Origin of the sequence: Erythrobacter litoralis, from assembly GCF_001719165.1 — a bacterium.
GTDB classification, from domain to species: domain Bacteria; phylum Pseudomonadota; class Alphaproteobacteria; order Sphingomonadales; family Sphingomonadaceae; genus Erythrobacter; species Erythrobacter litoralis.
In genome coordinates this window covers 3,001,347-3,113,656 of record NZ_CP017057.1, presented here as the reverse complement: position 1 = coordinate 3,113,656, position 112,310 = coordinate 3,001,347, and the positions used below count along the sequence as shown (strand labels likewise).

The window sequence follows — 112,310 nt, the reverse complement described above, 5'->3', positions numbered from 1 at the left end:
GGCCATGGCCGATGCCGCCGGGCTGCGGCTCGGCGGCGACCTTGCCGAACGGATCGCGGGCGCTTCCGGGCTCGACCTGCGGCTAGCCCGGTCAGAGGTCGACAAGCTCGCGCTTTATGTCGGCGCCGACCCGCAGGCGCCGCGGCCCGCGACGGCGGAGGATCTCGACGCGATCGGCGCTGCGACGGAAGAGGACGGGTTCCAGCCGGTCGTCAACGCAGTGCTCGGTGGGGAAGTCGGGCTGCTTCCGGGCGAACTCAGGCGGATGCGCGAACACGGGCTCAACCCGGTCGGGCTGCTGCTCGCGCTCGAACGGCGTGCGGCCTTGCTGGCACGGATCATGGCGCAGGTCGGCCCGCGCGGATCGTTCGGCAATCTCGACAAGGGGGCAAGGGCAAGGCTCGGCATCTTCTGGAAGGAGGAGAAGGAGGTCGCCCACCAATATGCCCGCTGGAGCCTGCCCGAACGGCCCGGATCGAACGCCCGCCGGCTCGACCGTCTGGTGCCCCGGCTGGTCGCGCTGCACCGCGCCCTGCTCTCCAACAGCCAGGCGGCCGAATTGCTGCTGGCGCAGGACCTCGCGCAGATCGCCCGCTTTGCCGCGAGGCGATAGCGAAACAGGGCGACACGCTCTTCGCACCTGCAAAAACACCCTGCTTATGCTTACTAAACCGATAAGTGATTCTACGTAGTCGGGGGTCGCACTATGCGGGGGTGCGATAGCGCGTGAACGAACTCACCACCGATCTGGCGCGAGCGAGCGAACCCGATGACGTGGATCGCAAGGCCCTGCCGTCGCTCGAGCGGCGGCGGCTGCGGGCCTATATCGTCCTGCTGCTGCTCGACGGGCTGCTGATCCAGATGGGCTTTTCGTTCGGCGGGCTGATCTCGGGCGCGGGTTGATGGGACCCTCGCACCATGCTCGCCACGCAGACGCTGGTACCGCTCTATTTCACCATCGCACTCTACAACCGCACCTATGGCATGCGCGCCCTGACGGACTGGGGCTTTGCCGTACGCAAGACGCTGACCGCGTTCGACCTGTCGGCGGCGCCGCTCAATTTTGTCGCCTTCTACACCAAGTCCAATGCCCAGTTCAGCCGCAGTTCAGTGACGTTTGGCCTCGCGCTGACCGCCCTACTGCTGGTTGTCCTGAGGCGGCTAGTCCCGCTTGCGATCGAGCGGTTCTGGCAGGGCTGCGTGCGCATTGAACTGATTATCGAGTACGGCGGGCTGAGCTTCGCGCTGGCCGGGGTGACGGCGGTTTCGGCCGATAAATACGATCTCGATCCGTCGAGCCACTATCCACTATCCCTACATGCGCGACCGGCTGGGCCGTGCTGCTCAAGTCGGCGGGCGTCTATGGCGAGATCGTGAGCGAGCCGGCCCACCGGCTCGGCGCGGTGGGGGTGCATCGCTACGAGGACCAGGACCGCCCCACCCTGGTCGTCTCGCACGGGCCGCTGAGCCTGCGCTCGCGCGTTCTCAAGCGGGCGTCCGACATCGCCGTCGCGGCGGGCGCGCTGATCGCGCTGTTGCCGCTTTTCCTGGTGATCGGCGTCCTGATAAAGTTCGAGGATCGCGGCCCCGTCTTCTTCGTCCAGCGCCGGATGGGGCGCGGCAACCAGTTCTTCGAGATGTACAGATTCCGCTAGATGCGGGCGGAGGGGCTCAATACCAACGGCGACCGTTCGACCGCGCGCGACGATGACCGCATCACCCGGATCGGCGCTTTCATCCGGCGCACCTCGATCAACGAACTGCCGCAGCTCATCAACGTGCTGAAAGGCGAGGTGTCGGTCGTCGGCGCGCGCCCGAACGCGCTGGGAAGCAGGGCGAACAACAAGCTGTTCTGGGACATCGACGCTAATTACTGGCAGCGTCATTGCCTCAAGCCCGGCCTCACCGGACTTGCGCAGGTGCGCGACTATCGCGGGGCGACCGAGGAGGAGAAGGACCTCACGAATCGGTTGCAGGCCGATCTCGAATGCATTTCCGGCTGGTCGCTGATGCGCGACATGGAGATCCTGCTGAAGACGGTCCTGGTTCTGCGCCACGCGAATGCGTATTGAGCGCGCCGATCGAGGCCGCCTTTGCGGACCGACTTGCGCGGGGGCCCTCGCGATCGCGCGTTCAGTCCTCTCGCGGGACCTGGAAGCTTCCCGTCACGCGCCCGCCGGGGGGGGCGCTCGCCCCGCTTCCTGAGGCACGCCCGTCGACGCTCGACAGCCCGCTTTCGAGGTCGATCACCAGCCGCCCGCCGTTCAATGTGTCGGTCCCGCGCTTGAGGCGCACATCGCCCGCCATGGTTATGATCCGGCGGTTGAAATCGTAGATCGCGCTCGATCCGCTGGCGCGTTCGTTGCCGCGGGTGACGACGACGCCGCCAGTCGCGGTGATGCGGTCGATCCTGAGGTCGCCGCTGTCATCATAGCTGACGATAGTGCGCGCCGCCGTGAGCGTGAGGTCGGCCTGGTCGATCACCACCCCGCCCGACAGCACGACCCGGTTGGCGCGGTCCTGCAGTTCGATCCGGTCGGCGGCGTAGTTCACCGGCGCGCGCGAATTGTGGCTCGCGATCGACTGCGCATGGGAGGCGATGCCCCCCGTCAGCGCCAGAGTGCCGAGAAAGCCCGCCGCACCCCAGGCGATGGCGGTGCGGGCGAACGGGCGGGAAACGTGATCGGGCGAAAGGGTCATTGCGGCATCCTCAGCTTGCCGGGAATCATGGTGAGCCGCGCATTGCCTTCGAGCGTCAGCGTGCGCGCGGCGATGTCGGCGCGGATCGTATCCGCCGAAAAGGTGCCCGCCGGGACCGCGCCCTCGACCCCCTCGTCGCCGGTCATTAGGCGCTGCCTGAGATCGACCGAGACCCCGCGTGCGGTCATCGAATAGCCGTCCGCCGCCGTCAGCCGGACGGGGCCCAGAACATCGACCACTTCGGCGTCGATATCGTAGACGCCGCCCTGTGCGGCGAGCCGGGCGGGGCCTTCGGGCAGCAGGATCTGCGCGACGAGATCCTCCATCCGCACCAGCCCCTCCGCGCTCGATCGCTGCACCGCCTCGCCCGCCATCAGCGAGAACGGCCGCCCGCGATCGTCGCGCCCGCGATACATCGCGTTGTCGACGCTCAGCCGCTCGTCGATCATCGCCACCTTGTTGCGGTCGAGCAGAAAGCTCACCTCGCCGCGCGGGGACAGGGGCGTTATCACCATCAGACCGGCGACGATCCCGACGCCAACCGGCAGAGCGCGCGCGAGAAAGCCGACCAGCCGATCGTGCGATCCGCCGGGCGCGGCGAAATGCTGCCGCTTCGATCGCAGCGCCTTCGCCTCGTCGGTCTCGATGCGTTTGCGCGTCGCGATGGGCTCGCTCACCATGGCATCACCGGGGCATCAGCTGTGGCTGAAGATGTCGTGCTCGGCCCATCCGGCGATGTCGAGCAGGGCGCGGGTGGGGAGGAAGTCGAAACAGGCCTGCGCGATCTCCATGCGCCCCTCGCGCTCCAGCCGCTTCGTCAGTTCGTCCTGCAGCCGGTGGAGGAAACGCACGTCCGAGGCGGCGTAGTCGCGCTGCGCCTCGCTCAGTTCGGGCCCGCCCCAGTCGGAACTCTGCTGCTGCTTGGAAATGCTTTCGCCAAGCAGTTCGTCAGTCAGGTTCTTGAGCCCGTGGCGGTCGGTATAGGTGCGCGTGAGCTTGCTCGCGATCTTGGTGCAGAACACGGGCGCGGCCATCACGCCGAGATAGTAATGCAGCGCGGCAAGGTCGAAACGGGCGTAATGGTAGAGCTTGAGCCGAGCGGGGTCGGCCAGCACCGATTTGAGATTGGGCGCGGCGTAATCGCTGCCCGGAGCGAACCGGACGAGATGTTCATCGCTCGACCCGTCGGAAATCTGAACGAGGCACAGCCGGTCGCGGTGGGTGACAAGGCCCATCGTCTCGGTATCGACGGCGAGCGCGCCGGTCCCGGCGAGCACGCCGGGGGGCAGGTCTTCTTCGTGGAAATGCACTGTCATGGGCAATCGCCCTACGCCGATTGGGGATAGAGGGGAAGGGCCGAGTGGCGCGGCGTGGCGGGGACGGCGTAGACTGAGAGCCATGTCCGACCATGCCTCCGATCCCGTCCCCGAAAGCTGGCGCGCGGCACTCGATCCGGTTCTCGGCACGCCCGAGGCGCGGCGGCTCGGCGGGTGGCTTAGGGGAGAGGAGGCAGCGGGCAAGCAGGTCTATCCCCCGCGGGGGAGCCGGCTCGCCGCGCTCGCCATGACCCCGCTCGACAAGGTGCGCGTCGTGATCCTCGGACAGGATCCCTATCACGGGCCCGGGCAGGCGCATGGCCTTGCCTTTTCGGTGCGCCACGGCGTCCGACCGCCGCCCTCGCTGGTCAACATCTTCAAGGAGCTGGAAAGCGATCTCGGCCTTGCGCGACCGCAGACGGGCGACCTGTCGAAATGGGCCGAACAGGGCGTGCTGCTGCTCAACAACACGCTGACGGTCGAGGCGGGGCAGGCGGGCAGCCATGCCGGGCGCGGCTGGGACGCGATCACCGATGCCTGCGTCGCCGCGGTGGCGGCAAACGGGCAGCCCACCGTCTTCATCCTGTGGGGCAGCCATGCGAAGAAAAAGGCGGGGCGCGTGCCGGGGCTGGGCAGGGGGGCGCACCATCTTGTCCTCACCTCGCCCCATCCCAGCCCGCTTTCGGCCTATGCGGGTTTCTTCGGCTCGCGCCCGTTCAGCCAGGCGAACGAATTTCTCGAGGCGAACGGGCGGGGCGCGATCGACTGGTCGCTGTGACGCGGCTTGCGTCGCGGGGGCTGCTGTAGGACAGTCGCGCCCATGACAGAGGACGAAGCGAGACAGAGGCTCGAGCGCCGAGCATCCGAGCTCGACGAGGAGGACCGCGCCGGGGCCGAGGGACGCGCTCCCGTTACGCTCCAGCAGGACAGCGTCGGGCGCCTGTCGCGGATGGACGCGATGCAGCAGCAGGCCATGGCGCAGGCGCAGGAACGCCGGCGCGAAGGCGAACGGCGGCGGGTCGCGGCGGCGCTCGCGCGGCTGGACGAGGGCGAATGGGGCTGGTGCGCCACCTGCGGCGAGGAAATCGCGGAAAAGCGGCTTGACCACGATCCGAGCGCGGCGACCTGTGTCAGCTGCGCTGCCGGCGGCGGATAGGGGGAATGACATGACCGATACAGTGCTGCTCGATGTTGCAGGCGGCATCGCCTCCGTGACGCTCAATCGCCCGGAGGCAATGAACGCATTGAACCGCGCGCTCAGACGGCGGCTCTACGAAGTGATGGTCGAGGTGGACGCGCGCGAGGACGTGCGCGCCGTGATCCTTACCGGTGCGGGCGAGCGGGCTTTCACCGCCGGGCTCGACCTCAAGGAACTGGGCAGCGATCAAGGGGCGCTGGGCAGCGCCAACGCGACCGACCCCGCCGACAACCCGGTGCGCGCGATCGAGGTCTGCGCAAAGCCCGTTATCGGGGCGGTGAACGGCGTCGCGATCACCGGCGGGTTCGAGGTCGCGCTGGCCTGCGACGTGCTGATCGCGAGCAGCACGGCCCGCTTCGCCGACACACATGCGCGCGTGGGCATCGTGCCGGGCTGGGGCCTGTCGCAGAAGCTGCCGCGCATGATCGGCATCAGCCGGGCCAAGGAACTCGCCTTCACCGGCAATTTCCTCGACGCCGCGACGGCGCAGGACTGGGGCCTCGTCAATCACGTGACCACGCCCGCGGATCTCCTGCCGTTCGCGCGTCGGCTAGCGGCGGACATGGCGCAGATCGACCCCGCCTTCCTCGCCGGGTACAAGCGCCTGATCGACGATGGCTATGCCGCCAGTTTTTCGGAGGGCATGGCGATTGAGGCCGAACGCTCGAGCGCGGCGAACAGCGCTGTCTCTCCGGCAGATGTGGAGGCCCGCCGCGCCGCCGTGCAGGAACGCGGACGCGGGCAGGGTTAGGTCGGCTTTCGCGGATCGGAACGCGGCGCGGCCAAGGCCGCAAGCGAACAGTCTGCTCTCAGGCGCGCCCTTCGCCGTCAGCGCGGCAGTTCAGAGGCCCCCATCAGCGCCTCGTCCACCGCGCGGGCCGCCTGGCGGCCTTCGCGGATCGCCCACACGACGAGGCTCTGCCCGCGCCGCATGTCGCCGCAGGCCCACACGCCCGGAACGTTGGTGGCGTAATTGTCGGTGTCGGCCTTGACGTTGCCGCGATCGGTCAGTTCGACCGCCGCCTGTTCGAGCAGGCCCGCCTTCTTCGGACCGGTGAAGCCCATGGCGAGCAGGATGAGATCGGCGGGTATCGTGAATTCGCTGCCGACGATCTCGCGCATTTCGCCGTTCACCCATTCGACCCGCGCGCATTCGAGGCCGGTGACCTTTTCGCCATCGCCGACGACGCGCTTGGTCAGCACCGCCCAGTCGCGATTGGCGCCTTCTTCGTGGCTCGAGGAGGTGCGCAGCTTGAGCGGCCAGTCGGGCCAGGTCAGCGCCTTGTCTTCCCTTTCCGGAGGCTTGGGCATGATTTCGAGCTGGGTGACGCTTTTCGCGCCCTGCCGGTTGGACGTGCCGACGCAGTCTGATCCGGTGTCGCCGCCGCCGATCACGACCACGTCCTTGCCTGTGGCGAGGAGCGAGCCGCGCGGGGCCGCGCGGACTTCGTCATCGCCCGCGACGCGCTTGTTCTGCTGGGTCAGGAATTCCATCGCGAGGCGCACGCCCGGCATTTCCGCGCCCGGAATGGCGAGAGCGCGTGCATCCTCGGCTCCACCGGCAAGCACGATCGCGTCGAAATTCTCATCCAGCGTCTTGAAAGAGATGTCGACGCCGACTTCCTTGTTGGTGCGGAAGGTGACCCCTTCGGCCTCCATCTGCACGCAGCGGCGGTTGATGAGGTGCTTTTCCATCTTGAAGTCGGGAATGCCGTAGCGAAGCAGCCCGCCGACGCGGTCCGACTTCTCGAACACGGTGACCGAGTGCCCGGCACGCGCGAGCTGCTGTGCGGCGGCGAGGCCTGCCGGGCCCGAACCGATGACGGCGACCGACTTGCCGGTCTTGCGCTGGGGAAGCTGGGGCGTGATCCAGCCTTCCTGCCACCCGCGATCGACGATGGCGCATTCGATCGACTTGATGGTGACCGGCTGGTCGACGATGTTGAGCGTGCAGCTCGCCTCGCAAGGCGCCGGGCAGATGCGGCCGGTGAATTCGGGGAAATTGTTGGTGGAATGCAGCAGGTCGAGCGCATTCCTCCAGTCGTTCTCGTAGACAAGATGGTTCCAGTCCGGGATCAGATTGTTCACCGGACAGCCATTGTGACAATACGGAATCCCGCAATCCATGCAGCGCGAGGCCTGCCTGGCCAGGGTCGCATCGTCCGGCGGGACGACGAATTCGCGGTAATTCTTCAGCCGCTCGGAGGGATCGAGATAGTCGCGTTCGCGCCGATCCAGTTCGAGAAACCCGGTTTCCTTGCCCATTTGCGTATCCCTTGAGCCTTATTCCGCCGCGACGCTTTCCGCTTCGAGCCGCTCTGCCTCGAGCGCTTCGAGCGCGCGCTTGTAATCGCGCGGCATGACCTTGACGAAATTCGAAAGCGCCTTGTCCCAATCGGCCAGCATTTCGCCCGCGACCGCGCTGCCGGTGTGGAGCTGGTGCCGTTCGACGAGGATGCGCAGCCTTTCGGCATCGTGGCGCAGCATGTCGCCCATGCCGAAATCGTGGACCGAACGCGCGCGCTGCGACGGCCGCCCCAGCCCTTCCTCGCGGTCGGGTTCGGTGCTTACCGGTGCGAGGTCCACCTGCGCGTGGTTGACGAGCTTCGAGAACGTGCCTTCGGGGTCGTAGACATAGGCTAGCCCGCCGCTCATCCCGGCGGCGAAATTGCGCCCGGTCTGGCCGAGTACGACGACGACGCCCCCGGTCATGTATTCGCAGGCATGGTCGCCCGTGCCTTCGACCACCGCGATCGCGCCCGAATTCCTGACGGCGAAGCGTTCGCCCGCGACGCCGCCGAAATAGGCCTCGCCCGCGATCGCGCCGTAAAGGACGGTGTTGCCAACGATGATGTTGGAAGAGGCGATGCGCGGAACGCCCTCTGGCTGGCGCACGACGATGCGGCCGCCCGACAGGCCCTTGCCGACATAATCGTTCGCATCGCCCACCAGATCGAGCGTAACGCCATGCGCGAGCCATGCGCCGAAGCTCTGGCCTGCGACCCCGGTAAGGTGGATGCGCACCGTGTCGGGCGGCAGGCCTTCATGGCCGCGCGCGCGCGCGATTTCGCCCGAGAGCATCGTGCCGACCGTGCGGTTGACGTTGCGGACGTCGTGGCGAAGTTCGACCGGGGTGCCGTTCGCGATCGCTTCGCGGCACTCCTCGATCAGGACATTGTCCATCGCGGCATCGAGCCCGTGATCCTGCACGTCGGTGTTGCGCAGGCTCGCATTGTCGGCGAGCGGGACGCGGTGGAGGATGCGGGTAAGATCGATCCCGCGCGCCTTCCAGTGGCGGTCCATCCGCGTGAAATCGAGCCGGTCGACCCGGCCGACCATCTCGTCGACCGTGCGGAAGCCCATTTCGGCCATGATCTGGCGGAGCTCCTCGGCGACGTAGAACATGTAGTTCACGACGTGTTCGGGCTGGCCCATGAAGCGCGCGCGCAGCACCGGGTCCTGCGTGGCGACGCCGACCGGGCAGGTGTTGAGATGGCATTTGCGCATCATGATGCAGCCCGCCGCGATCAGCGGGGCGGTGGCAAAGCCGAATTCGTCCGCGCCCAATAGCGCACCGATAGCGACGTCGCGCCCCGTGCGAAGCCCACCATCGACCTGCACCGCGATGCGGCTGCGCAGATCGTTGAGGAGCAGCGTCTGCTGCGTTTCGGCAAGGCCGATTTCCCACGGGCTCCCGGCATGGGTGAGCGATGTGAGCGGCGACGCGCCCGTCCCGCCGTCATAGCCGGAAATCGTCACATGGTCCGCGCGCGCCTTGGATACGCCGGCAGCGACCGTGCCGACGCCGACTTCGGAGACGAGCTTCACCGAAATCCGCGCCTCGGGGTTCACGTTCTTGAGATCGTGGATCAGCTGGGCGAGATCCTCGATCGAATAGATGTCGTGATGCGGCGGCGGGGAGATGAGGCCGACGCCCGGGGTCGAATAGCGCACCGCGCCGATCCGCTTGTCGACCTTGTGGCCGGGCAGCTGGCCGCCTTCGCCGGGCTTTGCGCCCTGGGCCATCTTGATCTGGATGTCGTCCGAATTGACGAGATATTCGGTCGTCACGCCGAAGCGGCCCGATGCGACCTGCTTGATCCGGCTGCGCATCGAATCGCCCGATTCCATGGGCTTGAAGCGAAACGGCTCCTCGCCGCCCTCGCCCGTGTTCGAGCGTCCGCCGATGCGGTTCATCGCGATGGCGAGGGTCGAATGCGCTTCGTGGCTGATCGAGCCGAAGCTCATCGCGCCCGTAGAGAAACGCTTCACGATTTCGGAGGCCGGTTCTACCTCTTCTAGGGGCAGCGGTTCGTCTGCCTTGCGGAATTCAAGGAGGCCGCGGATCGTCAGCAGGCGTTCGGACTGCTCGTTGATCGAGGCCGCGAATTCCTCGTAATCCTTGGGCTTGTTCCCGCGCACCGCGTGCTGCAGCTTGGCGATGTTTTCCGGCGTCCAGGCGTGCTGTTCGCCGCGCAGGCGGAACTGGTAGATGCCGCCGACATCCAGCATCGACTTGTACAGCGGGTTGTCGCCGTATGCCTGGGCGTGGCGGCGCAGCGCCTCCTCGGCGACCTCGGCAAGGCCGATGCCTTCGATCATGCTGGCGGTGCCGGTGAAATATTTATCGACGAATTCGCTGCTCAGCCCGACCGCGTCGAAGATCTGCGCGCCGCAATAGGACTGGTAGGTCGAAATCCCCATCTTGGACATGACCTTGCGGATGCCCTTGCCGACGCCCTTGATGTAATTGCGCTGGACCTCCTCGGAGGACAGGTCGGGATGCTTTCTCGCGCGCAGGTCCTCGAGCGTTTCGAACGCGACGTAAGGGTTGATCGCCTCGGCGCCATAGCCTGCAAGGACGCAGAAATGGTGCACTTCGCGCGCCTCGCCGGTCTCGACGACGAGGCCGGTCTGCATGCGCAGGCCCTGCCGCACGAGATGGTGGTGCACCGCCGCGGTGGCGAGCAGGGCGGGCATCGGCACGCGATCTTTGTCCTGCGTGCGGTCCGACAGGATCAGGATGTTGTGGTCCTGCAGAACCGCCTCGGTCGCGGCCCAGCACATTTCCTTGAGCGCCATCTCGAGGCCCTCGGCCCCGGTTTCGGCGTCCCATGTGATGTCGATCGTCGCGCAGCGGAACGCGCCGTCGAGCGCTTCCTCGACCGATCGGATCTTGGCCAGATCCTCGTTCCTGAGGATCGGCTGGTCGACTTCGAGCCGCTTGTGCGTGCCCGCATCGTGGCCGAGCAGGTTGGGCCGGGGTCCGATCATCGAGGTCAGGCTCATCACCAGTTCCTCGCGGATCGGGTCGATCGGCGGGTTGGTGACCTGCGCGAAGTTCTGCTTGAAATAATCGTAGAGCAGGCGCGACCGGTCCGACAGCACGGCGAGCGGGGTGTCGGTCCCCATCGAGCCCACGGGATCGTCGCCCTTCACGCCCATCGGTTCGAGGAAGCGCGCAAGGTCCTCCTGCGTGTAACCGAAGGCCTGCTGGCGTTCGAGCAGGCTGGTCGGCCCTTCCGGCACGGCGGCAAGGTCGGGCTCGATATGGTCGATGTCCTCGAGCTTGAACTGCGCCTGTTCGAGCCATTTCGCGAACGGTTCGGCGCGGGCGAGATCCGCTTTCAGTTCCTCGTCCTCGATGATGCGGCCTTCCTCGAGGTCGATCAGCAGCATCTTGCCCGGCTGGAGCCGCCATTTGCGCACGATCTCCTCCTCGGCGAACGGCAGCACGCCGCTTTCCGAAGCGAGGCAGACGAGGTCGTCCTTCGTCACGCAATAGCGCGCGGGGCGCAGGCCGTTGCGGTCCAGAGTCGCGCCGATCTGGCGCCCGTCGGTGAAGCACACCGCGGCCGGGCCGTCCCACGGCTCCATCAGCGCGGCGTGATATTCGTAGAAGGCCCGGCGGTCGGGGTCCATCAGGTCATTGCCCGCCCACGCCTCGGGAATGAGCATCATCATCGCGTGCGGCAGCGAATATCCGCCCGCCAGCAGCAGTTCCAATGCGTTGTCGAGGCAGGCCGTGTCCGATTGCCCGTGCGGGATGATCGGCCACATCTTGTCGAGATCGGGGCCGAGCAGCTCGCTTTCCATCGTGCGGCGGCGCGCGTTCATCCAGTTCACGTTGCCGCGCACCGTGTTGATCTCGCCGTTATGCGCCATGAAGCGATAGGGGTGGGCGAGCCGCCACGACGGGAAGGTGTTGGTCGAGAAACGCTGGTGGACGAGGCCCAGCGCGCTGACGCAATCGGGATCGCGCAGATCGTCGTAAAAACTACCCACCTGGGTCGCCAGCAGCAGGCCCTTGTAGACGATCGTGCGGCTCGAAAAGCTCGGCAGGTAGGTTTCGGTGAGGCCCGGCAGGTCCTTCTTTACTTCGAGCTGGGCGAGCGGGTTCTGGACCTGCTTGCGGATGACGATCAGCTTGCGTTCGAACGCGTCCTGGTCGGCGCAGCTTTCGCCGCGCGCGATCACGGCCTGGCGGATCACCGGCATCGATTCGATCACCGCATCGCCCAGCCCGTCCAATGTGACGGGCACGTCGCGCCAGCCGATGAAGCGCTGGCCTTCCTTCTCGGTGAAGGTCTCGAAACTCTTGGACACGAAATCGCGCGCCGCATCGTCCTGCGGCATGAAACACATGGCGACCGCGTAATCGCCCGGTTGCGGCAGGTCGTGGCCATGCTCGTCCGCCCAGCGCCGGAAGAGCGGGTCGGGAATCTGGATCAGCAGGCCCGCCCCGTCCCCCAGCAGCGGGTCCGCCCCCACCGCGCCGCGATGGTCGAGCTTCTCCAGTATCTCGAGCGCCTGCTGGATGATGGCATGGCTTTTCGCGCCCTTGATATGGGCGACCATGCCGACACCGCAGGCGTCATGTTCGTTTCGCGGGTCGTAAAGACCCTGGGAAGCTGGATATCCCATGGCTCAGGTCCACTCTGTCAGATGCCGGCTCGCGGGCCCTTTTCCGGTTCGGTCGGGGCCGGCCGCGAGGGGGTTCGCCGGCAGGTGTTTCGGCATGGGGCAAGCGACATCGCCCGCCCCACGCAGGTCACCAATCTAATGGCGATGCAAAAGCGATTTTGCAACCGCGAAAGACGAAGGAATATTTCGCCTGTCCGCGTGGCGACGATAGGTTCGTTGCTCGCGAGGGGTCTAAAGCGCCGCGTGTTGCGCGCGATGCGTCGTTTCAGGCAGCGCCGCGCATGTCATGCAACCGTGTCAGCGCGGCGGCGAGCTCCCGCGTTGCCGGGTCGCCGGACGCTTCGCCCTCTTCCCCCGCGTTGTCGCCCCCGGCGAGCACGCCCAGCACCCTGATCGCCTCGGCCAGCGCCGCATCGCGAGCCGCGTTCCTGCGCGGGTCGTTGCCGGACGCCGCATCGCCGCTGCCGCGGGCCTGTTCGGCGGCTTCGCGTTCATGGAGCGCGGCGGCGAGCCGTTCGACCATCTGGACGAGGCTCAGATCCTTCGCGGGGGTGGCGCGCAGATGCTCGATCGCGGCCGACCCAAACCGGGGACGTTCCTGCGGCTTTTCAGGGGCCGGCTCCGCATCGTCCTGCGCCTCGCCGGAAAAAATGCTTTCGGGCAGGGGTCCTTCGACCCACACGGCATTACGCCCGGAAAGCTGCGCGAAGCGCGCAAGGTCGAGTTCGGGCACCGTTTCCGGCGCTTGGGTTTCGGCGTTCGTCTCGGCGTCGGCGGGGGTTTCGACCTCGGCCTCGGCCGGTTCGGCGGCGGGGGCAGCGTCTTCGGCGTCATCCTCCTGCGCAGCGTGATCCTCGGCGGGAGCGCGGGCCGCCTGCGCCTCGCCGCGCACCCGGGCGAGGCGGCGCCGCATTGCGGCGGCGGCGTGCTCCTCGGCGCTCGGTCCCTCAGGGGCGGCGGCATCCTGCGCCTCCCCGTCCTGCGGCACTTCGCCCTCGGCGACATTTCGCCCGAGCCAGTCCGCCACCTTCATGCCGAGCGGCATTTTTTCAAGCGGCGCATCGAGGCTTTCGCTGCCCAATTCCTCGGCCGGCCGGATCGGCCGCGGGCGCGTCGCCGGGAAGAACGCAGAATCCGCCGCGGCACGGCGGACCCTGAGCGAGGCCGCGCGCGCAATGCCGAAGGCGAACACGCCCCCGGCAAGCGCCGCGAGCGCGGCGATGAGATAATGAGCGGCTCCGCCAAGTGCGGCGAGGCCGGCAAGCAGGGCAAAGCGCGCGGTCGCGGTAGCGGGCAGGACAAGCACCGCGAGGCCGAACAGCGCCGCGCCCCAAGTCCCGAGCAGCGGGGCGAAGGCACGATGCGCGGCGAGTGCGGCGGTGCGGCCGCGCCGACGCCTTCGGGAAACCTCGCGCGGGGCGATGTCCTCGCCGCCGCTATCGGGCTCGCCCGCCTCGTCGATCGTGTTCGCCGTGATCCGCTCGAGTTTCATTGCCGCAGCTTCCCCGCGAATGGCCCGTGCCGGGGCTGCCCGGTCAGGCCTCGAGCCCCGCGCCGGGGCCATGTTCCGTCCGCGCGCCCGTCACGCGGCCCGTCGGGCCTAGCAGGCGATGGTAAACGGCAAGATAACGCTGCGCATTCGCCTGCCAGTCGTGGCGCGCGCGGACATGCGCCTCGGCGCGCGCGCGAATCGCGTCCCAGTCCTCGCGGCGCGAAAGCAGCTCGCCGAGCGCGTCGGCGCAGGCGGCCGGATCGTCGGGCGCGAACAGCGTGCCGGTCGATCCGTCGGTCATGAGTTCGCGGTGTCCGCCGACATCGGATGCGGCGACGAGACGCCGCTGGGCCATCGCCTCGAGCGGTTTGAGCGGCGTGACGAGATCGGTCAGGCGCTGCCTCTTGCGCGGATAGGCGAGCACGTCGATCAGCGAATAATAGCGCTCGACCTCGCCATGCGGGACGCGCCCGGTGAAGATCACCGATTGCGGTTCGGGCAGGCGCGCGGCGGCGGCGCGCCATTCCCCGTCCATCTCGCCCCCGCCGACCAGCAACAGGCGCGCGCCGGGATGGCTTTCGCGCAGGCGCGGCATGGCGGCGATGAGGTCGTCCACCCCCTCATAGGCATAGAAGCTGCCGATATAGCCGATCACCGGGGCCTCGCGGTCGATCCCGAGTTCGGCGGCGAGTGCGTCGTCCCGCGCGACCGGTTCTCTGAACAGCGACAGGTCCACCCCGTTCGGCATCACCCCGATTCGCCCCGGCGCGATGCCGCGCGCGATCATGTCGGAGCGCAGTCCATCGCAGATCGTGAAAAGCGCATCGGCGCGTTTCGCCACCTCGGTCTCGAGCGCGCGGGTCGCGCGGTATTTCGCGGAAGCTTCGCGTCCGGTCCGGTTGCCGACCGCCGCATCCTCCCAGAAGGCGCGGATTTCGTAGACCACCGGCAGGCCCAGGGCGCGCCCCGCCATCAGCGCCGCCGCCCCGCTCAGGGCGGGCGAATGGGCGTGGAGGATGTCGGGCCGCCATTCGGTCGCAAGCCGCCTGATCGCGCCGGCGAGCGCGCGGATCTTGGCGAATTCGGTAATGAGCGGCGGGCCGGACGGTGCGCCCGGCGTGCGGTAGAACGTGAGGCCGTCCGCGACCTGCGGGCTTTCGATACCCCCGTTGCTGCCCGGTTCGATATTGTGGCGCTGCCCGGTGATGCCGCGCACGTCCAGCCCGAGCGCGCCCTGCGCCTTTAGGATCGCGCGCGTGCGAAAGGTGTAGCCGCTGTGCAGCGGCAGCGAATGGTCGAGGACGTGGAGCACGCGGATCATCGCCTTTCCCTACCGCGGGCGTGCTTAACGGCGCGTCAACCGGGAGCCGGTATCGAGGCCATGCGCGCGGAGGCCCGATGTCTCCTCGCCGCATCCGGATGCGACGACCATGATCGACCAGATTGCCCTTGCTCTCGGCCACGGCCTGCTCGCCGTCGCGCTGCTGCGCCTTGCGCTGAGAGGCGATGTCGACACCGATCCGCTGGTCGAGGAGCTGAAGGACGAGGGCGCGGCGAAGCGCCGGGCGCACAGTTCCGCCGGGCGCAAGGCAGCGCGCAGGACGGCGGATGCAGGGCCCGGGCCCGATCTTTGATGCTCGACCTCGTCTTCCTCGCCTTCATCGCCTACGTGCTGGTGCTCGGGATCAAGCGGCCTTTTGTATGGGTGCTGCTCTACGTCTATATCGACATCCTCGCCCCGCAGCGGATCGGCTATTCGCTGATCACCTCGCTGCCCGTCTCGCTGATCGCCTTTGCCGCGGCCTTCGGCGGCTGGCTGGTGCTCGACCGCAAGGAAGGCGCTCGCTTCACCGCGCGGCAAGCGCTGCTTGTCATGCTGCTAGGATATTGCTGGTGGACCACCGGCAACGCCGATTTCCCCGAGCCCGCCGCTACCAAGTGGGACTGGGTGTGGAAGGCGCTGCTGTTCGCGATCTTCCTGCCCTTCACACTAACGACCCGGGCGCGGATCGAGGGGCTGGCGCTGACGCTGGTCCTGTCGGTCGCGACGATCGTGATCGGGACGGGGATGAAGACCGTGCTGGGCGGAGGGGGCTACGAGAACCTCAATTTCTTCGTCAACGACAACAGCGGGATCTACGAAAGTTCGACGCTGGCCACGGTCGCGATCGCGCTCACCCCGCTGATCTGGTGGTTCACCCGGTTCGGCACGGTGTTCCGCCCGCACTGGATGGTCACGACATTTGCGGTGCTGCTGATCTTCGCCTGCCTGATGGTGCCGATCGGGACCGAGGCGCGCACCGGGCTCGTCTGCATCGCGGTGCTGGGCGTGCTGCTGCTGCGCTATGTGAAGCGGCGGGTGCTCTATGTCGTGGGCGCGGGGCTTGCCGGGCTGATGGCGCTGCCGTTCCTGCCGCAGAGCTACTACGAACGCATGGCGACGATCACCGCGCCGTCGGGCGATGAAAGCGCCTCGACCCGTCTGGCGGTGTGGGAATGGACCATCGACTATGCGAAGGAAAACCCTTTCGGCGGCGGCTTCGATGCCTATCGCGGCAATTCCTTCACCTATGTCATGCCGGTGCGCGAGGAGAGCGGGAACACCGCCACTTTGCGCTACAAGAAGGTGACGGACGAGGGCCGCGCCTATCACTCCGCGATCTTCGAACTTCTGGGCGAACAGGGCTGGCCGGGGCTCGCGATCTGGTTCGCGCTGCAGGGGCTGGGTGTCTGGCAGATGGAACGCATCCACCGCCGCTGGAAAGGCGAGGGGCACGAACCACCGGATGAAAGAGAGGCGTGGATCGCGCCGATGGCGGTCGCGCTGCAACTGGCGAGCCTCGTCTATTTCGTCGGCGCGCTGTTCCAGGGGATCGGATACCAGCCGGTCATGCTGATGATCATCGGCCTCCAGATCGGCCTTGCGACCTATTGCAGGAGGCTCGATTCGGCGCGTTCGGGGCTCGAACGCAGCGCCAGGGCCGGGGCGAGCCGTGCACGGCGCAAGGCGGCCCCCGGCGGAGCCGTAGCGGCAGGCTGATCCCTCCCTCCCGGCGATTGCAACACGCGGCCTCATGCGCCATGAAGCGCCCCGAATTGCAACCCGGACGAGGAGAGCCCCATGAACCCCGCAGAACTGGCCGCGAAGGCCGGCGAGAATATCGGCACCAGCGAATGGGTCGAGATGACTCAGGAAAAGGTCAACATGTTCGCGGATGCGACCGGCGACCACCAGTTCATCCACATCGACGAGGAAAAGGCCAAGATGACGCCGTTCGGCGGCACGATCGTGCACGGCTTCATGACCTTGTCGATGATCCCCTATCTCGGCGCGAACAGCGACATGCCCAAGATCGACAACGTCAAGATGGGCGTCAATTACGGCGGCAACAAAACCCGATTCATCGCCCCGGTCCGCGTCGGCAAGCGCATTCGCGGCCATTGGAAGCTGCTCGAGATGATCGAAAAGCGCCCGGGCCAGTGGCAGCAGACCGCCGAGATCACGATCGAGATCGAAGGCGAGGACAAGCCTGCCCTGATCTGCGAATGGATCACGCAGTATTTCGTCTGAACCAACCCGCGCCCATCGCGGCGCGAGCCTGTGAATGACCGCGCCCCCGCCCCCGTGCGGGGGCGTACCCACCCAATGCAAGGATACCCCCACCCATGACCCGTGACGCCGTCATCGTCTCCACCGCCCGCACCCCCATCGGCCGCGCCTACAAGGGCGGCTTCAACGCCACGCCCGGAGCGACGCTGGGCGCCTATTCGTTCAAGCCCGCGGTCGAGCGCGCCGGGATCGATCCGGCCGAGATCGACGACGTGGTGTGGGGCTGCGTCCTCACGCAGGGCACCCAGTCGGGCAATATCGGCCGCCAGGTCGCGCTGCGTGGCGGCGCCCCGGTGACGGTCGCGGCCCAGACGATCGACCGCCAGTGTTCCTCGGGCCTGATGGCGATCGCCACGGCGGCCAAGCAGATCACGGTCGACAACATGGATGTCGTCGTCGGCGGCGGTCAGGATTCGATCTCGATGGTCCAGACCCCCGAAATGCGCGTCGCGCCCGATCCCTCGCTGATCGCGATGCACAAGGACATCTACATGCCGATGCTCGGCACGGCGGAAACCGTCGCCGCGCGCTACAACATCAGCCGCGATGCACAGGACGAATACGCGCTGCAATCGCAGATGCGCACCGCCGCCGCGCAGGAAGCGGGCCGGTTCGACGACGAGATCGTGCCGGTGACGGCCACGATGATGGTCAAGGACAAGGAAACCGGCGAGGTCAGCCAGCAGGAAGTCACCATCACCAAGGACGAGGGCAACCGTCCCTCGACCACTTTGGAGGGCCTCCAGTCGCTGAACCCCGTGATGGGCCCGGACAAGTTCATCACCGCGGGCAACGCCTCGCAGCTTTCGGACGGTTCCTCGGCCGCCGTGCTGATGGAAGCCAAGCTCGCCGAGAAGAAGGGCCTCGAACCGCTCGGCCGCTATGTCGGCATGGCGGTGGCCGGCACCGAGCCCGATGAAATGGGCATCGGCCCGGTCTTCGCGATCCCCAAGCTGCTCAAGGCGACGGGTCTCAAGATGGACGATATCGGCCTGTGGGAGCTGAACGAGGCCTTCGCGGTGCAGGTGCTCTACTGCCGCGACAAGCTCGGCATCGACAACGACATCCTCAACGTAAATGGCGGTTCGATCTCGATCGGCCATCCCTACGGCATGACCGGCGCGCGCTGCACGGGCCACGCGCTGATCGAGGGTAAGCGCCGCGGTGCCAAGTATGTCGTCGTCACCATGTGCGTTGGCGGCGGCATGGGCGCGGCCGGCCTGTTCGAGGTCTTCTGAGGCGATGACTGGCGAGGCCGGGACCGGTGAAGGCGGGGCGAGCGGGTCGCTGCCCGTTTCGCTCTTGGCCTCCCACTGGTTCTGGCTGTTCGCGCTGGTCGGCGTTTCGAGCCTCTTCGATTACTGGGATCACGTGAGCCGCGAAGGATCCCCCTTCGCCGCCGCGCCGCTTGCATGGCTCGGCTTCACGCTGGCGAGCACGGTGACGCTGTGCGCGCTCGCGTGGGGGCTGGCATGGGTGCTGGGCAAGCTGCCGATCCCGCAGCTCGCCGCCGATACGGCGGGCGTCGCGCTCGCCATTGCGGCGCACCTGATGCTGACGGGACCGCTGTGGGCGCGGACGCTGTGGGTAGAGGGCGTGATCTTCGACGCGCCCGGCCTCCCGGTCCTCGCGGGCACGCTGACCTATCTCTTCTACCGCGGGCTGTTCCTGTTCGCCCGCCAGCTCTTCCGCCCCCCGCCGAGCCGCGCCTAGGCGCGCTTGCCGATCGCGCGCATTTGTCGCAAGTTCGCCCCGAACAGGGGGAATTATGGACAGACGCGAATTTCTGGCGAGCGCTGCGGCCACTTCGCTGGCCACGGGGACGGGCCTTGCGGGTACGGGCGCTGCCGCTTCCGGGGGCGAAAGTGCGGCGGGCTTCACCTTCCCGCCCGAATGGCACGCTCACGAAGCGGTCTGGATCGGCTGGACCAAGGGCCTTTTCGACGAGCCCGACCACGTGCGCCTGCGGCTCGACATGCTCGCCGCGCTCACGCCTCATGTCCCGGTCACGATCAATATCGAGGACGAGGCGAGCGCCGGGCAAATCCGCGCACTGATGGCGGAAAGGAAGATCCTGCCCGACAGGATCGACTTCCACATCCAGGACACGGTCGATCTATGGGTCAGGGACACCGGGCCGCTTTTCGTCTCGAACGGCCAGCGGCTGCAGATCGCGGGTTTCACATGGGGCAATTACGGCTTTCCCTGGCCGTGGAGCAGCTCGGGCCAGCTCGCGCGGGGCAAGGCGCCGCGCCAGATCGCGGAAAGGCGCGGCTATCGCCTCGTTCCTTCCGACGTGATCGCGGAGGGCGGCGGGATCGACGTCAATTCGCGCAGCCTCGTCGCCTATCGCGACGCCACGCTGCACCGCAATCCCGGCAAGCCGCTCGAAGAGATCGAGCGCGAAATGATGCGGCTCTATGGCAAGGACCAGGTTATCTGGCTCGACCGCGCGCCGATCACCGACCGCGTCTTTGCCGGGCCCAAGGTCGGCAATTTCTTCGGCTGGGGCGCGAACGGCCATGTCGATGAATATGTCCGCTTCGTGAGCGAGGACACGATCCTCGTCGCCGAAGTGAGCGAGCGCGAGCGGGACCGCGATGCTTTGATGCGGCTCGATCACGAAATCCTCGCCGAAAACCGCCGCCAGCTCGAACAGGCGCGCGATCCCGACGGCAGGCCGTTCAACGTCGTCACCATGCCGGTCCCCGATGTCGAGCCGTTCCTGCGGCGGCGCACACTGACCGAGCGCGACTTCACCGCCGCTCCCCGGGGTTTCGATGCGCGCTCGGTCTATCGCGATTTCAAGGTCGGCGACGAGGTGATCGACGTGCCCGCGGTGAGTTACTGCAACTTCCTCGTCACCAATGGCGTGGTGGTGGGCGCGCGCTATGGCGGGGAGGGGCGGCCCGACCATCTTGCCGAAAGCGACGAGCGCTCGGCCGAAATCCTCAAGGAGCATTTCCCGGATCGCGAGGTGGTGCAGATCGATCCGCTGGCCGCGAACTGGGACGGCGGCGGGGTCCACTGCCTGACGCAGCAGCAGCCGGCGGTGCCCGCCTGACGCGAAAGGCCGCGTCAGGAATGCGCGGCGATGAATTCCTCGACCACCGGCGCGATCTTCTTGCGCCACTTGCTGCCGTTGAAGATGCCGTAATGCCCCGCGCCTTCGGCCATGTAGTAACGCTTCATGTCGTCGGGCAGCTTGGGCGTCAGCTTCAAGGCCGCCTTGGTCTGGCCGAGCCCTGAAATGTCGTCGCGCTCGCCCTCGATCGCCAGCAGCGCGGTGTCGGTGATCTCGGTGATGTCGACGATCTCGCCCTTGTGTTCGAAGGTGCGCGTGGGGATCGAGTGCTTCTGGAACACTTCCTCCACCGTCTGGAGATAGAATTCCGCGGTCATGTCGCACACGCTGCGATATTCGTCGTAGAAATCCTTGGTCGCGTTCGCGCTGTCCTCGTCGCCTTCGGTGAGGTGTTTGAACATCTCGTAATGGCTCATCATGTGGCTCTGCAGGTTCATGCTCATGAACGCGGAAAGCTGCATGAAACCGGGATAGACCCGCCGGCCCGCGCCGCGATAATTCATCGGCACGGTGGCGATGACCGACTGGCGGAACCATTCGATCGGGCGGTTCATCGCGTGGTTGTTGACGCTGGTCGGGCTTTCGCGCGTGTCGATCGGGCCGCCCATCATGGTCAGCGTGGCGGGCGTCGCCTTCGACTTGTGGAGGTTCATCAGCGCGGTCGCGGCGAAGGCCGGGACGCTCGGCTGGCACACCGCCATCATGTGCGGGCGCTGGCGCTTCTTTGCGTCGGGCTCGACGCTTTCGATATATTCGAGGAATTCGATCAGGTAGTCGATGTAATCGTCGAGATCGAAGCTGCCTTCGTGGAGGGGAACCAGCTTCGCATCGGCCCAGTCGGTGATGTAGACCTCGTAGCTTTCGAGCATCCGGCGCACCGTGCCGCGCAGCAGGGTCGCGAAATGCCCGCTCATCGGGGCGACGATCAGCAGCTTCTGGCGTGGTTTCCCCTCGTGCTCCTCGATCCCGTCGAGCCGGAAGCGCTTGAGATCGCCGAACGGCTTGTTCACCACCGTCGCCTCGATCACCGGCCAGGTCTTGCCGCCGCTTTCGACCTCGGTGATGCCGAAAGCCGGCTTGCCATAGGTCGCGGTCGCGTGGGCGAACACGTCGAGCGCGTTGGCAGCGATGCCGGCGAAGGGGGTGTAGCCGATCGGATTGGAAGGGTTGGTCAGCGCTTCCATGCTCATGGTCGCCCAAAGGCTCGCGCCGTTGAGCCAGCTGCGCTGGAGTTCATAGGCCTGGTAAAGCATGTCGCTCCCGTCTTGTGTGGCCCGGGCGGATCCCCATCGCGCGGGCCGTGAATCGTGTGGCGCGGATCGGCGCCCTGCGCGAGCTAGATGGAGCCTTGATGGCCATTGTGCAATGCACAATTCGGCAGGAAACCGCGCCGTCGGCGCTTCCCATGCACTTTTTACACGTGAAATCCGCCGGCTGTGCCATTAGATCACCCCATCATGGACGGGGATATGACAGCACGGAGCGCGCCCCCGCGGCTCCCCGACGATGGCGACGCCCCCGGTGCCGAGGCGCTCGAAGCGCGCGAGATCGCCGAGGAAGCCGAGCTCGAGACCTTCGCCGATGAGGGCGAGCACAAGCCGCGTTCGCTCGCCCCGCTGCGGATGGTGTACCGCGAGGCGGCGAAATATCCGCGCGAGGTCATCCTTGCGATCATTGCTCTTACCGTCACCGCCGCGGGCACGCTTGCGATACCCGCGGCGCTGCAGCTTATCGTCGATCGCGGTTTCGGCGCGGACGGCGCGGGCGATATCGGGCGCTGGTTTCGCTATCTGCTGGTCATCGTCGCCGTCATCGCGATCGGGACGGCGGTGAGGTTCTACTACGTCAGCTGGCTTGGCGAACGGGTCGTCGCCGACCTGAGGTGCAAGGTCCACGCGAACCTGATGCGCCTCTCGCCCAGCTTCTACGAGGCCAACAGCCCCAAGGAAATCTCGAGCCGGATGACGGCCGACACGGCGATCATCGAGACCGTCGTGGGGACGACCGTGTCGGTCGCGCTGCGCAACGCCTTTCTCGGGATCGGCGGGACGGCCTACATGTTCTGGCTGCTGCCCGAACTCACCATCTGGCTCGCGCTCGGCATTCCGGCAGTGATCCTGCCGATCGTCATCTTCGCCCGCCGCATCCGCACCATCTCGCGCGACAGCCAGGACCGGGTGGCCGATGTCGGCGCCATGGTGACCGAGGTGCTGGGCGCGATGAAAATCGTCCAGGGCTTCAACCAGCAGCCGCGCGAGACCGACCGCTTCAGCGCGGCGGTGGAGCGCACCTTCGAGACTGCCAAGCGGCGGATCGTGCTGCGTTCGGCGATGACCGCGATGTTCATCCTCGCGATCTTCGGTTCGATCGTCCTGCTGCTGTGGCGCGGGGCGGAAGGCGTCGCGAGCGGCGAGATCACCGGCGGGACGATCGTGTCCTTCGTCTTTACCGCGGCGGTCGTGGCGGGTTCGTTCGCCGCGCTGACGGAGGTCTATGGCGACCTGTTGCGCGGCGCGGGGGCGGCAAGCCGGCTCGCCGAACTGCTCGAGGCGAAGCCCGCGATCGCGCCGCCCGCGCGGCCCGAAAGGCTGCCCGAACCGCCGCGCGGCAGCCTGTCGTTCCGCAATGTGACCTTCCGTTATCCCGCGCGGCCCGAAACCGCCGCGCTCAGGGACTTCACGCTCGAAATCGAGCCGGGCGAAACCGTCGCCATCGTCGGGCCTTCGGGGGCGGGAAAATCGACAATCTTCCAGCTGGTCGAGCGCTTCTACGATCCGCAGGCCGGCACGATCCGCATCGACGGCGTGCCGTTAACCAAGGCCGATCCCGCCGACATCCGCGACCGGCTCGCGCTGGTGCCTCAGGACGGGGTGCTGTTCAGCGCCGATGCGCGCGACAACCTGCGCTACGGCAAGTGGCACGCGGGCGACGAGGAAATCTGGGAAGCGGCGCGCGCGGCCAATGCGGAAGCCTTCCTGCGCGAGCTTCCCGACGGGCTCGACACCTATCTCGGCGAAGGCGGCACGCAATTGTCGGGCGGCCAGCAGCAGCGGGTCGCGATCGCCCGCGCGCTGCTGCGCGATGCGCCGATCCTGCTGCTCGACGAGGCGACGAGCGCGCTCGATGCCGAAAGCGAGCGGCTGGTGCAGGACGCGCTCGAGAAACTGATGGCCCAGCGCACCACTCTCGTCATCGCTCACAGGCTGGCGACCGTGCGCGCCGCCGACCGGATCGTGGTGCTCGACAAGGGCGAGGTGGTCGAGCAGGGAACTCATGCCGAACTCGCCGCTGCGGGCGGGCTCTATGCACGGCTCGCCAGGCTGCAATTCGCCGATACCGAGGCCGCCTGACCCCTTCGCTTTTCGATGAAATGCGATCCCGCTCGGACGAGCGGCCCCCCGTTCACGCGCGCACGCCCTATCTCGCTCCGACAGATCGCATCGCAAGGCCGGGGGGGCTTGGCGGGCGGTGAACCCTTGAGAAAACGGGCACGAGAGAAAACGGGACTTCGCACCATGATCACACACACCGCCCTTTCCGGCGCCAGCGCGCTTGCGCTTGCCCTTGCCATCGCCCTGCCCGCTTCGGCGCATGAGGATGACGGCACGATCGAAACGCTGATCGATAAGGAGGCAGGGGAAAGCGCCGAGACCGAGGCGCCCACCATGAGCTTCGGCGAATGGGGCGTCGATCCCGAGCTGCTTTCGGACGAGATCGATCCGGGCGACGATTTCTTCGCCTACGTCAACCAGGAATGGCTCGATGCGAACCCGCTGCCGGCGGAATACAGCCGTTTCGGCGCGTTCACCCTGCTTGGTGAGAAGTCCACCAGCGACGTCAAGGCGCTGATGGACGAGCTCACGGCCAAGCCGCGCGCGGAACTGTCCGCCAACGAACGCCGGATCGTCGATGCCTATGAAACCCATCTCGACACCGCCGCGATCGATGCCGCCGGGCTCGACCCGGCGCGGCCTTATCTGAACGAGATTTTCGCCGCGACCTCGCTCGATCGGCTGGCGATGATCTGGGCTCGTCCCGGGATTGCCAGCCCGGTCGGAGGCTTCGTCGGCGTCGATGCCAAGCAGCCCGACCGCTATGTCGCGCAGATCGGCATTGGCGGTCTGGGCCTGCCCGACCGCGACTATTACCTCGACGAGAGCGAGGAAGGCCGCGAAATCCAGCGCAAGTATCGCGACTATCTCGCCTTCCTGCTGGGCGAGGCGGGCTATTCCGACCCCGAAACCGCCGCGGCCGCGGTCTACGCCTTCGAGGATCGGCTCGCCCGCGAAGTGATGTGGGACCGCACCGCGCGCCGCAATCGCGACCTCACCTACAACCGCGTCTCGGCGGACGAGATGGCGGCGCTGGCGGGGCCGCTGCCCGTCACCGCGATGATCGAGGCGATGGGCCTGTCGCAATCGCCGACCTTTGTCGTCAGCATGATGCCGCCGACCGACGAGGAGATCGAGGAACTCGGTCTCAATGCCGAGACGCTGGCGAAGATCGGCACCGGCCTGCCCGGCATGTTCGAGGTCCTCGGCCAGACCCCGGTCGCGACGCTGCAGGCGTGGACCGTCAAGGAAATGCTGTCGGACAATGCCGACATCCTGCCGACCCGCTTCGACGAGGCGACTTTCGCCTTCTACGGCAAGACCCTGCGCGGCACGCCCGAGCAGCGCCCGCGCTGGAAGCGTTCAATCGATGCTGCCGAGGGGATGCTGGGCGAGCTGATCGGCAAGTCCTATGTCGAGCGCTACTTCCCGCCGGAGAACAAGGCGGCGATGGAGGAGCTGGTCGCCAATCTGCGCAAGGCCGTCGCCGTCTCGATCGGGGAGATCGAATGGATGGGCGAGGAGACGAAGACCCAGGCGCTCGAAAAGCTGGCGAGCTTCGATCCCAAGATCGGCTATCGCGACAACCTTGAAACCTATGACGGGCTCGTCATCACGCGCGGCAACCCGATCGCCAATGCCATGGCCGCGGCGCAATGGGCGCGGGCGGACAATGTCGCCAAGCTCGGCCAGCCGATCGACCGGACCGAATGGTTCATGCTGCCCCAGACGGTGAACGCCTATTACAATCCGACCAAGAACGAGATCGTCTTCCCCGCCGCTATCCTGCAGCAGCCCTTCTTCGGGATGAGCGCGGACCCGGCGGTGAATTACGGCGCGATCGGCGGCGTCATCGGGCACGAGATCGGCCATGGCTTCGACGATCAGGGTTCGAAATACTACGCCACCGGCAAGCTGCGCAATTGGTGGACCGACGAGGACCGCGCCAATTTCGATGCCAGGACCGACGCGCTGGTCGCGCAATACGATGCGTTCTGCCCGTTCGACGAGGGCAAGACCTGCGTCAACGGCCGCTTCACCCTGGGCGAGAATATCGGCGATCTGGGCGGGCTATCCCTCGCCTACCGCGCGTACAGGATCGCGACCGAGGGCAAGGACGTGCCGGTGATCGACGGGCTGACCGGCGACCAGCGCTTCTTCCTCGCCTGGGCGCAGGTGTGGCGTTCGATGCAGCGCGAGGAAAACTATCGCCAGCGCCTGCGCACCGACCCGCACAGCCCGGAGGAATACCGGGTCAACGGCGTCGTCAGGAATCTCGACGAATGGTACGAAGCCTTCGGCGTGACCGAGGACGACGCGCTGTACATCCCCCCCGAAGAGCGCGTGCGCATTTGGTGAGGCAGCCCATCCGGGCTGCCATGTCCTCGCTCACGCGACCTGAAGGTCGCATCGCTGCGGGCGGCCGCTCGGCCTTGCGGTCGCTGAAGCGAGCGTACTTCGCGATGACGGCGGCGTAACCGCGCTGGTCCGACGCCGCAGGCGTCGTAAGCGCGACCGTGCGCCCGCAGCCCCCAAGGGATGAGGAAATCGCAGGCCCGGATGGACCTCGAGCAAAAAGAATTGACTTGGCATCGGCAGATGCCAAGGCCCGGGCCATGACATTCTTCCAGATGCTTCTGATCGCGGTGGTGCAGGGGATCACCGAATTCCTGCCGATCTCCTCGTCCGGACACCTTATCCTGATCCCGTTCCTGACCGATTTCCCCGACCAGGGCCCGATGATAGACATCGCGGTCCATGTCGGCTCGCTGCTCGCGATCATCGTCTATTTCTTCAAGGATGTCGCCGGTCTCGCGCGGGGCGGTTTCGCCACCATCGGCATCGGCAAGGCGCCCGAGCAGCGGCGGCTGTTCTGGTGGATCCTGCTCGGCACGATCCCCGCCGTGATCTTCGGGCTGGCGATCAAGCTCGGCTTTCTCAACGGCGTGGTGAGCGCGACCTTCGGCATCCGGATCGTCGAGGACGACCTGCTCGCCTCGATCCGCTTCACCGATCTGATTGCCACAAACCTGATCGTCTACGGCATCCTGCTCGGCCTTGCCGACCGTTTCGGGCGGCAGGAAAAGACGTTCGAACAGATGACCTGGCGCGACGGGCTGATCGTCGGCTGCGCGCAGGCGCTGGCGCTGATCCCGGGAACGAGCCGGTCGGGCGTCACGATGACGGCGGCGCGGCTGCTGGGCTATGGCCGGTTCGAGGCGGCTCGCTTTTCCTTCCTGCTGTCGATCCCGGCGGTCGCGGGGGCAGGCGTGCTGATCGTGCCCGACCTCCTCGAAGCGGACAGTGCGCTGCTGATGGATGCGATCGTGACTGGCACGCTGACCTTTATCGCGGCCTTCGCGACGATGGCATTCCTGATGAATTTCCTGAAGCGCGCCTCGATGATGGTCTTCGTCGTCTACCGTGTCCTGATGGGCACGGCGCTGTTCTATTTCTTCTGAGGAGCGCATCGGCGCAGCCAGCGGGGGAACCGATTGCGCTCCATGCGTGTTTTGCAATCATAGTGCCCTTCGAAGGGGTCGCATTTCCAATCGAGACAAAGGCAATAATTTTGCGATGGCTTTACTGGTGTTGATTGTATTGGGGACGACGCTGGGCTGGCTATCCTCGATCATCGCCCGCACCGAGGAGCCGGGCGAGATCCTGCGCCAGGCCGCTGCCGGCCTGCTGGTCGCGCTGATTTCGGGCCTGCTCGTCAATGGCGGGGTGGTCTTGGGCGGGCTCTCGCTCGTCGCGCTCGGCGTGGCTCTTGCCGCGACGGTCGGGGCGCTGGTGCTCTACCACGCGGTGATCCGCCGGCAGGTCGGCGCCTGAGCGCCCTAGACCGGTTTCGCCCCGCTTCCGCGTCCGCCGCGCAGGTGGTATTCCTGGCTGCCCCGGTTCACGACATTGTCGACATCGATCACCGCTGAATTGGCGTAGGTGAAGCCGGGCGCGAGATTGCGGTAGAGCCGGTCGAAATCGCGCTCCACCGTCTGGCGGTAGAGGTCCTCGAAACTCTCGATCACGAAATAGGTCGGCTGCAGGTCGCTGATGACGTAATCGGTGCGCATCACCCGGTCGACATTGAGCATGATGCGGTTGGGGCTTTCCGCCTCCACCGCAAAGCGCGCCTCGGTCGGGCCGGAGAGGATGCCCGCACCGTAGGCGCGAATGCCCGCTTCTTCCTCGATCAGGCCGAATTCGACCGTGTACCAGTAGAGCGCGCCCAGCGCCTTCAGCCGGTTGTAGCGCATCGCCTTCCACCCGGCGCGGCCATATTCCTGCATGTAAGCGGCATAGACCGGATCGGTCAGCATCGGCACATGGCCGAAGACGTCGTGAAAGACGTCGGGTTCCTGGATGTAGTCGAAGGTCTCTCGCGTGCGGATGAAATTGCCCGCGGGAAAGCGCCGGTTGGCGAGGTGCCAGAAAAACACGTGATCGGGGATGAGCATCGGCACTGGCACGACGCTCCAGCCCGTCAGCGCGCCCAGTTCCTCGGACAGCCGGGCGAATTCGGGCACGCCGCCGCGACCGAGATCGAGCTTGTCGAGCCCCGCCATGAAAGCGCTCGCCGCGCGGCCGGGCAGAATTTCCATCTGGCGCGCGAACAGGTCGTTCCAGACCGCATGATCCTCGCTGCCGTAAGCGGTCTGCTCCTTTTCAAGCCAGTCCTCGCCGACATGCGACGGGCGGGTGAGCGGAGCGGTAAAGACATCTCCCGACATTTCGGGCAGCTTGGTGAAATCGGGCTCGGTATCAGCAAGGGTGGCCATGTGGTTGCATCTGATACCAATCACCCGGGCGTGCAAGGGCAAAGAGGCGAAAGGGGCGCGTATGGCGGACAGGCTGAAGGGCAAGGAATATCGCAGGGCGCTGGAGCCGCTGACCGCGGAACTGGTCGGCATGGCGCGCTGGGCGAAAGCGACGGGGGCACGGATCGTGGTCCTGTTCGAGGGCCGCGACACGGCGGGCAAGGGCGGCGCCATCCGGGCCGTGCGCGACCGGCTCGACCCGCGCCAGTGCCGCACCGTGGCGCTGTCGAAACCGAGCGAGGACGAGCGCACGCAATGGTATTTCCAGCGCTATGTCGCTCACCTGCCAAGCGCGGGCGAGATCATCCTGTTCGACCGGTCATGGTACAACCGCGCCGGGGTCGAAAAGGTGATGGGCTATGCCGACGAGGAACAGGTCGCCCATTTCCTGCGGCAGGTTCCCGATTTCGAGCGTCTGCTGGTCGATGACGGCATATTGCTGTTCAAATACTGGCTGGCGACCGATCAGGACCGGCAGGAAGATCGCCTGCGCGAACGGCTCGAAGACCCGCTCAAGCGCTGGAAGCTGTCGCCGGTCGATCTGGCCGCGCGGGAGAAATACGATGCCTACACCCATGCGCGCGAGAACATGCTGCGCGAGACCCACACCCGCCACGCCCCTTGGACGCTGGTCGATTTCAACGACCAGAAGCGCGGGCGGCTGACGCTGATCCGCAACCTGCTCGACCGCCTGCCCGATACCCATGTCGAGCCCGCGCCGATCGCCTTTCCCGAGCTCGGACGGGAGCCGAAAGCGGAAAGTTACGAGGTGCTTGCGCCGATCGCGCCCTACGCCACCGACGTCGACGGGGCGCGCGATTGACAGGGCGGGCTGTTTGATATAAATATGATATCTTAGTTATATCAGAGAGGGGAAGCGACGTGGTTGAACGCGTGAATTCGATGGCTGCCAGCAGCGAACGCAAGGGCAGCGCCTCCAACGGCTATGTGATGCTGGTCCTGATGCTGGCTTTGCTGCTCGTGCCCGCGCTGGTGTACATCGCGCTTGGCGAGGGGGAGCCGACGCTCATTGCGGCAATCGCGGGCGTGGTGGTGATCCTTTTCATCCTCACTGGCTTCTTCATGATCCAGCCCAACCAGGCGGTCGTGCTCACCCTGTTCGGAGAATATCGCGGGACGGTGCGCAAGGACGGGCTGCACTGGGTGTGGCCGTGGTTCGGCAAGGAAAAGGTCTCCGTGCGCGCCCACAACATTCATTCCGAACGGGTCAAGATCAACGATCTGCGCGGCAATCCGATCGAAATCGCCTGCAACGTCGTCTGGCGCGTCGCCGACACGGCGCAGGCCGTGTTCGATGTCGACGACTACAAGGAATTCACCAATATCCAGATCGAGGCGGGCCTGCGCACGGTCGGATCGCGCCATCCCTATGACGACATGTCCGACGATGACGAAACGACCCTGCGCGGCAGCGGCGACGTGGTGAACCGCGAACTGATCGTCGAACTCAACGAAAGGCTCCAGGTTGCCGGGATCACGGTGGACGAGGCGGGCCTTACCCACCTCGCCTATGCGCCCGAAATCGCCGGGGCGATGCTGCGCCGCCAGCAGGCCGATGCCGTCATTTCCGCCCGGCGCAAGGTCGTGATCGGCGCGGTCGGCATGGTCGAGGACGCGCTCCAGAAACTGAGCCATGACGGCATCGTCGAACTCGACGAGGAACGGCGCGCCGCGATGGTCTCGAACCTGCTGGTCGTCCTGTGCGGCGACCGCGAGGCTCAGCCCGTCGTGAACACCGGGACGCTCTACCAGTAATCCGTGACCCAAGGAGGCAGCCATGGCTGCACCCTCAGCGAAAAAGGCCTTCGCCCTCAGGCTCGACCCGGAGGTGCACAAGGCCATAGAGCGCCTCGCCGCGGCGGAACTGAGATCGGCCAATGCCGAGATCGAGATGCTGCTGCGCGAGGCTCTTTCCGCGCGCGGGATCGAGGTCAAGCGCACGCCGCCGCCGCGCCGCGGCAGGCCGCCCAAGGCGGAGTGACGTCAGACCGCCGCCGAGGCGCTCATGACCTGCCGCCCGTCCGCCGCAAAGGCGCCGAGATCATGGCCGTCCTCGCCTTGACGCATGGCAAGGTGGAGGAGATCGCCCGCAATGGCAGGTGAACGCCCGCGAAAGGCGAAGGTCCGCAGCGCGTTCGCACCCAGCTCGCGCGCGGCCAGCTGCAACAGCAGGCTTGCGGTCAACGGGCCGTGGACGACGAGCCCGCGATAACGCTCGACCCCGCGCGCATAGGGCGCGTCGTAATGGATGCGGTGGGTGTTGAAGGTCAGCGCCGAATAGCGGAACAGCAGCCGCGGGTCCGGAGTAAGCGCGGTGTGCGCGTCCCATGCGGCCTTGTCGAAGCGCGCCTCGCCCGGCTCCGGAGGCCCGAGCGGCGCGTCGGGCGGGGCGGCCTCGCGATAGACCAGCGTCTGCGTCTCGATAACCGATAGCGTGCCGTTGGCGTTGGTTTCATGCGCGACGTCGACGAAGGCGAGCGGGCCGCTCGAGCCTTCCTTCCGCCTGATCGAGACGACCCGGCTGACGCGCTCGATAGCGGCGCCGACAATCAGAGGCGCGCGGAATTCGATGGCGCTCGAGGCCCACATCCGCCGCTCCATCGGGAAGGGCGGCAGGAAACTTGCCGGGGTCTCGTCGCGTGCCGGGTGGCCATCCTTGCCCAGCATGGCGGTCGGGGCCTCGGGCGTGCACAGGCAGAAATGGATGCCCTGCGGCATCAGCTTGCTCTCGGGCGCGCCGAGGTCGAAGGTTGCATGGAAACGCGCCGCGAGCGCCGGGGTCAGCGTGTCGCGCGCCCTTTGCTCGCGCCCGATCCAGGCGTCGTAATTCACGCCGAATTCCTCATTGGGCGTTCTCGAACACCGCGGCGATGCCCTGACCCCCGCCGATGCACATGGTCTCAAGCCCATAGCGCACATCCCGGCGCTTCATCTCGTGCGCCATGTCTGCAAGGATGCGCCCGCCGGTCGCGCCGATCGGGTGGCCGAGGCTGATGCCCGAGCCATTGACATTGAGGATCTCGCGGCGGCTGTCGTCCTCGCTCCAGCCCCAGCCCTTGAGCACGGCGAGCACCTGCGGAGCGAAGGCTTCGTTGAGCTCGACAAGGCCGATATCGGCCCAGCTGTAGCCCCGGCGCGCGAAAAGGCGCTCGACCGCCGGGACAGGGCCGATCCCCATGCGCGAAGGATCGCAGCCCGCCGCTGCCCAGCCGCCGAACCACAGCATGGGTTCGAGGCCGAGTTCCTCGAGCTTGTCCTCCGCGACGACGAGGCAGGCTGCGGCCGCGTCGTTCTGCTGGCTGGCATTGCCCGCCGTCACGATCGCTTGTGCGTCGCGCCTGCCGTCGATGGCGCGCAGGGCGCCCAGCGTCTCCATCGAGGCATCGGGGCGGAAGCCCTCGTCCTTTGCGAAAAGCACCGGATCGCCCTTGCGCTGCGGCACGTCCACCGGGACCAGTTGTGCGTCGAACCGGCCCTCGTCCCACGCCCTCGCCGCGTTCAGGTGCGAGCGCACGGCGTATGCGTCGGCCTGTTCGCGGGTGATGCCGTAATCCTTGGCGAGGTTTTCGGCGGTCTCGATCATTCCGCTGATGACGCCGAAGCGTTCGATCGGCTGGCTGCGCACCCGCCCGCGCGACAGCCGGTCATGCAGCGTGATGTCGCCCATCCGCGCCCCGCCGCGGCCCTGCAGGGTGTAATGCTCGACATTGGACATGGATTCGACGCCGCCCGCGACGACCATGTCGGCCATGCCGGTCTCGACCATCATCGCCGCGGTCGCGATCGCCTGAACGCCCGACCCGCAGCGTCTATCGAGCTGGAAGCCCGGCACTTCGAGCGGGAGATCGGCGGCGAGCCACGACCAGTGCCCGATCGCCGGGGCCTCGCCATTGCCGTAGCCCTGCGAGAAGACGACATCGTCGACCCGCGCGGGATCGATGCCCGAACGCTCGACCAATGCCTTGAGGATCACAGCGCCCAGTTGGCCCGCGTCCATGCTCGACAATCCGCCGAGGAACTTGCCCACGGGGGTGCGGAGCGGGGTGCAGATGGCGGCTCTTCTGGTCATTCAGCGATCCTTGTCCGAAAGGGCGACGGTCCCGGCATCGACAAGCTTGCCGATCGCGCCGCTCGATAGGCCGAGCCGTTCGGCGAGCACTTCTTCCGAATGCTGGCCGAGGTAGGGCGCGGGGGCGGGGTCGCCCGGCTCCCGCGCGGGCAGGTTGGCGAAGCTGCGGGTGGCGGGATATTCGAAACCCGAAGGGTTGGCGGGCGATGGCCCGAACAACGGGTTGTCCGCGACGAGGACCGGATCGTTCGCCGCTTCGTGCGCGGTGCGGTAACGTTCGAACGTGCAGCCATTCGCGGCCATGCGCGCTTCGAGGGCCTCGTAATCGTGGCTCCCCGCGACGCGCTGGAATAGGTCGAACAGGCGGTGGCGATGTTCGAAGCGCGGGCGGTCCCCATCGGCGAATTTCACCCCGACCTCGGCTTCAAGCTGTGCGATGGGCGTCTCCAGCCCGAAGGCTTCGACGAGGCCGTTCCATTGCTTGGGCGTAAGCGCGGCGACCATGAAGCGCTTGCCGTCCTTGCTGCGGAAATCGCGCCCGAACGCGCCCCAGATCGCATTGCCGAGCCGTTCGCGGTCAGCCTTGCGATAGAGCATTTCGGCCATCGTCCCCGAATTGGCGAGCGTGCCGATGGCAACGTCGCCGAGCGGAATGCGCACCTCGCTACCCTCGCCGGTGGCGTCACGGTGGCGCAGCGCCGCCATCAGAGCGAAGGCCGAGTAGGCACCAGTGATGAAGTCCCACGCGGGCAGGACTTGGTTCACCGGAGGCGCGGTTTCCATCTCCCACTCTTCGGGCCCGCACATCAGCGGGTAGCCCGAGGCCGCGTTGACGGTGAAATCCATCGCCTGGCGCCCGTCATGCCAGCCCATGATCCTGACCGAGACGAGTTCGGGCGCTTCGGCGGGTTGCTTCGCCTTCACCGTATCGTGGCCGAGAAAGCTCTTTTCCGGCAGGTTGGTGATCATCTGCCCGGTCCTCGCCGCAAGCTCGACGCACAGCTCGCGCCCCTCGCCGCTGCGCAGGTCCAATGCCACCGATTTCTTCGCCCGGTTGAGATTCTCCCAAGAGAGCGAGCGGCCTTCCTTGGTCAGCATGTAGCGGTCGTAATCGAGCCCGCCCGCCGTGTGGTCGACGCGGATCACCTCCGCGCCCAGCTGCGCGCAATAGAGACCGGCGGTCGGGCTGGCGACGAAGCTCGAGACTTCGATGATCGAAAGGTCGCTCAGCAGGTTGTACAAGTGTGATCCCCCGAAAGCGGGGGCCGGGGCCGCCCGCAGGACATGTCCTTTCCGGCTTCCCGCCAGCGCGGGCGGGACCGGTCGTCAGCCGTGCACCTTCTCCCATTCGCGCAGCATGTGCTTGGCGATCTGGAGCTGGAGGATCTGCGTCGTGCCTTCGTAGATGCGGTAGATGCGTGCATCGCGATAGAACCGTTCCGCATCGTATTCGGCGAGATAGCCCGCCCCGCCATAGATCTGCACCACCCGGTCGACCACGCGGCCGCACATCTCGGAGGCGAAGACCTTGAAGGCGGCGGCCTTGGCGATGGTGTTCTCGCCCCGGTCGACGCGTTCGGTCACGTCCTTCATCATGCATTCGGCGGCGTAAATCTCGGTCTCGCTGTCGGCGAGCATCGCCTGAATAAGCTGGAAACGCGCGATCGGTTCGCCGAATGCCTTGCGTTCATTGGCATAGCGCAGCGCCGAATCGAGCGCGCGGCGGGCATAGGCGGTCGCTGCCGCGCCCACCGAAATGCGGCCATTGTCGAGGCTCTGCATGGCAAAGCGGAAGCCCTGTCCCGTCTCTCCGCCCAAGAGCGCATCGCCCGGCACCTTCACATCGTCGAGCATGATGTCGGAGATGTGGGAGCCTGCCTGCCCCATCTTTTTATCGGGCGATCCGGTCGAGATGCCGGGCGTATCCATCGGCACTATGAAGGCGGAAACATGCGCGTTCTTGGGCAGCGCCTCCTTTTCCGTGCGCGCCATGATCAGCGCGACATCGGCATGCGGAGCGTTGGTGATGTAGCGTTTCGATCCGTTCAGAATCCAGCCATTGCCGTCCGGGTCGGGCACGGCGGTCGTCTGCATCGCCGCGCTGTCGGAACCGGATCCCGGCTCGGTGAGGCCGAAGCAGGCGATCCTGCCCTCGATCAGCTTGGGATACCATTCTTGGCGCTGCGCCTCGGTCCCGCCGTTCTTCAGCGCGCTCGCGAACATGCCGATATTGATCGAGAAGATCGAGCGGAAGGCGGGCGCGGCGTAGCTCATGATATTGACGACACGCGCATATTGCCGGGTGTTGAGCCCCGCTCCGCCATATTCTTGCGGAACGGAGATGCCGAACAGGCCCATCTCGCGCATCTCGTTTAGAATGTCCTCGGGCACGCGGTCGTTTTCGATCACGTCCTTTTCCGCCGGGATCAGCCGTTCACGGACATAGCGCTGAAGCTGTTCGGCGAATTGCTCGAAAGTCTCCTCGTCCATTCCGGGATTGGTGCGGGCGGGGTTGGCAATAGGGGCATTCATGGGTCAGTCTCGATTGCTTGGATTGGTTCGGGCGCGCGGAAACTACGAAGCGGTTTCGGGCGCGGTTTCGGGGCCGGCTGCTTCCGGCGCCTGCGTCCCGGGGACGACCCCCTCGGGCAGGCGCTCGGCCTCCAGCATTTCGGCTGCTTGCTCGAGCGCCTGCGCCTCGCCCTCGCTCACGCCTGTCGGCGGCCCGCCCGCATCGCCGCTACAGGCGGTCAGAACCGGGCACACGGCAAGGGCGGCAAGCAGGAGCAGCGCGCGGGCGATGGCGGGTCTACTCGTTGTCGAGTTCGTCGCGGGCGGCGTCGGCGGTCGCCTCGGCGTCGCCCATCATCGCCTCGATCTCGGCGGCGGCGTCGACGGCGTTGTCGGCCGCCTGGTTGGCGGTCTGCTCGCTGACGGGGGCGGGGGTTTCCGCTTCCACCGGCTCGTCGATTCCGGGGTCCTCGACCGGCTCCTCCGTCACGTCGGCGAGCGCGTCCTCGGCCGGTTCCTCGACCGTGTCTGCCATCGCGTCCTCGGACGCGTTGTCGGTCCCCCCACACGCCGCAAGCGCGAGCGAAACGCCGGCGAGCGCGGCCAGCCTGGCGAACTTTTTCATCGGGTCATCCTCCTCCAAATGACGTGCCCGGGATGCCCGTAAACATGGGCGCCGGGACGGGCGCGCAAGGGTGTAGCCAAGGCGGGCGGCAAACGCCAAGCGCAAATCGGGACCGGGCGCATGGTTAGACGGCGATTAACCTCTCCCGGGTAAAGCCGCATGCATGACACGCACCCGCACGATCGCGCCGCCTGTGCGCCCCTCTCCCGTTGCCGTGGCTGCAGTCGCGGCGCTGGCGGTGCTGGCGATTCCCCTTGCCGCGCTCCTTGCGCAGGCGCCGTCAGGGCCTTTCACGGTGGAGGAGACCGGACGGTCCTATGCGAGCCTGCAACAGGCCGTCGACGCGATCGGCAATTCGCGCGGCACGATCACGATCGCGCCCGGGCGTTACGATCAGTGCGCGGTGCAGGATGCGGGCGTCGTCACCTACGCCGCGCGCGAATACGGCAAGGCGGTGCTCGAAGGGCGCGCCTGCGAAGGCAAGGCGGCGCTGGTCCTGCGCGGGACGGGCGCGGAAGTGCGCGGCCTCGTGCTGCGCGGGATTTACGTGGGCGACGGCAACGGGGCGGGAATCCGGCTCGAAAACGGCGCGCTCAACGTCGCCTTGACGACTTTTGCCGACAGCCAGCAGGGCCTGCTCACGGGCGTCGTCCCGAATGCGCGGATCTACATCACCCGATCGACCTTCACCCGGCTCGGCACCTGCGAAAATTCGGCCGGGTGCGCGCATTCGATCTATGTCGGCGACGTGCCCGAACTGACCGTGCGCGAAAGCCGGTTCGAGAAGGGGACGGGCGGCCATTACCTCAAGTCGCGCGCGGCCGTGAACGTGATCGAGAGCAATTCCTTCGACGATTCCGCCGGTAGCGCGACCAACTACATGATCGACCTGCCCGCAGGAACGCGCGGGCGGATCGCGGGCAACTGGTTCGTGCAGGGGCGCGACAAGGAGAATTATTCCGCCTTCATCGCATTGGGCGCGGAGGACCGGCTGCATCCCTCGTCCGGGCTGGAGATAACGGGCAACGAAGCGCGTTTCGTGCCGGGGCTCAAGCGGTCGAGCACCTTTTTCGCCGATTGGACGGGGGAGAAGGTTACGCTCTCCGACAACCGCCTCGCGGAGGGAATCAGGGATTACGACCGGCGCTAGCCGAAAGCGGGGGCATAGGAGACTTCGCCCCGCGGCAGGTCGCCTTCGATAAGAAGACATTGGAAATATTCGCTCGGCGGGCCGGGATAGGCAAGCTGCGGTTCGTGGGCAAAGCCGAAGCGTGCGTAATAGGCCGGTTCGCCCAGCAGCACGATGCCTCGCGCGCCGCGTTCGGCAATGTCGGCGATCCCCCGCCTTATGAGAGCGCTGCCCACGCCGCGATGGTGCAGGTCGGGCCGGACCGAAACAGGGGCAAGGCCGTACCAGTCCTTCGCTCCGTCGCTGATCGACACGCGCGAAAAGGCGATATGGCCGACGATCCCCGTCGCGACCTCAGCCACCAGCGAAAGCGCGAGGTCGCCGTCCCGGCGCAGGCGCTCGACGATGGCGGGTTCGCTGCCGTCGCTGTGCGGCACATCCCTGAAAGCCGCCGCGGTCAGGCGGTGTATCGCCTCTTCCTCTCCCGGCGCCTCGGGCCGGATCGCGATGGCGAGGTCGGGACCGCTCATGTCAGAAGATGGCCCGAACGGTCGCGCTTGGTCGCAAGATAGCGGGCATTGTGCGGGTTTTCGGGAAGCTGGTGCGCGACCCGTTCGGCGACCGTGATTCCCGCCGCCTCGAGCGCTGCGACCTTGGCCGGGTTGTTGGTGAGCAGCCGGATCGCGCCCGCCCCCAATAGGTCGAGCATCCGCGCCGCGGTCGGAAAATCGCGCGCCTCGTCGGGAAGGCCGAGGCGCTGGTTCGCCTCGACCGTGTCGAAGCCCTGGTCCTGGAGCCGGTAGGCGCGCAGCTTGTTGACGAGCCCGATCCCGCGCCCCTCCTGCCTCAGATAGAGCAATATGCCCCAACCGCTCCCCTCGCGCGCTTCGGTCGCCATGGCATGGAGAGCAGCGTCCAGTTGCGGCCCGCAATCGCATTTGAGGCTGCCGAGAATGTCGCCTGTCAGGCATTCCGAATGAAGCCGCACCAGCGGCGCTTTCTCGCCCGATTGTCGCCCGATGATCAGTGCGATATGCTCGCGCGTGTCGGCGGGCGATCGGAAGGCGACGATCTCGCAGGTCTCGCTCGCCGCGATCGGCAGGCGCGCGCGGGTGACGATGCGCAGCCGCGCCGCCTCGCTGTAGGCGGCGAGGTCTTGCGCGAGGAGCGGGTGCGGCTCGCCCGCGTCGCGCGGATCGACCATGAAGGCGGGCAGGATTCCCGCGACCCGGGCAAGCTCCATCGCCGTGCGCGCGGTCTCCTCCCATGCCAGCGGCTCGGCGCGGAAGGGGCCCTTGAGCGGATTGGCAAGGTCGAGCGCCGGGTCGGCGATGGGGGTCGCGTCGGCCAGCGTGAAGGGCTCGCCCCCGTGGATGAGGACCGGCGCATGCGGCACGGCGGCCTCGCGCTGGTTGGCGAGTTTCAGGGTGGCGGCGCGCGCGGCGGAAATCAGCAGGCGTCCGGAGGTCGCCTCGCTCGCTATGGCGGTCTCGATCGGCAGCAGCGTGACCGCATCGGGCGTTCCCGCCCCGAAAGCGAGCGGCCAGCCATGGCGCAGCGCGTCGACGGCCTGCGCCGCGCGGCGTTCGGGGGACGGCTGCCCAAGGCTCGACGGGGGATCACTCACACGTCGAACCCGGTGACGAGCGGGACGTGGTCGGATGGCTTCTCCCAGTTGCGCGCTTCCTCGAGCACACCGTGCGAGCGTGCCTGCGCGGCGAGCGCGGGAGACGCCCACATGTGATCGAGCCGCCGCCCGCGGTCGTTCTTCTTCCAGTCGGGCGAGCGATAGCTCCACCAGCTGTAATAGCGTTCGGGATGGGGCACGTGCTCGCGCCCGATATCGACCCAGCCATGGGCGTGGCGAAAGCGGTCCAGCGCCTCGACCTCGATCGGCGTGTGGCTGACGACCTTCAAAAGCTGCTTGTGGCTCCAGACATCGGATTCGAGCGGGGCGACGTTGAAATCGCCGACGATAAGCGTGGGCTTGTCCACGCTGTCCGCCCAGCGCGCCATGCGTTCGAGGAAGTCGAGCTTCTGGCCGAATTTCACGTTGACCTCGCGGTCGGGCACATCGCCGCCGGCCGGGACATAGACGTTTTCAAGAAACAGGTCGCGCCCGACCACCTCGATGCCGACATGGCGCGCCTCGCCATTGTCCTGCCAGTCGTGGCGGGTGATCTCGCGGATCGGCACGCGGCTGACGGTGGCGACACCGTGATAGCCCTTCTGCCCGCAGATCGCCTGGTGTTCATAGCCCATTTCCGCGAGCGCCTGTGCCGGGAACTGGTCCTCCTGGCACTTGATCTCCTGCAGGCACAGGATGTCGGGGGCGTGCTCGGCCAGATAACGTTGCACCAGCGGCAGGCGCAGGCGGACCGAATTGATGTTCCAGGTGGCGACAGACAGCATGGCTGGGGCACTTAAGCGCCGCGGCGGGCAAAATCCAGCCAGCGCGATCGCCCCGGGATGCACGCCGTCCCTTTACCGTCACAATGCGAGAGGATAGCGCAGGGCCATGAGGAGACGACCCATGCCGACCATTCGCCCGCTCATCGCGCTCGCCGCCGCCGCCCTTCCGCTCGCGGCCTGTTCGACCACCAACAATTACAACTATGCCGAGGAGCCCGGGCGCGACGCGCTGGTGACGGGGAACGGGGACGCGCTGCGGCAAAGCGGCAAGGCGAAGAACGTCATCCTGTTCATCGGCGACGGCATGGGCATTTCGACCATCACTGCCGCGCGTATCTACGAAGGCCAGAAGCGCGGGGAAAGCGGCGAGGAGAACACGCTGTCCTTCGAGGCATTTCCCAATGTCGCGCTGGTCAAGACCTACAACACCAATGCACAGGTCCCCGACAGCGCCGGGACCGCGACCGCCATGCATTCGGGGAAGAAGACGCGCATCGGCGTGCTCGGCATCGGGCCGGAGGCGCAGCGCGGGTCGTGCCGCGACGCACTCGCCCATCCGCTCCCGCTGCTGGGCGAGGGAGTGAAGGAAAGGGGCCTTGCGCTCGGCATCGTGTCGACCGCACGGATAACCCATGCGACGCCCGCGAGCGTATATGCCCGCAGCGCCGACCGCGACTGGGAAGGAGACGTGCCCGAAGCGGAGGCGCAGCATGGTTGCAAGGACATCGCCACCCAGTTGATCGAGGCCGACTGGGACGTGGCGCTCGGCGGGGGAACTGCCGTGTTCTTCGGCGGAGACAGGGGCGGGCGCCGCCCTGACAGCGCCGCCGACCTGCCGGCTGAATGGGCCGCGAGGACCGGCGGAACCGTCGTGCGCGACGCCGCCGGGCTGACCGCTGCGCCGGTGGACAAGCCGGTGCTCGGCATCTTTTCGCCCAGCCACATGACCTATGTCGCCGACCGTGCGGAGGATTCGAGCGAACCGACGCTGACCGGGATGACCGCTCAGGCGATCGAGCGGCTGGAGCGCGACCCGGACGGTTTCTACCTGATGGTCGAAAGCGGCCGGATCGACCACGCGCACCACGCCGGCAAGGCCGGCTATGCGCTGGAGGAGACGGTCGAGTTCGCCCGCGCGATCCGGTACGCGGTCGAGAATACCGATCCGGCCGAGACGCTGATCCTGGTGACGGCCGATCACAGCCACGTCTTCACCATTGCGGGCTATCCCCGGCGCGGCAACGACATCCTCGGTCTTGTCGTCCCGCCTGCGGGGGAATCCGGCAGCGACGAAGAGCCTATCATCGCCGGGGACGGCACGCCCTATACGACGCTGGGCTATGCCAACGGTCCGGGCGCGATCGCGGGGCTGGCCGAACGCCCGGTGCCCGAGACCGGGATCGAGGCGCAGCAGCAGGCAACCGTGCCGCTCGGCAGCGAGACCCATGCGGGCGAGGATGTCGCGCTCTATGCCACCGGGCCGGGGGCGAACCGGGCGCGCGGGGTGATCGAGCAGAACGTGATCTACGACATCATACGAGAGGCGCTTTTCTGAAGGCACAGCGCATTAGCGCCGTGATTTCCCCGCTCACGCTACCTGGCGGCCGCATCGCTGCGGTCGGCCGGTCGGCCTTGCCGGCCGCGCTGCGGGCCGGACCAGCGCGATACGATTGGTGGATTAGCGATGTGTCGGCCGTGTAGCGCTGTCCTGGCGGCGTAGCCGCCGCAAGGGCGACTGCCCGCCCGCAGGCCCGCCAGGGCCGAGGATATCGCAGCGCGGATGCGCTGCGCAAAACAAAACCGCTGCAAACAAAAACCCCTGACCCGGGGGCGATGGGTCAGGGGTCCGTTGTGAGCGTTCGTCACGCTTGTGCAAGGCGACCTTTGCGAAGGTTGGGGCAACAGGGGGGAAACCCGCCTTCGACCGCCTTGTCGAGAACCCGAATACGCGAGGATGGCTTTCGGGTAAATGAACGGCGACCTAGGTTTGTCGCAATTCTACAACTGAGCGGCGACCAGCCGTTCAGCGCGGGCGACGGGATGTCCGGCGCGGATCGTCGAAATCGAACGTGCTTTCGGCGACCGACAGGCCATAGCGATGATTCGACAGCCGCACCGTGGTGCGGTGGTTCTGCGCGTCGAGAGCGACCCAGCTGTTCAATTCCCATCCGCCCGGCGCGCTGGCGTTCTTGACGAAGATCATCGTGATGACCCCGAATTCGGGCCGCGAGGGATCGCGTACCTCGATGCTCATCACGTCGTCGCGCAGGGTGGGGACGAGCTTGCCGTACTTGCCGACATCGCGCGAGGGATCGAGCAGCGCGCCGAGCGGCGAGCGCCTGATCGGGTAGCGTTCGACCTGCCGGACCTCGTAATCGACGACATAGAGCGACTTGCCGTTCGAGACGACGAGGAAGTCCGAATCCTTGCCATAGTCGAAACGGATCTTGCCGGGCCGCTTCAACGTCATCGTGCCCGCCGCGCGGCGGCCCTCGCGGTCGATCTGGGTGAAATCCGCGCGCATGGTCGAAATGCCGCGCAGTGCGCCGACCGCCGCATCGATGCTCCCGCTCGCCTGTTGGGCATGGGCAGGCGGCGCGAGCGGCGCGGCGAAAGGCAGCGCACCGGCAAGGCCGAGCGCAAGCGCGCCGACCATCAGGCGGGAGCGGATGCGGAAAGGAGAGAAGTCCATCATGCCTCGCGGATTAGCGGCGGGGCATTGAACCGGGCGTGAACTGCGCAAGCTGCAGGCATGAGCCGGTGGGCGGCCCGTCAGGCTTACTTGATCTTCGCTTCCTTGAACTCGACATGCTTGCGCACGACGGGGTCGTATTTGCGGAAGGTCATCTTCTCGGTGATGTTGCGCGGGTTCTTCTTCGTCACGTAATAGAAGCCCGTGCCCTCGGTCGAGACGAGCTTGATCTTGACGGTTGCGGGCTTCGCCATGGCGGTATCCTGTCGAAAAAGGCTGGGGCCTCATGGCCCAAAAACAAAGGGCGACGCGTGCCCTTGTGGGGATCGCCGCCTTGCAGAGGCGCGCCATTGGGCGATTCCCGGGGAAAAGTCAAGCAGTGCTCCATGCCCGGGCTGCGCGCCTCACCAGTCGGAGCGGTCCACCTTGCCGCGCTTCGCCTTGACCGCGCCGCGCGCCTTCTTGTGCTTGAGGCGCTGGACCTTGCCGACGCGGTTGACGCGGGTCTTCGCCCGGCGGCGCGGCTGGCGGTGCGCTTGCTCGAGCAATTCGCCCAGCTTCTCGCGCGCCTCGGCCCGGTTCGCCTCCTGCGAGCGGTGGCGGCGCGCGGTGATGAGAAGGTCTCCGGCAGCCGTCAGTTTCGACCCCGCGAGGTCGCGCAGACGCGCGAAGACCGGCGGGGGAAGCCGCAGGGCATAGATGTTCACCCGGAGCTGGACCGCGGTCGCGACCTTGTTGACGTTCTGACCGCCCGGCCCCGACCCTGCGAGAAAGCTTTCCTCGGCGAGCGCATGGGCGCGGTCGAGAAGGTCCCTATCCATCGCTCGCCCCGAGCGCGATGAAATCGGCCGGCAGCGGTGCGTGTGCCTCGATCGGCGGCTTGCCGTCGCGCGGGACCACGATGCTGGCGGCGTGGAGCATGGTGCGGCTCGCCCCCGGCACGACGCCCGCGCCATAGATCGGATCGCCCAGCAGGGCTGCGCCAAGGCCCTTGAGCGCATGGACGCGCAGCTGGTGGGTGCGCCCGGTTTCGGGACGGAAGCGGATCAGGCTGTGCTCGCCCAGCGTCTCCACCTTTTGCCAGTGCGAAATGGCGGCCTTGCCCTTCTTCGCCGCGATCATGCGCCAGCCCTTCTCGGCCGAGCTGATCTTGGCCAGCGCGAGTTCGATGGTTCCCGATTCCTCCGCCGGGTGGCCTGCGAGGACGGCGAGATAGGTCTTTTCGACCAGCCGTTCCTCGAACGCGCGGTTGAAGCGTTTCAGCGCCTTGGGATTACGTGCGAGCAGCAGGCATCCGGAGGTATCGGTGTCGAGCCGGTGGACCGGGATGGGCGCGCGCTGGAAGCCGAGCTTCAGCTCGTCCAGCCGGTCCTCGAGGCACGGGCCGCCGCGCTTGGGGCGGTCGACGGGCAGCCCGGCGGGCTTGTCGATCACCAGCGCTTCGCCGTCCTCGAAGAGTATGGGGATGGTCATGTCAGGCGAGCCTCGAAAAGCCCCCGGACCGCATTGCCGACAAGGAAGCCATCGGCAAGATCGTCGAGCGTGAGCTCCCCCTCGCGCGCGTCGCCATCCTCGATCAGCGCCTCGCGCAGCACGCCCAGCAGCAGGCCGAGCCGCGCAGGAGGGGTCACCAGCGTCCCGTCCGCGCCTCGCACGAAGACATTGGTGAAACAGCCCTCGGTCACGAGCCCGTCCTCGCGCACGAACAGGCATTCGCCAGCCCCCATGGAACGCGCGGCCTCGAGCGCATCCTCGTAGAAGCCGCGATCGGACGTCTTGTGGCGGAGCCGCCAGTCCGAGGGATCCACCGGCAGCGCCAGGGCAATCGCCGCCATGGGCTGCGCGACAGGTTCGGGCAGGGCCAAGGTCTCGAGCGCGATCGCCCCCGCGCGCGAGGCGAGGAGGCGCAGCTTGGCTGGCTGATCAAGCTCGAAACACAGCGCCTGGATCTGGTTGCGCGCGGCGTGACGATCAAAGGAAAAGCCTAGCTCCGCCGCGCTCCTTTTCATCCGGGCGAGGTGTTTTTCGAGCAATTCGACGCCGCTGTCGGGTGCGAAGCGCATCGTCTCGATGAGGTCGCAGGCCGGCGCGGCAAGGTCGGGCGACGCACGGCGCACGAAGCCCGCCTTGACCTCGCATTCGCGCCGTTCGGCAAGGCCTTCGCTGTCTGCGACGATGGCCGAGCCCACGCCCAGCACCGCGTCGCCCTGCCCGTTTTCGACCGGGGTCAGGCGCAGCGTGCGGATCGCAACGTTGAACGCCGCCGAACCGTCCGCATCGATCCGTCCGACCGCGCCGCAATAGGGCCCGCGCGCATCGCGCTCTATCTCGCCAAGGAGTTCCATCGCCCGGATCTTGGGCGCGCCGGTGATCGACCCGCACGGGAACAGCGCCCGCACGAGGTCCATCGCGCTCTGCCCTTCGGCAAGCTCGGCGCGCACGGTCGAGACCATCTGGTGCACCGTCGGATAGCTTTCGACTGCGAACGGCGCATCGACCCGCACGCTCCCCGGCACGGCGACGCGCGAGAGGTCGTTGCGCATCAGGTCGACGATCATCAGGTTTTCGGCCCGGTCCTTGACCGATTGCGCCAGTTCGCCGGCGAGCTCCGCGTCCTCGTCCGGATCGGCGGAGCGCGGGCGCGTGCCCTTCATCGGCTTGACCTTCGCCTCGTGTCCCGACAGCGCCACGAACAGTTCGGGCGAAAAGCTCAGCAGCCAGTGCGAACCGTCGAACACCAGCCCGCCATAGCCCGCCTCAGCCGCCGGGCGCAGCGCGGCATACAGCGCCGCCGGATCGCCGCGATAGGACCCGGCAAGCGGATAGGTCAGGTTCGCCTGGTAGATGTCGCCCGCCGCGATCCTTTCCTGCAGGGCGGCAAAGGCCTGGGCATGGCCGCCGGGCGAAAGCTGCGGTTCGAGCGGGCCGATCCGCGCCTCGCCCCCCGACCCGCCATCCGCGCCGCACCGCGCCTCCAGCCAGCCGGGCACATCCTTGGCCGCTATCTGCTGCGCAGCACCGAACAGGCCGAGCCAGACCAGCGGCCCCGCCGCCCCGGCGCGGGCCTGCGCAAGCGCGGCCAGCTTCGGCTCGAGCGCGAGGCCGGCTTCGTAGGCGATATATCCGGCGAGCGTCCCGCCCTCCTCGCGCCGCGCGCGGTCGGCGGCTTCGAGCGTTCCGGCGACATCTTCGGCGCGGAGCGCGCGGAACACCGCGCGCGGGCCTTCGTAGAGCAGCGCATCGGCGGGCGCGCGCGCACCAGCGCCCTGCAGCGGGCGCGCATCGTCGAGCAGGACATATGGCTGTGGAGGCGAAGGATCGGCCATTGCCCTTTATGCCTTAACCGATATGCGAGCCAAGTCGAGTGCTTGCGGCGGGAAGCTTGACCCTCGCGCGCCGGGCTTTCAAACCAGCATGGCAAAGCGAATGGCGGCAAGGGGGCATGGGCGCACGATGAGCGGAATTTTCCTGGGGCTGGGCGGCAATGGCGAGAGCCAGCATCTCGCATTGAGCCGGGCGAACCGGCACGGCCTGATCGCGGGCGCGACCGGGACGGGCAAGACGGTGACGCTGCAGGGCCTTGCCGAGAGCTTTTCGAGCGAGGGCGTTCCGGTCTTCGTCGCCGACGTGAAGGGCGACCTGTCGGGGATCGCCATGCCGGGATCGCCCACCTTCAAGCACGCCGACAAGCTCGAAGCGCGTGCGAAGGAACTGGGCATGGAGAACTATGCCTATTCCGACAATCCGGTGATCTTCTGGGACCTCTACGGCGAACAGGGCCACCCGATCCGCACAACCATCTCGGAAATGGGTCCGCTGCTGCTCGCGCGGCTGCTTGATCTCAACGAGACGCAGGAAGGCGTGCTCCAGATCGTCTTTCGCCATGCCGACGAGAACGGTCTGCTGCTGCTCGATTTCGGCGATCTCACCGCCATGCTGCAATGGGCGAACGAGAATGCGAGCGAGCTGTCGGGCAAATACGGCAATGTCTCGAAGGCGTCGGTCGGGGCGATCCAGCGGCAATTGCTTTCGTTCGAGGCGCAGGGCGCGGACCATTTCTTCGGCGAACCTGCCCTCGAGATCGACGATTTCCTGAAAGTGGACGAACAGGGCCGCGGCTTCGTCAACGTGCTCGCCGCCGATCGGCTGATGCGCAGCCCGAAACTCTACGCGACCTTCCTGCTGTGGCTGCTCGCCGAACTGTTCGAGAGCCTGCCCGAGGTCGGCGATCCCGAAAAACCCAAGCTCGTCTTCTTCTTCGACGAGGCGCACCTTCTCTTCGACGACGCTCCGGACGCGCTGCAGGACAAGATCGAACAGGTCGTGCGTCTCATCCGGTCGAAGGGCGTCGGCGTCTTCTTCGTGACGCAGAACCCGATCGACATTCCCGAGGAAGTCGCGGGGCAATTGGGCAACCGTGTCCAGCATGCCCTGCGCGCCTTCACCAAGCGCGACCAGCGCGCGATCCGCGCGGCGGCGGAGACGTTCCGCATCAACGAGGCGCTCGACACCGAACAGGTCATCACCGAACTCAAGGTGGGCGAGGCGCTCGTCTCGACGCTGGACGAGGACGGCGCACCCAGCGTGGTCCAGCGCACGCTGATCAAGCCGCCGCGCTCGCGGCTCGGCCCGGTCAATGCCAAGGAGCGCGCGATCATCCAGTCGGTGAGCCCGCTTGCCGGGAAATATGACGAGGCGGTGGACCGCGAAAGCGCGGAGGAAGTGCTGCTCGCCAAGGCCGAGGACGCCGCCGCCACCGCCGAGGAGGTCGAGCAGCAGGGCGAGGAGGAGGTGAGAAAGCGCGCGCGCAAATCGACCTCGATCTGGGAAAAGGCCCTGTCGCGCGGGACCAAGGTGGCGGCAGGCGGGCTTGCCGGGGTCGCCGCGGCCAAGGTGCTCGGCAGGAAAAGCCGCGCCAATCCGGTCGCCTCGGGCATCACCTCGGCGGCGGGATCAATCGCGACCGATCTCGCCGGGCCGGTCGCCGGACGCTTCGTGCGCAACCTCGTCGGCGGGCTGATGCGCTGAAATGGGTTTGCGGCTCGCTTCGCTGGGATTGCTGACCGCGCTCGGCCTCGCCCTTTCCGGAACGGTCAAAGCATCAGCCGGGGATGCGGCCCGCGAACCCGCCCGCGTCGTCGTCGCCTTCGACCGGGAGCGCATCGAACCGGTGATCGCCGAAGGCGTCGCCGAGCGTGCGAGCGGGCGAGAGGTCGCCGCCAACGACCCGGTGCGGATCGCGAGCATATCGAAACTGGTCATGGCGCTCGCCGCCCTGCGGCTGGCGGAAGAGGGCGTGGTGGATCTCGATGCGGACGTGTCGGACTATCTTGGCTGGAAACTGCGCGCGCCGGGTTTTCCCGACGCGCCGGTCACGCTGACGCAGATCCTCTCGCACCGCGCGGGCCTGCGCGATGCGGGGGGCTACATCATTCCCCTCGGCGAAAGCCTGCGCGAAAAGCTTGCCGATCCGGCCAGCTGGCATGCCGACGCCCCGCCGGGCGAGGCACCGTTCGCATACGCCAATCTCGGATCGCCTCTTGTCGCCAGCGTGCTCGAAGCGGCGAGCGGCGAGCGTTACGACGCGCTGCTAGAGAGGCTGGTCTTCGCCCGGCTCGGGATCGAGGCCTGCGTCAACTGGACCCGCTGTTCGCCCGAGCGGATCGCCCGCGCGGTGGCGCTCTATCGCGACACGGGCGAACCGGCGCGCGATTTTCCCGGCGACCTGCCGCCCGATTGCGCGATCCCCGTCGCCGAGGGCGCGGCGTGCGATCTTTCGGATTACGTGCCCGGCACCAATGCCTCGGTCTTCAGCCCCCAGGGCGGGGTGCGGATCGGCATGGTCGACCTCGCGCGGATCGGGCAGGCACTGGTCGGTGGCGGCAAGGGGCTGGTGAGCGCGCAAAGCCTCGCCGCGATGCTGGGTTCGGCCCGGCCCGGGGTCGAAGGTCAGGCCTTTTTCTGCGGCTACGGGCTCGGCGTACAGGCGATCGAGACGCCGGGCCGGACCTGCCTCGACGATCTTTTCGGTGACGGCGCGGTGCGTTTCGGTCATCCTGGCGAAGCCTACGGCCTGCGCGCCGGGCTGTGGTTCGATCCCGAAAGCGGACGCGGCCTCGCCTATTTTCTCACCGCAATCCCGCCGCGCACGGGGGCCGAGGGAACGAGCGGCTTCGATCGGCGCGAGATCGCGCTGGTCCAGCGCGCGATGCGCCTGCTCGAGGAACGCGGCCGTCGGCCCCGCTAGACCCCGAACAGCTTGAGGAACGCATCGATCGCACCCTCGAAACCGCGCCTCAGTCCGGAGCGCCCGGCGAGCGGCGCTTCCTCGACCAGCAGCACGCCACCTCCTGTTTCTTCATCCTGTTCGACCCGGTCCTTGAGCAGCGGCTCGCGCCCGAAGAAATAGGGCCAGAAGGTCTCGGTCCGGATGACCGAATAGGCGCAGTCGGTCGAAAAGCCGATCAGCTGACCCTGCCCGACGATCCGCCCGCGCGCTGCCTGTTCGATCCGCACGCCGCGCCCGCCTTTCAGCACCAGGAGCGCAGGGCCGTGGAAGACGAAATAGCGCAGCTGGAAGGTCAGCCATGCCGGGAGCGAGAACAGCCGCCAATGGGTCGTGATCCGCACCGGTTCCCCCGCTTTGCGCACCAGACCGGCCAGCGCGCTCGGCCTCACCACCGCAGCGCCGTCCGGCGGGATATCGAGCAAAGCGAGTTCGGCGAGCGGGTCCCGCACCGCCGATACCAGCACTTCCTCGCCCGCGCCGCTGGCGGCTGTCAGGAAGCGCATCCCGCTGGCAAGGCTCGCGACCGGATGGCTCCAGTCGAGCAGCCAGCGCGTGCGCTTCGCACCCTTGAGCGAGGAGGACTGGAGGTAGTCCTGCCGCACCAGCGCCTCCTCGTTATCGCCCAGCGTGATCGCGATCGAGACGCGGCTCTGCGCGGCGGGCGGAAATCGGGGGGCGGGCCCATTCGCATGAAAGCGCATCGGCGGCCATTTCTCGGCGAGCGGGGCGAGGCCGTGATAGAGCACCACCCTCAGGGCGGGCGGGACCAGCAGGATCGCAAGGAGCGCGTAAAGCGCCTTCTGGAGGATGTCGCGCAGCAGGGTGCGCGGAATGTCGCCCGCGAAATCGGGCAGGTCCGCCGGTGCGAGGGCGGCCAGTGCCGAGCGCGCCTGCCGCGCCTGCGCGATCGCCTCCAGCGCGCGGGCACGTCGCGCGGCGAGGCTTTCGGCGCGCTCGCAGCTTTCCCGCGCCGCCTGCTCCAGCTCGCTGCGTTCCGAGCGCAGCAATTCGCGCGCTTGCTGTTCGATGTCCCAGCGCGTCTCGAATTCGGCCAGCGCCGCCCTGTCGCGCGCGCAGCGACGGCGCACGGCCGCGATCGCGGCCTCGGTCGGCATGCGGGGATTGGCCTTGAGAAATTCGCGCGCCCGGCCGAGCTCGCGGCGCGGTTCGCGCGCGGCTTCAAGCAGTTCGAGTTCGCTCGTGACAAGGGCGAGCTCGATCTCGGCCCGCTTGCGCGCAAGCACGCGCGAGGGGCGATAGGCGGACAGGAAGCCGCCTTCGAGCCCGTCGATCTCGCCTCTCAGGCTGTCCCGCTGAAGGGCCAGCGCGCCGATGCGCTCCTCCATCGCCGCAAGCGGGAGCGCCGCGACCTCTTCCGCCCGGCCTTCGAGCCGTTCCTGCGCGGCGGCGCGCTCTGTGGCGATTTCGGCCCGCACTTCCTCTAGGCTCGCCGTCTCGCGCGCAAGGTCGCCGGCAAGGTCCGCCGGGACGAGCAGGGCAAGCCCGATCGCGAGCGCCAGCAGGACATAGAGCAGGGCGGTGCGCGCCAGCCAGGATAGGACCGCCTTCATAGGCGCAGACTTAGCAAGCGCCCCGCGCCCGGCAAGCGCGTTCAGCCGAGCGAGAAGCGCAATTCCGCCCTTAACCCGCCCCCTGCCCGGTTCGCGAGACGGAGACTGCCGCCCTCGGCCTCGACGATGGCGCGGGCAAGAGTGAGGCCGAGCCCGGTCCCGCCGGTCGCCCGGTTGCGAGAGGCCTCGCCGCGCGCGAAAGGCTGCATCATCGCCTCGATGAGGGGTTCGGGAATTCCGGGGCCGTCGTCTTCCACCGCGATCACTGCCGCTTCGTTTTCCCTGCGCAGCGTGATCCGCGCCCCGCCGCCATAACGCACGGCATTGGCGACGAGATTGCGCAGCGCGCGCTTGGCCAAGGTCTCGCGCAGGCGGGCGACGATGCGCGGCGAGCTGTCCTCATGCGCGAGGTCGACCGGCGCGCCGAGATCCTCGAATTCCTCGATGACCGCCCCCGCCAACGCGGCGAGATCGACCGCATCGGCTGCCCCGCCCGAATGGCCGATCCGGGCGAGAACGAGAATGTCGTCGAGCGTTCTGGTGATGTCCTCGATGCTTGCCGCCATGCGCTCGCGCTGGGACGCGTCGGGCACGCTCTCGATCCGGACGCGCAGGGCGGCAAGCGGGGTCTTGAGATCGTGCCCGATCGCGCCGAGCATCACGTCCTTTTCATCGAGCAGCGCGGCGATCCGTGCTTCCATCGCATTGTAGGCGGCGATCAGGCGGCGGGTGTCGGCGGGCCCGCTTTCCGCGAGAACCGCGATCTTTCCCGGCGCGCGCGAGAAATCGGCGAGGCGCGCGGTCAGCGCCGCGAGCGGGCGGGTGATGCGTCTCAGCACGAAATAGAGCAGCGCGACGAGCACGGCGAATATGAGCGCGGTCTGGAAAAGGATCGTCGCGGGCCCCCCTCTCGGACGTTCCGGCACGGGGAGGCGCACGGTGAGCCATTCGCCGGATGCGGGCCGCTCGATCGAGGCGAGGACGATCGTGCGGTCCTCCCATCCCGGAGCCCCGAGGCGCGGGCGACGTTCCACCAGCGCGCGCAGGAACGGGTCCTCCCCGGCCCGGCGCTCGGCCACGAGGAGGCTGGCTGCGGCGATGTCCTGCGCGGCGAGGACCTCGGCCAGCCGTTCCTCGTAGGCCGCGCTGCGCGCCCCGGCGGCGAAAGGCGGCGGGGCGGGGCCGCGTTCGGCGGGGATCCGGCCCCTTCCGGAAAAGGGCGGCCGGTTCGGCATGTCGCGGCCGCGCACGACCCCGATTTCGCCCCGGTGCCGTTCGCGCGCGGGGCGGCGTTCGGCGCGTTCCGCAAGCTCCTCGTCCGATCGGCCCGCCTCGGCGATCAGGCGGTAGGCGAGCGAGCTGACGATCGCCGCCTCGCGCCGGTCCTCCATGGCGCGGTAGAGCAGCACCGCCGAAATCGCCTGCGCAACCAGCAGGCCCAGGGCGAGCACTGCCATCACCTGACCAAGGAGGCTGTGCGGGAGAAACCGCCTCACCGGGCGGCGTCCGGGGGCACGCGGCGGACTTCTGCGGCGAGGCGATAGCCGCCGCCGCGCACGGTCTGGATCAGCGCCGGGTTGCGGCTGTCGACCTCGACCTTGCGGCGCAGGCGGCTGACCTGGTTGTCGACGGCGCGGTCGAACAGGTGCGCGGTGCGACCCTGCACCATGTCGAGCAGCCGGTCGCGGTCGAGCACGGCACGCGGGTGGTCGAGCAGGGCGCGCAGCAGCCGGAACTCGGCGGTGGAAAGGGGTACGCTCACGCCGCCCGGATCGGTCAGCTTGCGCTTGAGCGGATCGAGCCGCCAGCCTTCGAACAGGTAGTGCCAGTCCTCCGCCCCGTCCTGCTCAGAGGGACCGCGCGCCACGCGGCGCAGCACGGTGCGGATGCGGGCGACGAGCTCGCGCGGCTCGAACGGCTTCACCACGTAATCGTCCGCGCCCAGTTCTAGCCCGACGATACGGTCGGTCGCCTCGGTTCGGGCGGTGAGGAAGATCACCGGCAGGCGGCGCGTCTCGACGAGGTGGCGGCAGAGCGAGAGGCCGTCCTCGCCCGGCATCATGATGTCGAGCAGGACGAGGTCGGGCTGCTGTTCGGCGATCCGGCTGCGCGCGGCGGCGGCGCTTTCGGCCTCGCTCACCGCGAAACCCTGACGGCCGAGATATTCGGCGAGCGGTTCGCGCAGGGACGGCTCGTCATCGACGAGCAGGATGCGGGGGCTGTCGGGGGCGGCTGTCATCGGCTGCGTTCATGCGAGGAGGCGGCCCGGCGCGCAAGTGGGCGCGCCGGGCCGCTCCGTCTCACTCCGAGGGCCGGGCCTTACTGCGCTGGGCGCGGCGTTCCTGCATTTCCGCCTTCATCGCGGCGCGCGCTGCGCTTCGTTCCTCCGCGCTGATCGTGCCCGAACCGTCGGTGTCATGGGCTGCGAAGCGCGCTTCGACCATGGCATCGAATTCCGCCCGGCTGACCGCGCCGTCACCGTCGGCATCGGCGCGGGCGAGCATCGCCATGCCCCTACCGCCGCCAGCGCCGCCGCGGCCCTGGCGGGCTCCGCGGTCCTTGCCGCGTGCCTCGCGCATGGCGGCGAGTTCCTGTTCGGAAAGGCCGCCGCTTGCGTCGGTGTCGAAGGTTTCGAACATGCGTGCCTGCCGCTCGGCGCGGCGCTCGGCTCGGCGTGCCTGGCGGCCCTCGCGCATGGCGACCATTTCGGCCTCGCTGACTTCGCCGTCGCCGTCCGCATCGGCTTGCGCGAAACGGTCCGCCTGCCGCGCGGCGCGGTCGCTCGCATCGATCACGCCGTCATTATTGGCGTCCATCCGGGCAAAGCGCATGTCCGCACGCGCCTTAGCCTCGGCCAGTGTGACTTCGCCGTCGCCGTCGCTGTCGGCGCCGCCGCGCTGCGGTCCGTCCTGCGCGGCATAGGCAATGCCGCCTGCGCCCAGGGCAAGAGCGGCGGTCGAAAGGGCAAGGGTAAGCGTCTTCATGGTCGTTCTCCGTAAGGGGCTTCGATGAGACCCCTTCTAGAGACCGAATGTCGCAAGACTTTGCCGGGAGCGGGCGAAAGTGTCGCGGCTTGTATCGCGCGCGGCCCGGCGTTCATGCGCGTGCAAGCCTGCGCCCGGTTTCAGCCCGGGTCGGTCATGCAGAAGACGTTGAGCTTGTTGCCGTCGGGGTCGCGGAAATAGCCCGCATAGAAGCCGTCATCGCCGCGCGGTCCGGGCGCGCCTTCGTCGCTGCCGCCATGCGAAAGCGCGGTGTCGTAGACCGCGTGCACCTTTTCCGGGCTGTCCACCATCAGCGCGACCATCGTGCCGTTGCCTACAGTGGCAGCGTTGCCGTCGAACGGTCTGGTCGCGGCGATGCCGGGCATGGGCGAATCCATGTCGCCCCAGGCAATGAACTGGTCGAATTCCATCATTCGCCCGACGCCCCAGTGCTTGGCCAGCGCGTCGTAGAACTGCGCCGCGCGCGGCAGGTCGTTGGTGCCTAGTGTCACGTAGCCGATCATTGTCATGTCCTCCCGTGAAACGCCGCAGAGCCGGGCGCCCCGCGACTCGTGTTTCACGTGGAACATTACAGGAACATGGGCGGCGCCGCAATCATCCGCGAAGCGGCTGCGTCTCGCGTTCGAGCCATGCGAGATCCTCGCCCGAAAGGCGCGGGGCGACGATTTCGCGCACCTTGGCGTGATAGGCGTCGAGCCAGTCGATCTCGGTGTCCGTGAGAAGCGCAGGCTCGATCAGGCGGCGATCGATGGGGACGAAGGTCAGCGTCTCGAAACCGAGCCATTCGCCTTCCGCGCCCTCGATGTGCTTGGGCACGGTAAGGACGAGGTTCTCGATCCGGATACCGAAGGCGTCGGGTTTGTAATAGCCAGGTTCGTTCGAGAGGATCATGCCTGCGAACAGTTCCTGCCCGGTTCCGGCCTGTCCGCCTGCATGCTTCGCGATGCGCTGCGGGCCTTCGTGAACGCCCAGGAAGCTGCCGACGCCGTGGCCGGTGCCGTGGGCGTAATCGACGCCCGCTTCCCACAGATATTGCCGCGCGAAACTGTCGAGCTGGCCGCCATTGGTTCCCTGCGGGAAGATCGCGCGGTCGATCTGGATGTGGCCTTTGAGCACGCGGGTGAAGCGGTCCTTTATCTCAGCCGTCGGTTCGCCCGGTCCGACCCAGACCGTGCGGGTGATGTCGGTCGTGCCCGCCGGATACTGCCCGCCCGAATCGCACAGGAAGATGGAGCCGGGCGGGATCGTGATGTTGCTGTCCTCGTCCACCCGGTAATGCGGCAGCGCGGCATGGCCCGATGCGGCGGAGATCGTGTCGAATGAGGTATCGCGCAGATCGCCGTGCTCGCGGCGAAAGGCCTCGAGCTTTGCAGCGGCGGACAATTCGTCCACTTCGCCCCTGGGCGCGTTTACCTCGATCCAGTGCAGGAAGCGCGAGACCGCCGCGCCGTCGGCGGCCTGCGCGTCGCGGTGGCCCTGCTGTTCGGCCTCGTTCTTGATCGCTTTCGCAAGGATCGTCGGGTCCTGCCGAAAGGCGGCGCTCGCCCCGCCGGCGCGCAGCGCCTGCGCGATGCCGGCGACGCCGAAATCGGGATCGACGCTGACGCGCTTGCCTTTCATCGTGCCGAGCGCGCCTTCGAATTCGTCGCGGTCCCTGACCGTCACCGCATTGCCGAGATGCTGGGCCAGCTCGGGCGTGACCTTGCCCGGCGCGATGAACAGCTCGGCATGGCCATCGGCATGGGCGATAACATAGGCGTGGGAGACGGGCGTGTGCGACACGTCGGAGCCCCGGATATTGAGCAGCCATGCGACCGAATCGAGCGCCGGTACGACGACCGCGTCAAAGCCTTCCTTTGCCAGCCAGTCCGCGACTTCGCCGCGCTTGTCGGCCGACGAGCGTCCGGCGAGCGTGTTTTCGTGAACGATCGCCTGCGCGGGCGAAGGCTCGGGCTGGTCGGCCCAGACCGCGTCGATCGGATTGCCTTCGGCGGGGACCAGTTCGACCCCGCTCCCCTCTAGCCCGCGCTCCAGCCTGTCCACCCAGCCGGGCGTATGGAGCCACGGATCGTAGGCCACGCGCTCGCCATTCTGGGCCGCGCCCTTCAGCCAGTCGGCAAGGCTGTCCCTGGGGATGTTGCGGTATTCGAACAGGGCATTGTCGACCTGCCCCTTCACCTGCACGGTGTAGCGCCCGTCGACGAAGATCGCCGCGCCGGTCAGCGTCACCGCGGCGAATCCAGCCGAGCCGCCGAAGCCGGTGAGCCAATGGAGCCGCTGGGCATAGTCGCCGACATATTCGCTCATGTGTTCGTCGGAAATGGGCACTATGAAACCCGCGAGATCGCGGCGCTTCAATTCCTCGCGCAGCGCCTTGAGGCGGGCTTCGTGGGTTTGCATCAGCATGGCGAATTCCTGTCCTGTCGGTGCGCGCTCGGTCTTGCCGCGCGCATGTGTTCGTCTAGATATCAACATAGACCGCGTGACCGCGGCTTTCCACCCGTCCTCCCGTCCCGGGGCGGGATTCAAGCACAGGATGGCCTGCCATGACGATTTCCCGCCTCGCCCTGATCGCCGCTGCCGCCGCGACTCTCGTCGCTCCGACCGCCCCGACACTGGCCCGCGAGGCCACCTCCGAAACCAAGGATGAGACACAAGTGACAGCAGACAAGCCCGCGCCCACTTCCCCGCCGATCGCCGAGAAGCGCGAGCACAGCTACACCCGCCACGGGATCACGATTTCCGATCCCTATGACTGGCTCTATGACAAGTCCTATCCCGAGGTCGACGACAAGGACGTGCTCGCCTATCTCGAGGCCGAGAACGCCTGGTTCGAGGCCAACATGGCCTCGCAGGGGGATTTCACCGAGGCGCTGTTCAAGGAGATGCGCGCGCGGATCAAGGAGGACGACAGCACCGTCCCGCAACGTCGGGGCGACTACCTCTACTGGTCCGAATTCGAGGAAGGCGCGCAATATCGCAAGCACTACAGGAAGCCCGTCGGCGCGCCCGAGGATGCGGCGGGCACGCTGATCCTCGACGAGAACGAGCTTGCCGAAGGGCTCGAATATTTCCGCCTCGGCGTGTTCTCGATCAGCAGGAACGGGCGCTTCCTCGCCTATGCCACCGACACCGACGGGTCGGAGCGCTATGTCGGGCGGATCAAGGATCTCGAGACGGGCGAATTGCTGCCCGACGAAATCCCCAACCTTCGCAGCGATCTCACCTGGGTCATGAACGACAGCGCGCTGGTCTACGGCCCGTCGACCGAGGAATGGCGCACATTGGAGGCGAAGCTGCACGTGATCGGCACGCCGATCAACGAGGATGTGACCCTCTACGAGGAGAAGGACGAAAGCTTCGGCGTCAATGCCGGTCTTTCGGCGCAGGAGGACTGGCTCATCATCGCCACCGGCGACAACGAGACGAGCGAGGTTCGGCTCGTCCCCGCCGACGATCCTACCGCCGAGCCGATCCTCGTTCGCCCGCGCGAAAAGGGCGTCGAATACGACGTGGATGTGCACGACGGGGACTTGTTCGTCCTCACCAATGACGAGCACATCAATTTCCGCCTCGCCAGGGCCAGTCTCGATGCGCCCGGCGAATGGGAGACGGTGATCGCGGGCTCGGACGAGTTTTACCTGACCGGTTTCGAGCTGTTCAAGGGCTTCTTCGTCACCGAAGGCCGGCTCGACGGGCTCGACCAGATCCAGCTTCGCCAATATGGCTCGCCAACCGAGGCGAAGCCGATCGCCTTTGCCGAAGCGAGCTATGTCGCCGGGCTTTCGAACAATCCCGAATACGACCAGTCGAAGCTGCGCCTGTCCTACGAAAGCATGGTCACGCCTTCGACGGTCTTCGACTACGACGTCGCGAGCGGCAGCCTCGAACAGCTCAAGCAGCAGGAAATCCCGTCGGGCTACGACGCCTCGCAATATGTGACCGAGCGCCTTTCCATCGAAGCGCGCGACGGGACGATGGTTCCGGTCAGTGTCGTGATGCGCAAGGACCGCGCGGCAATCCTGAAGGAGCAGGGCATCGAGGGCGCAGGGCCGCTCCACCTCTATGCCTACGGCGCCTATGGCTATGCCGTGCAGCCCGGCTTTTCGACTTCGCGCCTCAGCCTCGTCGATCGCGGTTTCGCATATGCGATCGCGCATATTCGCGGCGGCGACGATCTCGGGCGGCGCTGGTATCTTCAGGGCAAGCTCAATGAGCGGACCAACACGTTCAACGATTTCGTCGATGCCGGACGCGGGTTGATCGCAAGGGGCTATACCGCCGAAGGCATGGTCACGGCGAGCGGCGGTTCGGCAGGCGGCGAGCTGATGGGCGCTGTGGTCAACCAGGATCCCAAGCAATACGGCGCGGTGGTCGCGCACGTGCCCTTCGTCGACGTGCTGAACACCATGCTCAACAAGGACCTGCCGCTCACCCCGGGCGAATGGCCCGAATGGGGCAATCCGATCGAATCGAAGCAGGCCTTCGCCTATATCCTGTCCTATTCGCCCTACGATCAGGTGAGCGCGCAGGATTACCCGCCGATGCTGGTGACAGCGGGGCTTAACGATCCGCGCGTGACCTATTGGGAACCGGCCAAATGGGTCGCCAAGCTGCGCGACACCAAGACCGACGACAACATCCTGCTGCTGAAAACCAACATGGGCGCAGGCCATGGCGGCAAGTCGGGGCGCTGGAACTCGCTCTACGAAACGGCGGAGGAATTCGCCTTCATCCTGTGGCAGATGGGAATGGCTCCGGAAACGGGCGAGAAGCAGGGCGGGTGAGCGACACGCCGGTCTTCAAGCGCACCTTCGTGGCCGAGCCGCAGCACATCGACGAGCTCGGCCACGTCAACAACACCGTCTGGGTGCAGTGGATCCAGGACCTCGCCACCGCGCATTGGGAAGCGGCGGCTGAGCCCGAGCACGTCGCCGCCTTCTTCTGGGTCGTGATCCGGCACGAGATCGATTATCGCGGCAATATCGCGCAAGGTGAGGCCGCGCATGGCGAAACGTGGATCGAAGGCGATCCTAAAGGCGCCAAATCACTCCGCCGCGTCGAATTCACCGACGATGCGGGCAAGCCGCTGGTGGGCGCGGCGACGACCTGGGCGATGCTCGACCGGGAGAGCGGCAGGCTCGCCCGTGTCCGGTCCGAAGTGATCGCCCCCTTCCGTCAAAGAGGCGATTAGGCCGCCGCGCGCGAGCCCTTGCTGCGGTCTTTCGAACGCGCTTTCGCCTGCGCCCTGCTTGGCGGGGCGGTGTCGAACATGGTGAGCTTCTCATAGCTCATCCGGTTGCGGCCCGAAGCCTTGGCCTCGTACATCAGCGTGTCGGCACGCGAATAGAAATCCTCGAATGTCAGGGCGTGGGCCGAGGCCCGCGGCAATTCGATCACGCCCATGCTCGCGGTGACGGGCGCGCCGAGCCCGGGCACCTGCGAGGCGATCCGCAGCGGGATTGCGCGGCGCAGGTTCTCCGCCCGTTCGAGCGTCCGCTCCCCGCGCAGCAGCACCACGAATTCCTCCCCGCCCAGCCGCGCCGCGACCGAATCCCGGTCGCCTGACGCGCTCAGCGCCGCCGCGCAGGCGATCAGCGCCCCGTCGCCGACCTGGTGGCCGTAGCGATCGTTGATGTGCTTGAAGCGGTCGAGATCGACCAGCGCGAAGGTGTCGAAGCCCTGCCTCAGCAGATCGTCGAACCGCGCTTCGAGCGCGCCCCGGTTCATGAGGCCCGTGAGCGCATCGCGCGAGGACAGGTGTTCGAGCATCCGCGCCTCGGTCAGCGCGGCATCGCGTTCGCGCCGGATCGCAAGGAAGCGGTCGGCGATCGCAAGGCTCATCACGATCACCTCGATCGCGGTGGCGACATAGAGCATCTGGTCGAGGCTGGAGGGGCCGACATACAGGCCCAGCCCGCGCAGCGCCCGCTCGATCGAGGCGATGATCGCCGGCGCCCAGGCGAGCGCCAGATAGCGCGCCGAACGGCTCCCGCGCATCATGGCGCGCACGATGGCGAAGGTGGTAAAGAATGCCGCCGGCATCATGGCGAGGAAATAGCCGCGATCGTCGAACGGCTGCGACCAGTGGAATTGCAGCGCGAAGAAGCCCGGCCCGACGATCGTCCAAAGCCCGGCCGCCACTGTCAGGCGGCGCAGGCGCGGCGACAGCGCGTCGCGCTCCAGAAATTCGGCCAGGAACAGCGCCGACAGTCCGCAGCCCAGCGCCCATGACAGCGGCGCGATCACCGCGCTGAACGCGACCGGCAGGCTCCAGAACACGCTGACTAGCCCGCCCGCGAACAGGACATAGAGCATCATCGACATCACCATCCCCGCGTGCAGCGCGACAAAGCGTTCGCGCAGCACCACGTAGAAGCTGACATCGAAGAACAGCGGCAGGATTAGCATGCCGATCACCATGGCGAGCAGCATCATCTCGTGCCCGGACCAGCCGGCATCCTCCACGTCGTAGATCAGCCGTGCCTCGCTCAGAAGCGGGACCGAATGCGGCCGTTCGACGCGCACGATCAGCGCGCGGGTCTCTTTGCGGATCTCGGGCAGGGGCAGGGTGAAGACCGGTCCCGCGGCTAGCGGCCGGGCTTCTTCCTCGGCGAAGGAACGCACCCGCAATGTCCCGTCGGCGTCGAGCGCGGCGAAGGTGATCGACCGGTGCCGGGCGCTGCGAGTGAAGAAATGGCGCGGACGTTCCTCCGCGTCCCACGCCTGCGCATCGAAACGCAGCCATGCGACCGGGCTGTCGGCGCGCGGCGCGCCGGCATTGCAGGTCCATGCCTCGCGTGCGGTCATGGCGCGCAGGCTGGTGTCGGTGCCGGACACCGCATGGCAGGCAGGAACGAAGGCGGGGTGGTCGGAAAGCGCCGGGGCGACGGCGAAATCGGTCCCCTTCGCGTCACCGGCGGCCGCATCGGCGTGGGCCGCCGACAGGGGCACGGCGAAACATGTCGCCAGGAGTGCCAAGAGCACTGCGAGTGTCCGGTGAAAGAATGCGCGTCCCATGGCCCGCGGATACCGCCGATGCCTTACGATGACCTTAAACCGAAGGCGCGCGTATCGCAGGTGCGTCTTCCTCGTTTCATCAGCGAGGACAGATGGTTACCATGGACGGGCGATCCCCCGCGAACAGGCCGCGAAGGGCAGGCGAAAAAGCGGGTGGAAGGACCGCCTGCAAGCGGTTATGGCGCCCGCCGCACAGCCTGGCGCTTGCGCCCGTCATGGCCCTGTCACACGCCGCACCTAGCGCCATTGCCCAACCAAACCAGAACGAAAATCCGGACATCATGACCCTCCAGAACACCTCGCTGCGCAAGGCCGCCCGCGCGCTTCTAGCCCCCGCCCTGCTCGGCGGATTGATGGTCCTCGGCGGATGCGACGGCGGCTCTGGCTCGGGCTCCAGGGATTCGATCCGCGCGGTCGGCTCTTCGACCGTCTATCCCTTTGCCAAGCAGATCGCCGAGAGCTTTTCGCGCTCCTATCCCGATTTCAAGTCGCCGCTGATCGAATCGACCGGCACGGGCGGCGGCATCCAGCTGTTCTGTTCGGGCGTCGGCGCCGACACGCCCGACATGGCGAACGCATCGCGCCGGATGAAGCCGGCCGAATTCGAGAAATGCCAGGCCAATGGCGTCAGGGACATCATCGAACTGCAGGTCGGCCTCGACGGGATCGCCTTTGCATCGAAGAAGGGCGGGATCGATCTGAACCTCTCGCCCCGGATCGTCTACGAAGCGCTTGCCGCGAACCCCTATGGCCGCGAACAGACGGCCGAGACCTGGGCCGATGTCGATCCCTCGCTGCCCGACGTCCCGATCCTCGTCTACGGCCCGCCGAGCACGAGCGGAACGCGCGATGCATTGAAGGAACTCGTGCTCGAAGCCGGGTGCGACACCAATCCCGAGATGGAAGCGCTCAAGCAAAGCGATCCCGACCGGCACCAGCAGATCTGCACCGAGGTCCGCTCGGACGGTGCCTATTCGGACCAGGGCGAGCAGGACAACCTGATCGTCCAGAAGATCGAGGCCAATCCGCGCTCGGTCGGGGTGTTCGGCTTCTCCTATCTCGACGAGAACAAGGACAAGGTTCAGGGCCTGCCAATGAACGGGGTCGATCCGACCTACGAAAACATCGCGAGCTTCGACTATCCCGGCGCCCGGCCGCTCTACGTCTATGTCAAGAAGGCGCACACGCGCGCGATCCGGGGCCTCCAGGAATATCTCCGTGAGTGGGTCAAGAACTGGGACAGCGACGGCCCGCTCGCGCGGATCGGCCTCGTCGCCTCGCCGCCGGATGTCCGCGCGGCCAATGCGCGAAAGGTCGATGAACTCATCACGATGACCCGCGAGGACCTCACCGGCGAGAGCGCGCCCGCCGAGCCTGACTCTGCCGAAAGCGCCCCTGCCGGAACCGCCCCTGCCGGAACCGCCCCTGCCGCGACCGAATGACCCGCCCTCCCGCCGGCGCGCTGGCAGCCCGGTTCCAACCCGACACACGTATACGGAGACTTCCATGACCGCCCCGCTTTTCCGCACGAAGGCTCTTTTCGCCGGGACCGCGCTCGCCCTGCTCGCCGCCTGCGGGGGCGAGGAAGCCGATACCGGCCCCGACGCGATCAGCATCGTCGGCTCGTCCACCGTCTATCCCTTCGCGCAGAAGGTCGCCGGGGATTACGCCGCCGCCAATGAAGGCGCCGCCGCGCCGCTCATCGAATCCACCGGGACCGCCGAAGGGATCGAGGAATTCTGCGCCGGCACCGGTCCCGACACGCCCGACATCGTCAATGCCTCGCGCCGCATGCACCTCGACGAATTCAACCGCTGCCAGGCCAACGGGGTCGAGGAAATCGTCGAGATCAAGGTCGGGCGCGATGGCATCGCCTTCGTCTCGGCGGTCGATGACGGGGTCGAGCTCGAACTGACGCCCGAGATCGTCTACCGCGCGCTCGCCGCCAATCCCTATGGCGAGCAGCAATCGGCCGAGAACTGGTCCGACATCGATCCCTCGCTGCCCGATGCGCCGATCATCGTCTATGGCCCGCCCGCAAGCTCCGGCACGCGCGAGGCGATGCAGAAACTGGTGATGGAGCCCGCCTGCACCGCCAGTGCGGACATGGCCGCGCTCGAGGATGGCGACGAGGCCGCCTTCGTCCGCAATTGCGATGCGCTGCGCGGGGATTCGGCCTACAGCGAACAGGGCGAGAAGGACGACCTCATCGTCCGCAAGGTCGGCAACAATCCACGCGCGGTCGGCGTGTTCGGCTATTCCTATCTCGAGGAGAACCAGGACCTCGTGAAGGCGCTGCCGATGAACGGGGTGATGCCGACGGCAGAGACGATCGCCGACGGGTCCTATCCCGCCTCGCGCCCGCTCTACATCTACGTAAAGAAAGCGCATGTGGGCGTGACCCCGGGCCTTGAGCAATTCGTTGCGCAATGGGCGGAAAGCTGGGGCGAAGGCGGTCCGCTCGCCGCGATCAGCCTTGTCCCCGCGACCGAGGAAACCCGCGCCGAGAGCGCGGCGGCGGCCACGAATCTCACCGCGATGACTTCGGACGGTCTCGAATAGGCTTGGCCGGCGACCTTCCCGCGCCTAATCCCTACACATGGCGACGGGGAGGATCGAGCGCTGGCACGAAGCCGGTCTGATCGACGCGGAGACGCGCGACCGGCTCATCGCCTACGAGAAGGAGCACTCCCGCCCGATCGCCCTGTGGGCGGTGTTCGGCATCGGCGCGCTGGCAATCGGGCTCGGTCTGGTCTCGCTGGTGGCGGCGAACTGGGAAGAGGTGCCGGGCAATGTGCGCCTCGCGCTCCATCTCGCGCTGATCGCGGGGGCGCTCGCGGCGCTGTGGCTGCGCGAGGACCGGCTGGCCGCTGCCTCGCCCTGGGTGGTTGAGGCGCTGGTCTTCATCGCCGCCGTGCTTGGCCTGACCTTTTTCGGCCATCTCGGGCAGGTCTACCAGACGAGCGCGCCGCTGTGGGAGCCGCTCGCCATCTGGCTGCTGCTGTTCGCGCCGCTGATGCTTCTCACCGGGCGCGCATGGCCGGTCGCGGCACTGCTTGTGGGCGGTGCGATATATTGCGCATGGGAATACAATTTCGCCTTCGGCGAACTTGCCCGCCGCCGTGACGGCGAGGACGCGCCCTGGGCCTTTCTCGCCCTAGTCACCGCTCTGCCCGTCCTGTTCGCACCGCTCGGCGCTTTCCTGCGACCGCGCAGCACCCGCGAAGCGTTCTGGCGCCGGCTCGAACAGGCTGCGCTCGCCTATGCGGTGGCCGGAGCCTCGATCATGACGGCGCTGGCTAGTGTCGGCGCGTTCGAAAGCGGGGCCGGGCCGCTCAATCCGGCAAGCCAGCTGGTGCGGGCCGCAATCATCATCGTCGCCGGAGCGCTGGTCGCCTGGGGGCGGCGGGGCGTTTCGGGCCGGATGTCGGGCGCTATCCTTGCCCTTGCCGGGCTCATCGTCGCGGTGGTTTCCAGCGCGAACGGCATCGAGCTTCTCGCCGCGCTGCTGTTCATGGCGCTGTGGGCAGGGATCGCCGCGGCGGCCCTGATCGCTGGCTGGCGCGGCGTGTTCCAGCTTTGCGTCGGGGTGATTGCGCTGCGGCTCATCGTGCTCAGTTTCGAACTGGCGAGCGACCTGCTGCTTAGCGGGTTCGGCCTGATCGTCTCGGGCCTGCTGATCCTCGGCATAGCCTGGGGCGCATGGCGCGTAAGCCGCCGCTTCGCTCCCGATGAGGCGGGGAAGGCACCGTGAAGCTCGCCCGCCTTGCCGCTGCGCTCCTGCCGCTCGCCGGGCTCGCCGCGCTGTGGGCGTGGAGCGAGCACATTTCGCGGCAGGGGACCGATTGGGAGGTGCCGGTCGCGGGCTACGACCCGCGCGACTTGTTGCGCGGGCATTATGTCGAATTCACCTATGACTGGCCGATCCGCGATGACGAGCGGCAGGAAGAGGGGCCGCCCCGCATTCAGCCGCCGCCCGAAGCGCTGTGCCTGTCCGGCGATCCGCCCCTGATCACGCAGGCGGCGGCGTTCGACCCGCTCGACCGGGCCGTTTTCGAGGCCTGCGCGCACCCGATCCTCGCCGATCCGGGCGGCGTCTATGGCGCGGCCGGCCTTCGCACCGGGCGGTTCTATGTCGGGCAGGACCGCGCGCGGGCGATCGAGGAGCGGCTTGCGGCACGCGACTTGCGCGCAATCGTGACCATCCGCCAGCGCAAGGACGGAACCTTCACCCCGGTCGACATCCGCTTTCGCCCCCTGACGGAGGCGGAGCGCGAGGCGCGCGAAGGGGACAGCATCCGGCCCGCCGCACCGCCGATCATGACCCGGCCGGAACCCGATCGCAACGAATAGGGCGGGAGCCGCGCTACGCGGCCCCCGCCCCGGGTCGTCGATCGTGGCCTGACGTCAGTTGCCGAAGCGCGCCGTCAGCTGCACGCCGTAGAACTGCGGCTCAGCCGGGATGAAGGTCGGGATGCCGAAGGCCCCGCCGGTATTGCCCGCATCGAGCAGGTATTCCTCGTCGAAGGCGTTGCGGATGAAGCCCGCGATCTCGAACCGGTTGTCGGCGAAGGAGACGCCGGCGCGCGCGTTGACCAGTGTCACCGCCTCCTGACTGATCAGCGGGTTGTTCGGCACTTCGAAGAAGATCCGGCTGCGATGCGTCACGCTGGGCGTTGCGAAGAAGCGGATGCTGTCGGTGATCGGGTAATCGACGGTGAAGCCGCCCGAAGCCTGCCATTCCGGCTGGAGCCGGAAGCGCGCGCCAGAGAAGGCGGGCGAGAACGCGCCGTCTTCATCGATGCCGCCGTCGATATAGCCGAAATTGCCGAAAACCTGCAGCCAGTCCGCGACATCGACCGCGAGTTCGCCTTCGACGCCCAGATTCTTGGCGCTCCCGGCGCTCGCCGTGATGAATGCGCCGGTCGGGTTGCCCTGCGCATCGAGTTCCGCGACAGACACCTGGAAGTCGTCGTAGACCTGGTAATAGACGCCGAGCGAGGCCGAAACCGGGCCGGTGGCGAGCTTGACCCCGCCTTCGTAGTTCCACACGACTTCCTCGGGAATGATCGTCCCGCCCTCGGCATTGACCTGCACCACAGGCGAGCGGCGGCCCTTGGAGATGGTGGCGAAGACGTTCACGTCGTCGGTGATCCGGTAGAGCGCGTTGAAGCGCGGCAGCACGGCCTGGAACCGCTCCTCGGCGGTGATGGTCTGGCCGTTCGTGTCGACCTGCCCCGGGATGAGCGGCGCGCCGCTGATGACCGAATTCGGAATGTCGGCGCGGAAACCGGACCGGCGGTATTCCTGAAGCAGTCGGACGCCCGCAGTCAGTTCGAGCCGGTCGGTCGCGATCCAGGTCGCGTCGGCGAAGACCGAATAGGCCTCGTTGCGCCCCTGGTTCTCGAACACCGAGGAATAGGGGATCGCCTGCACGCCCGGCGGCAGCACGCCCAGCGCGGAGAGCGTGCCGGTGACCGCTGCGGCGGGTACGCTGCCATCGGGCGCGACGCACGGAATGCCCGGGATCAACGGTGCGCCGAAGAGCGAGGAAAGGCACTGGAGAAAGGTGCCTTCCTCGGTCGCGAAGGGCACGTTCTGGAGGCCGTCCTCGATGAACAGGTTCCAGCCCATGCTCGCCCGCAAGGCGTCGCCCGAATAGGTGAAACGGCCTTCGTGGCTGAACTGCCAGCCATCGGCGATTTCGGTGAATTCGAGGAAGGGCGCAGCAGAACCGTCGGCGTCGAACACTTCGCGGCTGTCGAATTCGCGATAGCCGTTGACCGTGGTGAAGGTCCAGTCGTCGGAGAAGGCGTATTCGGCGGTGAGGTTGAGGTCGTAGACTTCGCGGTTCAGGCCAAGCTGGTCGTCGCCCAGCACCGCCGCGCCCGCCGGGTTGCCCCCGAGATTGGCGTCCTCGAAGGCATTGGCCGGGCCGCCCGGAGCGCCCGCGAAGGCCGGGAAGGTGCCCGAGATGAAGGGCGTGCCGCCATTCCTCTGCTGGTCATAGGTGGCAATCAGGTCGACCGTAAGATCCGCGTTCGGCGTGTAGCGCAGCGAGCCGCGCACGCCGAGCTGGTCCTGCGCGTAGAGGTCCTCTTCCTGGTTCGGGCTGAGATTGGTCACATAGCCATCGCGGGTGCGCCATTCGAACGCGATGCGCGCGGCGAGCACGTCCGAGCCGGCATTGATGTGGCCGCCCAGCAGCGTCTGGTTGAAATTGCCGTAGCCGCCCCGGATCTCGCCCGAGAAACCCTCGCGCGGGCGGGCGGAGACGAGGCTGATCGCGCCCACGGCGCTGGCGGTGCCGAACAGGGTCGCCTGCGGGCCCTTGATCACCTCGACGCGCTCGAGGTCGTAGATCGCCTGGTAGGACCCGCGCGAACGCGAGATGTCGACGCCGTTGTAATAGAGCGTGACGCGCGGGCCTTGCTGCGCAGAGCCGCTGTCCGACGTGATCCCACGGATAACGATGCCCGGATTGTTGGCGCTCTGTTCCTGGATCAGCAGGCCCGGAATGTAGTTCGACAGCTCGTCGAGATCGGTGACGCCGAGTTCCTCGATCCGCTCGCCGCTGGTGGCCGAGATGGTGATCGGCACGTCGAGCGCGCGCTGTTCGATCTTCTGCGCGGTAACGATGATCTGGTTGCCCTGGTCATCGCCCTCCGGCGTCTCGTTGTCCTGCGCGAACGCTGCCTGCGGCATCGCGGCGAGCGTCGAGGCGAGGGCGATCAGCGAGACGGAGCGCGCCGGAGCGGCGCGCCTGGAAAGCATGGGAAGCATTGTCGGGTATCCCTGTTGTCGAAAGAGAGAGAGGAACTCCCCCGTGACACCCGATGGTGACGCTGCTGCGACTGCGAAGTGTCCGCTCGATTACAGGCGGCCTACAATTTCGTGACGTGGCATTTGTGCATCTTCCGGCAGGTTCGCAGACCCGCCTCCGCGCGTCAGATCGGATTGCCGTCCTGATCGCGGAAGATCTCTCGCCGCCCGACATGGTTGGCCGGGCCGACGAGGCCTTCGCTCTCCATCCGCTCGATCCACTTGGCCGCGGTGTTGTAGCCGACGCCCATCTGGCGCTGGAGCCACGAGCCGGAGGCCTTCTGGTTCTCGATCACGATCTGGCAGGCCTGGCGGTACTTGCGTTCCTCCGGGTTGTCCGAAGCGGTCAGCTCGTCCTCGAACATCAGGCCGCCGCCATCCTCGGGTTCCTCGGTCACGGCATCGACATATTGCGGGCTGCCCTGCGCGCGCCAGAAATCGGCCACGCGTTCGACTTCCTCGTCGGAAACGAACGGACCGTGGACGCGGACCATGGCACCGGTATTCGGCTTGTAGAGCATGTCGCCCTTGCCCAGCAGCTGTTCCGCCCCCTGTTCGCCGAGGATGGTGCGGCTGTCGATCCGGCTTGTCACCTTGAAGCTGATGCGGGTCGGCAGGTTGGCCTTGATGACGCCGGTGATGACGTCGACCGAAGGGCGCTGCGTCGCCATGATGAGGTGGATGCCCGCCGCGCGGCTTTTCTGGGAGAGGCGCTGGATCAGGACCTCGATCTCCTTGCCCACCGTCACCATCAGGTCGGCGAGTTCGTCGACGATCAGGACGATCTGCGGCAGCGGTTCGTAATCGAGCTGTTCTTCCTCGTAGATCTCGTCGCCGGTCTCGGGATCGAAGCCCGCCTGGACGCGGCGGCCCAGCGGCTTGCCCTTGGCGATCGCGGCGCGGACCTTGTCGTTGAAGCTGTTGATGTTCCTCGAATTGATCGAGCTCATCATGCGATAGCGCCGCTCCATCTCCTCGACCGCCCATTTGAGCGCGCGCACGGACTTGTGCGGCTCGGTCACGACCGGCGAAAGCAGGTGCGGGATGTCGTCATAGCTCTTCAGCTCGAGCACCTTGGGATCGATCAGGATCAGGCGACACTCGGCAGGCGTGAAGGTGTAGAGCAGTGAAAGCAGGATGCAGTTGAGCCCGACCGACTTGCCTGAGCCCGTGGTCCCCGCGACCAGAAGGTGGGGCATGGCGGCAAGGTCGGCGATGATCGGTTCGCCCGCAATGTCCTTGCCGAGGATGATCGGCAGGTTGCCCTTGGCTTCGGCAAAGGCGGCGCAGGCGGCGAGCTCCTTCAACGATACCATCTGCCGGTCGGCATTGGGTAGTTCGATCCCCATGACGGTGCGCCCCGGGATCGCCGAAACCCGCGCGGAGACCGCGCTCATGTTGCGGGCGATGTCCTCGGCCAGGCCGACCACGCGCGCCGCCTTGATGCCGGGGGCAGGTTCGAGTTCGTACATGGTGACGACCGGCCCGGTGCGGACCGCGGTTATCTCGCCCTTGACGTTGAAATCGTCGAGCACGTTCTCGAGCAGGCGAGCATTGCGTTCCAGCGCCAGCTTGTCGAGCTTGGGCGCGGCATTCTCCGGCGCATCCTCTAGCAGGTCGAGGCCTGGCAGTTCGAAGGCGGCGAACATGTCGCGCTGGCTGGTGCGCGACGCGGCGGCCGCAGCGCGCTTGGGCGGGGCGGAGGGATCGACGATCTCGGGCGCGCGGCGCGGTTCGGCCTCAGGCGCGGGGCGCGGTTCGGGCGCCGCCGCCTTGCGCCGGGCGCGCGGGGCCGGGGCGCCATCGCCCTCGTCATCGTCGAACGGCAGGTGCTGCTCGCCGCGCCGCATGAAGCGAGGCAGTAGCGCGCCGATGGCCGGGCCGAGCGAGGCGCCGCCGAGGAAATTCGGCAGGGAAAGCAGCATCCGCCAGTCAATCGCGAAGATCCGCGTCAGCAGCGCCGCCGCTCCGGCAATGCATGCGGTCGCAAGGCCAAGCGTCACCCAGCCTGCGGAGCTTCCTCCGAAGCGGGTCGCGACCGCCTCTATCGTCGCCGCGCCAAGCAGGCCCGCAACGCCTCCCGCCTGCGCGGGCAGCGTCCCCGTCGGGCGGTCGAAAAGCAGCGCGAGCACCGTGCCGAGCAGCATCATTGCCAGCAGCAGCAGGCCCGCAGGCAGCCACCAGCGAGTGCGCGCTTCGCCTTCATCGTCGACCTCGACATCGCGCCACAGCCTGCGGGCGGAGATGTAGAGCAGGGGCAGAAGCAGGATCGCAGGCAGGCCGAACAGGAACAGCACGCGGTCGGCGATCCATGCCCCGCCCGGCCCCATCCAGTTGGCGACGCTTTCGGGCGCGGCCGCGGTGGACGGGCTGGGATCGGTCTGGGTGTAGCTGGCCAATGCGAGCGTAAGGAAGACGAGCGCCGCGAACAGCACGCCGGCGCCGGTCATCTGGGCCGCACGGCGCAGGCTGCGGCGCAGGCCTTCGCGCCATTCGGCGTTGGATTTGCGGGTCGTCATCGCTCGGCTGGCCAAGGGCGGTCTCTCAAAGCTTGCATTGCCGTGGGAACGGACCATGAATCCTCGGCGAGTCCGGGTCAAGCCGCCTGCGACGGGGCGCGTGTTTCAACTCAGCCCGTCGATCGCCGCCCAGCGCGGCCAATCGAGCCGCCGCGCGCGCCCCGCTTCCATCCCGCCGAGCGCGATCACGGGCGCTCTCGAGCGCATGGCGAGCAGCCGGAAACGCACTGGACCAAGGGTCTGCGCGCCAAGATGAGTGGCTGTCGGGAAGACCGGCGAAAGCAGCACCGCGTCCGCGCCCAGCCGGGCCGCGAGCCCGATTTCAGCGAGGTCGTGCGCCGTGGCGAGGTGGAGGAGGCCCTCCCTGCGCGGCCACAGCGCGCGCGGCGCCCCGTAAATGCCGTCGGCGCCCCATTCGGTCGCGGTGAGCGCGCTGTCGGCGAGGATCAGGACATGGTCGTGCGCCCTTGCGATGCGTCGCAGCGTGAGAAAGCGCGCCAGCCGCTCCGGCCCATCGAGGTGGTAATGGCGATAGATGAACCCGCTCCCGCGCGGCAGGCGTTCAAGCGCCTCTTCCAGCCGCGCGTCGTTGCGGGCATCCGACAGCAGCCAGATCGCGGGAAGGGCATTTGCATCGCGCACGGCCACGCTATAGCGCCGACGCATGGAAAACGCAGCCACCCGCCCCGAAGAACTGCTGGCCGAAGTCGAAGCCAATATCGCGCGCATCTGCAAGCCCGCGCGGCGCGAGCCTTCGCAGGTGACCCTGATCGCGGTTTCGAAGACCCATCCGCCGGAGCGGATCGTGCCCCTGCTCGAAGCGGGCCAGCGCGTCTTCGGCGAAAACCGGGTGCAGGAGGCGCAGGGCAAGTGGCCCGAATTGCGCGAGCAATACCCGGACGTCGAACTTCACCTCATTGGCCAGCTGCAATCGAACAAGGCCGAGGACGCGGTGGCGCTGTTCGACTGCATCCACTCGCTCGACCGGCCGAGCCTGCTCAAGGCGCTGGCGAAGGCGATGGACAAGGCCGGACGGCGCGTGCCGTGTTTCGTGCAGGTCAATATCGGCGACGAGGAACAGAAGGGCGGATGCCCGATCGGCGACGTGCCCGCCTTCCTCGAAAAGGTCCGCGCGGCGGACGTGCCCGTGGCCGGCCTCATGTGCATCCCGCCCGCCGACACCGAGCCCGCACCGTTCTTCGCCCTGCTGGCGAAGCTTGCCAGCGACAACGGCCTTAAAGGCCTATCGATGGGGATGAGCGGCGATTACGAAACCGCGGTGCAGCTGGGCGCGACCCATGTGCGGGTCGGCAGCGCGCTGTTCGGAGCGCGTGCGAAGCCCTGACAAACGAAAAGGGGCGCCCCCTCGCGGGAGCGCCCCCTGTCATTATCGCTGGCGCGAAACCTAGAACTCGAACATCGCCTCCACGCCGATGTTCCGTCCACGCTGCAGCGGCGAAAGCGTGCCGCCGGTCGGGTTGTTGGCGAAGGGTTGACGCACGCCGGTGCTGAGCGGCCCGCCGAAGGGCAGCTGCGTATCGCCGCCGGCCTGCACCTGGTCGAACAGGTTGCGCCCGTAGACCGAGAGCGAGAAGCCTTCGATCGGGGTCACCCAGGTGATGTTCGCCTCGAGATTCGAGATGTCCTGGATGAAGCCGAGATTATCGTCGGTGAAGGCGAATTCGTCGCGGTACTGGTAGTTCACGCGGGTGACGATCTCGCTGTCGCCGAGGAACAGCTCATGGATGAGCCCCATGCCCCAGGTCACTGCCGGGATGCGCGGGATACGCAGGTCGAAATCGGCCTCGTCAATCACGCCATCGCCAGAGATGTCGAACAGAATCTCGTCATAATCGTCGTCGATGATGCCTACGTTGGCGTTGAAGACGAGGTTGTCGGACAGGCGGATGGTGCTTTCGGCCTCGAAGCCGGTGATGGTCGCATCGGCGGTGTTGAGGATGTTCTGCACCACGCCCGCGCCCGCATCGGCCACGTTCACTTCGCGTTGCATGTCCTTCACCTTGGTCACGTAGGCCGCGACGTTGAGAGTGAAGACACCGTCATAGGTCTGGAACTTGCCGCCGATCTCGAAGGTGTCGACCTGCTCTTCATCGAAGTTCAGGCTGTTCGTGAGCGCGAAGGCCGAGTTGAAGCCTGGAATGCTCGTGATGCGGAAATTGTAGCCGCCCGAACGGAAGCCGCGGCTCCACGAACCATAGACCTGGCTGTTCGCGAATTCGTACTGCAGGCCGAGCCGCGGCGAGAGGTTGCGGAACCTGACGCTGTCGGTGAAGCCATCGGTCTCGGTCGCGGGATCGAACGGCTGGGTGCCGGTCGGGCAGGTCTGCCCGACCACCGAGCAGGGCGCACGCGGGACGATGTAGGTGATCGCAGCGTCCTTGGTCTCCTGGTTCCAGCGGATGCCAGCGATCAGCGAAAGACTGTCGACGAATTCCCACTTGGCATTGGCGAAGACGCCGATCACTTCGTGATCTTGGCGGCCGCCGCCGAAGAAGATCGGCGGCTGAAGCGCCGGCGGAAGGTCGCGGCGCAGTTCTCGGTTCTCGTCATAGGCGAGCGTCTGGTCGAACCAGAACCCGCCCACGGTCAGGTCGACACGGTCGGTCGAGACCGCATAGCGCAGTTCGTTCGAATACTGCTCCTGTTCGGTCAGCGTGTTCGAATGGAACAGGAAGGCCGGTGTCGAATCGATGTCGCCGCGGGTGGCCGCCGAATAGTCACGATAACCGAAGATGTTGGTCAGCGTGCCCGGGCCGAGGTCCCAGTCGACGGTAAGCGAGCCGGTGTAGATCTCGGTGTCGTAGAAGCCGGGTTCGTCGATCGCGAAATCGAAGGTGTCGCGCTCGAAAAAGCCGCGGTTCTGGCCCGAGGGACCATCGCCGTTGCTGTCGAAATAATCGCCCTTGGCGAGAATCGTAAGGTCGCCCAGACGCGCTTCGAGAGCGCCGCGAATGATGTAGGTTTCCGCCTGGCCATGGTTCGAGCCGTCGAACAGGTTGGTGAAATAGCCCTCGTCGTTGTTGTAATAGGCGCCGACCTTGAACAGCAGCTTGTCCTCGATCAGCGGACCGGAGATGACGCCGCTCGCGGTGTAGTTCGCGCCGCCGCGGCCGCCATCTACCAGCGGGCCGTCGACCGCCGCACGGAACTTGCCCGAGAATTCCTCGGTCGGATTGCCGGTGTTGATCACCACCGCGCCGCCGGTCACGTTGCGGCCGAACAGCACACCCTGCGGGCCGCGCAGGATTTCCACGCTGTCGAGATCGAACAGGTCGAACACGACGCCGCCGTTGATGCCGAGATAGACCCCGTCAACGAACACGCCCACGGTCGGGTCGATCGACGGGATCGAGGAATTGATGCCGAGACCGCGGATCGAGAAGTTCGCGGTGCCGCGGCTGGTGCCGATCTGGTCGAGGCTGACGTTCGGAGCCTGGAACTGCAGGCCCTGGATGTCGCGGATCTTGTAGGCTTCGAGCGTGTCCTCGTTAAAGGCTGTAACGGCGAGCGGCACTTCCTGCACGTTCTCGACGTTCTGGGTCTTGGTCCCGGTGACGACGATCGCGTTCAGGCCTTCGAGCGTGCCCTGGCGGCGCTCGCTCGGCTGTTCGTCCTGGCCGGCGGCCTGATCCTCGGTGTCGACATCGGTATCCTGGGCCTGCGCGGCGAAGGGGGCGATGGCGCAGGAGCAAAGCAGCAGCGCAAGGCTGCGCCGCGAAGCGGTACGAAACGTCATGAAACAAGCTCTCCCATTTGGTAGGTCGCTCGCCATTAACGAGGCAACTCCAAATTGCAACTAAACCGCAACATGCTTTTTTTGCATCGCCTGATGCCCTGTTTCGGACAGGGATTCAGGACTTCTCGAGCTGTTCCTGCCGCCGGTCGCTCGCCGCTTCGAGCAGGCGAGCCTCGATCTCGGCGAGGCGTTCGGGCGCCGTGACCTTGCTGCCTATGAGATCGGTCACGTAGAACGTGTCCGCCGCGCTCTCGCCATAGGCGGTGATGTGCGCCGACTGAACGATCAGGTTCGCTTCGTAGAGCGCGTGGGCGAGCCGGTTTAGCAAGGCCGGGCGGTCGCGCGCGGTGACTTCGATCACGGTGAAGCGGTTGCTCGCGGAATTGTCGAAATCGACCCGCGGGGCGACGTGGAATGCCTTGGCGCGAGAATGGGCGAGCGGGCGCGCGGCGAGCTTGGGCACGAGGCTGCCGGTCCCAGCCAGCGCGTCGCGGATTCCCTTTTTGAGCCGTGCTATCTGTCCGTCTTCGCGAAATGGTCCGCCGTGCTGGTCCTGCACCAGGAAATTGTCGATCGCATAGCCCGATGCCGCGGTGTGGATGCGCGCGTCGATGATGTTCGCGCCGGACAGGTGGATGCCGCCCGCCATCCGGTAGAACAGGCCCGGATGGTCGGGCGCGATCACGCTGACGAGGGTCGCGCCGCGCTCCTCGTCGACTTCGCAATGGATCGACAGGCGATCCTCGATTGCCCTCGCTTCGGCATACTGGACGAGGTTGCGCGCGATGATGTCCTCGGGCTCGGCGATCCAGTAGGCATCGCCGAGCTTCGCGCCGACTTCGTCGACAAGCGTGGCCCTGTCGCCGAGCAGCGCGCGCACCGCGTCCTTCTTCACACCGACGCGCTGCTTGCGCCCCTTTTCCTTGTGGCCGAGCCGCAGGCGTTCGGCGGAGGCATCGTAGAGTTCGCCCAGGAGCTGCCCCTTCCAGCTGTTCCAGACGCCGGGGCCGACCGCGCGGATATCGACCGCGGTCAGGATCGCGAGATTGCGCAGACGGTCGAGATTGCGCACCTCGCCGACGAAATCCTCGATCGTCTTGGGGTCGGTCAAATCGCGCTTCTGCGCGGTCGAGCTCATCAGCAGGTGATGGAGGACCAGCCAAGCGACGAGGTCGGTCTCGCGCTCGTCCAGGCCCATGCGCGGGCACAGGTTCTGCGCGACTTCGGCGCCCAGCACCGAATGGTCCCCGCCGCGTCCCTTGGCGATGTCGTGCAGCAGCACCGCGACATAGAGCGCGCGGCGCGAGCCGACCTTGTGAATCTCGCGCGTGGCGCGGGGATGGTCGTTTTCGAGCAGGCCGCGCTCGATCTGACTGAGCAGTCCGATCGCGCGGATCGTGTGTTCGTCGACGGTGTAGTGGTGGTACATGTCGAACTGCATCTGTGCGTTGACCCGCCCAAAATCGGGCACGAAGCGGCCGAACACGCCCGCCTCGTTCATCCAGCGCAAGGCGGTTTCGGGATCGTTGCGGCCGGCCAGCAGGTCGAGGAAGAGCGCGTTGGCGCGTGTGTCGCTGCGCACCGAACCGTCGATATGCTTCGCGTCACGGTCGATCTGGCGCAGCGTCTGGGGGTGGATTTCCAGCCCCTCCGCCTCGGCGAGCTGGAAGATTTCGATCAGCCGCACCGGGTCATCCGCGAACCAGTCATCGCCCGGCGCACGGATGCGTCCGCCTTCGACCATGTAGCCCTTGAGCTTGCGCGGGCGTTGGGTCCAGCCGGCAAAGAAGCCGGAGCGCGTCGTCGTGCGCGCGAATTCGTCGTCGATATGGGCGAGAAAGATGCCGGTCAGCGTGCCGACCCGTTTCGCCTGCATGAAGTAATACTGCATGAATCGTTCGACCGCGCTCTTGCCCGGGCGCTCGGCGAAATTCATCGCGGCGGCGACCTCGCGCTGGAGATCGAAGGTCAGCCGGTCCTCCGCCCGCCCGGTGATGACATGCATGTGGCAGCGCACCGCGAGCAGGAAGCCTTCCGCGCGCCGGAAGCTGCGATATTCCGATCGCGTGAACAGCCCGACATCGACCAGTTGCGAGGCGGTTTCCACGCGGTGCATGTACTTGCCGATCCAGTAGAGCGTCTGCAGGTCGCGCAGCCCGCCCTTGCCGTCCTTCACATTGGGTTCGACGACATAGCGCGAATCGCCCATCCGCTTGTGACGCTGGCTGCGCTCGGCCAGCTTGCGGGTGAGGAAATCGCGCTCGCTTCCCTTCGCGACCTCCTTCCAGAACCGCTCGCGCAGCTCTTCGTAAAGCGCGCCGTCGCCCCAGACGAGCCGTCCTTCTAGCAGGGCCGTGCGGATGGTCAGGTCCTCGCGCGCATGGCGCATGGTGTCCGAGACGGTGCGGCTCGAATGGCCGACCTTGAGGCCGAGATCCCAGAGCAGGTAAAGCATCGCCTCGATCACCTGTTCGCACCAAGGCGCGCGGCGCGTAGGGGTGATGAAGGCGATGTCCACATCCGAATGGGGCGCCATTTCGGCCCGGCCGTAGCCTCCCACCGCAAGGATCGCGAGCCGTTCGCCGGAGGTGCGGTTCGCCGCCGGATAGACGTATCCGGTGACGTAATCGTGGATCACGCGCAGCAACTGGTCGATGAGAAAGGCATGGCCCGCAGCGCAATCGTGCCCGGCCGACGGTTTTTCTGCGAGGCGCCGGGCAAGTTCGGCGCGGGCCCGATCGAGCGCGCCGCGCAGCGCCTCGACCACCTGCGGGCGAGCCTCGCCGCCTTTCTCGTCGGCAAGCGCCGCGATCCGCTCGGCAAGCTCGCGGCGGTCGATGATGGCGCGCTGGCCGGGGACGCGCGGCGCGGTCACGGCGTCCCCGGCTGCTTGGCTGTGAAACGAGGTCGGGGCATAGCCCCTGATCTAGGCGGCGACCCGCTCGGCTGCAAACATCGTGCGCACGGTGCGCTTGTCGATCTTCTGCGTGCCGAGGCGGGGCAGGCTGTCGGCCGCGACCCAGATGTGCTCCTCGAGCGGAACCTTGAACGGAGCGATCCGGGTGAGCAGGAATTCGCGCAATTCGGCCGGGCTCACGGGATCGCGGCCTTCCTTGACGTTGAACACCGCCGCCGGGACTTCGCCGAAACGCTCGTCCGGGATGCCGAAGACCGAGCATTCCGCGATCGCGTCGTGTGCGTAGATCGCGTCCTCGACCTCGATGCAGGCAATATTCTCTCCGCCGCGGATGATGATGTCCTTCTTGCGGTCGACGATGAAGACATAGCCGTCCTCGTCGAGATAACCGAGATCACCGGTGCGGAAGAAACCGTTATCGGTGAAGGCTGCCTTCGTCGCTTCCTCATTCTTCCAGTAGCCCCGGAAATTGGCGACCGAGCGAATGCAGATCTCGCCGATCTCGCCCTGGGGCAATTCCTTGCCCGCTTCGTCGAGGATGCGAAGGTCCACCATCGGCACGCTTGCGCGGCCGGTCGAGCCGGGCTTGGCCAGATAGTTCTCGTTGAAATTGCCGCAGCCAACGCCGTTCGTCTCGGTGAGGCCGTAGCCCAGGAGCGGGAAGCCGCCGGGGAAGGCTTCCTTGATGCGCGTGACATGTTCGACCGGGCGCGGCGCACCGCCTGCGGCGAAGCTCTTGCACGCGGACAGGTCGAATTTCTCGCGGTCGGGATGGTTCGCGATCTCGTAGCTCATAAGCGGGACGCCGACGAAATAGGTCACCTTTTCCTCGGCCATCAGGCGCAGTGCCTCGCCCGCGTCCCATTTCGGCATCAGCACGAGCTTCCTCGCGATGGCGTAGGACTGGAGGAACAGCGGCACTTCGCCGGTGACGTGGAACAGCGGCACGGCGACGAGCGCGCAGGGGTGATCGGTCATCTGTTCGCCCTGGCTTTCGAGCAGGACCTTGGCCATCGCGGACTGGCTGACATAGCTCATCGCGCCGTGGACCACCCCGCGATGGTCGGACCACGCGCCCTTCGACTGGCCGGTCGAACCCGATGTGTAGAGGATGGTGGCGAGATCGTCCGGGCCGATCTGGCCGAGCATCGCCATCGCGACAGGGGTCTCGCCCTCGGCGGGGGCCTTCCACACGTTCGCAAGGCCTTCGGACGGCGCATTGCCGTGGTCGAACAGGACGATCTTCGCGGGGTGATCGGTCCCTTCGAGCCGCTTGGCGCGGGCTTCGTCGGCGAGCACCAGCGAGCATTCGGCGAGGCGAATGCCATAGGCGAGTTCGTCGCCCGACCAGAAGCCGTTCAACAGCGTCGCGCAGCCGCCCGCCATGATCGTGCCCATGTAGGCGATGATCCAGTTCGCCGAATTGCGCGCGGCGATACCGACCCGCTCGCCCTTTGCGATGCCGTGATCGCGCACGAGGCTTTCGGCAACGCAGGTCGCCGCCGCCCAGCTCTGGCCGAAGGTGAGCCGCACATCGCCATCGACGAGGAAGGGCACGTCTTTGTGTTCATTGCAGAAATGCGCGAAATAATGCGCCAGGCTCGGCGGTGCGCCGGCGAAGGCGGGCATGGTGACCCCGTCGCGCTCGAACGGCACGGTGGCGAAGGGCTGGCCGTCCTTGGTCAGCTCGGTGATGATTGCCTCGAGCGCATTGTCCAGCTGTGTGGGCATGTGCGAAAACCTCTCCTCTCGATCCCAGTCTCTTGCCGGCCACCCATGCGGGGAGCGGGGCGCCGGCGCATCCCATGAGCACATGGTGCATTCGCCCCACGTGGCCCGGACGGGCTCTTCCATGGGACAACGCGCTGTGCCAAAGAGCCGCAGCGGGCGCGAGGCGCCCGGTGCGGCATAACATCTATTAAGAGGTTCCCTTGGTGCTGTCGATACTTGCCGCAAGCGGCGCAGCCGATCCGATCTACTGGTCCGATCTCGGCCTCATGCCCGGCATCCCGATCGGCCCCTTCACGCTGCGCTTCTATTCGCTGGCCTATCTGATCGGCGTGATCTTCGCTTACTGGCACCTGTCGAAGATGATCAGGCAGCCAGGCGCGCCGATGGCGCAGCGCCACGCGGACGACCTGTTCTTCTACTGCACGCTGGGCGTCATCATCGGCGGCAGGCTCGGCTATGCGGCGTTTTACACCGGGGGCGATACCGGCATCCCGTCCGCCTTCACCGATTTCTCGGGCGAGGGATTCGTCAGCTGGAAGCTGCTGCGGCTGTGGGACGGGGGCATGTCCTTCCACGGCGGCCTCGTCGGCGTCCTTGTAGCGATCGGTTTCGTGTCGTGGCGCGGCAAGCTCGATTTCCTGCGCGTGTGCGACTACATCGCGGTCAATGTGCCGATGGGCATGATGCTGGGCCGCCTCGCCAATTTCGTGAACGGCGAGCTATGGGGCCGCGAGACCGACGTCGCCTGGGGGATGATTTTCCCAGGCGCTGGCGAAGTGGCCCGCCATCCCAGCCAGCTCTACCAGGCCGGGCTCGAGGGGCTCCTGCTGCTCGTCGTGCTGCTCGCGCTGTTCTGGAAGACGCGTGCGCGCTATCGCCGCGGGCTGCTGGTGGGCATTTTCACGCTGGGCATCGGGATCGCCCGCTTCGTTAACGAATTCTTCCGCGAACCCGACCCACAACTGGCGCTGCTGGCGCGCGAAACCGGACTGTCGATGGGGCAATGGCTGACGATACCGCTGATCGTGATTGGATTGATTGTCACGTTTTACGCCGTGACGAGGAAGCCGGTGGGAACCGGCAAGGCCAAGGATCCCCAGGCCGCCTGAACGAAAGGGAGTGGCGCCCGCGGGGCCTGCTGCTGATCGAGCCTGACGGGAGCGAGACGCTCGCCGGGGACGAGGCGGCGCGGCGCGAGGCGCAAGCGCGAAAGCGTGCCGAAGCGGCCGAGCGCAGGGAGGCGGAGGAACAGGCCCGCACCCGTGTGGCAGCCGAGGCGAAGGCACGCAAGCAGGCCGAGGAGGAAGTTCGCCGACGGGCCGAGGCCGAGGCGAAGGACCGGGCCGAAGCAGCCGAACGCGCGCGCCTCGAGGCTGAGGCGAGACGGCGCGCGCAAGTCGAGCGCAAGGCGAGGGAAGAAGCCGAGGCAAAGGCTCGCGCGGAAGCGGAGGAGCGCGCGCGAAAGCTTGCCGAGGAGAAGGCTCGCCGGGAGGCGGAGGAGAAGGCTCTCCGGGAGGCGGAGGAGAAGGCCCAGCGGGAGGCTGAGGAGAAGGCTCTCCGGGAGGCGGAGGAGAAAGCCCGCCGCGAGGCCGAGGAAAAGGCCCGCCGGGAGGCGGAGGAGAAAGCCCGCCGCGAGGCGGAGGAGAAGGCCCGGCGGGAGGCTGAGGAGAAGGCTCTCCGGGAGGCGGAGGAGAAAGCCCGCCGCGAGGCCGAGGAAAAGGCCCGCCGGGAGGCGGAGGAGAAAGCCCGCCGCGAGGCCGAGGCCAAGGCCCGCAAGGAGGCCGAGGAAAAGGCTCGCAAGGAAGCCGAAGAAAAAGCGCGCAGGGACGCCGAGGAAAGCGCGCGCAGGGCTGAGGAAGAGGAAAAGGCCCGCCTGCTTGCAGCGCAGGACGCCGCAAAGGATCTCGGCAAGACCTTCCGCCGGCTCATTCGCGAATCCGGGCCGATCAGCCTCGCGCAATACATGGGCGAGAGCAATGCGCGCTATTATGCCAGCCGCGACCCGCTCGGCGAGGATGCGGACTTCATCACCGCGCCCGAAATCAGCCAGATGTTCGGCGAACTCATCGGTCTGTGGCTCGCCGATGTCTGGGTCAAGATGGGCACCAAGAGGCAGCCCCATTATGTCGAGCTCGGCCCCGGCAGGGGCACTCTGGCGACCGACGCGCTGCGGGCAGCGAGGCGCTATGGGCTCGAACCGGAAATTCATTTCGTCGAGGGCAGTCCCGCCCTGCGCAGGATCCAGCGCGAGGCCTTCCCGGGCTGCACGCATCATGACGATCTTTCGACCCTGCCCGAGGATTGCCCGCTGCTGATCGTCGCCAACGAATTCTTCGACGCACTGCCGATCCACCAGCTCGTCCGCTCGGCGCAGGGCTGGCACGAACGCATGGTCGGGCTCGAAGGCGACGATCTCGTCTTCGTCGCCGGGGACAAACCGATGGACGCCGTCGTCCCGCCGAGCTGGGCTACCGCCGCGCAGGGAACGATGATCGAAACCAGCCCGGCCGCCGTGACCGTCATGGGCGAAATCGCGACCCGGCTGAAGGAACAGGGCGGCGCGGCGCTTGTCATCGATTACGGCGCGAAGGAGCTGCGCGCAGGCTCGACCCTGCAGGCGATCCGGGCGCATGAAAAGGTCGACGTGCTCAGCTCTCCGGGCGAGGCGGACCTCACCGCCCATGTCGATTTCGAACTGCTGCAGATGGTCGCCTCAAAGCATGGGGCCGATGTGATGGGTCTTCAGACACAGGGCGAATGGCTTCGCCAGCTCGGCATCGACACGCGGTTGGAGGCGCTGCAGCGCAAGAACCCGGCCGAGGCCGAAGTGCTCGCGCGGCAGCATGCCCGGCTGACCGCCGATGATCAGATGGGGCTGCTGTTCAAGGTCATGGGGGTGTGCGGGCGGCGCTGGCCGTTCGGGGCGGGCTTCGACTGAGGCGGCCGCTTCGTGCTATGGCCCCGCCCGTGATTCTTCGCTTCGTCCTTTTCGCCTTCGTGCTGGCCGCCCCGGCGAGCGCCGCCGACCCCATTGCCGGGCGGTGGGTGACCGAAGAAGGCGACGCGATCATCGAGGTCGGCGCGTGCGGCAAGTCCACCTGCGGCCGGATCGCGCGGTTTCTCGTCCCGCCGCCCGATGGGCTCAACCAGCGCGACATCAACAATCCCGATCCCCAGCTGCGCCGGCGAAAGCTGCTCGGCCTGCCGGTGCTATATGGCTTCGACGAGGAGGCGGACCTCTGGCGCGGGCGGATCTATGATCCGAAAAGTGGCAAGAGCTATCGCTCGGTCATCCGCCGCACGGGGATTGACCGGCTCGAAGTGAAGGGCTGCGTCGCTTTCATCTGCCAGACGCAGGTCTGGAAGCGCGCGCGCTAGAGGCCGATCTCCCGCGCCAGCCAGCGTGCGGCTTCGGCGGGGCTGACCTTTTCCTCGTCCTTGCGATCGACCATGTAATTGGCGCGGCGCATCGCCTCGACATCGATCGCGCCGATGAGCGGTTCCAGCGCCGCCTTGAGCCGGTCGTCGCCGGCAACGCGGGGGGAGAGCATCAGCATCGCGTCATAGGAAGGCAGCGCCTCCTTCGGGTCTTCGAGCACGACGAGATCATAGGCCGCGATCCGCCCGTCCGAGGTATAGGCACTGATCGCGTCGGCCTCGCCCGAGACGAGCGCATTGTACATGAAGGTGGGCGAGAAATTGCGGGTTTCGCCAAAGCGCATGCCATAGGCCTCGCGCACCGCGACCCATTCGGGCCGCTCGAAGAATTCGGGATCGCCGCCCACTGTCAGGCGCGGCGCGACCGGGGCGAGATCGGCCAGCGTTTCGACGCCAAGTTCCTCCGCCCGGTCGCGGCGCATGGCGAAGGCATAGGCGTTCTCGAACCCGAGCCGGCCCAGCACGAGCACGCCGTTCGTTTCCATGTCCCACGTCTTGATCTGCTCGTACATTGCATCGCGCGGCGCGCTGTCGGTGCGTTTCATCTCGTTGGTCCAGATCGTGCCGGTGTAATCGATCGAGATGTCGATGTCGGAACTCGCGAGCGCGCTATGGACGACCGCCGAACCCAGTCCGTCGCGATATTCGACGCTGTATCCCGCTTTTTCGAGCTGTGCGCCGACCAGCTTGGAGAGAATATATTGCTCGGAAAACTGCTTGGCCGCGATCACGACCGTGTCCTCGTCGTCGCCCGCGTTCTGGTATGCCAGCGCGCCCGCCACCCCCAGCGCCACCGCGACAAGGCCGCTCGCCCACATCCAGCGCCGCCGGGTCGCGAGGCCCGTCTCGATCAGGCCGAGCAGGCTGTCGGCGACCAGCGCCAGCCCCGCGCTCGCGACGCACCCGGCAAGGACCAGCGCCCAGTTCTGGGTCTGCAGGCCCGCAAAGATCGGATCGCCGAGGCTCGGCTGGCCGATCGTCGTCGAAAGCGTTGCGGCGCCTATCGTCCACACGCTTGCGGTGCGGATGCCGGCCATGATGAAGGGCGCTGACAGCGGCGCTTCGACCAGCGCCAGCTTCTGCCACGAAGTCATGCCGACGCCATCCGCTGCCTCGAGCACGCCGGGGTCGAGATTGGCCTGCGCGGTGACGGCGTTCCTCAGGATCGGCAGCAGGGCGTAAAGCGCGAGCGCAAGCAGGGCCGGCAGAAAGCCCAGCGTCGGTAGGTCCTCCCCGAACACGGCGCGCAAGGAGAGCAGGATCGGGAAGAACAGCGCCAGCAGCGCCAGCGCCGGGATGGTCTGGACGAGGCTTGCGAAACCCAGCGCGATTCGCGCCACCGCGCGCGACCGGCTCGCCCAGACCGCGAGCGGCAGCGCGACCGCTATGCCGAGCCCGATCGCGGAGGCCGCGAGCACGACATGGGCTGCGAGCTTGTCGCCGAGGCCGAGCAGGATGCCCCCGAACCCGTCCACTATCCGCGCTCCATCCGGGCAAGCTTTTCCGCCTGTTCGCGCGGGACCGCGACGAGGCCCTGCGCGATCTCTCCGCCCTCCCCGGCAAGCAGCGCGTGCGGGCTCTCGTCGGCAACGATCCGGCCTGCATCCATCACCAGCACGCGGTCCGACAGGAGGAGCGCCTCGGCCATGTCATGCGTGACCATGACCGTGGTGAGGCCGAGCCTGTCGTGCAGGCCCCGAACCGTATCGCCCAGCGCATCGCGGGTGATCGGATCGAGCGCTCCGAACGGTTCGTCCATCAGCAGCAATTCCGGATCGCCGGCCAGCGCCCGTGCCACGCCGACCCGCTGACGCTGGCCGCCCGAAAGTTCGTCGGGCATGCGCTCGGCCATGTCGGCATCGAGTTCGACCAGACCGAGCAATTCGGCGATCCGCTGTTCGGACAGGCTTTCCCCGGCAAGGCGCGGGCCGATCGCGATGTTCTCGCCTACCCGCATGTGCGGAAAAAGGCCGATGCCCTGGAAGACATAGCCGATCCGGCGGCGCAGGGTGGCGGGCTTCGCCTCGGCGACATCCTCGCCGGCGAACAGGACCCGGCCCGCGCTCGGTTCGACCAGCGTGTTGACCGTCTTGAGCAGGGTCGACTTGCCCGAACCCGATGCGCCCACCAGGGCGACGAAGCTGCCCGCCGCGACCTCGAGGCTGACCCCGCCGACCGCGACGACTTCGCCCGCATCGCCATAGCGGCGCTCGACACGCTCGAAAGTCAGCAGCGCGTCGCCGCGCCGGGAGGGTGTTTCTTGCATGCGCGTGAACCTAGCCCGCGCTCTCGTCGTCGGCGTCTTCGTCGCTCGCGGCCGTCTCGGGCGGGAGATAACTCACGCGGCGCAGCTGGATCGCCCGACCGTCGGCATCGCGCGCGCGCATCGTCCCGTCATCCTCCAGACCCAGCGTCTCCCAGCATGCCCCGGGCCGGTCCTGCGTCGCCGGAGTGAAGCACAGCAGCCCGTCCTCGCTGCGTCGCCATTTCCCCTCCTGGAGGAATTCACCGTTGCGATAGTCGCGATAGGTGCCGTCGGCATCGAACTGGGTGGTGTAGACCGATCCGTCCCTGCCGATCGTCAGCCAGCCCGTCTCGGCCATGGCGAGGCGTTCGGGGGATTTTTCCTCGGCCTCCGGTTCGCTCGGGGTTTCGGCGCTCTCCCCGCTGCCCGTTGCGGTCGCGGCAGGAGAGAGCACCTCGGCGCCATCGCAGGCGGCAAGGAGAAGCGGGGCGAGCCACAGAAGACGTCTAGGACGTAACACGCGCACGAGCCTAGAGCCGAAGCGCGCTCGCGCCAAGTCCGCGCCGGGCTTTAGCGTGCGATCTGTTCGAGCGGGACGGCGATCCGCGCGCGCAGCCCCTCTGGCCGCCATTCCTGCGTCATCGTCCCGCCGAGCTGGCGCTCGACCGCCATCTTCATTAACCGCGAGCCGAAGCCTTCGTCCGCCGGCGGGCGGGTTTCGGGCCCGCCGCTTTCGGCCCATTCGATCACGACGCGGTCGTCTTCTGTCTTGAGATGGATCGTCACCCGCCCGCTTTCGCTGCCGAGCGCTCCGTATTTGGCCGAATTCGTCGCCAGTTCGTGAAAGGCGAGCGCGAGCGGGGTCGCCGCACGGCGGCCGGGTTCGATCGTCTCGCCGTTGATGATCACCGCATCCGAACCCGGAACGCCATAGGGCGCCATCAGGACGCGCAGCAGCTCGGCAAGGTCGCTTGCCCGGCTCTCGCCCAGCTGCAGCGCGTAATCATGTGCCCGCGACAGCGCGTGGATGTGGGCGGTCAGCACATCGGCGAATTCGCGATGCGTCGCAGCCCCGCGCGCGTGAAGCGAGATCAGTCCGACGATCACCGAGAAAATGTTCTTGATCCGGTGCGCAAGCTCCCCTGCGAGCAATTCGCGCTCCTCGGAAATGCGGTGCGTGTCGTCGATATCGGTGATCGTCCCGAACCATCGCGCACTTGCCGGGTCGCTCGAGGAGGGCACCGCGCGGCTCAGCACCCAGCGATAGCTTCCGTCGGCCACGCGCAGACGCCATTCGTCCTCGAACAGCGCGGCGCTTTCCATCGCCTCGCGCAATTTCCTCAGGCTGGATTCGTAATCCTCCGGGTGGATCACCGCACGCCAGTCCTCGACATTTAGCGGGGCGGGGTTGCCGGTGACCTCGCTGAAACGCGCGTTGAAATAGTCGAACTGCATGCCGGGCGAAGAGGACCAGGCGATATCGGGGACCGAATCGAGCACGAATTGCAGCCGGTCGGCGCTGGCCTGGATCTCCGCCACGTTGCGGCGCGCCTGGCGGTGGGTCTCGACCCGCCGCTTGACCGCCGCAGCGAGCACGAGGAGCCCCTCGCGCTGCATTTCGGTGAGCCCGCCGGGCCGCGGCTCGCTGTCGGTCACGCACAGCGCGCCGAGCGGGGCGCCCTCGGCCGAGACCAGCGGCACGCCGGCATAGAACCTGAGATGCCGTTCGCCCGCCACTGCGTCGAAGTCGGCAAAGCGTTCGTCTCCGCTCGCATCGGGCACTTCGAGGATGTCGCCGCCTTCCATCGTGTACGCGCAGATGCTGGTAGAGCGCGGTGTGTGGTCGGTGTCCCATCCGGTGCGGGCGACGAAATATTGCCGTTCGGCCTCGACGATGCTGACCGCGGCCTGTCCGGTGCCGCAAAGATGCGCGGCGAAACGGGAAAGGCGCGCGAGTTCGGGATCGCCGTCGAGCGTGTCGAATTCGAAGCTCGCAAGGACGACGAGCCGCTGATCCTCGCTGCAATAATCGCGCGCGGGCGGTGTGCCGTTCGGCCAGGGGGAAGGCTCGGGATGGGTCAGCTGCTTATCCTTCGCGGCAGGACGCCTCGAATGGCTGCCATACAACAAGCCCGCCGCCCGTCAAAACAAGCGCGCTGCGTCCACAAGCCCCCTGCCAGCGGCGCTTCGCAGCGCCGCGGTTTGCCTTTCCCCGGCGCGTTGCTATGCGCCGTGGGAGAGGAAGGAACAGCGCTGCGAGGCGCACCTTCGAGAGACACCTGAGGATTTTCATGCGAGCCACCCCCGAATTCGATTTCCAGCTCGGCGAAGCGGCCGAGATGATCCGCGACACGACCGCGCGTTTCGCCGATGAACAGATCGCGCCGCTGGCCGAACGCACCGACCGCGAGGACCGCTTCCCGCGCGAATTGTGGCAGCCCATGGGCGAGCTTGGCTTCCACGGCATCACCGTCGAGGAGGAATGGGGCGGGCTCGGGCTCGGCTATCTCGAACACGTCATCGCGGTCGAGGAAGTGAGCCGGGCGAGCGCCAGCGTCGGCCTGTCCTACGGCGCCCATTCCAACCTGTGCCTCAACCAGATTCGCCGCTGGGGCAATGACGAACAGAAGGCGAAATACCTGCCCGGCCTCATTTCGGGCGAGCATGTCGGCAGCCTTGCCATGTCGGAGGCGGGCGCGGGGTCGGACGTCGTTTCGATGAAGCTGAAGGCCGAGGCGGTTCAGGGCGGATACGTCCTGAACGGCACCAAGTTCTGGATCACCAACGCGCCCGAGGCCGACACGCTGGTCGTCTATGCCAAGACCGACAGCGAAGCGGGATCGCGCGGCATCACCGCCTTCCTGATCGAAAAGGGCGACGAAGGCTTTTCGATCGGCCAGAAGATCGAAAAGGTCGGCATGAAGGGCTCACCCACCGCGGAATTGGTGTTCGACGATTGCCACGTGCCCGAAGACCGCGTGATGGGCCCGGTCAATGGCGGCGTCGGCGTGCTGATGAGCGGTCTCGATTACGAGCGCGTCGTACTCGCCGGGTTGCAACTGGGCATCATGCAGGCGTGCCTCGACACGGTCATTCCCTACCTTCGCGAGAGGAAGCAGTTCGGAAAGCCCATCGGATCTTTCCAGATCATGCAGGCCAAGGTCGCCGACATGTATGTCGCGCTGCAATCGGCGCGCGCCTACACCTATGCCGTGGCGAAGGCCTGCGATGCCGACCGCACCACCCGTTTCGATGCGGCGGGCGCGATCCTGCTCGCGAGCGAAAACGCCTTCCGTGTCGCGGCGGAAAGCGTGCAGGCGCTGGGCGGGGCGGGTTACACCACCGACTGGCCGGTCGAACGCTACATGAGGGACGCGAAGCTGCTCGACATCGGCGCGGGGACCAACGAGATCCGCCGCATGCTGATCGGGCGCGAACTGATCGGTGCTGCGCATTGAGCGAAACCCTTCTCGCCGTCCTCCAGTATTATGGTGCCGGCGCGGGGCTCGTCGCCGCCTTCATCGTCTCGCTCAATCTCGGCACGCGGCCCACGGGCTGGGGTTTCGTGATCTTCGTCACCTCCTCGATCGCGCTGATCGCCTGGGGCTTCATGAACGAGGAGGGGCAGGGGATCGGCTGGCAGAACATTGGCCTCCTCGCGATCAACCTCGTCGGGGTCTATCGCTATCTCTTCGCCGCAGGCGATGACGACAAGGAACCGGAAGAAACGACCGCATGACCGCACCCGTCCTGACCTCGAAACTCGACCGCGAAGCGCCCGATGCGAAGGCGCGCTTCGAGCATAATAGGGCGCTCGCCGAGGAATTGCGCGCGCGGGTCGCCGAGGCCGCGCTCGGCGGGCCGGAGCGCAGCCGCGAGCGCCATGTCGGGCGGGGCAAGCTGCTCCCCCGCGAGCGCGTCGAACGGCTGCTCGATCCCGGCTCGCCCTTTCTCGAGATCGGACAATTGGCCGCGAACGGCATGTATGAAGGCGACGTCAGCGCTGCCTCGATCATCTGCGGCATCGGACGCGTGTCGGGGCGGCAGTGCATGATCGTCTGCAACGATGCGACCGTTAAGGGCGGCACCTATTACCCGATGACGGTCAAGAAGCACCTGCGCGCGCAGGAGATCGCGCAGGACAATCGACTGCCCTGCATCTATCTGGTGGACTCCGGCGGGGCGAACCTGCCGCATCAGGCCGAGGTGTTTCCGGATCGCGATCACTTTGGGCGGATTTTCTTCAATCAGGCGAACATGAGCGCACTCGGCATCCCGCAGATCGCCTGCGTCATGGGTAGCTGCACTGCCGGGGGCGCCTATGTCCCGGCGATGAGCGACGAGACGGTGATCGTGCGCAATCAGGGCACGATCTTCCTCGCCGGGCCACCGCTGGTGAAGGCCGCAACGGGCGAGGAAATCAGCGCCGAGGACCTTGGCGGGGGCGATCTCCACGCCAAGAAATCGGGCGTTGTCGATCACCTTGCCGAGAATGACGAGCATGCGCTCACCATCGTGCGCGACATCGTCAGCCATCTCGGCGCGAACACCGCAGCGGCGAGCGACGTGGCCCTCAAGGACCCGCGCCCGCCCAAGTTCGACGCCGAGGATCTCTACGCTCTCGTCCCCGACGACGTGCGCGCGCCCTATGATGTGCACGAGGTCATCGCCCGGCTGGTCGACGGCAGCGAATTCCACGAATTCAAGCAGCATTATGGCGCGACGCTGGTCTGCGGCTTTGCCCACATCTGGGGGATGCCGGTCGCGATCCTTGCCAACAATGGCGTGCTGTTCTCCGAAAGCGCGCAGAAGGGCGCGCATTTCATCGAGCTCGCCTGCCAGCGCCGCATTCCGCTGCTGTTCCTCCAGAACATCTCGGGCTTCATGGTCGGCGGCAAATACGAGGCGGAGGGCATCGCCAAGCATGGCGCGAAGCTCGTCACTGCGGTCGCCACCGCCACCGTGCCCAAGGTCACCGTCGTGATCGGCGGAAGCTTTGGTGCGGGCAATTACGGCATGTGCGGGCGGGCCTATTCCCCGCGCTTCCTGTTCACCTGGCCGAATGCGCGCATCAGCGTGATGGGCGGGGAACAGGCCGCGTCCGTCCTCGCCACCGTCCACCGCGACGCGGACAAGTGGGACGAACGCGAAGCCGAGGCGTTCAAGGCGCCGATCCGCCAGAAATACGAGGACGAGGGCAACCCCTACTACGCCACCGCCCGCCTGTGGGACGACGGCGTTGTGGACCCCGTGCAGACCCGCGACGTGCTTGGCCTTGCATTTGCCGCCTGCCTCGAAGCGCCGATCCCTGAACGCCCGCAATTCGGCGTTTTCCGCATGTAGCCCGGCCCGCTTTTTCCCGCTTGCCCTTGCCCCTTGGCAAGGGCAGGAAGCGGCAAGCGGGAAGGACGCTCGATGCAGTGGAGCGGCGTAAAGGGCGTGGTCGAAATCCGGTCGGAGCGTGACCTCAGCAAGCGCATCGGGGAGCTGGACCCCGCCACCAGTCCTTTCGGCGTGCTGTCGCGCGGCGGGAGGCATTTCATCCAGGTCGCGGCCGAGGGCGGCGGCTTCGTCATCGAGAAGCGCGAGGGCGGCGAGGACAGCCATGTCCACGCCCGGCGCACCGGCGGCCGCCCGTCGCCGAAACCGCCGAGACCCGGTTTCTTCAAGCGCCTGCTGGGCGGGGGCCGAGGCAAGCGCGATGCCGACACCTTCACTCTTGGCGAGGTCGAGGCGGTCCTGTTGGCCTGGTACGAAGACCGCCCGGATCCCGATTTCCTCCGCTGGGATTCCGGCCCCTCCTGAAACCCCGACGCTTTCCCTTGCGTAACTTACCCAGGTTAGGCCAAAAGAACCGCTCTGGGAGGGATCTTTGCTGCATCAACCGGTCGAGGCGGGGCACATGCCGCGCAAGCCCACGCTGCTTTCACGCATCGTGCGCCGCATCATCATCTGGATCTATGCCTGGAAAGGCTGGAAGATCGAGGGATCGCTGCCGAAGCATCTCAAGAAATACGTGATCGCGGGTGCGCCGCACACGTCGAACTGGGATTTCGTCTTCTTCGCCGGGGCGACGCACAAGGAAAACATCCTCCCGAACTTCATGGGGAAGCACACCCTGTTCACCGGCGTGATGCGCAATTTCATGCTCGACATGGGAGGCATCCCGGTCGATCGCACGAAAAAGGCGAACGCGACCCAGCAGGTGGCCGAGGAATTCGCCCGCCGCGAGGAACTCGCGCTGGTGATCGCCTGCGAAGGCACGCGCAAGACCGACGGGCGCTGGAGGTCGGGCTTCTACCATATCGCGCAGGCCTCCGGCGTGCCGATCGTGCCCGCTTATGCCGATAACGAGAACATGGTGATCGGCTTTGGCCCGCCGCTGGTCCCGACCGGCAATTACGGCGAGGACCTTCTGAAGCTGGCCGAGTGGTTTCGTTCGAAGCTGCCTGATTACGAAAGATTCAAGGTGCTCGAGGCGCAGGCCCGGGCGATCATCGAGGGACGCAACGATGTTTGAGGCATTGCTGGTCAATGCAGCCCTGCTGCTGGCGCTGGTGCTGGTGCAATGGGCGATTTCGGTGAAGATCGACGACGTGTCGTTCATCGACGCGTTCTGGGGCGCGGGGATGGGCGTGCTGGCAATCGCGAGCTGGCTCCAGCTGGGCGAACCGGGCGCGCTCGCCACGCTGCTGATGGTGATGACCGGGGCGTGGGGCTTTCGCCTCGGCGGATACCTGTTCCTGCGCTGGCGCCGCGAAGGCGAAGACAAGCGCTACAAGAAGATACTCAAGAAGGACCGCGAGAAAGGCAATTTCGCGATCGCTGCGCTGACCAAAGTGTGGCTGATGCAGGCGGTGCTGCTGTTCATGGTGTCGAGCCCGGCGCAGGTCGGCATCCTCGCGAGCGCGCCTGCCGCGCCGCTCACCTGGCTCACCTGGCTGGGCGTTGCGATCTACCTTGTCGGCATTTTCTTCGAATGGGTCGGCGACTGGCAGTTGACGCGGTTCAAGGCGGACCCGGCGAACGAAGGACAGGTGCTCGACAGCGGGTTGTGGCGCTACACTCGCCATCCCAACTATTTCGGGGATTTTGCGGCGTGGTGGGGGATCTGGCTGGTCTGCGCGAGCGTCGGCTGGGGCTATGCGGCAGCGACCGTGATCGGGCCGCTCTTTCTCAGCTTCACGCTGACGAAATGGTCGGGCGTCACCCTGCTCGAAAAGGGCATGGACCGTTCGAAAGGCGACAAATACGCCGATTACAAGCGCCGGACCTCGGCCTTCTTCCCCCTGCCGCCCAAATCGGCAGGGGAGGCGCGGGCTAGCGGTTGACCGGCGCTTTTGCCGATCGCTGCGACGCGCAAAATTTACCGCCCTGCCTTTAAGCTGCCGCTTGCCTGACCTATGTCGGGAAAAGTTCATCGAAGGCGCGAGGCGATAATGGCACTCTCACCGCAAGACCGCGAGGCGGAACGGCATCGGATTGCGCGCATGGTGCTTGATCTCGTCAAGCAGCGCGGGACCGAGATTCCCTATCAGACCGCGGTCGCCGAAAGCGGCCTGACCCGCGCCCGCTTCGAACAATTGTTCGAGGATTACGACGATCTGTTCGATGCGATCGCGCAGATCTGGCTGCGCCGACATATCGAAGTGATGGAGGAGGTGCTGGGCGCCGACCTTCCCCCTCCGCGCAAGATGTACGAATTCTTCCGGCGCCGCTTCGTCATCAGCCGCGAGCGCTTCCGCGACGACCCCGAATATTTCACCATCGTTTGCGAGATGGGCGCGGCCAATTTCGAAAAGGTCCGCTCCTATGTCGACCTTGCCGACCATTACCTGTGCGAGCTGATCGTCCAGGCGCAGGCGGATGGCTATTTCGCGGGGCTTTCGATCGATGAGGCGCTGTCGCTCATCAACCAGATGGTCTCACCCTACACGCTGCCCGAATCGCTGATCTATCTCGGCGAGAAGCTGACCGAGGACAAGCTCGCGCGGATCGTCGACACGGTCTTCATCGGCCTTTCGGGCGAGACCGGCGGCGCGGCGCGCGGGGTCAACGCGTTGCGGGTGGCGGGCTAAGGCCCGCCGTTCAGCGCGGCGGGCGGCGAAAGCGCACCACGTTGCGCGGCAGGCGTCCGGGGGCGGCGCGCAGGCGCCTTTCATCGAGCGCGTAGCGCAGGCTCGCTGCGACCATCACCGCCGACACGCCGAGGATCAGTCCAGCCCAGACCCAGTGCGGCAGGCCCAACGCGGCCTCGATCTGGCCGGTATCGGACAGCATCGCGCGTCCGGCGATCACGGTGCGTTCGGTGAACAGGTAATCGAAATCGCGCAGCATGCTCATCGCGCCGAGCACGCCGAGGAATTGCAACGTGAAGCGCACGAAACCGGCTGGCGCGCGCCATGCGATGAGGCCCAGCAGCGCCGCGACCAGCGGGAGGACGATCACGCCGACCGTCGATCGGACATAGATCGCGACCGAGAGCACGATCGCCCCGGCGGTCAGCCAGAGCGCCGGGCGCCAGATGCGTGCGTGGGCGCTCGCCACGATCAGGACCGCGCCCGCGAGGCTCGGCGCGAGCGGTCCCCCCGCTGCGATCGCGGCATGGGTCAGGCGCGAGGCGTCGTTCGCAACGAGGCTTTCGGCGACGCCCGATCCGTTGGCATAGATGACGAGCCGCTCGAAATCCTGTCCGAACAGGACCGCGGTGAGGCCGTGGCCCATTTCGTGAAACCATGTCGTGAGGATGACGAAGGGATAGATGAGATAGGTGCCGAAGGGCAGCGCGGGCAGCGCGATCACGACGATCACCGCGAGAAACAGGCGGCCCACCATTTCGGCCTGGCTGCCGGGCTGGACGAGCGAGCGCATGCGTCAGATCCCGATCGGCGTGCTGTCATCGGCCTCGCTTGCGCCGGCTTCGGCCTTCTTCGGTCGCTTTGTTCGCGGGGCCCTGCCGTCGGGCCCGACGCGCGGGCCGTATCGCGCCCGCGCCTCGGCCGTCTGGGCGCGCTGTTCCTGCAGGATCGACCAGGTCGCAAGGAACAGCCCGGCGACCAGCGGGCCGAGCACGATGCCCGAAAAGCCCGTCAGGCTGATCCCGCCGAGCGTCGTGATGAGCACGATCCAGTCGGGAATGCCCGTGTCCCGGCCGACCAGGATCGGACGCAGCACGTTGTCGGCGGAACTGACGATGACGAACCCGGAAAACAGCACCAGCAGGCCCTGCCAGAGGCTCCCGTCGAACAGCAGCCAGACGCCTACCGGGCCCCAGACGACGACCGTACCGACCACCGGGATGAGCGAGAATATCGCCGTGATCACGCCCAGCAGCAGGGCCGAGGGCACGCCCGCGATGACGAAGGTGAGCCCGGCGAGCGTTCCCTGGACGATGCCGACCACGACCGATCCCTTGATCGTGGCGCGCACGATGCCGAGGAAACGGTCCGCCAGCCGGTCGGCGATGTCGCGCTTGACGGGGGCGGAATGGAGGATCGTCTCCCCGATCCGCGTCCCGTCGCGCAGCAGGAAGAAGATCACGTAAAGCGCAAGGGCGAAGGACAGCATGAAACTGAGTGCGCCGCCCCCGATCGAGACCGCCTGCTGTGCGATGAAGCCCGCGCTTTCGCCGAGCACCGCCTGGAGCCGTTCCTGCACCGCGGCGAGATTGGTCCAGCCACGCTCGTCCACCGCTTCGCGAAGCGTTTCGGGCAGCATGCCGTAGACCCAGTCGAAGGTCTGCGCGAGATCGATCGGCTGTTCCTGCAGACGCGCGATGAGGCCGAGCGCCTGCTCGACGACCATCGAGCCGATCCACAGGGCCGGAACGAGCACCGCGAAAAAGATGATCAGAAGCGAAAGCGAGGCGGCCATGTTGCGTCGGCCTCGCGTGACTTTGAGCGACCAGCGATAGAGCGGCTGGAACATGATAGCGGCGAGCGCGGCCCACAGCAGCGGGGTCGCAAAGGGCCATGCGATCACCGTCAGCATGATCGTGACCCCGGCGAGGATCAGCAGGAAGCTCGCCTGTTCGAGATCGAGAGTGGGGCGTGGCTCGCTCGGCATGGGGGTGATGTCGCCCCTTATGGCGCGCAGATCAAGCGCGGCGATACGCCCCGGGCAGCGCGCCCGTCAGACATCGAGGTTCGCCACGTTCAGGGCATTGTCCTGGATGAATTCACGGCGCGGCTCGACGATGTCGCCCATCAGGCGGGTGAAGATCTCGTCGGTGACGTCGGCGTCCTCGACCTTGACCTGCAGGAGCGCGCGGTTTTCCGGGTCGAGCGTGGTTTCCCAGAGCTGTTCGGCGTTCATTTCGCCAAGGCCCTTGTAACGCTGCACCGAAAGCCCCTTGCGCCCGGCGGCGAGGATCGCGTCGAGCAGCTGGGTCGGGCGGTTGATCGCATCGTCCGCGTCGCGGGTCAGTTCCTCGACCCCTGCATCATCGGTGGGGACATCGTCGGTCGGTGTCTCCTCGTTACCGCCCGCATCGCCCGCCTTCACCAGCCGCACCGGCGCGGCATAGGTTTCCGCCTGCGCCATGGCGAGTGCGTGGAGCTTGTGCGCTTCGGTGCTGGAGAGGAAACGGCCGTCGACTTCGTGCACGTCGGTGACCCCGCGCCAAAGGCGCAAGAACTGGACCTTGCCGTCCTCGATCATGCGCGCGGACCACGTCGTATCGGGATCGCTGGCCTGCAGGCGCTTTGCGGTTGCCTGCAGCTTGTCCTCGCGCGCGCCATCGGAAAGCTGCGGGTCAAGCGCGCCCGACAGCGCCATCTGTTCGACCAGCGCCGGATCGTAGCGGCGCGGCACGAAGGCCATCAGGTTGCGCAGCCGCAGCGCATGTTCGACCAGCTGGCGCAGATCCTCACCGGAACGCGCTCCGCCGACTGTTTCGAGCACGCGGCCATGCAGGCCCCCATCGACGAGATAGCGGTCAAGTGCCCCCTGGTCCTTGAGGTAGACCTCGCTCCTGCCCTTGGCGACCTTGTAGAGCGGCGGCTGGGCGATGAAGAGGTGCCCGGCCTTGATGATCTCGGGCATCTGGCGGTGGAAGAAGGTGAGCAGCAATGTACGGATATGCGCGCCGTCCACGTCGGCGTCGGTCATGATGACGATCTTGTGATAGCGCAGCTTTTCAAGGTCGAATTCATCCCGGATGCCGGTCCCCATCGCCTGGATCAGCGTGCCGACCTCCTTCGACGAGATGATCCGGTCGAACCGGGCGCGTTCCACGTTCAGGATCTTGCCCTTCAAGGGCAGGATCGCCTGCGTCTTGCGGTCGCGGCCCTGCTTGGCCGAGCCACCGGCCGAATCGCCCTCGACCAGGAACAGTTCGGCCTTGGTCGCGTCGCGCTCCTGGCAATCGGCGAGCTTGCCCGGCAGGCTCGCGACGCTCATCGCGCCCTTGCGGCTCATCTCGCGCGCGCGCCTCGCGGCCTCGCGCGCGGCGGCGGCATCGATGATCTTCTGGATGATCGCCTTGGCGTCAGCCGGGTTCTCTTCCAGCCATTCGGTCATCTTCTCGCCCATGAGCGATTCCAGCGGCTGGCGGACTTCGGAAGAAACCAGCTTGTCCTTGGTCTGGCTGCCGAACTTGGGATCGGGCAGTTTCACGCTGACGATGGCGGTCAGGCCTTCGCGCATGTCCTCGCCCGTCAGGCTGACCTTCTCCTTCTTCAGCAGCCCTTCGCGGTCGGCGTAATTGTTGAGAGTGCGGGTCAGCGCGGCGCGGAAGGCGGCAAGGTGTGTGCCCCCATCGCGCTGCGGGATGTTGTTGGTGAAGGTGAGGACGTTCTCGTAATAGCTGTCGTTCCACTGCAGCGCGACATCGATGCCGATGCCGTCCTTGTCGGCCGACACCGCGATCGGTTCGGGCACGAGCGGTTGCTTGTTGCGGTCGAGATATTTCACGAAGGCCGCGATCCCGCCTTCGTAGAACAGGTCGTGTTCGAGCACCTCTTCGTGGCGCCGGTCGCGCAGCAGGATGCGCACGCCCGAATTGAGGAAGGCGAGTTCGCGGTAGCGGTGTTCGAGCTTGTCGAAATCGAATTCGGTGACGTTCTTGAAGGTATCGCCCGATGCCTTGAAGGTGACGCGGGTGCCTTTTTTCAGGCCGTTGTCATCGCCGTTGCTGTCGACCGGCGGAGCATCGCCGCGCACTTCGAGCGAATTGACCGCATTGCCGTGCTCGAAGCGCATCCAGTGTTCCTTGCCGTCCCGCCAGATGACGAGTTCGAGCCATTCGGATAGCGCGTTGACCACCGACACGCCGACGCCGTGAAGGCCGCCGGAGACCTTGTAGGCGTTGTCGTCCGACGTGTTTTCGAACTTTCCGCCCGCGTGCAGCTGGGTCATGATGACCTCGGCCGCCGAGACGCCTTCTTCCTTGTGCATGTCGACGGGAATGCCGCGACCGTTGTCCTCGACGCTGACGCTGCCGTCCGGGTTGAGTTCGATCAGCACGAGGTCGCAATGCCCGGCCAGCGCCTCGTCGATGGCGTTGTCGGAAACCTCGAAAACCATGTGGTGCAGGCCCGATCCGTCATCGGTGTCGCCGATATACATGCCGGGACGCTTGCGCACGGCGTCTAGACCCTTGAGGACCTTGATCGAATCCGCCCCGTATTCGCCGTTCTGGCGGGGTTTTTCTGGTGCGGCGGGGGGTGTTTCAGGCGTGTTTTCGTCCATGCCGATTATATAGGCGCTGGACGGGGAAAACCCAAACCTTTGCGCCGTTTCGGCAAAGTCTTTTCCACCGCCTGGCGGCAGGCTTCACAGCCCCTTGCGAAAGCGCACCTCGCCTTTCCACGCGGCGCCATGGAAACCAGGCGCGATCATCGCGCGCGTCGCCTCGTCGAACTGGGTCGCGTGGCACTGCGCGGCCTTGCCTGCGGCAGTCAGGTCCGTGTCTTCATAGCGATGGCTCACGGGCGCGAGATCGGGCGAGGTCAGCGACCATCCCTGCGCGGCGAGTTGTGGAGGAAGCGGCGCGTTGACGAGCGCGGGATAAAGCAGCGCGGGTCGCGTGTCGGCGCTAAGCGACTGGAGATGCTGCGTGACGAGCGCGCTCACCATGCGGTGGTCGCCGTGACCATAGCCGCCGTCCGGCCCCCAGGTGATGACCGTATCGGGCCGGGCGGCGCGCAGGACGGCGGAAAACTGGTCTGCGAAGCGCTCCGCCGGGCTACCGTGCGCGCGCGGCCTGTCGGTCAGCGTGCCGTCAGCGATGTCGTCGAGAAAGCGGATCCGCGCACCCAGGGCCTTGCCTGCGCATTCGGCCTCGGCACGGCGCGCCCGGCCAAGCGCCTCGCCCGGTTCGAAATCGCTCACCCCCGGACCGGCATCGCCGCTGGTGGCGTAAAGCACGCTGACCCGCGCTCCTTTGCGTGCTGCCGCCGCGATCGCCGGCGCGATCACCAGCTCGTCATCGGGATGGGCAAGCACGACGAGGATCGTGCCTTCGGCCTCTTGCGAGGCGGTATCAGCAAAGTCAGCGGTCTGCGCCGTCACCGCCCCGGCGAATACAGTGGCAAGCGCGGGCAATGCCCTCACCGCGATTATTTGCGCCCTCATGGTCCTCTCCTCTTGCGGCCCGATCCCATAATCGCCGTGGCTGGTAAAGCCGTACCGCCGTGCCCATCCGGAACGAATGAGCGCGGGTCTTGCGGCGTCGCGGCGGGCGGCTAATGCTCGCCTCATGGAGAGAGACATCATGCAGGCCCGCCTTGCCGAACCTTTCGGCTCGTTCCCCGACATCCTGATGGATTGGTGCCGTGCGCAGCCGGACGCCATCGCGCTCATCGACGATCACCGCGATGTCGCCTGGGCGGAGCTGGTCGGCCTTGTCGAGAGGCTCGCCGCGCGGCTGGTCGAGACGGGGCTCGGGCGGGGGCAATCGGTGGCTATCCTTGGCACGAGCAGCGTCGAATACGCGCTCGTCTTCCTCGCCGCGGTGCGCGCCGGGGGCGTTGCGGCCCCGCTCACGACGAGCGCCTCGCCTGACCAGCTTGCGGGCATGGCGAAGGATTCGGGCGCGCGGCATCTTTTCATCGATGCGGGCAAGGCAGCCGAGCTCGGCCCCGATTTCATGGCTGATATGATCCGCGTGCCGCTTGAGGAGGTCGAGCAATGGATGGCGCCGCCAGGCTCGCGCGCCCCCGCATTCGAGCCCGGGCCGGGCGATCCGTTCAACATCATCTATTCCTCGGGGACCACCGGCATCCCCAAGGGGATCGTCCATTCCCACCAGATGCGCTGGCGGCAATTCGCGGCGACGGCATTGTCCTATCTCGGCGCGGGACTGGAGGTGCGCTCGCTCGCCTCGACCCCGCTCTATTCGAACACCACCATGGTCGCATTTCTGCCTGTCCTGCTTGCGGGCGGGACGGTGCGGATCATGGGCAAGTTCGATGCCGCGCGCTGGCTCGGTCATGCCGAGGCCGACCGGACGACGGTGACGATGCTGGTGCCGGTGCAATACCAGCGGCTGATGGATTTCGATCGGCTGGTCGAATTCGACCTCTCCAGCCTTGCGCTCAAATACTGCACCTCCGCGCCGTTCTCGCCCGAACTCAAGCGCGAAGTGCTCGCCCGGATGCCGGGCGGATTGGTCGAGATCTATTCGATGACCGAAGGCGGGGTGGTGTGCCTGCTTCCCGCGCACGAATTTCCCGACAAGCTGCACACGGTCGGCCGCCCCGCGCCGGGGAGCGAACTCAAGGTGCTCGACGATGAGGACAACGAGGTGCCGCCCGGTACGCCGGGCAATCTCGTCGGCCGGTCGCAGACCATGATGAGCGGCTACAAGAACCGTCCCGACAAGACATCGGAGGCGCAATGGAAAGACCCTGCGACCGGCGAAGTGTGGATGCGCATGGGCGATGTCGGGCGGGTCGATGAAGACGGTTTCGTCGAATTGGTCGGGCGCGCCAAGGACATGATCATCTCGGGCGGCTTCAACATCTACCCCAGCGACCTTGAAGCCCAGCTGATGGTTGAGCCCGACGTGCTCGAGGCGGCGGTGGTCGGCGCGGCCTCGCGGCGCTGGGGCGAAAGCCCGGTCGCATTCGTGCGGCTGGCGGACGGCGCACGTGAGCCCGAGGTGATCCGGGCGGCGGTCAATGAACGGCTCGGCAAGACCCAGCGCCTAGCCGCGCTGCACCCGATCGCGGAAATGCCGCGCAGCCATATCGGCAAGCTGTTGAAGAGCGACCTGCGCGAAATCGCCGAGCGGCTGGGCGGGATCGAATAGGCCTGCGAGAATTACGCCTTCAAGAACCACGAAAGCGCGCGCCGCCGGTGGCGACGCGCGCTTTGTCATGGTTCGGGTTTCGGCGCTTTCCGCTGCGACAGGGCCTGCTCAGACTAGAATCGTGTTGAGGGTCGTGCCGGTGATTGCGAGCGCGAGGACGAACGCGATCATCTTTTCCTGGATGGAACCCATGGTTTTGCTCCTTCGAATGGTGCCGGGGACGCGAGCCTTTCCGGCCCGGCGTCAGAGGGAAGATAGGGGCGAAAGGATAATAATATTATCCTTTCAAGCATGGAAATTACCACTCACCGCAATCGAAAAAACCGATGCTGCGGCGCCGGAATGGGCGCCGCCGTTTGTCCGTATGCGGGTCAGCGGTGGGAGACGCGGCCGCCGTTCGGGGGGAGGGGGAATGGGGCGGCCGCGTCTCGCTCGCTGATGGCGGGTCCGGCGGGACGAAGGCGGTTGGATGGCCGCGGGGATGCGCTCGGGGAAAGCGCTCGGCGATCCGTTCTTGACCGTTCCTTCGCCTCACATGGCAGCCGGGCGTGGGGAACGCCGTATCAACCTTGCGCGCGCAGGGCGGTCCTGGAAGTGACCGGCGCCATGCCGCATTGCGCATGTCGGACTGCCTGCCGGGGCCAGCAGACTGGCTCCTTGCGGCCATGTTTGGTCCGCGACTGAAGCCTTGCACAGCGGCGAGGAGGAGAGAGGAGCCTCACCGTGCTGCGCCGCCCAGATGGCGCTCGATTGCGCGAAACACAAATGCGAAAATGGGTAATTATATTGCTATTATTGCAATCTATCGAACAGCCACCTGAACTTTAAGCATTGCCCTTCGCACATGCAAAACGGCCGCCGGACGGGGTCCGGCGGCCGCTTGCGTGTGCCTGGATGCGGGGAAGGCGCGCTCAGTTGGCGGCGATTTCCCGGCCACGGCGCGCTTCGGCAGCGGCGACCCGCTCGACTTCGGCGAGCGCGGCGGTGCGGGCTTCCCTGACGCACTTTTCATCGACCAGCGGGCCGACGACATAGGCCGGACGCGAAGGCAGCGTGCAGGCGCGGCGCAGCTGGGCATCGACGCGCTGTTCGAGCACGGCGCGGTCTTCCGCCTTGGCAAGGTCGAGATCGTCGTAGGCGATGCGCACGGTGACGACTTCTTCGGTGCCCTGCGGGGCGGCGACGGCCGGCGCGGAACCAAGGGTGGAAACGGTGGCGAGAGCGATCAGGGGAAGAGCAAAACGCATGGGTCAAGTTCCTTAGTCTGGAGAGGGTTCGATGCCGCTGACCGGCATTCAGTTGCTGTTTGAAACTATGGTGCACTGCACAAGATCATTTCGCAAATGCGAAAACCTCCAAAAAGGTTCCAATCTTTGCAACTGGCCGATGCAGTTTTCGCGGGAACCTTTTGGCGCACACGCCAGGGCCCTCGCGCGGAGCCGGCTTGGGCAGGGTGCAGATGCATCCGGGCTTCGTGCATGCTGGACAGTTGCCGCGTGCACGGACTAACTGCGCGCCATGCAGGACCATGCCAGCCACGCCGCACCGGATTCGATCCTAATCGTCGATTTCGGAAGTCAGGTGACCCAGCTCATCGCGCGCCGCGTGCGCGAGGCCGGGGTCTATTCCGAAATCGCCCCCTTCACCCAGGCCGAGGAAGCCTTCGAGCGCCTTTCGCCCAAGGGGATCATCCTGTCCGGTTCGCCGGCGAGCGTTCCCGACGAAGGTTCCCCCCGCGCGCCCGATGCCCTGTTCGAGGCGGGCGTGCCGATCCTCGGCATCTGCTATGGCCAGCAGGTCATGACCAAGCAGTTGGGCGGCGAGGTCCGGCCCGGCCATGAAACGGGGGAAGGCGGCGAATTCGGCCGCGCCTTTCTAACCGTCACGAAGGATTGCGCCCTGTTCGACGGGCTCTGGGCCGAGGGCGAACGCCACCAGGTCTGGATGAGCCACGGCGACAAGGTCACCGAGTTCGCCCCCGGTTTCGAAATCGTCGCGACCAGCGACGGCGCGCCCTTCGCGGTGATCGCGGATGAAAGCCGCAAGCTCTACGGCACCCAGTTTCACCCCGAGGTCGTCCACACGCCTGACGGGGGCAAACTGCTCGCCAATTTCGTGCGCCATGTCTGCGGCCTCGCTGGCGACTGGACCATGGCCGAGTTCCGCAAGACCAAGATCGAGGAAATCCGCGCACAGGTCGGCGACGGCAAGGTCATCTGCGGCCTTTCCGGCGGGGTCGATTCGGCGGTCGCGGCAGTGCTCATCCACGAAGCGATCGGCGACCAGCTCACCTGCGTCTTCGTCGATCATGGCCTGATGCGCATGAACGAGGCCGAGCAGGTCGTCAGCCTGTTCCGCGATTCGTACAACATCCCGCTCGTCGCAGTGGATGCGGAGGACGCCTTCCTCTCCGGCCTTGCCGGCGTCACCGATCCCGAAGCCAAGCGCAAGTTCATCGGCAAGGCCTTCATCGACCTGTTCGAGGCCGAGGCCAAAAAGATCGGCGGGGCCGATTTCCTCGCCCAGGGCACGCTCTACCCGGACGTGATCGAAAGCGTCAGCTTCACCGGGGGCCCCTCAGTGACGATCAAGAGCCACCACAATGTCGGCGGCCTGCCCGAACGCATGAACATGAAACTGGTCGAACCCTTGCGCGAATTGTTCAAGGACGAGGTCCGCGAACTCGGCCGCGAGCTCGGCCTGCCCGAAGCCTTCGTCGGACGCCACCCATTTCCCGGACCGGGCCTTGCGATCCGCATTCCGGGCGAGATCACCAAGGAGCGCTGCGACATCCTGCGCAAGGCGGACGCGATCTATCTCGAGGAAATCCGAAATGCCGGGCTTTACGACGCGATCTGGCAGGCCTTCGCCGTGCTGCTCCCGGTCAAGACCGTGGGCGTGATGGGCGACGGGCGGACCTATGACAGCGTGTGCGGCCTGCGCGCCGTCACCTCGACCGACGGTATGACGGCGGATGTCTATCCCTTCGACGCGGGTTTCCTGACGCAGGTCGCAACGCGGATCGTCAACGAGGTCAAGGGCATCAACCGCGTGGTCTACGACATCACGTCGAAGCCGCCGGGCACGATCGAGTGGGAATGAAGCGATCCTTCGCAACCATCGCGCCCAATCGGCGTTTGTCTGACACAGTTCCAACGGGGGAACCGACATGAACCGAATTACCAGCTCGACCGCCTACGCGCTCGCCGCGCCCGCGATCCTTGCGCTTGCCGCCTGCGGACAGCAGTCCGAGGACTCTCCGCCCGCCAATACCGGCGAGTGGCAGATCGTCCCCGACGCCTCGCGCCTTGCCTATGTCTCGGTCAAATCGGGCGAAGTGCTCGAAACCAATCGCTTCACCGGCCTGTCGGGCTCGGTCAGCGAAAACGGCACGGCGACGGTGACGATTGACCTGTCATCGCTCGAGACCGGTGTCGACATCCGCAATGAACGCATGCGCGATCTGTTCTTCGAGATTTCCGACTATCCGACCGCGACCATAACCGCCGCGATCGACCCCGCCGCCTTCGCCGACCTTTCGGTGGGCGAGACGACGGTCCAGCCCCTTGATGCGACCTTGTCGCTCAAGGGGGTCGAAGGCCGGATCGAAACGCAGGTCGACGTCACCCGCACCGGGCCCGACCGGGTAGTCGCTATGTCGAGCGAGCCCGTGATCGTCTATGCCGACGCCTTCGGACTGGGCGAGGGGATCGAGCAGCTCCGCGAGATTGCCGGCCTTGAGTCGATCACTCCGGCCGTGCCGGTCACATTCGCGCTGACGTTCGAGCGCACGCGATAGGCTCCGGCGGACCGGGGCGGGCCCGGTTTTGACCCGCATCAATGCGCGCCTCCGAATCGCGCTGCACTCTCCTCTTCGTTTCCTGAACGTGAGGAGGGCGAGACGATGCTCAAAATCGCACTTGTTTTGTTTCCCGTGATCGCGACGACCCTGATGGGGGTCGCGGTGGTTGCCGTGCTGACGATGGACATCCAAGCGGGCATGCAACCGATAGCGCTGGCGGCTCTGGCCGCATTCGCGCTGTCGGTTCCAGCGTCCTGGTTCATCGCGCGGCAGGTGCCGGGCGTCGGCAAGACCTGACGACCGGCCTTGGCCGAGCGCTTGCGCGGGGGCGAGCGCTCGGCCATTCCTCGCGCTGCCATGCAGCTCGATCTCGGCCCCGATCCCCGCACCGACCGCCTGCGCCGGATACAGGCCGCGCTCATCGCGCGCTTCGGCCGGATCGTGCGTCCGCCGGAAAAGCGCCGCTCGCCCGAATGGGTGCTGGTTCATGGCGTGATCGGGGCGCAGACGAAGACCGCCGCGTCCAACGCCTCGACCGACGCGCTTCTCGCCGAATACGGATCGTGGGAAGCGGTCGCGGCCGCCCCCGCGGCCGATCTCGAACGGCGGCTGCAGCGTCAGACTTTCCCCAGCGTCGCGGCGGCGCGATTGAAGGCCTGCCTCTGCGCGATCATCGCCGAACGCGGGAGCGTCGATCTCAGGCATCTCTCCAACCTTCCGACCGAGGACGCGATCGCCTGGCTCGAGCGCCTGCCCGGCGTCGCGCGCAAGAACAGCGCGGGGGTGATGAATGCGAGCACGTTCGAGCGCCGCGCCATGGTGATCGACGGGCATCATCGCCGGATCATGGAGCGCACCGGCATCGTGCCTGCCAGAGCCGACACGGCGAAGACCTTCGACACGCTCATGCCGATTGTCCCGACCGAATGGAGCAGCGCCGACATGGACGAACACCACCTGCTATTGAAGAAGCTCGGTCAGACATTCTGTCGTCCGCGCACGCCGCAATGCCGCGACTGCCCGGTCAGCGGGGATTGCGACACCGCGCGCGGCGGTGCATGAGCGCGGCCCGGAAGAGGAGACGAGCGCCGATGAAATGGGAAGACCAGTTCGCCGAGGATTTCGACCGCGACGAGAGCGAGCGTAAAGGCAGGTCGCGCAGCGTGACGGTCGGCTGGACGGTGCGTTTCCCCCAGGGATCGGACGCGATCTGGGCTCCGCCCAAACCCTTTACCCGCAACGACCCGAAACCCGCTTCGGCGAAGTCGGTGCAGGTCTGCCCGGCCGCGATCGATTTCGACCGGCGCCATTTCGTCATTCCCTGCCCGATCGACATCACGCTTTCGGTCATGCGCGGGCCCAACGGGCAATTGCAGCTTGCCGACATGGACGGCGAGAAATCCGCGATGCGGCCGCAGGGGCGCAATTCGATGATGATGCTCCACCCGCAATCCGAATGGCGCCACCCGGAACGCCCGATCATCCAGATCGTGGCGCCCTATGTCTTCGTTGCGGACGAACCGTGCTATGTCGTCCAGACCGCGCCCTATCTCGATTGGTTTCCGACCCCGCGACCGGGCCTCATGATGGGCGGACGCTTTCCGGTCCACATCTGGCCGCGCCCCTTGAGCTGGGGCTTCGAATGGCACGACGTCTCAAAGCCGCTCGTGCTCAAGCGCGGCGAGCCCTGGTTCTATGTCCGCTTCGAGACCGAGAACCCGGCGGCGCATGTCCGGCTGGTCGAGCAGGAAATGACCGAGGACCTGTCGACCTACATCGATTCGATCATCGACGTATCGAACTACGTCAACAAGACCTATTCGCTGTTCGGCGAGGCGCGGCGCATGCGGCCCGACAGGCTGGTCAAGCCCAAGGAGTGACGGGAACCGCGCGCCTGCCTGTTCGGTTCTCGGGGCATGAGCACCATCATCAGGCTGATCGTCAGGGATTATGGCTGGATTCATCGCGGCATGTGGCTGGCGGGGAATCTCGCCTTCGTTGTCGGAAGCGTGCTGTTCCTGCCGCGCTTCGAGCCGTGGAAGGTGACGGGGGTTTGGCTCTTCATCATCGGTGCGGCGCTGATGTTCGTCGGCGCGCTCGGCCAGTTCCTCGTCAACCGGTTCGAGCACAAGCATGATCGACGATAGCGGGGTCGAGGAGGTTTACCGGCGCCTCGCCGAAGCCATGCCGGGCCGCACGAAAGGGGCAAAGGGGCCGAAGGGCCAGCCGGACGCCTTTCGTTCGTGCATTTCCTGCATGCTGTCCGCGCAATCGCTCGATCGCAACACGGCGGCCGCGACGAAGGCGCTTTTCGAGCTGGCGAAAACGCCCGAGGCAATGCTCGCGCTCGAAGACGAGGCGATCGCCGCCGCGATCAAGCCCTGCGTCCTCTACAACATGAAGACGAAGAACATCCGCAAGTTCTGCACGGCCCTGATCGAGGAGCATGACGGCGTTGTGCCCGACACGCGCGAAGGGCTCCTCTCGCTTCACGGCATCGGTAGGAAATGCGCCGACATCGTGCTGAGCTTCACTTTCGGCAAGGACGTGATCGCGGTCGACACCCATGTACACCGGGTCTGCAACCGGATCGGTCTGACCGAGGCGAAGACGGCGGAAAGGACCGCGCAGCAGCTTGAAGAGCGCAGCCCACAATGGGCCATGGCCGACGGGCATTTCTGGCTGATCCAGTTCGGCAAGAAGGTGTGCCGCTCGCGCGTGCCGAAATGCGACATCTGCGTGGTGCAGGACATGTGCGAATGGTATGCCGCCCGCGAGGATGGTCCCGGCTGACAGGCGGGGGGACCAGAGGCGGGGGGCGCGAGTGCGGCGGATCGGGGCGATACTACTGTGGTCGGCGGTGGCAGCGGCCTTTATCGGCCCGGGCACCGTCACCACCGCCGCGAGCGCAGGGGCTTCGCATGGCGCGGCGCTGATATGGGCGGTGCTTTTTTCGGTCCTGGCGACATTCGTGCTGCAGGAAGCCGCCGCAAGGCTGACCATCGCCAGCGGGAGCGACCTTGCCGAAGTCCTGCACCGGCGTTTCCCGAGCGGCTGGAAGCGCGCGCTCACGATCGTGCTCGCGGGCGGGGCGGTCGTCATCGGCAGCATCGCTTATGAAGCGGGCAACATCCTTGGCGGCGTCGCTGGCGTCGCGCTCGGGGTCGACTTGCCCGGGCCTGTGCTGACGGCAGGGCTCGGGGCCATGGCGGCGCTGCTGCTCGCCGCCGGATCGCCCGCCCGGATCGCGCGCCTGCTCGCCGCGCTGGTGGCGATGATGGGAGCGGGTTTCCTGTTCACCGCATATGTCCTCGCCCCAAGCATGGCCGAGATCGCCGCGGCGCTGGCGACACCGTCCATTCCCGAGGGCGCGGCGCTGACCGTGGTCGCGCTGATCGGGACGACGGTGGTGCCCTACAACCTGTTCCTGGGATCGAGCCTCGCGCGCGGGGCGAGCCTTGCCGACAGCCGCTTCGGGCTTGGCGTGGCGGTCGGGCTCGGCGGGCTCATCACGCTCGCGATCATGATCGTCGGTTCGGCGCTCGACGGGGATTTCTCTTTCGATCGGCTGGAAGCGCTGCTTGCGGCGAGGCTCGGCGCATGGGCGGGAACGGGCCTTGCGCTCGGCCTGTTCGCGGCCGGACTGTCCTCGGCTGTGACCGCGCCGCTCGCTGCCGCGCTCACGGTGCGCGGGCTGTTTGCCGATGCGGACGACCCGCGCTGGTCGGCGAGCGGCTGGCGTTTTCGCGGGGTCTGGATCGCGGTGCTAGGCATCGGGATCGCTTTCGGGATGGCGGAGGTTCGCCCGGTCCCTGCGATCCTTCTGGCGCAGGCGCTCAACGGGCTTTTGCTGCCGGTGGTGGCGGTGTTCCTGATGCTGGCGATGCGCGACCGCGCGCTGCTCGGCGAAGCGGCGAGCGGCCCGCTAGGCGCGGCGGCGATGGTAGCGGTAACGGGAATCGCCCTGCTGCTGGGCGCGGTTTCGCTCTTGAGGGTGTTCGGCGCTCTCACCGGGTGATGGCTGACGCTACGGCGTCCGGGGACCGCGAAAGGCGTGCTTGCACATGGCCCGCGATTGCGCTTGGTTCCCGCGCGAACGCCAGATTCGAACGGGAGACACATCCATGAAAACCGCCATCACCGAAATGTTCGGCATCGAGCACCCCATCATCCAGGGCGGCATGCATTATGTCGGGTTCGCCGAAATGGCGGCGGCGGTATCGAATGCGGGCGGGCTCGGGATCATCACCGGGCTGACGCAGGGCACTCCGGAAAAGCTCGCCAATGAAATCGCGCGCTGCAAGGGCATGACCGACAAACCGTTTGGCGTGAACCTTACCATCCTGCCGACGCTGACCCCGCCCGATTACCCCGGGCTGGTCAAGGCGGTGATCGAAGGCGGTGTTCCGGTGGTCGAGACGGCGGGGCGCAACCCGGTCGAACTCCTCGGTCCGCTCAAGGATGCGGGGATCAAGGTCATCCACAAATGCACCAGCGTCCGCCATTCCCTGAAGGCGCAGGAAATCGGCTGCGACGCGGTGAGCGTTGACGGATTCGAATGCGGGGGGCATCCGGGCGAGGACGACGTGCCGAACTTCATCCTCCTTCCGCGCGCGGCCGATGAACTCGAAATCCCGTTCGTATCAAGCGGCGGCATGGCCGACGGGCGCAGCCTCGTCGCCTCCCTCGCGATGGGCGCTCAGGGCATGAACATGGGAACGCGCTTCATTGCGACCAAGGAAGCGCCCGTGCACGAAAACGTGAAGCGCGCCATCGTCGAGGCGAGCGAACTCGACACCCGCCTCGTCATGCGCCCGCTCCGCAACACCGAAAGGGTGATGACCAACGACGCGGTCGAGCGCCTGCTCGAGAAGGAAAAGGAACTCGGCGACAAGATCACGATCCAGGACATCCTGCCCGAGGTCGCCGGGGTCTATCCCGCGATCATGATGGAGGGAGAAATGGACAAGGGCGCCTGGAGCTGCGGCATGGTCGCCGGGCTGATCCACGACATTCCGACCTGCAAGGAACTGATCGACCGCATCATGGGCGAGGCCGAGGCGATCCTTGCGCGGATGAACGCGATGGCCGGGGCGAAGGGCGGAGCGAGCGTCGCGGCCTGATCGGCGCGCGGCGGATCAGGCGGCGCTGTCATCCTCCGTCGCTTCGTCACCGGCATCATCGACGCGGGTATAGGGGATGAAATCCTCGAAGAAGACCGCGCCGGTGAAGAACCCGAGGATCCTGTCGGCGGTCGTCATCACGTCCTGGCGGCACAGTTCGCTCGCCATGAAACGGCGCGAGACAAGGATGTCATTGTTGTTGATGTCATCGGGATTGGCGGTGCGCTGGACGTAGATCGTCCTGCCCCGGCCATAGACATACGCGGTCTTGTCGATCGTCACCATGCGCTGGTTCGGGATCACCCGGATGCAATTGACCGGCTCGCCCGCGACCCGGCCTTCGAGCATCCTGGCAAGGCGCTTTTCTCCCTTGGTCATTTCTTCCGCGCCATCCTCCTCGGCGCCATCATCGGCTGCGCTGTCCTGCGCGCTGGCGGCAATGGGAGCGGCAATCGCCAGCGCGGCGCCGGCGACAAGCCCTGCGACGAGTCCACCGAAGCGGCGCGGCGCGATGCGGGTCGAAGAAGCGGGGCGGCGGGTCATGATATCGGTCTCCTCAAACATGCCGGCGCTTATGCCACACCATGCCTGAACCCGTCATGAGCGCGCTTTGCGCGGGGGCGCGAAAGCCTATTCGTATTCGAGCGTGACGGTGAATTCGCCGCGATAGATGCCCGAGGGCTGATTCGCCCCGACCCGCAGCCGCCCGACGATGGTGAAGGCAAAGAAGCCATCCGGATTGGCGATGCGGAACCGGCGCGGATTGGTGCGAATCTGGATCGGCGGGCGGCTGCCGATCGCGACCTGGTCGAGCCGCATGGTCTCGGTCCCGCCTTCGCGGGTCAGCAGGTAGCTGTTGCGGTCGACATTGATCAGCAGCGTCTGGTTGAAGGTCCCGTAGCCCCAGAACCGGGCGGGCAGCGGGTTGCCGCCCGCGGCCGTGACCCCGCCGGTGGTCGTCATGTTCCCGTCCACATCCATGGTCACCGTCCCGGCCGTGCCGCTGGCGATGATCTGTCCGAAATCGAGATCGGTGTCCTTGACGAAGGAGAGCGGGGTGACGACCAGCGTGCGCGCATCGCTCGAGCCGGTGCTGTCCTGCGCATAGGCCGGCCCGCCGATCATCGCCGCGAGCACGGCGCACGATGTCGCGAGCGCTAAGCGCCCCCGAGTGAAAATCCTGGTCATACTGGCCTCGCCCTGGTCCTTGCGTGGTCGGGGCGGTGTTAGCGGCAAGGCATTAACAATGCTTTGAACCCGGGCCCGGCCCTGATTGCGCGAGGCCAGACCATGGCGCGAAAAGCCCGTGTCGCGGCGATTAGCCGCTGTCGCCTAACTCCCTTGCGGAAGAATCTCCGCCGATCAGCGGTGGCCCGGATCGGCGCCTTCGTTGATGTCGGGCAGGCTTGCCTGGTCGACTCCGTCGGCCGGCCCGCCCTTCAGCACGAAACGGCGATCGCAATAGCCGCAATCGACATAGCCATGCTCGTCGATCTCGAGATAGATGCGCGGATGGCCGAGCGCGGCGGGACGGTATCCGGCGCCGCCGCGAATGCCGCTCGACCCGTCGCAGCTCACGCGGCGCGTATCGACCAGCAGGACTTCGGGAGGGGGGGTGTTCATGGCGCTCCCGTATAACAGCTTTTCGGCAAGCTCAATCGCCCATCGTGCTTCCGGCGGCCCTTGCCTTGCCGGGAGTGATCTTTCATGGGCTGAAGCCATGCCCTCAGAGCCCGCCATCCGCATCGAGAACCTCGCCAAGCGCTATGCTCCGCCGGGGGGCATCAAGGGCGCCAAGAGCGCGGAGGAATCCGAGGGCAAGCTCGCTCTCGCCGGGGTCAGCTTCGATGTGCCCGAAGGCTCGATCTTCGGGCTGCTGGGGCCGAACGGGGCGGGCAAGTCGACGCTCATCAACATCCTTGCAGGGCTGGTCAACAAGACCTCCGGCCAAGCCGAGATCTGGGGCTTCGACATCGACGAGCATCGCCGCAATGCGAGCCGCGCGATCGGGATCGTGCCGCAGGAAATCGTCTTCGACCCGTTCTTCACGCCGTTCGAGGTGCTGGAAAACCAGGGCGGCTTCTACGGCATCCCCAAGGCCCGGCGGCGCAGCATGGAACTGCTCGAGGCGGTGCGCCTCGCGGACAAGCGCAATGCCTATGCCCGCACTTTGTCGGGCGGCATGAAAAGACGGCTGCTGGTGGCGAAGGCGATGGTGCATTCCCCGCCGATCCTCGTCCTCGACGAACCGACTGCGGGGGTCGACGTCGAACTGAGGCGGCAATTGTGGGAACTTGTCACCGAACTCAATCGCGAGGGCGTGACCGTGGTGCTGACCACGCATTACCTCGAGGAGGCCGAGGAATTGTGCGACCGCATCGCGATCATCAATAACGGCCAGCTGATCGCAAACAAGCCGACCCGCGAACTGGTCGAAATGGCGCGCGAGAAGGTCGTCGCGGTCACCGTCACGGGCGAGTTGTCGCAGGCCCCCTCGCACGAGGCATTCGCCCGCGCCGAACTGACCGGTGGCCACTCGGTCGAGATCACCTATGACAAGGACCGCCTGAGCGCGGGCCAGGTTCTCGCCATCCTGCAGGAACAGGGATTGCGCATCGAGGACGTGACGACACGCGAGGCGGATCTTGAGGATGTCTTCGTCCAGCTGACCGGGACGGGCGTCTGAGCGCATGCGCGCAGGCCCTTGCTCCGCGCCCGTTTGCGCGTCAAAGCGACGAGGATGAACGAAGCGAAAGCAGCCGGCGGCCGATCGGATGTCACGGAACACGACATTCCGCCCCACGACGTGATCGTGATCGGGTCGGGCGCGGCCGGACTGACCGCCGCTCTCGAACTGGCCGAGACGAAGCGGGTGCTCGTGCTCGCCAAGGGATCGCTCACTGGCGGGTCGACCGCCTGGGCGCAGGGCGGGATCGCAGCCGTTCTCGATGCGGGCGACACGTTCGAAAACCACGTGCGCGACACGATGGTGGCGGGCGCGGGATTGAACGACCGCGAGGCGGTGGAATTCGTGATCGAGCGTGCGCCCGGCAGCATCGACCGGCTGTGCGAACTCGGCGTCCCCTTCAACCGCGACGCCGATGCGCTCCATCTGACCCGCGAGGGCGGCCATTCGCATCGCCGGATCGTCCATGTCGACGATGCGACCGGCTGGGCGGTGCAGGACGCGCTGCTGACGGCGGCGCAGGCGAACGACAACATCACGCTCCTGCCTGGGCGCACCTGCATCGATTTCATCACCGATCGCCACCGCGAACATTATTCCGGCGCGGGTCATGTCTGGGGCGTCTATGCGCTGAACGAGGACACGGGCCGGGTCGAACGCCACGTCGCGCGGGCCACCGTGCTCGCGAGCGGCGGGGCGGGGCGCTGCTACCTCTTTTCCACCGCCCCGCGCGGCGCGACCGGCGATGGCATAGCGATGGCGTGGCGGGCGGGGGCGCGCGTCTCCAACATGGAGATGATGCAGTTCCACCCGACCTGCCTCTACAATCTCGACGTCAAGAACTTCCTCATCACCGAGGCCGTGCGCGGCGAAGGCGGGCGGCTGATCAATCCGCGCACCGGCAAGCGATTCATGACCTATTACGACCCCGAGCGCATGGAGCTCGCACCGCGCGACGTGGTGGCGCGCGCGATCGATGCCGAGATCAAGCGCTTCGGCCTCGACTATGTCCATCTCGACATCAGCCACGAGGCCCCGGATTTCGTCCGCAGCCACTTCCCGACCATCCACGAAAAGCTCCTTGGCCTCGGCATCGACATGACGAAAGAGCCGATTCCCGTCGTGCCCGCGCAGCATTACACCTGCGGCGGGGTGGTGGTGGACCTCTATGCCCGCACCGACCTGCCGGGCCTTTGGGCGGCGGGCGAATGCACCGAAAGCGGGCTGCACGGCGCGAACCGGCTCGCGTCCAATTCCCTCCTCGAATGCTTCGTCTTCGGCGAGGCGGCGGCCAGCGACATCCTCACCATGTGGGACGAACTCGACGAACCGCCTGCAATCCTGCCGTGGGATGAAAGCCGCGTGACCGATTCCGACGAAGAGGTCGTCATCAAGCAGAACTGGACCGAGATCCGCCGCTTCATGTGGAACTATGTCGGCATCGTGCGGACGACCAAGCGCCTCGAACGCGCCGCGCACCGGATCGAACTGCTGAAGCGCGAGGTCGAGGATTATTACGGAAGCTTCCGCGTCACGACCGACCTTATTGAACTGCGCAACCTGCTGCAGGCGGCGGAACTGATCGTGAAAAGCGCGCTCCACCGCAAGGAGAGCCGGGGGCTGCATTACACGCTGGATTACCTGGAGACGGCGGAGGAGCCGCGGGACACGGTGCTGGTACCGTGACAGGTATCCCCGCGAACGCTCGGTCCGGGAGCGTTCAAGCGGCATGCAGGAAAGGAAGGATATCTCTTTCGATCATGCGCAAGTATTGCCTGTCTTTCGTGCTCGCGGCTCTTGCCGCCCCCCTCGCCGCGCAGGACACCGCGTCGCCGTCCGAAAACTCCATCCTCGTCACCGCGCAGCGTTCCGGCGCGCCGATGTGGACGATCGACACGGACACCGGCGCGATCATCCTCGTCGGAGAGATTCGCGCCGTGCCCGAGGCGACGCCGTGGCGGCCCGACCGGCTCGAGGAGGCGGTGGGGGAATCGCAAAGGGTCATCCTGCGCTCGCGGCCCAAATTCTCGCCGGGCGATTTCTTCCGCGTGATGTTTCGCGCCGGGCGCTTTCTCAAGCTGCCTGACAAGACGGTGGCGGGCGACTACCTCGACGCCGAGCAGCGCGCCCGGCTCGCCGCGCTCGAGGCGAAATACGACAAGGACTACGACCGCTCCTCCTTCCTCATCACCGCGTTCA

At 66.7% G+C, this 112,310-nt stretch carries 101 protein-coding genes and 1 pseudogene (2 of these 102 cut by a window edge); 54 read left to right on the top strand and 48 right to left on the bottom strand.

Annotated elements, in window-relative coordinates; translation table 11 throughout:
• The 4 genes and pseudogenes from Ga0102493_RS14790 to Ga0102493_RS16045 form a co-directional block, all read left to right on the top strand.
• Positions 1 to 613, top strand: partial view of a DNA polymerase III subunit delta gene (locus Ga0102493_RS14790; protein ID WP_034902408.1) — the 3' portion only. The gene continues 452 nt to the left of window position 1, outside the view; 613 of the gene's 1,065 nt are visible here — the last part of the coding sequence; its start codon lies beyond the left edge, outside the window; it ends in the stop codon at positions 611 to 613.
• A gap of 113 nt (positions 614 to 726) precedes the next feature.
• Positions 727 to 903 (top strand): hypothetical protein, encoded by a 177-nt coding sequence (locus tag Ga0102493_RS16210; RefSeq protein WP_161490079.1) that lies wholly within the window; start codon positions 727 to 729, stop codon positions 901 to 903.
• A 15-nt stretch (positions 904 to 918) separates the two neighbouring features.
• Positions 919 to 1,377, top strand: coding sequence for a hypothetical protein (locus Ga0102493_RS16050; protein ID WP_150132496.1), 459 nt, complete (start codon positions 919 to 921; stop codon positions 1,375 to 1,377).
• Positions 1,338 to 2,072, top strand: a pseudogene (locus Ga0102493_RS16045) (sugar transferase). The gene Ga0102493_RS16050 and the pseudogene Ga0102493_RS16045 overlap by 40 nt, the downstream one beginning before the upstream one ends.
• A gap of 61 nt (positions 2,073 to 2,133) precedes the next feature.
• On the opposite strand, the gene Ga0102493_RS14780 reads toward Ga0102493_RS16045, so the two are convergent.
• The 3 genes from Ga0102493_RS14780 to Ga0102493_RS14770 are packed head-to-tail and all read right to left on the bottom strand — an operon-like array spanning position 2,134 to position 4,016.
• Positions 2,134 to 2,700 (bottom strand): LptA/OstA family protein, encoded by a 567-nt coding sequence (locus tag Ga0102493_RS14780; RefSeq protein WP_034902405.1) that lies wholly within the window; start codon positions 2,698 to 2,700, stop codon positions 2,134 to 2,136.
• Complete coding sequence (lptC, locus tag Ga0102493_RS14775) at positions 2,697 to 3,380, bottom strand: LPS export ABC transporter periplasmic protein LptC (protein ID WP_051697789.1); 684 nt, start codon at positions 3,378 to 3,380, stop codon at positions 2,697 to 2,699. The genes Ga0102493_RS14780 and lptC overlap by 4 nt, the downstream gene beginning before the upstream one ends.
• A 15-nt stretch (positions 3,381 to 3,395) precedes the next feature.
• The gene (locus tag Ga0102493_RS14770) at positions 3,396 to 4,016 is read right to left on the bottom strand and encodes a ribonuclease D (protein WP_034902402.1); all 621 of its coding nucleotides are present in this window, start codon (positions 4,014 to 4,016) and stop codon (positions 3,396 to 3,398) included.
• 82 nt (positions 4,017 to 4,098) lie between these two features.
• Between Ga0102493_RS14770 and ung the strand changes: the two genes are divergently transcribed.
• From ung to Ga0102493_RS14755, 3 genes are read left to right on the top strand one after another with little or no spacing between them, the layout of a single operon-like run.
• Positions 4,099 to 4,794 carry a uracil-DNA glycosylase gene (gene ung / locus Ga0102493_RS14765; RefSeq protein WP_034902399.1) on the top strand — a complete coding sequence of 232 codons (696 nt, stop codon included), beginning with the start codon at positions 4,099 to 4,101 and terminating at the stop codon, positions 4,792 to 4,794.
• A gap of 42 nt (positions 4,795 to 4,836) precedes the next feature.
• The gene (locus Ga0102493_RS14760; RefSeq protein ID WP_034902396.1) at positions 4,837 to 5,172 is read left to right on the top strand and encodes a TraR/DksA C4-type zinc finger protein; all 336 of its coding nucleotides are present in this window, start codon (positions 4,837 to 4,839) and stop codon (positions 5,170 to 5,172) included.
• 10 nt (positions 5,173 to 5,182) lie between these two features.
• On the top strand, positions 5,183 to 5,965 hold the full coding sequence (locus Ga0102493_RS14755; protein WP_150132495.1) for an enoyl-CoA hydratase: 783 nt from the start codon (positions 5,183 to 5,185) through the stop codon (positions 5,963 to 5,965).
• A gap of 77 nt (positions 5,966 to 6,042) precedes the next feature.
• Here the strand turns inward: Ga0102493_RS14755 and Ga0102493_RS14750 are convergent, their stop codons facing one another.
• The 4 genes from Ga0102493_RS14750 to Ga0102493_RS14735 all read right to left on the bottom strand — a co-directional run bounded on the left by Ga0102493_RS14750 (position 6,043) and on the right by Ga0102493_RS14735 (position 14,951).
• The gene (locus Ga0102493_RS14750; protein ID WP_034902393.1) at positions 6,043 to 7,479 is read right to left on the bottom strand and encodes a glutamate synthase subunit beta; all 1,437 of its coding nucleotides are present in this window, start codon (positions 7,477 to 7,479) and stop codon (positions 6,043 to 6,045) included.
• A gap of 18 nt (positions 7,480 to 7,497) precedes the next feature.
• A complete protein-coding gene (gene gltB, locus Ga0102493_RS14745; RefSeq protein WP_034902390.1) occupies positions 7,498 to 12,138 on the bottom strand; it encodes a glutamate synthase large subunit in 4,641 nt (1,546 codons plus the stop codon).
• 265 nt (positions 12,139 to 12,403) lie between these two features.
• Entirely contained in the window at positions 12,404 to 13,630 is a 1,227-nt protein-coding gene (locus Ga0102493_RS14740) for a hypothetical protein (protein WP_034902388.1), read from the bottom strand.
• Between the two features lie 43 nt (positions 13,631 to 13,673).
• Positions 13,674 to 14,951: a TIGR04063 family PEP-CTERM/XrtA system glycosyltransferase gene (locus tag Ga0102493_RS14735; protein ID WP_051697787.1), complete on the bottom strand. Its 1,278-nt coding sequence runs from the start codon at positions 14,949 to 14,951 to the stop codon at positions 13,674 to 13,676.
• 109 nt (positions 14,952 to 15,060) lie between these two features.
• Here Ga0102493_RS14735 and Ga0102493_RS14730 point away from each other — a divergent pair, with 109 nt between their 5' ends.
• The 6 genes from Ga0102493_RS14730 (at position 15,061) to Ga0102493_RS14705 (ending at position 20,304) form a co-directional block, all read left to right on the top strand.
• Complete coding sequence (locus tag Ga0102493_RS14730) at positions 15,061 to 15,264, top strand: hypothetical protein (protein ID WP_034902385.1); 204 nt, start codon at positions 15,061 to 15,063, stop codon at positions 15,262 to 15,264.
• The gene (locus tag Ga0102493_RS14725; RefSeq protein ID WP_034902382.1) at positions 15,264 to 16,670 is read left to right on the top strand and encodes a putative O-glycosylation ligase, exosortase A system-associated; all 1,407 of its coding nucleotides are present in this window, start codon (positions 15,264 to 15,266) and stop codon (positions 16,668 to 16,670) included. Before Ga0102493_RS14730 ends, Ga0102493_RS14725 begins: the two co-directional genes overlap by 1 nt.
• 81 nt (positions 16,671 to 16,751) lie before the next feature.
• Positions 16,752 to 17,201, top strand: a complete 450-nt coding sequence (locus Ga0102493_RS14720) for a MaoC family dehydratase (RefSeq protein ID WP_034902379.1) — start codon at positions 16,752 to 16,754, stop codon at positions 17,199 to 17,201.
• A 95-nt stretch (positions 17,202 to 17,296) separates the two neighbouring features.
• Positions 17,297 to 18,478 (top strand): acetyl-CoA C-acyltransferase, encoded by a 1,182-nt coding sequence (locus Ga0102493_RS14715; RefSeq protein WP_034902377.1) that lies wholly within the window; start codon positions 17,297 to 17,299, stop codon positions 18,476 to 18,478.
• A gap of 4 nt (positions 18,479 to 18,482) precedes the next feature.
• Entirely contained in the window at positions 18,483 to 18,953 is a 471-nt protein-coding gene (locus tag Ga0102493_RS14710) for a hypothetical protein (protein ID WP_034902374.1), read from the top strand.
• A gap of 55 nt (positions 18,954 to 19,008) precedes the next feature.
• Complete coding sequence (locus Ga0102493_RS14705) at positions 19,009 to 20,304, top strand: agmatine deiminase family protein (RefSeq protein ID WP_034902372.1); 1,296 nt, start codon at positions 19,009 to 19,011, stop codon at positions 20,302 to 20,304.
• A 14-nt stretch (positions 20,305 to 20,318) separates the two neighbouring features.
• Here Ga0102493_RS14705 and Ga0102493_RS14700 read toward each other — a convergent pair whose 3' ends face one another.
• Complete coding sequence (locus tag Ga0102493_RS14700; RefSeq protein ID WP_034902369.1) at positions 20,319 to 21,578, bottom strand: polyhydroxyalkanoate depolymerase; 1,260 nt, start codon at positions 21,576 to 21,578, stop codon at positions 20,319 to 20,321.
• A gap of 369 nt (positions 21,579 to 21,947) precedes the next feature.
• On the opposite strand from Ga0102493_RS14700, the gene Ga0102493_RS14695 reads away from it, so the two are divergent.
• The 4 genes from Ga0102493_RS14695 (at position 21,948) to Ga0102493_RS14680 (ending at position 27,491) form a co-directional block, all read left to right on the top strand.
• A complete protein-coding gene (locus Ga0102493_RS14695) occupies positions 21,948 to 23,675 on the top strand; it encodes an ABC transporter transmembrane domain-containing protein (protein ID WP_236922345.1) in 1,728 nt (575 codons plus the stop codon).
• A 165-nt stretch (positions 23,676 to 23,840) separates the two neighbouring features.
• Complete coding sequence (locus tag Ga0102493_RS14690) at positions 23,841 to 26,015, top strand: M13 family metallopeptidase (protein ID WP_034902366.1); 2,175 nt, start codon at positions 23,841 to 23,843, stop codon at positions 26,013 to 26,015.
• A gap of 257 nt (positions 26,016 to 26,272) precedes the next feature.
• Positions 26,273 to 27,118: an undecaprenyl-diphosphate phosphatase gene (locus Ga0102493_RS14685; RefSeq protein WP_034902363.1), complete on the top strand. Its 846-nt coding sequence runs from the start codon at positions 26,273 to 26,275 to the stop codon at positions 27,116 to 27,118.
• Positions 27,119 to 27,245: 127 nt separating this feature from the next.
• Positions 27,246 to 27,491 (top strand): hypothetical protein, encoded by a 246-nt coding sequence (locus Ga0102493_RS14680; RefSeq protein WP_236922247.1) that lies wholly within the window; start codon positions 27,246 to 27,248, stop codon positions 27,489 to 27,491.
• 5 nt (positions 27,492 to 27,496) lie between these two features.
• Here the strand turns inward: Ga0102493_RS14680 and phhA are convergent, their stop codons facing one another.
• Positions 27,497 to 28,435: a phenylalanine 4-monooxygenase gene (gene phhA, locus Ga0102493_RS14675; protein ID WP_034902357.1), complete on the bottom strand. Its 939-nt coding sequence runs from the start codon at positions 28,433 to 28,435 to the stop codon at positions 27,497 to 27,499.
• Positions 28,436 to 28,496: 61 nt separating this feature from the next.
• Here phhA and ppk2 point away from each other — a divergent pair, with 61 nt between their 5' ends.
• Genes ppk2 through Ga0102493_RS14660 form a run of 3 tightly spaced genes read left to right on the top strand, consistent with a single transcriptional unit; the run spans position 28,497 to position 30,476 of the window.
• Positions 28,497 to 29,297: a polyphosphate kinase 2 gene (gene ppk2 / locus Ga0102493_RS14670; protein ID WP_034902354.1), complete on the top strand. Its 801-nt coding sequence runs from the start codon at positions 28,497 to 28,499 to the stop codon at positions 29,295 to 29,297.
• A 59-nt stretch (positions 29,298 to 29,356) separates the two neighbouring features.
• Positions 29,357 to 30,250, top strand: coding sequence for an SPFH domain-containing protein (locus Ga0102493_RS14665; protein ID WP_418251644.1), 894 nt, complete (start codon positions 29,357 to 29,359; stop codon positions 30,248 to 30,250).
• Positions 30,251 to 30,272: 22 nt separating this feature from the next.
• A complete protein-coding gene (locus Ga0102493_RS14660) occupies positions 30,273 to 30,476 on the top strand; it encodes a type II toxin-antitoxin system antitoxin (RefSeq protein ID WP_034902351.1) in 204 nt (67 codons plus the stop codon).
• A 2-nt stretch (positions 30,477 to 30,478) separates the two neighbouring features.
• Here the strand turns inward: Ga0102493_RS14660 and Ga0102493_RS14655 are convergent, their stop codons facing one another.
• The 6 genes from Ga0102493_RS14655 to Ga0102493_RS14635 all read right to left on the bottom strand — a co-directional run bounded on the left by Ga0102493_RS14655 (position 30,479) and on the right by Ga0102493_RS14635 (position 35,700).
• Entirely contained in the window at positions 30,479 to 31,327 is an 849-nt protein-coding gene (locus Ga0102493_RS14655) for an HTD2 family dehydratase (protein ID WP_034902348.1), read from the bottom strand.
• 10 nt (positions 31,328 to 31,337) lie between these two features.
• Positions 31,338 to 32,564: an acetyl-CoA C-acetyltransferase gene (locus tag Ga0102493_RS14650; protein ID WP_034902345.1), complete on the bottom strand. Its 1,227-nt coding sequence runs from the start codon at positions 32,562 to 32,564 to the stop codon at positions 31,338 to 31,340.
• A complete protein-coding gene (locus Ga0102493_RS14645) occupies positions 32,565 to 33,806 on the bottom strand; it encodes a CoA transferase (protein WP_034902342.1) in 1,242 nt (413 codons plus the stop codon).
• 84 nt (positions 33,807 to 33,890) lie between these two features.
• Entirely contained in the window at positions 33,891 to 35,096 is a 1,206-nt protein-coding gene (locus Ga0102493_RS14640; protein WP_051697785.1) for an acyl-CoA dehydrogenase family protein, read from the bottom strand.
• A gap of 42 nt (positions 35,097 to 35,138) precedes the next feature.
• Complete coding sequence (locus tag Ga0102493_RS16205; protein ID WP_161490078.1) at positions 35,139 to 35,276, bottom strand: hypothetical protein; 138 nt, start codon at positions 35,274 to 35,276, stop codon at positions 35,139 to 35,141.
• A 97-nt stretch (positions 35,277 to 35,373) separates the two neighbouring features.
• Positions 35,374 to 35,700: a hypothetical protein gene (locus tag Ga0102493_RS14635; RefSeq protein ID WP_034902334.1), complete on the bottom strand. Its 327-nt coding sequence runs from the start codon at positions 35,698 to 35,700 to the stop codon at positions 35,374 to 35,376.
• Between the two features lie 163 nt (positions 35,701 to 35,863).
• On the opposite strand from Ga0102493_RS14635, the gene Ga0102493_RS14630 reads away from it, so the two are divergent.
• Positions 35,864 to 36,850 (top strand): right-handed parallel beta-helix repeat-containing protein, encoded by a 987-nt coding sequence (locus tag Ga0102493_RS14630; protein ID WP_034902332.1) that lies wholly within the window; start codon positions 35,864 to 35,866, stop codon positions 36,848 to 36,850.
• On the opposite strand, the gene Ga0102493_RS14625 is transcribed toward Ga0102493_RS14630, so the two are convergent.
• From Ga0102493_RS14625 to xth, 3 genes are read right to left on the bottom strand one after another with little or no spacing between them, the layout of a single operon-like run.
• The gene (locus tag Ga0102493_RS14625; protein WP_034902328.1) at positions 36,847 to 37,359 is read right to left on the bottom strand and encodes a GNAT family N-acetyltransferase; all 513 of its coding nucleotides are present in this window, start codon (positions 37,357 to 37,359) and stop codon (positions 36,847 to 36,849) included. The genes Ga0102493_RS14630 and Ga0102493_RS14625 overlap by 4 nt on opposite strands.
• Positions 37,356 to 38,456 (bottom strand): GTP cyclohydrolase II, encoded by a 1,101-nt coding sequence (gene ribA, locus Ga0102493_RS14620; protein WP_051697783.1) that lies wholly within the window; start codon positions 38,454 to 38,456, stop codon positions 37,356 to 37,358. Before ribA ends, Ga0102493_RS14625 begins: the two co-directional genes overlap by 4 nt.
• Entirely contained in the window at positions 38,453 to 39,241 is a 789-nt protein-coding gene (xth, locus tag Ga0102493_RS14615) for an exodeoxyribonuclease III (RefSeq protein ID WP_034902325.1), read from the bottom strand. Before xth ends, ribA begins: the two co-directional genes overlap by 4 nt.
• A 121-nt stretch (positions 39,242 to 39,362) precedes the next feature.
• Here xth and Ga0102493_RS14610 point away from each other — a divergent pair, with 121 nt between their 5' ends.
• On the top strand, positions 39,363 to 40,796 hold the full coding sequence (locus tag Ga0102493_RS14610; protein ID WP_034902323.1) for an alkaline phosphatase: 1,434 nt from the start codon (positions 39,363 to 39,365) through the stop codon (positions 40,794 to 40,796).
• Between the two features lie 468 nt (positions 40,797 to 41,264).
• Here the strand turns inward: Ga0102493_RS14610 and Ga0102493_RS14605 are convergent, their stop codons facing one another.
• The 5 genes from Ga0102493_RS14605 to pabB all read right to left on the bottom strand — a co-directional run bounded on the left by Ga0102493_RS14605 (position 41,265) and on the right by pabB (position 45,259).
• Entirely contained in the window at positions 41,265 to 41,936 is a 672-nt protein-coding gene (locus Ga0102493_RS14605) for a LolA family protein (protein WP_034902321.1), read from the bottom strand.
• Positions 41,937 to 42,019: 83 nt separating this feature from the next.
• Positions 42,020 to 42,187 (bottom strand): 50S ribosomal protein L33, encoded by a 168-nt coding sequence (gene rpmG, locus Ga0102493_RS14600; protein ID WP_034902319.1) that lies wholly within the window; start codon positions 42,185 to 42,187, stop codon positions 42,020 to 42,022.
• A 150-nt stretch (positions 42,188 to 42,337) separates the two neighbouring features.
• A complete protein-coding gene (arfB, locus tag Ga0102493_RS14595) occupies positions 42,338 to 42,754 on the bottom strand; it encodes an alternative ribosome rescue aminoacyl-tRNA hydrolase ArfB (protein WP_034902317.1) in 417 nt (138 codons plus the stop codon).
• Positions 42,747 to 43,406: an RluA family pseudouridine synthase gene (locus Ga0102493_RS14590; protein WP_034902314.1), complete on the bottom strand. Its 660-nt coding sequence runs from the start codon at positions 43,404 to 43,406 to the stop codon at positions 42,747 to 42,749. The genes arfB and Ga0102493_RS14590 overlap by 8 nt, the downstream gene beginning before the upstream one ends.
• Positions 43,403 to 45,259, bottom strand: a complete 1,857-nt coding sequence (gene pabB, locus Ga0102493_RS14585; protein ID WP_034902312.1) for an aminodeoxychorismate synthase component I — start codon at positions 45,257 to 45,259, stop codon at positions 43,403 to 43,405. Before pabB ends, Ga0102493_RS14590 begins: the two co-directional genes overlap by 4 nt.
• A 127-nt stretch (positions 45,260 to 45,386) precedes the next feature.
• Here pabB and Ga0102493_RS14580 point away from each other — a divergent pair, with 127 nt between their 5' ends.
• Complete coding sequence (locus Ga0102493_RS14580) at positions 45,387 to 46,961, top strand: helicase HerA-like domain-containing protein (protein ID WP_034902848.1); 1,575 nt, start codon at positions 45,387 to 45,389, stop codon at positions 46,959 to 46,961.
• Between the two features lies 1 nt (position 46,962).
• A complete protein-coding gene (locus tag Ga0102493_RS14575; protein ID WP_051697782.1) occupies positions 46,963 to 48,180 on the top strand; it encodes a serine hydrolase domain-containing protein in 1,218 nt (405 codons plus the stop codon).
• Here Ga0102493_RS14575 and Ga0102493_RS14570 read toward each other — a convergent pair.
• From Ga0102493_RS14570 to Ga0102493_RS14545, 6 genes are all read right to left on the bottom strand, one after another.
• A complete protein-coding gene (locus tag Ga0102493_RS14570) occupies positions 48,177 to 49,793 on the bottom strand; it encodes a coiled-coil domain-containing protein (protein ID WP_051697780.1) in 1,617 nt (538 codons plus the stop codon). The two genes, Ga0102493_RS14575 and Ga0102493_RS14570, sit on opposite strands and share 4 nt — an antisense overlap.
• A 41-nt stretch (positions 49,794 to 49,834) precedes the next feature.
• Positions 49,835 to 51,250, bottom strand: a complete 1,416-nt coding sequence (locus tag Ga0102493_RS14565) for an ATP-binding protein (RefSeq protein WP_069297569.1) — start codon at positions 51,248 to 51,250, stop codon at positions 49,835 to 49,837.
• Positions 51,251 to 51,285: 35 nt separating this feature from the next.
• Positions 51,286 to 52,032: a response regulator gene (locus tag Ga0102493_RS14560; RefSeq protein WP_034902303.1), complete on the bottom strand. Its 747-nt coding sequence runs from the start codon at positions 52,030 to 52,032 to the stop codon at positions 51,286 to 51,288.
• A 61-nt stretch (positions 52,033 to 52,093) separates the two neighbouring features.
• Positions 52,094 to 52,777, bottom strand: a complete 684-nt coding sequence (locus Ga0102493_RS14555; protein WP_034902301.1) for an EF-hand domain-containing protein — start codon at positions 52,775 to 52,777, stop codon at positions 52,094 to 52,096.
• Positions 52,778 to 52,917: 140 nt separating this feature from the next.
• Positions 52,918 to 53,301 carry a VOC family protein gene (locus tag Ga0102493_RS14550; RefSeq protein WP_034902298.1) on the bottom strand — a complete coding sequence of 128 codons (384 nt, stop codon included), beginning with the start codon at positions 53,299 to 53,301 and terminating at the stop codon, positions 52,918 to 52,920.
• 91 nt (positions 53,302 to 53,392) lie between these two features.
• The gene (locus Ga0102493_RS14545; RefSeq protein ID WP_034902296.1) at positions 53,393 to 55,204 is read right to left on the bottom strand and encodes an aminopeptidase P family protein; all 1,812 of its coding nucleotides are present in this window, start codon (positions 55,202 to 55,204) and stop codon (positions 53,393 to 53,395) included.
• A gap of 140 nt (positions 55,205 to 55,344) precedes the next feature.
• Between Ga0102493_RS14545 and Ga0102493_RS14540 the strand changes: the two genes are divergently transcribed.
• Both Ga0102493_RS14540 and Ga0102493_RS14535 read left to right on the top strand, forming a co-directional pair.
• A complete protein-coding gene (locus tag Ga0102493_RS14540; RefSeq protein ID WP_034902294.1) occupies positions 55,345 to 57,585 on the top strand; it encodes a S9 family peptidase in 2,241 nt (746 codons plus the stop codon).
• Positions 57,582 to 57,992 carry an acyl-CoA thioesterase gene (locus tag Ga0102493_RS14535; protein WP_034902292.1) on the top strand — a complete coding sequence of 137 codons (411 nt, stop codon included), beginning with the start codon at positions 57,582 to 57,584 and terminating at the stop codon, positions 57,990 to 57,992. Before Ga0102493_RS14540 ends, Ga0102493_RS14535 begins: the two co-directional genes overlap by 4 nt.
• Here the strand turns inward: Ga0102493_RS14535 and Ga0102493_RS14530 are convergent.
• A complete protein-coding gene (locus Ga0102493_RS14530) occupies positions 57,989 to 59,785 on the bottom strand; it encodes a sensor domain-containing diguanylate cyclase (RefSeq protein ID WP_236922246.1) in 1,797 nt (598 codons plus the stop codon). The genes Ga0102493_RS14535 and Ga0102493_RS14530 overlap by 4 nt on opposite strands.
• A 314-nt stretch (positions 59,786 to 60,099) precedes the next feature.
• On the opposite strand from Ga0102493_RS14530, the gene Ga0102493_RS14525 reads away from it, so the two are divergent.
• The 4 genes from Ga0102493_RS14525 (at position 60,100) to Ga0102493_RS14510 (ending at position 64,171) form a co-directional block, all read left to right on the top strand.
• On the top strand, positions 60,100 to 61,260 hold the full coding sequence (locus Ga0102493_RS14525; RefSeq protein ID WP_051697777.1) for a substrate-binding domain-containing protein: 1,161 nt from the start codon (positions 60,100 to 60,102) through the stop codon (positions 61,258 to 61,260).
• 64 nt (positions 61,261 to 61,324) lie between these two features.
• On the top strand, positions 61,325 to 62,380 hold the full coding sequence (locus Ga0102493_RS14520; protein ID WP_034902290.1) for a substrate-binding domain-containing protein: 1,056 nt from the start codon (positions 61,325 to 61,327) through the stop codon (positions 62,378 to 62,380).
• A 37-nt stretch (positions 62,381 to 62,417) separates the two neighbouring features.
• Positions 62,418 to 63,572 carry a DUF2157 domain-containing protein gene (locus Ga0102493_RS14515; protein ID WP_034902288.1) on the top strand — a complete coding sequence of 385 codons (1,155 nt, stop codon included), beginning with the start codon at positions 62,418 to 62,420 and terminating at the stop codon, positions 63,570 to 63,572.
• Positions 63,569 to 64,171 carry a GDYXXLXY domain-containing protein gene (locus tag Ga0102493_RS14510; protein WP_034902286.1) on the top strand — a complete coding sequence of 201 codons (603 nt, stop codon included), beginning with the start codon at positions 63,569 to 63,571 and terminating at the stop codon, positions 64,169 to 64,171. The genes Ga0102493_RS14515 and Ga0102493_RS14510 overlap by 4 nt, the downstream gene beginning before the upstream one ends.
• A gap of 54 nt (positions 64,172 to 64,225) precedes the next feature.
• Here the strand turns inward: Ga0102493_RS14510 and Ga0102493_RS14505 are convergent, their stop codons facing one another.
• The 3 genes from Ga0102493_RS14505 to Ga0102493_RS14495 form a co-directional block, all read right to left on the bottom strand.
• Positions 64,226 to 66,601 carry a TonB-dependent receptor gene (locus Ga0102493_RS14505; RefSeq protein WP_418251643.1) on the bottom strand — a complete coding sequence of 792 codons (2,376 nt, stop codon included), beginning with the start codon at positions 66,599 to 66,601 and terminating at the stop codon, positions 64,226 to 64,228.
• A gap of 164 nt (positions 66,602 to 66,765) precedes the next feature.
• Entirely contained in the window at positions 66,766 to 69,159 is a 2,394-nt protein-coding gene (locus tag Ga0102493_RS14500) for an FtsK/SpoIIIE family DNA translocase (RefSeq protein ID WP_051697775.1), read from the bottom strand.
• A gap of 105 nt (positions 69,160 to 69,264) precedes the next feature.
• Complete coding sequence (locus Ga0102493_RS14495; RefSeq protein WP_034902282.1) at positions 69,265 to 69,825, bottom strand: thiamine phosphate synthase; 561 nt, start codon at positions 69,823 to 69,825, stop codon at positions 69,265 to 69,267.
• On the opposite strand from Ga0102493_RS14495, the gene Ga0102493_RS14490 reads away from it, so the two are divergent.
• Entirely contained in the window at positions 69,824 to 70,504 is a 681-nt protein-coding gene (locus Ga0102493_RS14490) for a YggS family pyridoxal phosphate-dependent enzyme (protein WP_034902281.1), read from the top strand. The genes Ga0102493_RS14495 and Ga0102493_RS14490 overlap by 2 nt on opposite strands.
• A 60-nt stretch (positions 70,505 to 70,564) precedes the next feature.
• Here the strand turns inward: Ga0102493_RS14490 and Ga0102493_RS14485 are convergent, their stop codons facing one another.
• The 3 genes from Ga0102493_RS14485 to Ga0102493_RS14475 all read right to left on the bottom strand — a co-directional run bounded on the left by Ga0102493_RS14485 (position 70,565) and on the right by Ga0102493_RS14475 (position 77,564).
• Positions 70,565 to 72,916 (bottom strand): TonB-dependent receptor, encoded by a 2,352-nt coding sequence (locus tag Ga0102493_RS14485; RefSeq protein WP_034902279.1) that lies wholly within the window; start codon positions 72,914 to 72,916, stop codon positions 70,565 to 70,567.
• Positions 72,917 to 73,031: 115 nt separating this feature from the next.
• Positions 73,032 to 75,791, bottom strand: coding sequence for a [protein-PII] uridylyltransferase (locus Ga0102493_RS14480; protein ID WP_034902277.1), 2,760 nt, complete (start codon positions 75,789 to 75,791; stop codon positions 73,032 to 73,034).
• A gap of 51 nt (positions 75,792 to 75,842) precedes the next feature.
• A complete protein-coding gene (locus tag Ga0102493_RS14475) occupies positions 75,843 to 77,564 on the bottom strand; it encodes a class I adenylate-forming enzyme family protein (protein WP_034902275.1) in 1,722 nt (573 codons plus the stop codon).
• Between the two features lie 203 nt (positions 77,565 to 77,767).
• On the opposite strand from Ga0102493_RS14475, the gene lgt reads away from it, so the two are divergent.
• From lgt to Ga0102493_RS14460, 3 genes are read left to right on the top strand one after another with little or no spacing between them, the layout of a single operon-like run.
• Positions 77,768 to 78,673 (top strand): prolipoprotein diacylglyceryl transferase, encoded by a 906-nt coding sequence (gene lgt, locus Ga0102493_RS14470; RefSeq protein ID WP_034902833.1) that lies wholly within the window; start codon positions 77,768 to 77,770, stop codon positions 78,671 to 78,673.
• Positions 78,568 to 80,502: a class I SAM-dependent methyltransferase gene (locus Ga0102493_RS16540; RefSeq protein WP_335660409.1), complete on the top strand. Its 1,935-nt coding sequence runs from the start codon at positions 78,568 to 78,570 to the stop codon at positions 80,500 to 80,502. Before lgt ends, Ga0102493_RS16540 begins: the two co-directional genes overlap by 106 nt.
• 17 nt (positions 80,503 to 80,519) lie before the next feature.
• Positions 80,520 to 80,942 carry a DUF2147 domain-containing protein gene (locus Ga0102493_RS14460; RefSeq protein ID WP_034902209.1) on the top strand — a complete coding sequence of 141 codons (423 nt, stop codon included), beginning with the start codon at positions 80,520 to 80,522 and terminating at the stop codon, positions 80,940 to 80,942.
• Here the strand turns inward: Ga0102493_RS14460 and Ga0102493_RS14455 are convergent.
• Genes Ga0102493_RS14455 through gsrK form a run of 4 tightly spaced genes read right to left on the bottom strand, consistent with a single transcriptional unit; the run spans position 80,939 to position 85,377 of the window.
• Positions 80,939 to 82,477 (bottom strand): glycine betaine ABC transporter substrate-binding protein, encoded by a 1,539-nt coding sequence (locus Ga0102493_RS14455; RefSeq protein ID WP_034902207.1) that lies wholly within the window; start codon positions 82,475 to 82,477, stop codon positions 80,939 to 80,941. The two genes, Ga0102493_RS14460 and Ga0102493_RS14455, sit on opposite strands and share 4 nt — an antisense overlap.
• On the bottom strand, positions 82,477 to 83,268 hold the full coding sequence (locus Ga0102493_RS14450; protein ID WP_034902205.1) for an ATP-binding cassette domain-containing protein: 792 nt from the start codon (positions 83,266 to 83,268) through the stop codon (positions 82,477 to 82,479). The genes Ga0102493_RS14455 and Ga0102493_RS14450 overlap by 1 nt, the downstream gene beginning before the upstream one ends.
• A 10-nt stretch (positions 83,269 to 83,278) precedes the next feature.
• Entirely contained in the window at positions 83,279 to 83,767 is a 489-nt protein-coding gene (locus Ga0102493_RS14445; RefSeq protein WP_150132494.1) for a hypothetical protein, read from the bottom strand.
• Between the two features lie 50 nt (positions 83,768 to 83,817).
• Positions 83,818 to 85,377, bottom strand: coding sequence for an HWE-family sensor histidine kinase GsrK (gsrK, locus tag Ga0102493_RS14440; RefSeq protein ID WP_081845576.1), 1,560 nt, complete (start codon positions 85,375 to 85,377; stop codon positions 83,818 to 83,820).
• Positions 85,378 to 85,538: 161 nt separating this feature from the next.
• On the opposite strand from gsrK, the gene Ga0102493_RS14435 reads away from it, so the two are divergent.
• The 7 genes from Ga0102493_RS14435 (at position 85,539) to Ga0102493_RS14405 (ending at position 91,325) form a co-directional block, all read left to right on the top strand.
• Positions 85,539 to 86,705 carry an isovaleryl-CoA dehydrogenase gene (locus Ga0102493_RS14435; RefSeq protein WP_034902201.1) on the top strand — a complete coding sequence of 389 codons (1,167 nt, stop codon included), beginning with the start codon at positions 85,539 to 85,541 and terminating at the stop codon, positions 86,703 to 86,705.
• The gene (locus tag Ga0102493_RS14430) at positions 86,702 to 86,986 is read left to right on the top strand and encodes a hypothetical protein (RefSeq protein ID WP_034902200.1); all 285 of its coding nucleotides are present in this window, start codon (positions 86,702 to 86,704) and stop codon (positions 86,984 to 86,986) included. Before Ga0102493_RS14435 ends, Ga0102493_RS14430 begins: the two co-directional genes overlap by 4 nt.
• Positions 86,983 to 88,590 (top strand): carboxyl transferase domain-containing protein, encoded by a 1,608-nt coding sequence (locus tag Ga0102493_RS14425; protein WP_034902199.1) that lies wholly within the window; start codon positions 86,983 to 86,985, stop codon positions 88,588 to 88,590. The genes Ga0102493_RS14430 and Ga0102493_RS14425 overlap by 4 nt, the downstream gene beginning before the upstream one ends.
• Before the next feature lie 72 nt (positions 88,591 to 88,662).
• A complete protein-coding gene (locus tag Ga0102493_RS14420; protein WP_034902198.1) occupies positions 88,663 to 89,052 on the top strand; it encodes a hypothetical protein in 390 nt (129 codons plus the stop codon).
• A 97-nt stretch (positions 89,053 to 89,149) separates the two neighbouring features.
• The gene (locus Ga0102493_RS14415) at positions 89,150 to 89,767 is read left to right on the top strand and encodes a 1-acyl-sn-glycerol-3-phosphate acyltransferase (protein ID WP_034902196.1); all 618 of its coding nucleotides are present in this window, start codon (positions 89,150 to 89,152) and stop codon (positions 89,765 to 89,767) included.
• The gene (locus tag Ga0102493_RS14410) at positions 89,760 to 90,578 is read left to right on the top strand and encodes a DUF1295 domain-containing protein (RefSeq protein WP_034902194.1); all 819 of its coding nucleotides are present in this window, start codon (positions 89,760 to 89,762) and stop codon (positions 90,576 to 90,578) included. Before Ga0102493_RS14415 ends, Ga0102493_RS14410 begins: the two co-directional genes overlap by 8 nt.
• A gap of 108 nt (positions 90,579 to 90,686) precedes the next feature.
• Positions 90,687 to 91,325 carry a hypothetical protein gene (locus tag Ga0102493_RS14405; protein WP_034902193.1) on the top strand — a complete coding sequence of 213 codons (639 nt, stop codon included), beginning with the start codon at positions 90,687 to 90,689 and terminating at the stop codon, positions 91,323 to 91,325.
• A gap of 10 nt (positions 91,326 to 91,335) precedes the next feature.
• Here Ga0102493_RS14405 and Ga0102493_RS14400 read toward each other — a convergent pair whose 3' ends face one another.
• The 4 genes from Ga0102493_RS14400 to Ga0102493_RS14385 form a co-directional block, all read right to left on the bottom strand.
• The gene (locus tag Ga0102493_RS14400; RefSeq protein ID WP_034902191.1) at positions 91,336 to 92,118 is read right to left on the bottom strand and encodes a M50 family metallopeptidase; all 783 of its coding nucleotides are present in this window, start codon (positions 92,116 to 92,118) and stop codon (positions 91,336 to 91,338) included.
• Between the two features lie 3 nt (positions 92,119 to 92,121).
• A complete protein-coding gene (locus tag Ga0102493_RS14395) occupies positions 92,122 to 93,312 on the bottom strand; it encodes an AI-2E family transporter (protein ID WP_051697762.1) in 1,191 nt (396 codons plus the stop codon).
• 66 nt (positions 93,313 to 93,378) lie between these two features.
• Positions 93,379 to 95,937 carry a DNA topoisomerase (ATP-hydrolyzing) subunit B gene (gene gyrB / locus Ga0102493_RS14390; RefSeq protein ID WP_034902187.1) on the bottom strand — a complete coding sequence of 853 codons (2,559 nt, stop codon included), beginning with the start codon at positions 95,935 to 95,937 and terminating at the stop codon, positions 93,379 to 93,381.
• 84 nt (positions 95,938 to 96,021) lie between these two features.
• Positions 96,022 to 96,822 carry a PIG-L family deacetylase gene (locus Ga0102493_RS14385; RefSeq protein ID WP_069297568.1) on the bottom strand — a complete coding sequence of 267 codons (801 nt, stop codon included), beginning with the start codon at positions 96,820 to 96,822 and terminating at the stop codon, positions 96,022 to 96,024.
• A gap of 124 nt (positions 96,823 to 96,946) precedes the next feature.
• Here Ga0102493_RS14385 and Ga0102493_RS14380 point away from each other — a divergent pair, with 124 nt between their 5' ends.
• The gene (locus tag Ga0102493_RS14380) at positions 96,947 to 98,500 is read left to right on the top strand and encodes a class I adenylate-forming enzyme family protein (RefSeq protein WP_236922244.1); all 1,554 of its coding nucleotides are present in this window, start codon (positions 96,947 to 96,949) and stop codon (positions 98,498 to 98,500) included.
• A gap of 911 nt (positions 98,501 to 99,411) precedes the next feature.
• Here the strand turns inward: Ga0102493_RS14380 and Ga0102493_RS14375 are convergent.
• Positions 99,412 to 99,747 carry a UrcA family protein gene (locus tag Ga0102493_RS14375; RefSeq protein ID WP_034902186.1) on the bottom strand — a complete coding sequence of 112 codons (336 nt, stop codon included), beginning with the start codon at positions 99,745 to 99,747 and terminating at the stop codon, positions 99,412 to 99,414.
• Positions 99,748 to 100,018: 271 nt separating this feature from the next.
• Here Ga0102493_RS14375 and guaA point away from each other — a divergent pair, with 271 nt between their 5' ends.
• The 9 genes from guaA to Ga0102493_RS14330 all read left to right on the top strand — a co-directional run bounded on the left by guaA (position 100,019) and on the right by Ga0102493_RS14330 (position 107,425).
• Complete coding sequence (gene guaA, locus Ga0102493_RS14370; RefSeq protein WP_034902183.1) at positions 100,019 to 101,602, top strand: glutamine-hydrolyzing GMP synthase; 1,584 nt, start codon at positions 100,019 to 100,021, stop codon at positions 101,600 to 101,602.
• Positions 101,603 to 101,669: 67 nt separating this feature from the next.
• Complete coding sequence (locus tag Ga0102493_RS14365) at positions 101,670 to 102,299, top strand: YceI family protein (protein ID WP_051697758.1); 630 nt, start codon at positions 101,670 to 101,672, stop codon at positions 102,297 to 102,299.
• A gap of 105 nt (positions 102,300 to 102,404) precedes the next feature.
• Positions 102,405 to 102,599, top strand: coding sequence for a hypothetical protein (locus tag Ga0102493_RS14360; RefSeq protein ID WP_034902181.1), 195 nt, complete (start codon positions 102,405 to 102,407; stop codon positions 102,597 to 102,599).
• Positions 102,600 to 102,608: 9 nt separating this feature from the next.
• Positions 102,609 to 103,364: an endonuclease III domain-containing protein gene (locus Ga0102493_RS14355; protein WP_236922243.1), complete on the top strand. Its 756-nt coding sequence runs from the start codon at positions 102,609 to 102,611 to the stop codon at positions 103,362 to 103,364.
• 29 nt (positions 103,365 to 103,393) lie between these two features.
• Positions 103,394 to 104,182: a hypothetical protein gene (locus Ga0102493_RS14350; RefSeq protein WP_034902178.1), complete on the top strand. Its 789-nt coding sequence runs from the start codon at positions 103,394 to 103,396 to the stop codon at positions 104,180 to 104,182.
• Positions 104,183 to 104,218: 36 nt separating this feature from the next.
• Entirely contained in the window at positions 104,219 to 104,449 is a 231-nt protein-coding gene (locus Ga0102493_RS14345) for a YrhK family protein (protein WP_034902176.1), read from the top strand.
• A complete protein-coding gene (locus tag Ga0102493_RS14340; RefSeq protein ID WP_034902174.1) occupies positions 104,436 to 105,095 on the top strand; it encodes an endonuclease III domain-containing protein in 660 nt (219 codons plus the stop codon). The genes Ga0102493_RS14345 and Ga0102493_RS14340 overlap by 14 nt, the downstream gene beginning before the upstream one ends.
• 31 nt (positions 105,096 to 105,126) lie before the next feature.
• The gene (locus tag Ga0102493_RS14335) at positions 105,127 to 106,320 is read left to right on the top strand and encodes an NRAMP family divalent metal transporter (protein WP_081845574.1); all 1,194 of its coding nucleotides are present in this window, start codon (positions 105,127 to 105,129) and stop codon (positions 106,318 to 106,320) included.
• Positions 106,321 to 106,426: 106 nt separating this feature from the next.
• The gene (locus Ga0102493_RS14330) at positions 106,427 to 107,425 is read left to right on the top strand and encodes an NAD(P)H-dependent flavin oxidoreductase (RefSeq protein WP_034902172.1); all 999 of its coding nucleotides are present in this window, start codon (positions 106,427 to 106,429) and stop codon (positions 107,423 to 107,425) included.
• Between the two features lie 15 nt (positions 107,426 to 107,440).
• On the opposite strand, the gene Ga0102493_RS14325 is transcribed toward Ga0102493_RS14330, so the two are convergent.
• From Ga0102493_RS14325 to Ga0102493_RS14315, 3 genes are all read right to left on the bottom strand, one after another.
• Positions 107,441 to 107,968 (bottom strand): hypothetical protein, encoded by a 528-nt coding sequence (locus tag Ga0102493_RS14325; protein ID WP_236922242.1) that lies wholly within the window; start codon positions 107,966 to 107,968, stop codon positions 107,441 to 107,443.
• 87 nt (positions 107,969 to 108,055) lie between these two features.
• Positions 108,056 to 108,613, bottom strand: a complete 558-nt coding sequence (locus Ga0102493_RS14320; protein ID WP_069297567.1) for a DUF4402 domain-containing protein — start codon at positions 108,611 to 108,613, stop codon at positions 108,056 to 108,058.
• Between the two features lie 174 nt (positions 108,614 to 108,787).
• On the bottom strand, positions 108,788 to 109,048 hold the full coding sequence (locus Ga0102493_RS14315; RefSeq protein WP_034902169.1) for a zinc-finger domain-containing protein: 261 nt from the start codon (positions 109,046 to 109,048) through the stop codon (positions 108,788 to 108,790).
• A 97-nt stretch (positions 109,049 to 109,145) separates the two neighbouring features.
• On the opposite strand from Ga0102493_RS14315, the gene Ga0102493_RS14310 reads away from it, so the two are divergent.
• From Ga0102493_RS14310 to Ga0102493_RS14300, 3 genes are all read left to right on the top strand, one after another.
• Positions 109,146 to 110,111, top strand: a complete 966-nt coding sequence (locus Ga0102493_RS14310; protein WP_034902168.1) for an ABC transporter ATP-binding protein — start codon at positions 109,146 to 109,148, stop codon at positions 110,109 to 110,111.
• 54 nt (positions 110,112 to 110,165) lie between these two features.
• Positions 110,166 to 111,797, top strand: coding sequence for an L-aspartate oxidase (gene nadB / locus Ga0102493_RS14305; protein ID WP_051697753.1), 1,632 nt, complete (start codon positions 110,166 to 110,168; stop codon positions 111,795 to 111,797).
• A 74-nt stretch (positions 111,798 to 111,871) separates the two neighbouring features.
• Positions 111,872 to 112,310: the 5' portion of a TraB/GumN family protein gene (locus tag Ga0102493_RS14300; protein WP_034902167.1), read on the top strand. Its footprint extends 494 nt past the window's final position; only the first 439 of its 933 coding nucleotides appear in the window; it begins with the start codon at positions 111,872 to 111,874; its stop codon lies off the right edge, out of view.

Excerpts from the sequence above, each read along its gene's own strand:
- Ga0102493_RS16050 (WP_150132496.1), top strand. The coding sequence starts at position 919 with ATGCTCGCCACGCAGACGCTGGTACCGCTCTATTTCACCATCGCACTC.
- Ga0102493_RS14780 (WP_034902405.1), bottom strand. The coding sequence starts at position 2,700 with ATGACCCTTTCGCCCGATCACGTTTCCCGCCCGTTCGCCCGCACCGCC.
- lptC (WP_051697789.1), bottom strand. The coding sequence starts at position 3,380 with ATGGTGAGCGAGCCCATCGCGACGCGCAAACGCATCGAGACCGACGAG.
- Ga0102493_RS14770 (WP_034902402.1), bottom strand. The coding sequence starts at position 4,016 with ATGACAGTGCATTTCCACGAAGAAGACCTGCCCCCCGGCGTGCTCGCC.
- ung (WP_034902399.1), top strand. The coding sequence starts at position 4,099 with ATGTCCGACCATGCCTCCGATCCCGTCCCCGAAAGCTGGCGCGCGGCA.
- Ga0102493_RS14760 (WP_034902396.1), top strand. The coding sequence starts at position 4,837 with ATGACAGAGGACGAAGCGAGACAGAGGCTCGAGCGCCGAGCATCCGAG.
- Ga0102493_RS14755 (WP_150132495.1), top strand. The coding sequence starts at position 5,183 with ATGACCGATACAGTGCTGCTCGATGTTGCAGGCGGCATCGCCTCCGTG.
- Ga0102493_RS14750 (WP_034902393.1), bottom strand. The coding sequence starts at position 7,479 with ATGGGCAAGGAAACCGGGTTTCTCGAACTGGATCGGCGCGAACGCGAC.
- gltB (WP_034902390.1), bottom strand. The coding sequence starts at position 12,138 with ATGGGATATCCAGCTTCCCAGGGTCTTTACGACCCGCGAAACGAACAT.
- Ga0102493_RS14740 (WP_034902388.1), bottom strand. The coding sequence starts at position 13,630 with ATGAAACTCGAGCGGATCACGGCGAACACGATCGACGAGGCGGGCGAG.
- Ga0102493_RS14735 (WP_051697787.1), bottom strand. The coding sequence starts at position 14,951 with ATGATCCGCGTGCTCCACGTCCTCGACCATTCGCTGCCGCTGCACAGC.
- Ga0102493_RS14730 (WP_034902385.1), top strand. The coding sequence starts at position 15,061 with ATGATCGACCAGATTGCCCTTGCTCTCGGCCACGGCCTGCTCGCCGTC.
- Ga0102493_RS14725 (WP_034902382.1), top strand. The coding sequence starts at position 15,264 with ATGCTCGACCTCGTCTTCCTCGCCTTCATCGCCTACGTGCTGGTGCTC.
- Ga0102493_RS14720 (WP_034902379.1), top strand. The coding sequence starts at position 16,752 with ATGAACCCCGCAGAACTGGCCGCGAAGGCCGGCGAGAATATCGGCACC.
- Ga0102493_RS14715 (WP_034902377.1), top strand. The coding sequence starts at position 17,297 with ATGACCCGTGACGCCGTCATCGTCTCCACCGCCCGCACCCCCATCGGC.
- Ga0102493_RS14710 (WP_034902374.1), top strand. The coding sequence starts at position 18,483 with ATGACTGGCGAGGCCGGGACCGGTGAAGGCGGGGCGAGCGGGTCGCTG.
- Ga0102493_RS14705 (WP_034902372.1), top strand. The coding sequence starts at position 19,009 with ATGGACAGACGCGAATTTCTGGCGAGCGCTGCGGCCACTTCGCTGGCC.
- Ga0102493_RS14700 (WP_034902369.1), bottom strand. The coding sequence starts at position 21,578 with ATGCTTTACCAGGCCTATGAACTCCAGCGCAGCTGGCTCAACGGCGCG.
- Ga0102493_RS14695 (WP_236922345.1), top strand. The coding sequence starts at position 21,948 with ATGGTGTACCGCGAGGCGGCGAAATATCCGCGCGAGGTCATCCTTGCG.
- Ga0102493_RS14690 (WP_034902366.1), top strand. The coding sequence starts at position 23,841 with ATGATCACACACACCGCCCTTTCCGGCGCCAGCGCGCTTGCGCTTGCC.
- Ga0102493_RS14685 (WP_034902363.1), top strand. The coding sequence starts at position 26,273 with ATGACATTCTTCCAGATGCTTCTGATCGCGGTGGTGCAGGGGATCACC.
- phhA (WP_034902357.1), bottom strand. The coding sequence starts at position 28,435 with ATGGCCACCCTTGCTGATACCGAGCCCGATTTCACCAAGCTGCCCGAA.
- ppk2 (WP_034902354.1), top strand. The coding sequence starts at position 28,497 with ATGGCGGACAGGCTGAAGGGCAAGGAATATCGCAGGGCGCTGGAGCCG.
- Ga0102493_RS14660 (WP_034902351.1), top strand. The coding sequence starts at position 30,273 with ATGGCTGCACCCTCAGCGAAAAAGGCCTTCGCCCTCAGGCTCGACCCG.
- Ga0102493_RS14650 (WP_034902345.1), bottom strand. The coding sequence starts at position 32,564 with ATGACCAGAAGAGCCGCCATCTGCACCCCGCTCCGCACCCCCGTGGGC.
- Ga0102493_RS14640 (WP_051697785.1), bottom strand. The coding sequence starts at position 35,096 with ATGAATGCCCCTATTGCCAACCCCGCCCGCACCAATCCCGGAATGGAC.
- Ga0102493_RS14635 (WP_034902334.1), bottom strand. The coding sequence starts at position 35,700 with ATGAAAAAGTTCGCCAGGCTGGCCGCGCTCGCCGGCGTTTCGCTCGCG.
- Ga0102493_RS14630 (WP_034902332.1), top strand. The coding sequence starts at position 35,864 with ATGACACGCACCCGCACGATCGCGCCGCCTGTGCGCCCCTCTCCCGTT.
- Ga0102493_RS14625 (WP_034902328.1), bottom strand. The coding sequence starts at position 37,359 with ATGAGCGGTCCCGACCTCGCCATCGCGATCCGGCCCGAGGCGCCGGGA.
- xth (WP_034902325.1), bottom strand. The coding sequence starts at position 39,241 with ATGCTGTCTGTCGCCACCTGGAACATCAATTCGGTCCGCCTGCGCCTG.
- Ga0102493_RS14610 (WP_034902323.1), top strand. The coding sequence starts at position 39,363 with ATGCCGACCATTCGCCCGCTCATCGCGCTCGCCGCCGCCGCCCTTCCG.
- Ga0102493_RS14605 (WP_034902321.1), bottom strand. The coding sequence starts at position 41,936 with ATGATGGACTTCTCTCCTTTCCGCATCCGCTCCCGCCTGATGGTCGGC.
- rpmG (WP_034902319.1), bottom strand. The coding sequence starts at position 42,187 with ATGGCGAAGCCCGCAACCGTCAAGATCAAGCTCGTCTCGACCGAGGGC.
- arfB (WP_034902317.1), bottom strand. The coding sequence starts at position 42,754 with ATGGATAGGGACCTTCTCGACCGCGCCCATGCGCTCGCCGAGGAAAGC.
- Ga0102493_RS14590 (WP_034902314.1), bottom strand. The coding sequence starts at position 43,406 with ATGACCATCCCCATACTCTTCGAGGACGGCGAAGCGCTGGTGATCGAC.
- pabB (WP_034902312.1), bottom strand. The coding sequence starts at position 45,259 with ATGGCCGATCCTTCGCCTCCACAGCCATATGTCCTGCTCGACGATGCG.
- Ga0102493_RS14580 (WP_034902848.1), top strand. The coding sequence starts at position 45,387 with ATGAGCGGAATTTTCCTGGGGCTGGGCGGCAATGGCGAGAGCCAGCAT.
- Ga0102493_RS14575 (WP_051697782.1), top strand. The coding sequence starts at position 46,963 with ATGGGTTTGCGGCTCGCTTCGCTGGGATTGCTGACCGCGCTCGGCCTC.
- Ga0102493_RS14570 (WP_051697780.1), bottom strand. The coding sequence starts at position 49,793 with ATGAAGGCGGTCCTATCCTGGCTGGCGCGCACCGCCCTGCTCTATGTC.
- Ga0102493_RS14565 (WP_069297569.1), bottom strand. The coding sequence starts at position 51,250 with ATGGCAGTGCTCGCCCTGGGCCTGCTGGTTGCGCAGGCGATTTCGGCG.
- Ga0102493_RS14560 (WP_034902303.1), bottom strand. The coding sequence starts at position 52,032 with ATGACAGCCGCCCCCGACAGCCCCCGCATCCTGCTCGTCGATGACGAG.
- Ga0102493_RS14555 (WP_034902301.1), bottom strand. The coding sequence starts at position 52,777 with ATGAAGACGCTTACCCTTGCCCTTTCGACCGCCGCTCTTGCCCTGGGC.
- Ga0102493_RS14550 (WP_034902298.1), bottom strand. The coding sequence starts at position 53,301 with ATGATCGGCTACGTGACACTAGGCACCAACGACCTGCCGCGCGCGGCG.
- Ga0102493_RS14545 (WP_034902296.1), bottom strand. The coding sequence starts at position 55,204 with ATGCTGATGCAAACCCACGAAGCCCGCCTCAAGGCGCTGCGCGAGGAA.
- Ga0102493_RS14540 (WP_034902294.1), top strand. The coding sequence starts at position 55,345 with ATGACGATTTCCCGCCTCGCCCTGATCGCCGCTGCCGCCGCGACTCTC.
- Ga0102493_RS14525 (WP_051697777.1), top strand. The coding sequence starts at position 60,100 with ATGACCCTCCAGAACACCTCGCTGCGCAAGGCCGCCCGCGCGCTTCTA.
- Ga0102493_RS14520 (WP_034902290.1), top strand. The coding sequence starts at position 61,325 with ATGACCGCCCCGCTTTTCCGCACGAAGGCTCTTTTCGCCGGGACCGCG.
- Ga0102493_RS14515 (WP_034902288.1), top strand. The coding sequence starts at position 62,418 with ATGGCGACGGGGAGGATCGAGCGCTGGCACGAAGCCGGTCTGATCGAC.
- Ga0102493_RS14505 (WP_418251643.1), bottom strand. The coding sequence starts at position 66,601 with ATGCTTCCCATGCTTTCCAGGCGCGCCGCTCCGGCGCGCTCCGTCTCG.
- Ga0102493_RS14500 (WP_051697775.1), bottom strand. The coding sequence starts at position 69,159 with ATGACGACCCGCAAATCCAACGCCGAATGGCGCGAAGGCCTGCGCCGC.
- Ga0102493_RS14490 (WP_034902281.1), top strand. The coding sequence starts at position 69,824 with ATGGAAAACGCAGCCACCCGCCCCGAAGAACTGCTGGCCGAAGTCGAA.
- Ga0102493_RS14495 (WP_034902282.1), bottom strand. The coding sequence starts at position 69,825 with ATGCGTCGGCGCTATAGCGTGGCCGTGCGCGATGCAAATGCCCTTCCC.
- Ga0102493_RS14485 (WP_034902279.1), bottom strand. The coding sequence starts at position 72,916 with ATGACGTTTCGTACCGCTTCGCGGCGCAGCCTTGCGCTGCTGCTTTGC.
- Ga0102493_RS14475 (WP_034902275.1), bottom strand. The coding sequence starts at position 77,564 with ATGCCCACACAGCTGGACAATGCGCTCGAGGCAATCATCACCGAGCTG.
- Ga0102493_RS16540 (WP_335660409.1), top strand. The coding sequence starts at position 78,568 with ATGGCTGACGATACCGCTGATCGTGATTGGATTGATTGTCACGTTTTA.
- Ga0102493_RS14460 (WP_034902209.1), top strand. The coding sequence starts at position 80,520 with ATGGCCCCGCCCGTGATTCTTCGCTTCGTCCTTTTCGCCTTCGTGCTG.
- Ga0102493_RS14450 (WP_034902205.1), bottom strand. The coding sequence starts at position 83,268 with ATGCAAGAAACACCCTCCCGGCGCGGCGACGCGCTGCTGACTTTCGAG.
- Ga0102493_RS14435 (WP_034902201.1), top strand. The coding sequence starts at position 85,539 with ATGCGAGCCACCCCCGAATTCGATTTCCAGCTCGGCGAAGCGGCCGAG.
- Ga0102493_RS14425 (WP_034902199.1), top strand. The coding sequence starts at position 86,983 with ATGACCGCACCCGTCCTGACCTCGAAACTCGACCGCGAAGCGCCCGAT.
- Ga0102493_RS14420 (WP_034902198.1), top strand. The coding sequence starts at position 88,663 with ATGCAGTGGAGCGGCGTAAAGGGCGTGGTCGAAATCCGGTCGGAGCGT.
- Ga0102493_RS14415 (WP_034902196.1), top strand. The coding sequence starts at position 89,150 with ATGCCGCGCAAGCCCACGCTGCTTTCACGCATCGTGCGCCGCATCATC.
- Ga0102493_RS14410 (WP_034902194.1), top strand. The coding sequence starts at position 89,760 with ATGTTTGAGGCATTGCTGGTCAATGCAGCCCTGCTGCTGGCGCTGGTG.
- Ga0102493_RS14405 (WP_034902193.1), top strand. The coding sequence starts at position 90,687 with ATGGCACTCTCACCGCAAGACCGCGAGGCGGAACGGCATCGGATTGCG.
- Ga0102493_RS14400 (WP_034902191.1), bottom strand. The coding sequence starts at position 92,118 with ATGCGCTCGCTCGTCCAGCCCGGCAGCCAGGCCGAAATGGTGGGCCGC.
- Ga0102493_RS14395 (WP_051697762.1), bottom strand. The coding sequence starts at position 93,312 with ATGCCGAGCGAGCCACGCCCCACTCTCGATCTCGAACAGGCGAGCTTC.
- gyrB (WP_034902187.1), bottom strand. The coding sequence starts at position 95,937 with ATGGACGAAAACACGCCTGAAACACCCCCCGCCGCACCAGAAAAACCC.
- Ga0102493_RS14385 (WP_069297568.1), bottom strand. The coding sequence starts at position 96,822 with ATGAGGGCGCAAATAATCGCGGTGAGGGCATTGCCCGCGCTTGCCACT.
- Ga0102493_RS14380 (WP_236922244.1), top strand. The coding sequence starts at position 96,947 with ATGGAGAGAGACATCATGCAGGCCCGCCTTGCCGAACCTTTCGGCTCG.
- Ga0102493_RS14375 (WP_034902186.1), bottom strand. The coding sequence starts at position 99,747 with ATGCGTTTTGCTCTTCCCCTGATCGCTCTCGCCACCGTTTCCACCCTT.
- guaA (WP_034902183.1), top strand. The coding sequence starts at position 100,019 with ATGCAGGACCATGCCAGCCACGCCGCACCGGATTCGATCCTAATCGTC.
- Ga0102493_RS14365 (WP_051697758.1), top strand. The coding sequence starts at position 101,670 with ATGAACCGAATTACCAGCTCGACCGCCTACGCGCTCGCCGCGCCCGCG.
- Ga0102493_RS14360 (WP_034902181.1), top strand. The coding sequence starts at position 102,405 with ATGCTCAAAATCGCACTTGTTTTGTTTCCCGTGATCGCGACGACCCTG.
- Ga0102493_RS14350 (WP_034902178.1), top strand. The coding sequence starts at position 103,394 with ATGAAATGGGAAGACCAGTTCGCCGAGGATTTCGACCGCGACGAGAGC.
- Ga0102493_RS14345 (WP_034902176.1), top strand. The coding sequence starts at position 104,219 with ATGAGCACCATCATCAGGCTGATCGTCAGGGATTATGGCTGGATTCAT.
- Ga0102493_RS14340 (WP_034902174.1), top strand. The coding sequence starts at position 104,436 with ATGATCGACGATAGCGGGGTCGAGGAGGTTTACCGGCGCCTCGCCGAA.
- Ga0102493_RS14330 (WP_034902172.1), top strand. The coding sequence starts at position 106,427 with ATGAAAACCGCCATCACCGAAATGTTCGGCATCGAGCACCCCATCATC.
- Ga0102493_RS14325 (WP_236922242.1), bottom strand. The coding sequence starts at position 107,968 with ATGACCCGCCGCCCCGCTTCTTCGACCCGCATCGCGCCGCGCCGCTTC.
- Ga0102493_RS14320 (WP_069297567.1), bottom strand. The coding sequence starts at position 108,613 with ATGACCAGGATTTTCACTCGGGGGCGCTTAGCGCTCGCGACATCGTGC.
- Ga0102493_RS14315 (WP_034902169.1), bottom strand. The coding sequence starts at position 109,048 with ATGAACACCCCCCCTCCCGAAGTCCTGCTGGTCGATACGCGCCGCGTG.
- Ga0102493_RS14310 (WP_034902168.1), top strand. The coding sequence starts at position 109,146 with ATGCCCTCAGAGCCCGCCATCCGCATCGAGAACCTCGCCAAGCGCTAT.
- nadB (WP_051697753.1), top strand. The coding sequence starts at position 110,166 with ATGAACGAAGCGAAAGCAGCCGGCGGCCGATCGGATGTCACGGAACAC.